This is a genomic window from Fusibacter ferrireducens (assembly GCF_015352425.1).
GTDB lineage: Bacteria > Bacillota > Clostridia > Peptostreptococcales > Acidaminobacteraceae > Fusibacter_A > Fusibacter_A ferrireducens.
Genome location: NZ_JADKNH010000001.1, coordinates 234,034 through 345,277, shown reverse-complemented (window position 1 = coordinate 345,277; position 111,244 = coordinate 234,034). Strand labels below are relative to the sequence as shown.

Genomic DNA, 111,244 nt, shown 5'->3' with positions numbered 1-111,244 from the left:
CAGCTTTCGGCTCAAATCTTGCATACAACAACATTTGAGTCATCTCCCGATGTCTCAAAACGATTTTCGCTGACGCTGTTTGAGGTTGAACATGCCTCTTCACAGCTTTCGGCTCAAATCTTGCACACAACAACATTTGAGTCATCTCCCGATGTCTCAAAACGATTTTCGCTGACACTGTTTGAGGTTGAACATGCCTCTTCACAGCTTTCGGCTCAAATCTTGTTGTTTTAATAAAAAAACAGCATATCTGTATGCTGTCTAAATTTTTTATATCATTATATGTCATTTTAAGGGGCCTGTCTAGCCTTTTGAGGGGTATATCTTGAGTTTTATGGGGTATGTCTAGGATGTGTCATTACAATTTCAACAGCTTCAGTCACTGTTTGAATCACATTAACCCTAAATTGCAGTTTAAACTCATTGAGTTTTGTGTATATTTCACCCTTTTCAGATGTAAAGTACAAAGGGGGCAATCTATTAAGACACATTGCCAGAATATCTTTTTTACATTTTTCACAACTACATAAACCACAGTAGTCCAATTTAACGCTTTCAAAAGTTTCTAAAACAATAGTTTCCATACAATTCTTCATAAAACACCACCCATTGAAATTTTAATGGTTGCGGAGGCAGGATTTGAACCTGCGACCTTTGGGTTATGAGCCCAACGAGCTGCCACTGCTCCACTCCGCGATGTTTTCCAATATTAATTTAAAGATCACACAAAGAAATTCAATGGTTGCGGAGGCAGGATTTGAACCTGCGACCTTTGGGTTATGAGCCCAACGAGCTGCCACTGCTCCACTCCGCGATATTACTTCTGAACAAGACTCATTATATCACATATAATCAAAATAAGTAGCTTAAATTAAAAAAAGTCTACTTTTTTTAGAATTACTCAATATAATATCAACAGAAATAACACTATGAAGCGCTCCTATTTCAATGCTTTAATCGCATAACCAAATACAACTACATTTCGAAAACTTCACATTTTGCCCCTTATAAAAGCTCATACCACTTGACTAATTTCTGCTAAAAATAGATGTGAAGGTTTTTTCCATAGTATTTTTTTACACGATCCGAAAATCTCATGGCAGACTCCATATCTAGAGTAGGCATTTCATCAGACTCCAATTTAATATAAATCGCACTTTCTCTTATATCTATTGTCAAATTAATAATATTGCCAATCTCCGCTCTGTCCAGCTGCTCGGATATTTGCAAAATCACAGCCAACTTAGTGTACTTATTAAAGAAATCCTTATCGATAAAGGGTTCATAAATTTTAAACCGATCTTTGATATTATAGCTTCTATGATTTCCTACTAAAAAGGCAACTGCAAGATGTTCAATGTTGGTCAGCCCATCCACTTTACTGTTCATAAGTAAGTACATGCCGTGAAGATGATGATCATAGTATTCAATGTGCATACCTATATCGTGAAGCAGGGCTGAAATTCTTAAAAGTTTTAAATCATTAGCATCAAAGTCATGCAGTGATGCTAAGCCTTCAAAGAGCTTAACTGCAATTTTTTCCACTTGGTAGGCATGCTCTTGATTAACAAAAAAACGCTTCATCATATTCTGAACACTTGCCTCTAACACATCCGGAAACACAGCAGATTGTTGTCTATCTCGATTTAAGTATTCTAAAAAATAACCATCTCTTAACCCATATGCACTAATGCGCATCTCAGGTGCCTCTACATATTTCATAATCATATTAACCGGCGTTGATCCCAACGTCATCAAATCTGCACGGCGCTTATTGATGCCATCAATTTTATCCAAGTCATCTGGATCTGTATCTTTAATAAGATCAATGACGCTGTTGACATCATTACTAGTCATCTTGTAATTGTGTAGATTTTCAATGGGATATCTATTTAAATTACGATGAACCTTGCCAAGAGATCTGATGATCCCTCCAAGACCTATTATAGGTAGTCCCTCACCTGCCTTTAACCAAGGTATGTCTTTAAGCTGATCTAATATAAAGTTTTCTGCATTCTCAATTTGCTTCTTTCTATTTTTTTGTTTTTTAAAGTGCTCTGTAAGTATGACAGAACCATAGGGCAAACTTATAGATTCTATCAATTCACGATTCTTCACCAACACGATCTCAGTACTGCCACCACCAATGTCCACGAGAATTGCATCTGAAAAAGCAATGGTATTCACAACACCTAAATAATCATAATAAGCTTCTTCTTGCCCTGTGAGCACATTGAACTCAATGCCGATTTCGGTCTTAACTGTTTCCAAAAAATACTTTTGATTCTCTGCCATTCTAACCGCTGCTGTGCTCAGTGCAAAGGTATTTGACACTTTATTGACATCCATCAATCGTTTAAAATATCTAAGTGCACTCAACGTCCTGTTTATGGGCTCGGGTTTTAAAAGATTATCTTGATCCAGTCCCTCACTTAAACGAACCATTTCCTTTGCTTGTTCAAATACACTGTAGCCTCCAAGCTCATTGATACCATAAATATTCAGTCGAACAGAGTTTGAACCCAAATCTATAACGGCTATTTTGTCGTCCACGCCACCACATTCTTTCTATCATAAATTTTAGTTTATAGTTTTTTTATAAATTCTTCATTGTCATTGTACTGTAACGTTTTTAGAAAATCATGTACTTTAAGGGCATCTTTGCTCTTACTGGTCTTTTTCTCATAGTTGCCATCCGGTAAAAGTATCCATGCCTTTTGATTATCTTTAAGGTATAAATCCAGTATTTTTTCGATTCGCTTCGCAATGATCTTATCCTCAATTGGGAAAAGTAGCTCCACGCGTCTGTCCAGATTTCTTGTCATCCAATCTGCACTGGACAGATAAACTTCTGAATGATGGTCATTGTAAAAGTAGAATATTCTAGAGTGTTCTAAAAATTCACCAACGATACTCACCACTTCAATATTTTCACTCAATCCTTCAACACCGGGAACAAGAACACAAATGCCTCTAACGATCAGTTTTATTTTCACACCTGCTTTGGAAGCCTCATAAAGCCGATCTACAATCTCTTTATCCACCAGAGAATTCATTTTAGCAATAATTTTAGCGGGTTTACCTTTCTTAGCATATGCTGTTTCGCGATCAATCAGCATATAAAACTGTTTTCTCAAATGATAAGGTGCCACTATAATGGAATGCGTAAAGATATCGTTTGAAAAGCCTGATACTAAGTTAAAGAAAATAGAAGCATCCGCACCAAAACTTTCCTTGCAAGTAAAAAGCCCCATATCCGTATACAATTTAGCGGTTTGATCATTGTAATTTCCGGTCCCCAAATGGACATATCGACGAATACGCTGTTTTTCCTTCCTTACCACAAGCGTGATTTTAGAATGTGTTTTCAGACCATATAATCCATAGATCACATGAACCCCTTTTTGCTCCAGTTTTTTGGCCCAATTGATATTGTTTTGCTCATCAAAGCGCGCCATGAGCTCTAAAAGTACAGTGACTTGCTTTCCTTTTTCAGCAGCATCTGCAAGCGCTTTGACAATTTCAGAATCTCCACTGACGCGATATAGCGTCTGCTTAATGGCAAGCACCTGAGGATCTTTACTGGCTTGTTTTATAAAGTCAACCACAAAATCAAAACTTTCATAGGGATGCTGTAAAAAGACATCGCCTTCTCGGATGGTTTTGAAAATATTTTTTTTGGACATAAAAGGTAATTTACGAGGCACATGAGGTTCTTTCACAAGATGCTGCAATGCTTTTGGCGGTTTAAACTTGAACCAAACTGTTTTATCCATCAGCCCTTTTATTTCATAAACTTGTGAAGCCTCCATGTGAAATGCAGAAATCAAAGTATTTTTAAGCCATTCATCTGGACGAAAAGAAATTTCAAGCCTGATGGCTTCACCCCATTTTCTGAGTTTAATCGCTTCTTCAATAACATTCAACAGTATATCAGAATCTTCTTGAATTACATTTAGATCACCATTTCGAGTAATTCTGAATTGACACGTGGTCAAAATCGTATTTCCAATAAATAAATCCGCTATAAACTCCTCAATGATATCCTCTAAGAGCACATAGCAATGATCGCTGGGACCATCTATACTCATGATTCTTGGCAATACAGAGGGCACTTCAACCAGAGCAAGACGCTCTATGTTATGCACTAAGAGTTTAACCGCAATATAGAGTCTTTTATTAGAAATTAAAGGAAACGGCCTGCTGAAGTCCACCGCCATTGGCGTGAGTACAGGAAAAATCGTAGTATTAAAAAGTTGCTTCAACGATTCTCTAATACTCTTCGTGTAATCATTTCGCCTTAGCAAATTGAATTGATTGTCTTTAAGTCCTTGCATAAGCTCATCACTGATTTTATTTTGAAGTTCAACGAGCTCACTGACTTTTTGATTAATGCTCGTAAAAAGTGGCCCAGGTGCCATGCCCGAAGGATCACTCTTTGTGTAACCAATATTCATTTGATCTTTGATTGAAGCAACTCGCACCATGAAAAATTCGTCAAGATTTGAAGAAAATATGGCATTAAACTTAATTCTTTCCAGAATGGGGAGCGTTAAATCATTGGCTTCAAGCAGAACACGTTCATTAAATTTTAACCAACTCAGTTCTCTATTAAAATACATACTATTTCTCCTTTAATTCTGGAATAATACCAAAAGTATTTATAAAGTTGGACAGTGTAAACTGAAAGCTCAATTCTTCAAGCGTAATATCCTGTTTGTATCGAATGTATATGCTCATGTAATCCTCAGTCACTTTGACTCTGTCTATTCTAATTTTTTGTTTTTTGCCTTTATCCAGTGCATCTGCAATGGACATGATGGATGAAAGTTTAAACACTGTACTGTAATTGGTCTCTGAAATACCTTCCAGCTCAAAATCTAAATCTTTGTGCTCTGAACTTGAAATAAGTCTGCAAACATGGGCCACTATTCGAATTTCTTCTTCCTTAACCCCTAGAATACTCAAATTACTGATTTTATCATAGGATGTAACCAGGTAATCCTTCATTCTGGTATACTTGCCAATCTCATGTAAAATTGCACTTAATCTCAGCAAGAGTTCGTCTCTTTCTCCGAATTCAAAGTGTTTTTTCAGTGCATTAAACAAAATAAGCGCATAGGATTCTATAGCCTTTAGATGCGCCTCTGAACTCTTATATCTTTTGCTGATATTTAAGGCTTGTGTCAATATATCTTGATTAAACGCATTATATCGATTTAAGTTGTAGTCTCTCTCAATAAAATTCGCAATAATCCCATCTCTCAGCGATATATCTGGAATCAGAAGAAATTCTGCACTTGTAAGATCAAAGAACATGTTATAGATGAGCACACTTACAACAAATTCATACCAGTTGAATCCACGAGATTCCATATCAAATCTCAGAGCTCTATGATCATTGATTAAATTCTGATAAATCTCTTTAAATTCCTTCTTGGGAATGACACTTTTGTTGTCAAAAAGCAATATTTTATAGAGCTTCGCCTCTCCACCCAAGCAGATAAAGTGCTTTATTTTTTTGATTTGAATATTCTGCCACATGTGTGAAGTTCTTGTCTCTAAAAGTTCCAAGAATACTTTTGGGTAAACAACAGAACGTTCTTCAAGTTCATGCATAACATTTTTAAGATTTTTTGTGCCCAGTTTAATCTCATCATTTTTAACCAAATGATTTCTATGATATATTGAAACATCACAACTACCTGAGTTAATCTCAACCACAAGTGCACTTTTTCTTATGTCGCGATAGTTGGGCATGTAGTCTCTCATGGACTTGTAAGTTAAAAATTTTTCAATGCTATCTTCTATAATTTCCACATCAATGCCCGTTTTAATTTTAAGCATCTCAACAACCATCTTGGAATTATTGGCCTCTCGCATGGCACTGGTCCCCACGGCACGATATTTTTCAACGCCATAACTCTCAAGCACTTTGTTAAAGTAGCTCAATATTTTTAAGATTTCTTTAACCGTCTGATGTTGTATAAAGCCGCATTCATAGACATCCTCCCCAATGAGGATATCATTTGAAATGTCTTCAAGTACTGTGATTTTATGAGAGACATATTCGATTATTTTCAATTTGATAGAATTTGCACCTATATCTATGGCTGCATATATGGGTTTCATTGGACACCTCTCTATTGTAATATCTCTATTATAATCTATGTATGTGAACATAGTCATTTTTACAGTATGAATTTACATGAATTTAACAATAGCAATACGCATTTATTTTAAAAGCGTTGATAGGCATCAACGCTTCTAAGCCACTAATCTTTTATTTTTTTGGGTTTGCACAAACGCCCTTCCTCATCAGCAACACGACCGCATTTTTTACAAATATATTTAGGCTTTTTAATGATTTCTATATATTCAGCTATGTGTGCCTCTAAATAATCCTCTTTAACAAGTTTACACATTTTTTTAGACATAAATACCTCCAATCCCAGAATATTTATACCACTATAAAATGATTTTATTCAAACGAATCATTTTTTTCAACAAAAAAAGTCTCTTTTTAATCTCTTTTTCTAAAAAATGTGTTTGATCCGATATGTGATTCATCAAAAGCTGCCTTTCTTCTGCCGACATCTTATAATGCTTAAAAAAGAGTGCCTGATCTTGCAAGTCATTGAGATCTCCTAAAAGATCATGAAGACTCAAAAGGGTTTCCTGAAATATGGGGTGCGTCATTTCAATAAGGCCACTTCCCATCAGATATTTCAGTTGCTTGCCTTCAATTCTAAGTCGATGAAGTGTCTCCTTATCCTTCAATGTCGCACTGTTAAGATATTTAAAATATCTTTTAATCAACCTAGATAAGGCGGCATCTTGAAAACTCAAATGCGATTTATTTGCAGTCAACAATTGCTCTAATCCTGTTATAAATTCACCACTTTGATGTCCTTTTAAATATTCCATAATCTTATGGTTTTCTTCTTTTAAAATCTTTTCAAGAGCGTTTCTGATGCCCTCCAAAGATTCAAAAGATTCCAGTGATTTATAAAGTACATAGAGGGCTCTACTCTTTGATAACACCTTAAAAATGGGCTTAAGCGCCGAAAAAGTTTCTCTCTTAAGTGTGGTGTTATCGTTAAAATAGAGCAGTGCTCTCAACTTGCGTATGGCAATTCGTATTTCATGAACCCAGTGATTCATATCCTTTGGTGTTGATTTAAAAAGCGCAAGAAAAGCTTCACTATACATCGTGTAAACTGATTGTATGTCTATCACTTTAGAAACAGAAAAGTTGACCTGATCAAGCGCCATCAAATCAAGCCTAATCTGCTCAAAATCACTGTCACTTGGAAAACCAAATTCATCTTGATGTGCCAAACTGTCTGCATCTTTTATGAGTTCATCAAAAGGACCATGAATTTTAGCCTTTTGATTATGATGTAAAATCGCCGAACATATGACTTTGCGCGTAGACTTTGAAAGCTTGACATTAGATATTTTTTTCAATCTCTTATTTGCAATTTCAGCACTTCTCTTGGCATGCAATTTACCATTTATGCCTTCTTTAATACGTGATATATCATGAAAATAGGCAATACATAACGCGATATGTACATCCATTTTTCTCTGTGAAGCCAGCACATGAATATGCCTTTCCACATCTAAAAAATGACTGTGCTCAAACAGGGAATGTTCTGTAAGGGGTAAAAATTCACACTTTATTTGATTCAATAATGTCAATGGCATAGATTCCAATTTATGTTCTAATTCATGCTTTAATTTAGGCTCTTTTTTATGTACTTTTTTGTGCTTACTTTGATCTTTTTTATGAGACATAAATACCTCCCAACCCATAAAAGAATCTCTAAATGAGTTGAATACATTTAATTCAACTCATTTGTCTAGATACTCGCACTTTGTCTAAATACTTACCCTAAAACAAGCACATTAACGCGCATCAATTTGAAAACTTAGCAGCATCATTTCAACCCACTCTGATTCTATTTTCACCAACCTATTTTTCTTAAGATTTTCTTTTAGGACCCATCTAATATGCTTGTTCTCAATTTTAGCCAGAGCTTCGAAATAGCGCTTTCCCATTTCGGGAGAAGCTACTATAGCCACACTCCAACCATAAGCAAGTGCCTTTCTGAGTGATTTTTCGCCATCCGTAAGCGAACGGGTTATTTGCTCAAAGGGATGAGTAACAGAAAGTAAATAATCAAGGACAATTGAATTCATTTCTTGATCCTTTAAAAGTGCAGGTTCACAAAGTGTTGCAACAAGCGCACGCTTTTCTAGTGCAGTCCCCGTACACCATTTTTTTAAAAAATGAATCACCGGCATTACACCACCGCTTTTAGCGACCTCCTGCAGACCGATTGCAACCGCTTCCCTGATCCTCCAACTGGAATGATTAGCATACTTTTTAAGCTCAATTTCCATCTTGCCAAGTCTTTCTGAATCTGCATCGTCAATTATAAAGAGGTGAGTCTGCCTTACACAGAAACTAACCACACCACACATCACCACAAATTCTTCTGGAGAATTGCTTAAATCATCACGATTATAGTCGAGGCATTCGTTGCTGATCTCCTCAGATGCCGTATGAGCAAATTTGTATAAAAGTTCTAAATTACCTCTTGGTCCAGGCAAATTTGAGTTTGTCATTAAATACTCTATGGTATATTGATCTTTCATCACAACATCTCCAATACTCTAATTTCACTTCCAAGTAACACCATTTTTGTCCTCTAATACATTACTTATTGTTTCTTTTGCGCTGCTATTATTAATAAAGCATTGCCTTATTTTATCGGTTTCGTTTTTTTGCCAATATGCTAATGTCCCTAGTGGATTTTGAACATACGTGTTGCCATCAAATTTCACGTTATAAAGTCCCTTCAACCCTTTTGCACCATAACAACTACTGACTAGAGCATATTTCCCCACATAGAATATATTATTTTTAACTTCAATATTCTGAGCGGCCTTTGGTGGATAGGCGAAGGTTATAGCACTGTTACCATTATTGACAGCACTTGCGTGTCCCCAGTCATAATCCAATTCTTGATGAGACCATCCATATCCAGAAAATAAAACAGTATTATCTCCAATGCAAATATTTTTAAAAATAACGCTGTGATCTAGACCTGATTGAAGCGCCTCCCAATCTCCAATAAGAAATCCGCCTGAACAATTTTCAACGAGATTACCTTTAAAAATTGTTTCATAAGCATATCTATCTTCTTCATTTTCGAACCAAGGACCCGTTTCAGCCGTTATGCCAAAGTCATACATATGATGTACATAATTATTCAACACATTATTATTTGAGCCCTTAGCACATAAAATACCATCGCCAAATCGCAGAACTGCCTGTGTATCTGTTCCCAGACCTGAACCATTGTATCCAGCTACGCTTCCGCCGATCCAAGCAACCTCACAGTTTTGTACTGTACAGTTACCACTGACACTGATGCCTCCCTGGCAATACAGAAAACACAGATTATCAATTAAACAATTTTCTCCAACCTGAAGTATAAAAGAGCTTTTCAAGTTTGCATCACCATAGGGTTTACTCTCAAATTCTATGGACTTAAAGACCTTTCCAGGATTACCAAGATCACAACGCATATAGATCTTACCAGGAATATTCAATTCACCGATAGCCTCTTCTGACGAATATCCCGAATAATCAACATCCTGAAAGAAAGTCATATCCTTTAATTGATTTATGTCTATTGGACGCTTCTTATCCACTACATTTACATATTCTTCCCCGTTCCAGAGAGCAGTCTCTCTGTTTGCCCACTTTTCACCATCATTAAGTACAATTACACCTGTCTCGTAGATCTCTCTATAAAAAATCCAAATATTTTTAGTGCCCGCCATCAATTTCCATTTAGCAGGGTTTGCACCATTCTCTGGAGACCCTAAAATTTTTGGTTTTTCGCCTTCACCATAAGCAGAATAAGTTATATTATTTCTAAACAATAATATACCTCTAAAAATACCACCGCATTCAAGAAAGACTGTATCGTCATCTAGTAATGCCATTTGATTTGCTTTCTCGATTGTTGCCCACGCTGTTTCGGGAGAACGACCATCATTAAAATCATTTCCAGAGTTTGAAATATAGTATACGTTACCCTTGGTCACTATACTTGTTTGACTCTCTAAAATGGCCTTTCGTCGAGCATCAGCTGCTTTCAAAAGTTCAGCATCTTGATCCGTCTTGATTCTCTCAGTTTCAGCGAGCCCAGAGTCATAGAGTCTAACGACTGCACGCAATGCTTCTTCATGAGTTAACGATTCGTTTAATCGCATTGAGTTGCTTTTTTCGTCATAGTCAAATATAAGGCTGTCACTCATTTTAGACATTCTGCTCATATTGTAAAAATAGGCTGCAATCATAGCGTTATCCCATTGATCATTTCCTAAAACAACACTCTTGTCCCAGCCTGAGAAATAAGGATAATGCCATGACATTTCATGCCATATACTTTCACCAAGAGTACCAAGCAAGACATCTCCATCTATATTATAGTTCTCATAGGACTCTCCCATCATTCTCGAAGCAAAAAAAATAGCAAGCATCCCTTCATCACGCTTCATAATTTAGGTTGACTTTCTAGCCTCAGAAAATGTCTTTTGCCACTCACCTAAAGCCTCGGTATTAGAGCGTTCAATAACTTTATCCAACATTAAAAAAAAGTTCTTATACGAAATATTTGAGTTTTTTTCATATGTACCAAAACCCAATTCAACAGCTCTTGCAAGTTCACTGTCACTATAAACCCCTGAGATTTTCAAATCAGCGGACAGACCATATGAATCTATAGGTACGCACACCGTCAAAAGCAAACTTACTAAAAGCAAATAAATTAAAAACTTATCACTCTTCATAAATACCCCCTATATTAATTTACACTTCTGGCTGAATTCAATTCACCAGAAAAAAGGATCATTACGATCCCTTCTTTCCCCTAGACGTCCAGCTAATTTTATTTTTTGGCTCTTGATTGACTCTCGTTTGATTTACTAATATTTAAAGTATTTTTCTAAATTTTAGCACTAATAGGCTACCTCTTCAATAGATATCTTTTGTATCTATTGCCCTTCTTGCTAGTTCACAAGCATCTTCAAGCAGATGGATATGTGAGCTATAATAATTTGCCTCATGTCAAACTGTTTAGATGCCTTGCTCATGTTGAAGATATTTAAAAAAAAGTTTATTGTTTGCGAAACCTCCAAAAGGCGCAACGGCAAATGACTTTCTTTTCAGTATTATTAAAACAAAAGCAAATACAGACTATGTTCTCTAAATCATTCAATTACTGATAAAAAGATGAGATTATGATTTTAATATAAATTCTGTCAATATTTGTGTCAAAATGATAAAATATAATCACCATCAAAATCCGTAAAATAACAAGGAGTTTAAGCATGTCAAATCATACCAAAGAACAACTTGCCTGCTGTCTAAAAAAAATGATGTCAAAGACCTCAATGGATCATATAACCGTTAAAAATTTAGTGACTACTTGCGGCATAAATCGACAAACTTTTTACTACCATTTTCAAGATATTTATGATTTGCTAGGCTATATTTTTAGATCTGAAGCGCTTGAATCCATCGTTGATTACAAAACTTATGACACTTGGCAACTAGGTTTTTTAAAGATCTTTCAATACGTTGAAAACAACCGTGCTTTTTGTCTGAGTACAGTTAACTCACTTGGTCGAGATCATCTGGAAATGTTTTTGAATCAACAGGTATTCGACTTGCTTTTAGGTGTAGTCAACGAGCTTGCTGGAGAACTTCCCATCAAAGAAGAAGAAAAACACTTTATTGCACGCTTCTATACCTATGGATTTGTCAATTTGATGCTTGAATGGCTCAAGTCTGGCACAAAAGAGGAACCAAAATCCATTATAGACAAATTGAGCAAACTCGTAGATGGTGATATTTCAAGGGCCATCGATAAATACATCAAATCTAAAACATAAAACTAAAATAAAAGAGAACCCAAAAGATGGGGCATTTACTACCAAGCCACTCTTCAGGGTTCTTTTGATTTATATCAGACTTTGTGGAATTGATTGTCTTTTAAAAGACAATCAATTATTAAACATACTCCCATAATTATAAATTTTCTCATGATCAATTTTCCACTGACCATTCTCCTTAATAATTACCGATTGAATCGTTTCTGTATAAATTTGATCATCACTTGCCTGTATTTGCAATTTATAATTGACAATGTACCGATTATTTTCTGAATCATATTCAAATTTATCGTATTTGATCCCTTTAAATTTTAAACTGACGTCTGGATTTGCTTCAACGTAGTCTCTATAGACAGAACCTCTTCTATCGCCAAAAAAGCCTTTAAAACCTTCTTCAGTAAAGTATTTTTTGAAGCTCTCCAAGTATGCTGTGAATTCAATCTGGCCCTCTTCGTTTAAGTTAGAGAAGCTTTTATCGTCACTAATATTTACCGTACACAGTTCCTGCTTGTACTCTTTTAACATAGATCGGATCAAACTTTTATCGATAATCCGAAAATACCCAATTGCACCTATAAGAATTAAAAGAGTAAAAATGAGAATCATAAACTTTATGTATTGCTTTTTTTTCATGTCAATCTCCTTTCATAATTAGGTCTTATCATAATAATTATAACATAGTCACATTAAAAGGCAAATTTATTTACTTTCTTATAATCATTGTCCGCCAAAATATTCTTTTGTCAGACCCGTCCTCGTCTTACCACTTAGAGCAGGTTAAACATTCCTGCCTCTAAGCTGGACGAAAACTAATGATATATACAACAACATTTGAGACTTCTCTCGATGACTCAAAACGATTTTTGCTGACGCCGCTTTCGGATCAAATCTTGTTATTTCAAATAAAAATCCAGACATGGCCTGGATTTCAATAAAAAATATATCATTCTATTTTTTTATATGCATTTTAATTCTACTAGAATCATTATTATCTCTCACTTCAGAAGTATCTACCGATTCTAATTCTTTTTTCAATCTACAGCGATCGCAGTACTTGCCAAAGCTAATTTTCTTACCGCACATATGACAGTGATTTCCTATCTTTTCAGTATTCAAAGTCAATCTGCCTTCATCAACATATTTTAAAATTTGTCTAGCAGTGATTTCAATGCCCATCTCTTCTAGAATATCTATAATGCCTTGTGGAGAAATATCTGGGTTATCATAAACCACTTCTCGAGTTGCTTGAAATTTATCACGTTCCGGATCACCTGTGCTTTTAAAATGTCGAGTGGATAAAGCACAAGCATTACAAATTTTACTATCACCTTCATCACCAAAAAATCGGCCACATTGTTCACATTTTCTAAGCATTTTATCCTCCCTTGATACTTTATTCAATCAGAACTTGACGCTATTTTGAATTTCAAATAAAATGATAATCATAGGTACACGCTAGGCTCTATTCTATATTATTATACCATATTTCGAGCACATCCACTTAAGCCTCCTTCATTTCATCTCTTATCCATTTTTGTGCTCACGCGTCTAGCCTAAAAGTCTTCTTTAAAATACGCGTTTTACAAACTTAAATTATTAAATATGAGAGGTATGTTATGCAATCCAAACAGGCTGTATATGACACCTTAGATGCACTTCATATTCATTATAAAGTTTATGAACATCCTCCTGTGTATACCGTGGACGATGTAGATAAACTCTCACTTGAATTTGAGGGCACAGGGTGCAAGAATTTGTTTTTAAAAGACAACAAAGGTAAAAAGCATTTCTTAGTGGTACTTGAAGATCACAAACGCGTCGATTTAAATTTACTTTCTAAAAATCATGATTTGGGACGCATTGGATTTGCCTCTGAAAATAGACTCATGAAATACTTGGGATTATTACCCGGTTCAGTTTCTCCATTTGGCATTATCAACGACACCAACGCTGAAGTCATTGTCATCGTAGACAAGGCGTTGCTTTCAGAAGAATTACTGACTTTCCATCCAAATATCAATACAGCTACAGTAGAACTGAAAACGACGGATTTTGTTAAATTCCTTGAAAGTAGGAACAACACCGTTTTTTATTGGACACTCTAATTCAATACTTTAATAAGATATATCGGTCTTTACATTTATACCCAAGAACGCCATAAAGTTATCAAAAAAGTATTAAAATAATCTTGATATTTTCATGAATTATCAAGATTATTTCTACGTTTAAATATATATGTATATTCATTTTAATGTCCATGCCTGATATCAATTTCTTTTCAAAGAGCAACATTCGAGCCATCTCCGATGACTCAAAACGATTTTCGCTGACGCTGCTTTCGGCTCAAATCTTGCACACAACAACATTTGTGTCATCTCCGATGACTCAAAATGATTTTCGCTGACGCCGCTTTCGGCTCAAATCTTGCATACAACAACATTTGTGTCATCTCCGATGACTCAAAACGATTTTCGCTGACGCCGCTTTCGGCTCAAATCTTGCACACAACAACATTTGAGCCATCTCCGATGACTCAAAACGATTTTCGCTGACGCCGCTTTCGGCTCAAATCTTGCATACAACAACATTTGAGCCATCTCCGATGACTCAAAACGATTTTCGCTGACGCTGTTTGAGGGTGAACATCCCTCAGCACAGCTTTCGGCTCAAATCTTGTTGTTTAAAAAACCGTTTGAGTTGATCAGCTCAAACGGTTATATATTTAAATGGTTGCATACTATTATAAATTGTTTTTACTTATTAAACTTAAGCAGTCTGACAACTCCGTCATTTTTTATAATCCAGTTGAATATGGGCACGCCTGCAAGTGTAATGACCACAAATTCACCAACAGCCACCATTACAGTCCAAAACCAGAAAGAATCTTCTGAACCAAAGACAACCGTAATTTCAAACGCAATAATAAAGCTAAAAATAGCCGGCCACAGACTTGCTATTACAAGGCTTTTTAAATTATTTCCAAACCATTTTCTGGTCTTGACAACCATCAATAGTGCTAAAAGTGAAGCGAAAGAACCGAACAAGGCATCAATGATGCCAAAAGGTCCCATCAAATTTGCCATAAAACACCCCAGTACAAGTCCTGGAATATAGAGTGGATCAATAAAGGCAAGTAAAACCATAATTTCAGATACTCTAAATTGTATTGCCTCATAACTTAAAAAGAATAATGAAAGTGTAATAACAACGTACAGTGATGCCACCACAGCTGTCCTTGCTAAAAAATTTGTTTTGTTATTCATGTGTTGCGCCTCCTACACCAAAATCAGTATTATGCCAAAGAATTTCAAGGGCTGCATTCGTTTCTAGATGCGAATAAGTTTCTTTAAACCACTGTATCAATTCTGGATCTGATTTGATTTGAGTCGAATTATCCTGATAGATATTGATACAGCCATGTTTAAAATACTTCAGAAGAATCTGAATATCACTTTGAATCATTTCACGAGTTTGTCCCTCTATGCCAACCATTAAACAGATTGAAGAAAAGTAGCTTGAAACTTCCTTGGGGTCTTTAAAAATTACCCCTTTTTTGAGCACTTTGTTTCTAAAATAATCATCAAATGTTTCTATGCCGCATTTAAAGGTCACCGGAATCTTAAAATAAGAACGCATTTCCTCTAATTTATGCCTGTACATATAATGACTTTCTAAATACAAGTGTTCGATTTTTTTTTCTTCAACAATCGCTTTAATGTCTCTAAGAGTTTCCTCTGGTAATTCAAAGCAACTTCCTGAATTGATCACTTCCAGTGCATGAAGCTTTCCTGTAATTTTTTTTAATACCGATTGATTAAGAGTCACTATTTCAAATTCATCGTTTGAATTGTCATGAATATAGTCACAAAAAGTACAAATCCCCCATTGACATCTCCTGGATTTTAACAGGACAATTTCACGGGGGTTTTTTTGATCAATAATACCGTAACGTTCTATTGACATATTTATCAACCCCTTGTTTTTTATAGTGGGTACCAAGGAAACACTCTTAAAGACGAATTTAATTATAACACATCTCTCAAACATGTAAAGTCTTTTTTTCTTGTACTTATCATAAAAACGGCCTCTTCAGGCATTTTTACCAAAGAAGAGACCGTTTGCTCTATCCTTTTACAGCTTACTCTATACTTTTAGAGCAATATTCGTTCCTAAATCACTTGCATGTGCCTCTCGAATAGGCATGACATGCTTTATAATAAACGCATCCACTTGTTCTGGGCTTCTCCCTATATAATCCGTTGGATTCAACAAACTCTTGATGTCTTCATCCGATAAATTGAAAGATGGATCTTTTGAGATGCGCTCTAAAAGATCGTTTTCTAGACCAAGTTCTTTTACCATCCGTCCAGCTTCCATGGAATGAACACGAATGGACTCATGCATGATTTGTCTATCGCCACCTTTTTTAACAGCTTCCATGATAATGTTTTCAGTTGCCATAAACGGCAGCTCTGCCATAACATGCTTCTCTATAACTTTTTCATAAACCACAAGACCAGTAGTAACATTGTTGGCAATATCAAGACATGCATCTATGGCTAAAAAGCCCTCCGGTATTGCCAACCGTTTATTGGCACTGTCATCAAGAGTTCTCTCAAACCACTGTGTTGCCGCCACCAGTTGGGGACTAGAAGCCAACGATATAACATATTTGCAAAGTGAAGAAATTCTTTCACTTCTCATTGGGTTTCTCTTATAGGCCATTGCAGAAGACCCAATCTGTTTCTTTTCAAACGGTTCTTCAATTTCTTTTAAAGATTGCAATAGTCTCAAATCATTTGTCATCTTGTGGAGGCTCATAGCAACACCAGAAAGGACACCAAGTACTTTGGCATCAATTTTACGTGTGTAGGTCTGTCCAGTAACTGCCAAAGTTTCTTTAAAACCCATCTTTATCGCAACCATTTCGTCCAATTGGCTTACCTTTGTGTGATCATTATCAAATAAATTGAGATAAGACGCTTGTGTTCCGGTTGTGCCCTTAACACCTCTCATTTTCATCTGATCCATAAGAATACAAACATCTTCATAATCCATGACCAAATCCATTAGCCAAAGCGTCGCCCGCTTTCCAACAGTTGTCAGCTGAGCTGGCTGGTAATGTGTAAATCCAAGTGTTGGTATCGCCTTTGTTTCTTCAGCAAATTTACCCAATTTATCTATGAGCACAGCCAACTTTCTTTTCACAATACCAAGCGCTTCTTTCATAACAATTAGGTCCGTATTGTCACCCACATAAGCACTGGTTGCCCCAAGATGGATAATCGGCATTGCATTGGGACATTGCTCACCAAATGCATGCACATGTGCCATAACGTCATGTCTGACTTCCTTTTCGAATTCAGCAGCGCGTTTAAAATCAATATTGTATATATTTTTTTTCATTTCTTCAATTTGAAGATCCGTAATATTTAATCCTAGCTCTTTTTCGGATTCAGCAAGTGCAATCCACAATTTCCTCCATGTTGAAAACTTCTTCATCGGCGAAAACTGTTTAAGCATCTCCTCACTTGAATATCTTTCAATTAAAGGATTTTGATAATTTTCGTACATGTTTTACCTCCAAATTGGACCCCAGTCGCATTAAAATCCGAACTATTTATCCAACATTATTTTTTTCATACACCTTCGCTATCAATTATAGACTAATTTTATTTCTGGTGCAACTTAAAAAAAGAGCACTACGGCTCTTTTCAAAATTAAGTCATCTATCATCGTTTATCTGGGTTGAACAATGAGTTTAATAGCAGTTCTCTCTTCCCCATCAATAATAATATCTGCAAAAGCGGGAATGCAGACTAAGTCTATTCCTGAAGGAGACACAAAGCCCCTCGCAATGGCAATAGCCTTTATAGATTGATTGATTGCACCTGCCCCTACAGCCTGTATTTCAGCACTTCCATGCTCTCTAATAACACCTGCTAAAGCACCAGCAACAGAGTTTGGATTTGATTTTGAAGAAACTTTTAATACTTCCATGAACATTGCCTCCTTTAAATATTGCGCTTTTCAATAATTAATTTTATAGCAGTACGTTCCTCACCATCGATCATAACCTCAGTGAAAATGGGCATAAAGCTCAAATCTACACCACCTGGTGCCATAAAACCTCTGGCAATTGCAATGGCTTTAACCGATTGATTGAGAGCACCAGCACCAACTGCCTGTATTTCTATAACACCACTTTCTCTAATAACGCCTGCAAGTGCACCAGCTACAGAACTAGGATTCGAATGACTTGCTACTTTTAGTACTTCCATTTCTGTTATCCTCCTTACTGCTAATAGAGTTCGATTCTTACAGTTTCAATGATGTAAAAAATATACCCGTTGTTATAAGCGCTAAACAAATACATTTTGTCAATGTCTATTCTTCAGAGTAAAATGCTTTGGAATCAAAAGCAAAAAAAACTTTATTTCAAGTCCAAAGGCAAAATGGAGTCTAAAAATTTTTCATAGTTTTCATTTAAATTATCAGCATATGATACCGTCTGTAAAAAAGCCATTCCATAAAATCCACTGAGCAGATTATTCATCATGGTCTTTATTTCTGCACTACTCACTTGCCATTCTGCCAGACCTTTTTCAAATAAATCTTGTATTGTGGTAAGTCTAAATCCTTGATTATAAGCATCTGAGTTCCATAAATAGAGTTCGTAGTCATCTATTGTCATCGGCTTATAATCAGATGTTTTAATGAAAAATAACATGATTGCATTTAAAATATGTTTGGAAGCCGGATGCGCGCCAACACGTCTAAACAACTCATATATTAATGCTCTTCCCCTTAATTGTGTTTGGCAGATCTGATAATCCAAATCATATTGCCAAAAGTGTATAAAATATTCAATAACTTGTTCTTTAGAAGTGAAGTAATTAAAAAAAGTAACTTTAGATATCCCTACAACATCACAAATATCCTGTACTCTTATTGCATTTAATTCATCCATTTCCAGCCTTTCTATGAAGGCTTTCATAATTTCAATTTTCGTTTCAGCCTTTTTAGACTCTCTCCTGCCAACATTAAACTGGTTCATTCGCTCCCCTTTCTAACGCTTTTGGCGATTCTATCTGCGATTTTGAGCATTAAGATGATCAAAATAATGCTATAGATCACAGTGCTTGACATACTTTTTAAAACCGTCATTGCACTTGAAAAGCCTATCATGAAATCACTGGCATGACCATTTAACATTAGATAAATGAAAATATTCTCTGTATAGTCAAAGAGCATTATAAAAATGGGCAGCCACCAAATTGCTTTTAAAATTTTATATCGATTGGATGCTTGCTTTAAAAAGGAAATACAAAACATCGTTATGCTAAACGGATAAATGAAATCAAGTGGCAGTTGAACATGGGTATAAAATTGTCTTCCACTTGGAGTTATTGTCTCTATAATTGCTCTTCCCTCTTCGAGAGAATATCCTAATGCCCTTAAGTCAAAAACTTCAATGCCATTCATCTCGTGTCTAAGCTGAGGGATTGTTACCAACATCATTACTAAATATACGCTTACAGCTAAAATCAGAAAAATATAAGTCATTTTAGCGTTAAATTTTAATTTGATCATTATATACCTCCTGTAAATATCTTTTTATATGGAAATAGTTTAACTCGAGTTAAGTATTTTGTCAATATTATTTAACTCGAGTTAATTTTTATTTAATATTTTATTATCCAATATGTAACAACATTTGTGTCATCTCCGATGTCTCAAAACGATTTTCGCTGACGCTGTTTGAGGGTGAACATTCATGGCTGCTTTCAAATCTTATTGTTTCAATTAAAAAGAAGAATTCCGAAGAATTCTTCTTAATATCCATCATAGATCTATTTTATCTTATTTTGCAAAGTCAGTTACCCTAGATTCTCTAATAACGTGTACTTTTATCTGTCCTGGGTAATCCAAGTCTGCTTCAATTTTTTTACTGATTTCTCTTGCAAGCAAGAACATATCATCGTCATTTACTTTTTCTGGATACACTACCACACGAACTTCTCTACCTGCTTGAATTGCAAATGATTTTTCAACACCTTCATATCCATTTGCAATGTTCTCTAAAGATTCCAATCTCTTGATATACGTGTCAAGAGTCTCTCTTCTCGCCCCTGGTCTAGCAGCTGACAATGCGTCTGCAGCAGTCACAAGAATTGCCTCAACTGTTTCAGGCTCATAATCTCCGTGATGCGTACTCATTGCATGAATTACAGCTTTTGATTCACGATATTTCTTTAAAATTTGCATTCCAAGTTCAATATGTGTCCCTTCAAGATCATGATCCACAGCTTTACCGATATCGTGTAATAATCCTGCACGTTTAGCGATTTTAACATCTGCACCAATTTCTGCAGCCATTAACCCAGCTAAATGCGCCACTTCAATAGAATGTCTTAATACATTTTGCCCATAACTCGTTCTAAATCTTAAACGTCCTACTAATTTTATAATTTCGGGATGTAAATTATGGATACCAATGTCGAAGGTCGCATTCTCCCCTTCGGTTTTAATTAATTGATCAATTTCTTTTTTAGATTTTTCTACCATTTCTTCGATTCTTGCTGGATGAATTCTGCCATCAATAATCAATTTTTCAAGTGCTACTCTGGCAATTTCTCTTCGAATAGGATCAAATGAAGATAATATTACGGCTTCTGGTGTGTCATCGATGATCAAATCCACTCCTGTGAGCGTTTCTAATGCACGGATGTTTCTACCCTCTCTACCAATAATTCTTCCTTTCATCTCATCGTTAGGTAAATTAACAAGAGATACCGTACTTTCTGCAACATATTCTGCTGCACATTTTTGAACCGCATAAGCTAAAATATCTTTCGCTTTCTTGCTAGCTTCTTCTTTTGCTTTTGTCTCAATGTCTTTAATTAAAACAACCGCGTCATGTTTAATTTCTTTCTCAACATCAGCAAGAAGTTGATTTTTAGCTTCATCGATCGTTAGTTCAGAAATTCTTTCTAATTCCTTGATTTGATTTGCATAGAGTAATTCAGCCTCTTGCTCTCTATTTTCGATAATTTTAAGCTTTGTTGCTAATTTTTCCTCTTTGGCTTCAAGAGCATTTACTTTTTTCTCTAAAGATTCTTCTTTTTGAAGATTTCTTCTTTCAAGTTTTTGAATTTCTAAACGACGATCTTTCGTTTCCTTGTCTATTTCTTTTCTAATTTGGAGTACTTCTTCTTTTGCCTCAAGGATTTTCTCCTTTTTAACGGATTCAGCTGATTTTGCAGCTTCAGCAATAATCTCTTTTGCTTTAAATTCAGCACTTAATATGACTTTCTCAGCTGTATTTTTTCTGACTATATAACCGACTCCAAAACCACCTGCGCCCAGAACAGCCCCAATAATTACAACGAGAAATGCTGGCACGCTAATGTCGCTCACCCCCTTTTTGTTTGTTGTAAGACCAGTGATCCAATCTTATCATATATAGGCCTTTTTTTGAGATAAACCTATACACTAATTTTATATTTTTTTTAACAAACTGTCAAGATGTGCACTATCCTAAAACGGTTGAAATGACGATTATTTCAGCATTTCTCACTTTAACAGAGGCTCATAATCATTTTATTCTCTTTGGGCGCTTTTGCAACATGATAAAAATAAAATAGTACTCTTAAGGCCATTCACTTTTTTAAAATGATTTTTTTCAGCCTTCTTATTCTATAAAAAATTACAGAGATGTTTATAATACAAGGTTTGAATTTCAGGATATTCTCCAAGTCCCTTCACAACACAAGTGACCTCTAAACCATTTTGACTGAATATGGATTTCCAGCTATCTGGTTCATTTGACGCCATATCATTCACAGCATGGTCCCCTGCCACAAACATGAGTGGCGTCAGAACCGCTTTCTTGTAACCCCTTTTTCTTACAAAATCAACAACCGCTTCAACTTCAGGATAACCTTCAACGGTTCCTACAAACACATGCTTATTGCCACTGGCTTTCGCCACATAATCAAGTGCAGGATATACAGCATTCACATAGTGATCGGTCCCGTGTCCCATTAAAACTAAAGCCGTTTCTGAATCCACATCAATTGCATTTGATAATATTTGAACGACTGCAATCATATCATCTGTTTCAGCAAGAAGTGGCGTACTTATCTCTATCCGTTCAAATTTGCCTTCAAAAGCTCTTAACGTATGCGCAATTTTTTCAAACTCATGTCCATAAATCAAATGTGTAGGTTGTATGACAACATTTTTTATCCCTTCCTGATACATTCTATCCAGTGCCATTGCCACGCTGTCGACTTCAATCCCCCTTTTTTTAAGGATGCCTCTGACCATTGAACTCGTATACGCACTATAAATAGTATAATCCGAACATTTCTCGCCGATAAAATTTTCAAATTGGACGATATTCTTTTGTCTGGTTTCCTCATGACTCGTTCCAAAACTGGTAATGAGTATTGCCTTATCTTTCATTTTTTTATCTCCTCTCTTTATGAACACTGTTAACACACCTATATACTTGCCACATGCATATGCATGAAAATGAGCTACAGGCCATCATTTTTATCCATGACGGCCCCTCTTAAGTGCAATCATACATATGAGCGATCCCATGCCGCTTCACTCATTGAGATCTCGTTTCACAGTTCAATCTCTGGATATAGCAACTCAAACATCATTTTATAGGATTCATTGTATTCTCGATTAGGTCTATTGTGAAATAGGCGTTTTGGCATATAATAAATCTTATTGTTCTTAACGGCTTCCAAACTATTCCAAACAGGATTATCTAAGAAGTGCGAATCCATGAGTTCACGTGCTTCTTCTTCCGATCCAATGCACTGGACGAATATCATATCAGGATTTGTCGCCAACATGGTTTCTAAGTTGATGTCAACTCTCACAGAAGACAAATCCTCGGCCAAATCATCCACAACATTTATTGCATGTAACTGCTCGATAATAACCCCCATGTCAGAAGCTGCAAGATTGGCACTGACAGCGTCTGTCTTAGGCAGTATTGAAAGCACTTTGGGTGTGTTTTCAACAGGTGCACTCTCAATAATATGTGCAATATCATCTACTGTTTTGTTCGCAATCGAATCCCACAATTCTGGTTTAGAGTTGATATTACAAAAGACTTTAAACCATTTTAAGTAATCACCAACGCCGCTGTAAGTAATTGCAATCACTGGAATGTTTGCCGCTTCAGCAGGAGCAGAAAGCGTGGAGTATCCATTCATCGCTGTAGAACAGATGATCAAATCCGGTTGCTCAGCTAAGATAGCTTCTATATCCCAAGTTTTAGCAGATGAACTCTTTGCAATTGTAACAACGCCCTCATCCTCTAAAAAGTTATGGCCTATTTGATCTTTATAGAGCGCCTCAGCACCTTTGCCTCCAATGCCAATCTTGATGTCACCCCCTGCTTCTTTCCAAAGACAGGCATGACTCCCATAGAGTACAGCCACTTTTTGCGGATTTTTTTGGATGGTGATCACATCTCTTCCTGAATCATCTTTAAAAATAACTTCTGTTTCAGTAATTTGAACCTCATCTGCTGATTTAAGCAATTGTCTCTTAATAGGACTGACTTCTGCCACATCAGCAACTTCATTTTCAGATTGCACGACATCCGTATTGTTATTTTGAGAGCTAGTCAATACGTTATCCGCAATGGCTTTTTCACTGCCACATCCAGCCAAAATCAATAATCCTATCGCAAAAGTTAAAGTTAATTTGCACACATTTCTAAACATTTTTATGCCTCCATTAAATTAAGTCTATTTCTATTACAAGTACCCTTTATGTTATGGTCTATTTTAGACCATGTCGTTACTTTTTCTCTGGAATTATAAATGGGCACGTATTCCGGTGATCTTCATGAATCTGAGAGTGGATATTAAAAATATCTAACAATTTATCTTCTGTGATCACATGTCTAGGCTCACCACATGCATAAATTTGTTTATCCTTTATGGAAAGTATATGATGAGAATAACGTGCAGCCAAGTTGATGTCATGTAGTACCATAATAATCGTAATATTCAACTGTGCTCCCAATGTACGTATTAACTCCATCACTTCTAACTGATAACCTATATCTAGATAAGTGATGGGTTCATCTAGTATGAGTATTTCTGGTTCTTGACATATGGTCATGGCTATCCACGCCCTTTGTCGTTCGCCACCGGATAGATTATTTAGCGTTCTGTCTTGTAAATGATCAAGTCCCGTTAAACAAATGGTCTTATCAATAATTTCATGATCTTGTTCACTTAAGCCCTTTCCAAATTTACGATATGGATATCTGCCATAAGAAATCAATGTTCTAACACTGATATCGGAGGGCGATTCATGGATCTGTGGCAAATAGGCAATTTTCTTTGCCAACGCCTTCGGTTTATAATGACCTATGGGCCTATTATTAAAGACAACTTTTCCGGTTTCTGGATGCACTGCACGTGAAATAGTTTTTAGTAAACTCGTTTTACCACAGCCATTCGCACCAATAATCGTGGTTGTCTTGCCCTTAGGAAAATCAATCGTGACATCTTGAACAATTTTCTTTTTCCCATAACTAATACTTACATTCTCAAATCCAAAATACATGTAAACCTCCCTAAGCGGTCTGCTTATTTCTGAGTAAATAGAGAAAGAAAGGTGCACCAACAAATGAAATCACTATGCTGACAGAAATCTCACCAACTGGTAAAATAATGCGTCCCAGAGTGTCACAGATCACGACTAATGAGTATCCCAGTGCAATTGAAGTGGGAAAAAGATATTTGTAATCAGACCCTATGAGCAATTTTGCAATATGTGGAACAATTAAGCCCACAAAGTTTATAAGACCCGAAACAGATATTGCAGCGCCAGCCAACAATGATGAGATCACTATTAAAAAAAATCTAAAGCGTTCTGTTCGCACACCTAAAGCATTGGCCATCTCATCGCCTAGCATCAAAACATTCATCTTCGAAGGCAGAAAGAAACAGATCACAATGCCAACAAGTGCATACGGCAGTATAAGAGAAAAGTTTTTCCAAGCAACGCCATTTAGACTCCCCACAAGAAACCCTGTTGCATTGGCAATTCTGTCCGGAAAAAAACTCCTTATAATATCATTGAATGCACCAAAAACAGCAGCAATAGCCATTCCAGACAAAATCATTTTTACAGGGCTCACACCCTTTTCATAAGCAATTGCATAAATAATTAAAGTTGTTAAAAAAGCCCCTGCTATGGCACCTATGGGCAATAGATAAAAAAGACTCGGGAACACAACTAGTGTAATGTATCCGACAAAACTAGCACCACTTGTGACGCCAATGGTAGAGGGAGATGCAAGATAATTGCGCATGACCCCTTGAAGAATGCAACCTGAAAGTGCTAAACAGCTGCCCACAAGACCTCCTGATAAAATTCTGGGTAATCTAACATGCCATATGATGAGCCTTGCCGCTGAATCGTCGGCAACCAACACAGCACTTAGCGATTCTTTCATCGTAAATGACATTGACCCCAGACAAATGGAGACAAGTGTAACCACAATACTCGCAATGAATAAAACGATAATCAAAGACACTTTATATAATTCAAAACTACCGTTTGAGTTTCTTTTCAATATGAAATCCCCCTATTAAAAAATAGAATTAATTTATGAGTGTTTAGCTGTAAGTGTTTCTCCGAAAACATACAGATTTATGTGTCTATCTTCAGTTGTCTATCTGTAGCTGATGTATTGAACATAATCCGCTTTATCGGGAAATCGGATCGCCTTATTTGGACATTTTTGCATACACCTAGAGCACAAAAGTACACATGATGTAGGGCTTTTGACAACTGGTTTTTGATCTGTTACAGCATAAACATTTTTGGGACAAAAATGAACACATATTTGACACCCATTGCATTTGCTGTAATCAATCGTTGGGTTCCAATCTATTTCTGCTCTTGGTTTAACTAACTTTTTATGTGCACTCAGCTTTTTACAAATTGCCATCAAATCATCAGGCCCAGCTTTTTCATCTGATAGAATCCTTGTCACTTCATCTCTTAGCTTATCCGACATCTCATAATTCAAAAGTCTTTTCAATTTGATCCTATAGCGTTCACTCATCCATTATCCCTCTTTCATCCATTTTATTCGCAAAAAAAACACACCCATAGGGTGTGTTTACTCTTTTGTTTTTCATAACCAATAAATAGCCTCCATCCCCGAGAATTGGTATTATTGACGGTAGGTCTCCTGACTTGCCTTCTCTCTCAAATACGCCTTCCCATTTTTCACAGTGGCAATGTATTCTCGTCTGGCTTACAGTAGTGGGTGCTGCTCAGGATTTTCACCTGATTCCCTTTTAACACCAAATTGGTGACCGCAAATAAAAATATTAACTTTTTCATTATGATACCACAAATTATGATATCACAAATAATGGGCATATGCAATAAATGCCGGCTGACTTTTATTGATAATTTTTGAAATATTATTTTAGGCATTCCTATTTTAGTGGCTCCAAGCACTTTTCTCAAATAGCTTCTACATCACAGCCTAAAAACGACCAAGCTCTTTATCTATTTATGCCCTAATTATGCAAAAGCCACCTTAATTAAATTAAAGTGGCTTTTATATCAATGCCTATATACGCTCTTTACCTATTCACTTTCCTTCGAAGCTTCCTCTTCAAGATTATAGAAACGTCGGACCTCTTTTTCAATTACATCACAGACTTCAGGATTTTGTATGAGATATTCTTTAACATTCTCTCTACCTTGACCAATCTTATTGCCTTCATAACTGTACCAAGAGCCTGATTTCTTAATAATCTCTGCATTTGTTGCCACATCCAGTATACTGCCCTCTTTAGAAATACCCGTGCCATACATGATGTCAAATTCAGCTTGTTTAAAAGGTGGTGCCACTTTATTTTTAACGACTTTGACTCGAGTTCGACTGCCGATGATTTCACTGTCTTTTTTAATTGTATCAATCTTTCTAACATCTAATCTGATAGAAGCATAAAACTTAAGTGCATTGCCTCCTGTTGTCGTCTCAGGATTACCAAACATAACCCCAATTTTCATCCTCAACTGATTTATAAAGATAACCGTACAATTAGATCGATTGATTATACCCGTTAACTTTCTAAGTGCTTGAGACATCAAACGAGCCTGTAACCCCATATGAGAGTCACCCATTTCTCCAGTAATCTCCGCTTTAGGCACTAAAGCTGCAACTGAGTCAATAACGACGATATCAATTGCCCCACTTCTGACAAGTGCATCTACAATTTCAAGTGCTTGCTCTCCAGTATCAGGTTGAGACACAATAAGCTCATCAATATCTACACCAATTTTAGAAGCATACACAGGATCTAATGCATGCTCTGCATCTATAAACGCTGCAACACCACCACGTTTCTGAGCCTCAGCAATCATATGAAGTGTTACTGTGGTCTTACCGGATGATTCAGGACCATATATTTCAACAATTCTACCTTTAGGTATACCGCCTATACCAAGTGCGACATCTAAATCAATTGATCCCGTAGGTATGCTTTCAATATTCATCTTTGCAGAATCATCACCAAGTTTCATGATAGATCCCTTACCAAACTGCTTTTCGATTTGTCCAAGTACATTATCTAATGCTTTTTGTCTTTCGCTCATCTAATTAAACACCCACCTTTTTGTAAGAACATTTGTTCTATTTCATTATAACACATTGTCTTCTTCTGTCCAGTCTTTTTGTAAAAATTTCATCCATCTATATAATATCCATTTTTTTACATTTTGTAAAGTCCTATTTGATCTACTTTACCCTTTCGGACCATCCAAAATATGTTCTCATCTATAATTTTGAGATTTCATCATAGAGCATTTTTAAAGCTTTGTTGACGGTTCTATTCTGTACTGTTAGTCGATCCCCAGAGAAGTGATTTTCAAAAGTCATAATTTTATGTCCAATTTTTAGGCCAATATACACAAGGCCCACAGGTTTTTCAGATGTTCCACCTGATGGTCCCGCTATGCCTGTTGTAGATATACCAAGAGTTGACCCTGTTTTCTCGCAAAGTCCCTTAACCATCTCAAAACAAGTTTCATGGCTTACGGCGCCATGTGTCAGTAGCGTTGCTTCTGAAACGCCGACTTCATCGATTTTGGCTTTATTAGAGTACGTTACAATCCCACGGTCTACGACTTTAGAAACGCCGCTGAATTTGACAATACTTTCAACCAATTTTCCACCTGTGCAAGATTCGACAAAAGAGATGGACAAATTCTTTTCGAGGAGCATAGATGCCACAACTTCGCTGATATCCTTGCCTTCTTCTGAAATAATATAACGTCCTATTCTCTTTTTGATTTCAGCCACCATCGAATTGACACTTTGTTGGCAAGCCTCTTCTGTATGACCAAACGAAGTCACACGAACAAGCACTTTGCCATCGCCTGCATAAGTGGCAATTGTCGGATCCGTCTGTTCATTGATAAGATCTAGAAGCGCATCTTCCGTACTGGACTCTCCCAGATCATACACGCTCAAATACTTGGAAAACATTTTAAGCGGATTCAAATGCATCAGGTAATCTTGAATATATTCGTCATATAACCATTTCATCTCTTTTGGTGGCCCAGGGAGAACGACAATATGTTTATTCAAAGCTTCTAATTTTATAATACAAGCAGGTGCCGTCCCCATATCATTGTCCAAAATCAGAGCATTTTCTGGAAAATAAGCTTGCCTCTTATTATTTTCAGTCATGACGCGATTAAAGTGCCTAAATCTCTTTTCAATGCGTTCCATGCTGTGTGGATCAAAAACCATTTCAAGACCCAAAGATTTTGCAATGATATCCTTTGTAATATCATCTTGAGTTGGCCCGAGACCACCAGTAGTAAAGATAATATCACATTCTGCTATGAGCAAATTCAACATATTTTCAATTCTCAAAGGATTATCGCCCACCGTTAAGTGATAATAAACACCAATGCCAATTTCATTCAATTTTTGACTTAAAAAAGTGGCATTCGTATTAACCGTCTGCCCCATGAGCAACTCAGTTCCAATTGCCAGTATGCCTGCTTTTAGATATCTTGAAGACTCTATCATCGTTTTACCCCCTCTAATTCTGAATTTACGCTGTACGCATTTCAACATATTATGTGCATTTTTTTTAATAATAGATAACACGCTAGGGTGACATGACTATTTTATGCCCCCCTAGCGCTTTTTATTTGAGTACTTGCTTATTTCTAGCAATATAATCATAACCGGATATAATTGTCAATATGGTTGCAACCCCTATCAGGATAGTATCCATCGGGAAAGAGACCAAAGAAAACGGAAAATTATTCATCAAGATCACGATAATCATAATCATTTGAGATATCGTTTTGGATTTACCCCACCATCCAGCCGAAATGACAACGCCCTCTGCTGCGGCAATCGCTCTAAAAATACTCACAATAAGCTCTCTCGATATGATTATAATCACAATCCACGAACTTATTTTGCCAAGCTCAACAAAGCATATCAATGCAGACATGACCAAAAGCTTATCGGCAAGCGGATCCATAAATTTGCCAAAATTCGTGATCAAGTTTAACTTTCGTGCCAAATGACCATCTAAAAAATCTGTAAAAGAGGCAACTGCAAAGACAACAAGTGCAAGTAGCATCATTTTATTCAACAAAAAGAAGATCATTACTGGAATCAAAATAATTCTCAAGAGTGTCAATTTATTTGCTATGTTCATGATACACCTCTCCAATGACATCATATTCCAACGCATCAATAATTTTCACCTGAATAAAGTGCCCTATTTCTAACGGCCCAACAGTGTTTATATAAACCACACCATCAATTTCCGGAGAATCATATTGAGTACGTCCAACATAAAGCTTGTTCTCTTCTACAACTTCTTCTACAACGACTTCATAGACTTTGCCCACTTTTGAATAACAGAGACTTTCAGAAATGTTCATTTGTAACGCCATAAGTGCATCTCTACGTTCAACCATGACCGCTTCAGGCACTTGATTTGGCAGTTTAAATGCAGGTGTGTTTTCTTCATTCGAGTAGGTAAAGGCACCTAGACGATCAAACTTAACGGTTCTCACCAACGTCAAAAGTTCATTAAAGTCTTGCTCTGTCTCTCCAGGAAATCCAACAATGCACGTGGTCCTGATCACAGCTTCTGGATCTCTCTTTCTAATTTTTTGGATGATGTTTAATATGTCATCGTGTGTTGTTTTACGGTTCATCAACTTTAATATTTTATCACTTGCATGCTGGATTGGAATATCAAAATAATTGACCACTTTGTCATTTGAGAAAAAGCCTTCCAACAGATCATCATCCAGTATGTCAGGATACGAATACTGAACTCTGATCCACTTTAACCCCTCAATTGCATTAAGTGCTGTCAAAAGCTTGGGTAAAGTTGGCTTTTCATAAAGATCTATACCATATCTAGAAGTATCTTGAGCAATCAAAATGAGTTCTTTGACACCCATTGAAACCAAATCCTTGGCTTCATCTATAATATCTTCAAGTACTCTTGAACGATACTTGCCTCTGAGTTTTGGAATGATGCAATACGTACATCGGTTATCACAGCCCTCAGCAATTTTTAGATAGGCTGAGTAACTTGGTGTCGTCAATATTCTAGGCAAATTCTCAGGAATCTGAAGATCCACGGATTCCATAAAAATCTTTTGAGTCCTATCTTGATCTAATTTTTTTATGACTTCGTCCACTTTGTAAAAATTACTGGTACCAATGATGGCATCAATCTCGGGTATTTCTGCCAAAAGTTCTTCCGGATATCTCTGTGATAAACAACCCGTTACGATTAAGGTTTCCAGAACGCCTTCCGCTTTCAGCTTTGCAAAATCCAAAATTACATTGATAGACTCTTCCTTGGCATCATGAATAAATGAACATGTATTTACAATTAAAATCTCAGCCTCTTCAGGTTGATCACACAATGTATAAGATTCATCCAATAGCCCCAACATCTGCTCTGAATCTACAAGATTCTTGGAACACCCTAAAGTTTCAATAAAAAGTTTTTTCATAATATCCTCATATTCTCTATTATATTCTATCTAGTGTCAATCTATCATTATATTTCAGAATCATCAACACTTTTTTCTTCAAAATCAGCAGGATCGTAGAGATCATCATCAGAAGGCATCTCTTGATGATCATCCAAATCAAACTCAATGTCATTGTCTTGATTATAATCGGATACATCTGAAATATTTAAATCATCATTCGATGCATCCTCAGAATCTGAATGATCGTACATCGCATCAAATTCCGCCATTGTCATGAGTACTTCTCTCGGTTTGCTGCCTCTAGAAGGTCCGATTAGGCCACGTTCTTCCATGGAATCGATCATTCTCGCCGCTCTATTGTAACCCACTCTAAATTTTCTTTGCATCATGGACGCTGAAGCTTGTCCAGAGTCTAAAACAACTCTTATGGCCTCTTCAAGGTATTCATCCGCTTCTTCAAAATCCTGCTCTACACTTTGGACATCATCCAAAATAGACTCATTGTAAGTCACCTCTACAGATTGATTTTTAATAAAGTTGACGACCCCTTCGACTTCATCGTCAGACATAAATGCCCCTTGAGTACGTTTAGGCTTAGCTGCACCAACAGGATAAAAGAGCATATCACCCTTGCCCAGTAATTTTTCTGCACCACTCATGTCAATAATCGTCCTCGAATCAATCGCAGAAGACACTGAAAATGCAATTCTAGAAGGGATATTGGCTTTAATCAATCCCGTTATGACATCAACAGATGGTCGCTGAGTTGCTACGATCAAGTGAATTCCAGCAGCCCTGGCCATTTGAGCAAGTCTACAGATTGCATCTTCAACTTGGTTTGGTGCCACCATCATCAAATCTGCAAGTTCATCAATGATCACCACAATTTGAGGCAATAGTTCTAACCCTTGTGGTTTCGCTTTTTTGTTGTATCCCTTCATGTCACGAACCGTTAATTCTGCAAACAGCTTATACCGTCTCGTCATTTCATTTACTGCCCAGTTCAATGCTATAGATGCTTTTTTAGCATCTGTGACAACAGGCAAAATCAAATGCGGAATCCCATTATACGTACTGAGTTCGACGACTTTGGGATCTATCATCAAGAATTTAACTTCATCTGGACGCGCGTTAAATAAGATACTGGAAATGATGGTGTTAACACAGACGGACTTTCCTGACCCAGTGGCCCCTGCAATGAGTAAATGTGGCATGCTCGCAAGATCACCAACAATTGCATTTCCGGATATATCCTTTCCAAGTCCAATCGTGATTTTTGAAGTTTGTTTTTTAAACTCCTGCGAGTTTAAAACCTCTTTTATGGTGACCATTGAAGTGACTTTATTAGGGACTTCTATGCCAATGGCCGCTTTTCCAGGTATAGGTGCAATTCTCACATGACTTGTGGCCAAGTTCAGCGCTATATCCTCACTTAACCCAACAATTTTACTGACTTTTACACCTGGGCTCAATTGAACTTCAAACATGGTAATCGTCGGCCCACGTTTGACAGAAATCACTTTTGCATCGACATTGAAGTTGACAAGGGTCTCTTCTAGTAATTTTGCCATTTCAATATACTCTTCTTGATTTTCTAAAAATTGAGCATTTTTATTGTCCTTCAACAAGCTAATTGGTGGCAAAACATAATGTTCCACTGGTTTTGTAATATTTTCTTTAATTTCATCATTGACGCTTTGTCTAACTTCTGGTTCAATGTCCTTCTCTTTGATTTTAACCACTTTTTTATCTGATGATTCAGTAGTTGTCGCCATGTGTTTTGGAACACTATCAGGTTCTCTGGTCGCCTCATCTTCATAGGACTCAGCCAGTTTTACTTCCGAATCCGTTTTGGAAGTCATAGTCTCTGTCACTGATGGTTCAGATTGCACCTTAACTTCTGGATCAACTTTGGGTTTAGCTTGCAAATCCCTTTGAAAAGCATCCTTTGAATCGCTCTTAAGATTTGACTTTGCACTGGACATAACCAACTCTGGCGCCGAGTGATGAACTGGTGGCACAACAGGCATAGGCGGCACAGATGATTTGTGCATATTAGCTGTTGGAATATCACTTTTCACTTCGTCACTCTGTACCTTTTGATCGTCCACCTTTTCATATGAATCATAATCAAAAGCCTTGACATCTTTTTTTCTTGAAGCTTTTCGATAATTATCTAGCGTATTTAAAAAATGTTCAGAGTCTGCTTCAACATTATGTTGAGGCACCACTCTTTGAGGCACCTCTTTCTGAGAACCTTTTTTTTGACCATTTGCATTTAATACAGATTCAGGTTGAGGTGGCTCGCTCACAGCTCGAGCTTCCATCAACCTAGCGATTTCTTCTTGTTTTATGCGTTTTTTTTCAAGTTGTTTTTTCCGTTTTTCTTCCCACAAATCATGAATCGAGATTCTGGTCCAAACGATGAAACCGGATACAAAAGAGACGATAATCAAAATAAACGCACCAATATTGCCAATCAACTTGAGTACTCCAAAGGTAATCAGCTCTCCAATAATCCCACCGCCTTTGAGTAAAATACTTCTGGCAAAAGTCGTCTTATACTGCTCAGCTATTCCAAAGTTTGAATTCAATTTGAATAAATCTCTTTCAACACCTGAAAAAACCATCATTGTCGTCAAAATCATGGCGCCGAGGAGAATCAATGACATGGCAATATAAATTCTTTTTTTTGCAGGTCTAAAATTCATATTGATGTGCACAAAAATATAAATAAAGATGAAAACAGGCAAAATAAAACCAACATATGAAAATAAACCTAAATAGATATTTTTAATCGCATGCCCCAGTTGTCCCACGGTTGTAGTATACAGACTCAACATTGTAAACAATGTAAATGCAACTAGAGCAATCATTTTAAGCTCATACGTAACTTTATATTGATGTTCTAACTCTTTAGCAGTTTTTTTAACGGGTTTTTTCGCAGTGGTTCTACTCCTACTGGTTGTGGTAGGTGCTTTTTTTCTTGTTGTATTTCTCTTTGTAGTCTTTGGGGTAGCCAAAGGATCACCTCCGTCTAGTTGTTTAATCCAAATTCATCATGTAATGCTTGTATTGCTCTTGTCAATTCTTGCTCCCTCACCAAACAGGAGATTGTCGTATAAGAATCTGAAGTTTGTAAAATACTCACCTTATTGCGCGTCAACGCCAATGCGACGCGCTTCATAACGCCTGGAACACCATGAATACCATGCCCTATTACGGTCACTTTAGAACACGATTCCGTAATGTGACTTGCAAGGTCAAGTGAATGCGTTAAATCGAGTATCGTCTTTTGATGTATATGATCCACCGTAAAGATCTTTTCGTCTTCAAGAAAACTGATGAGATCAATGGAAATGCTTGCCTTTTCTATCGCTTGAAGCAACTGTTCAAATTTAGGATCGTAGTTATCGACTTGAATCTTTACTTGTATAATATTATTCTTGTGAGCCACTGCTGTCACTATTTTATTGGCTTCAGGCGTATGCGCACCATGAATAAGCGTTCCCACGCCTTCTGAAAAAGTGTTTTTAATAAACAGAGGCCTATTGCTTCTCTTGGCAATTGCAACTGCCTTGGGATCTACTACCTTGGCGCCATCAAGAGCCATTTGATGCATTTCCTCATAACTGATTGTATTCAAAACTTTTGCGTTATTTACATGTCTTGGATCAGCAGTCATAACCCCGTCAACATCCGTATAAATCTCAATGTATTCAGCATTTAAAGCTTCTCCCAAAATAACGGCAGTTGTGTCGGAGCCACCTCTTCCAAGTGTTGTGATATCTCCTAATTCAGATATCCCTTGAAACCCAGTCACAACTGTTACATAGCCCAAATCTAAAAGGTCTCTGATTTTATCGGTGTTCACTTTTTTCACAGTGGCATTTCCAGCAATGCCATCTGTTATAATGCCAGCTTGATATCCCATCAGAGCCCTTGCTTTAATGCCCTTTCCCCGTAACCAATTAGAAATGTAAGCCGCTGAGATGGTCTCGCCACAACTCATCAATAAATCTAAATCTGCCGTGTTCATCTCATAATGAGGCTGTTGATACATGTGAATCAAAGTATCTGTAGCGTAGGGCGCACCCTTTCGCCCCATTGCAGAAACCACAATAACCAATTGATCACCACATGATATTACTTTCTCGGCATTTGAAACAATAATGTTTCTTCCCTCTTCTGTAGAGACTGAGGTGCCACCATATTTTTGCACAATAATAGACATTTTTACCTCTGTATTTTAAACCTGTTTATACGCCAGTAGAGCCAAATCCGCCTGAACCCCTATCTGTCTCGTCTACTGAATCCACTTGATCCCAAGAAATTCTTTCGTATTTTGTAATAATAAGTTGCGCAATGCGATCCCCTTTTACGATTTTAAAGGGCTCACTCCCCAGGTTGATGATTGGAACTCTCAGTTCCCCTCTGTAATCGCTGTCAATCGTGCCTACACAATTGACCAGTGTAATACCATTTTTTATAGATAACCCAGATCGTGCTCTCACTTGGCCTTCATATCCCACGGGGATTTCCAAATAAATACCTGTTGGCACTAAAGTTCTTTCCATTGGATTTACAATAATCTCAGTTTCATTATTAGACAATAGATCCATGCCCGATGAGCCAAGTGTCTGATAGCTCGGCAATGGATTATTCGATTTATTTACGATTTTAATGTTCATGATAACCTCCAGTATTTTATACTCATATGCTCTATTATATCAATTTATCCAGACAAACATCAAATTTTATATTTTAAATAATGCCCTCTTTCAGCATGTTGAACAACATTTCCGTCAAGTGTTCATCCACATCGCCAACAATGGCAAGCGCTATTTTTTCCTTTTCAAAACAGAGATCAATCAAAGCATTCACGGTCTCCCTTTTGATGTTGTCTATCTTCGCCATCATCTCATCAAAGTTTTTTTCTTTTTGAGTAAAGAGTTCCAAGCGTCCAATTAAGTCCATGTAATTGTCTGTTCCCTCTAGACCGAGTACAAAACTGCCCCTCAAATGTGCTCGTGCATGCTCTACATCTTCTTCAGAGAGCCGATTTTGTTTTAAAAGATTAATGGTCTCAATGATGAGTTTCATCGTCTGCTCAAGATTTTCCTTAGCAACACCAAAACTGATATTAAGCGTGCCTATATCGTCATAAAAGTTAGGTTGACTAAAAATAGAATAGGATAATCCGGATTCTTCGCGAATCTTTTGAAATAACATGCTGCTATTGTTGCCACCGAATATATTGGAAAGCAACATTAAATCATAACTTCTATGATCATCATAGGGAACGCCTTGCAGATCTATAGAAACCTGAACTTGTTCATTATCTTTATATTTATGTCCACATGCAGAATGAAACTCTGGTCTAACTGCATCTAGCCTCAATTGATCATTCTGAGGCATCTCTCCAAAATATTTTTCGCATAACATTTCGAGTTCAGATTCATCAAAATCGCCCGCTATTGAAATAACAGCGTTATTGGCCACATAGTATTTTGAATAATATGCCAAAATGTCTTCGCGCTGAAAACCAGAGACAGTTTCTTTCGTTCCCAATATAGGTAATGATAAGGCATGGTTTCCAAATGTAATACCCGTCAATATATCTTCAACCAGATCTTCAGCAGAATCTTCATACATATTGATTTCATCCAATATGACCGTTTTTTCAACTTCCATATGTTCCGTTTCAAATGTAGAATGTTGTATCATGTCAGACAACACATCAAACCCCACTTCAAGATCTTCTCCTAAGAGTTTTGCATAATAACATGTACATTCTTTGGCGGTATAGGCGTTTATTTCACCCCCTATACCATCTATAATCAGAGCAATTTCTTTTGCAGATCTCTTCTCAGTTCCCTTGAACAACATGTGTTCAATAAAGTGAGAAATCCCATTATTCGCTCTATCTTCGTTTGCCGAACCCGCTTTAATCCATACCCCTACACATACGGATTTATATCCTTCTAACCTTTGGTATACGATATTCAAGCCATTACTCAATTGCATTTTATTATGCAAAACTGCCACCTCTTTTTTCATATCTGTTTATAATTTTCGCCGATGGCATTCATAAGTGAAAACGATCAGCTCATAAAGTCAATGATAGAACATTAATAAAGATAATACTTGCACCAAGGCAAATATTATCTTTATTTCTTTGCTTATGAAAATATTATAATCTATGCTTCAGTTTTATTTGCTTCCAATAAGACTTTTCGAGATAAGTTAATTCTGCCCTGATCATCGATCTCAATGATTTTAACAGTGACTTCGTCGCCAATGTTTAAGACATCTTCTACTTTAGCAATACGTTTTGTGTCAATTTGAGAAATATGGCATAAACCTTCTTTGCCAAAGCCCAAATCTACGAACACACCGAATTTCATCAATCGAGTTACCTTGCCCTTGAACACAGCGCCGACCACTGGATCTTTAGTGATGCCTTCGATTTCAGCAAGCGCATTTTCGCCACCAATACCATCATTCGCAGTAATAAGTACCGAACCATCATCTGAAATATCAATTTTTACATTGTGTTCAGCAGTGATTCTTTGAATCACTTTACCACCTGGTCCAATAACGTCTCTGATCTTATCTGGATTAATCTTAATGCTAAATACTCTCGGTGCATATTTTGAAAGTTCAGGATTCGGCGTTGTGATCACTTCAGCCATTTTACCCAAGATGAAAAGACGACCTTCTCTTGCTTGAGCAAGCGCATTTTCTAGTAAAGCTTTATCAAGACCATCTACTTTAATATCCATTTGAAGTGCCGTAATACCTTCTTTAGTACCAGCTACCTTGAAATCCATATCGCCAAGCGCGTCTTCCATGCCTTGAATATCTGTCAAGATCGAAATTTTACCCTCTTCTTGAATCAATCCCATAGCAATACCTGCAACAGAATCTTTTATTGGCACACCAGCATCTAGCAAGGATAACGTGCTGCCACAGATACTCGCTTGTGAACTCGATCCATTACAAGTGACGACTTCAGATACAACTCTGATTGCATAAGGAAAATCTTCTTCAGATGGCAATACAGGTATTAAGGCTCTCTCGCCTAATGCCCCATGGCCTATCGCTCTTCTGTTAACCCTATTGATGCCTGTCTCACCCACTGAAAATGGTGGGAAATTATAATGATGCATATATCTCTTGGTCTCTTCTAGGCCCAGTCCATCAATGCGTTGAGCTTCTCCAAGAGCACCCAAAGTCGTAATTGAAAGGGCCTGCGTCAACCCTCTTGTAAAGAGTCCAGAGCCATGTGTTCTTGGCAATAAGCCCACTTCGCTTGAAATCGGACGAATATCTTTGATCCCTCTGCCATCAGGTCTAACACCCTCATTTGTAATCATTTTTCTGACAATATTTTTCTCAATGGCTTTAAATTGTTCTTTTAAGAAGTCCGTATCATCTGGATGCGCTTCTTCAAAGTGTGCAATCATCTCATCTTTTAGTTCATCTAAAGCATCGTTGCGCTCATGTTTATCGTGAATTCTAACCGCTTTATCCATTCTCTCTGCTAGAAAATCATATATCTCACTTACATAGGCGTGATCCACTTCTGGAATTATAATTTCAAATTTAGGCTTGCCCACTTCTTTATTGATCATTTCAATAAATTCACAAATTTCTTTAATCGTTTCATGACCAAACATAATAGCTTCAAGCACAATATCTTCTGGTAAGATATCAGCGCCTGCTTCAACCATAACCACTGCTTCTTTGGTTCCGGAAACCACAAGATGTAATCTTGATCTTTCCGCTTCTTCTACGGTTGGATTGATGACCAATTTGCCATCTACATAGCCTACAATAACAGCAGCAGCAGGACCATTGAACGGAATATCTGAAACGCCAAGTGCAATTGACGCACCATTCATCGCCACTGTATCTGGCGTACAGTCTTGATCTACAGATAATACAGTCGCAGTTACCTGAACATCATTCTTCATGCCATCAGGAAAAAGCGGACGAATAGGTCTATCAATCATTCGCGCTGTTAAAACAGCTCTTTCTGAAGGTCTACCTTCTCTTTTAATAAACCCACCTGGTATTTTACCAACAGAATATAATTTTTCCTCAAACTCAACACTGAGTGGAAAGAAATCAATACCCGCTCTAGGTTTTTTGGATGCCACAGCAGTGATGAGCACAACCGTTTCTCCATAGCTCACAATCGCTGAACCATTTGCTAGGTTACCCATTTTTCCTATTTCCACTTTAAAGGGTCTTCCTGCAATTTCTTTTTCAAAAACACTTACTTCTTTAATCATAATGCCTCCTAATAATTTGACATTATCTCACAGAATTTATCCTACTTATTTCAAATCAACGCTCAAAAAATGAATGCTCACTTCAAATAAGTAGGATTTTAAGATAAATTCTCGGATAACGTTTTTAGTCAAATGACTTACTCTCTACATTATACTAAATAAAAACATAAATATAAAGTGTTAAATCATCCACGTTCAAATACTCGATTGAATGTGCTCCACAATTTTTAATTGTATACGTTAAGCACCGCAATAACTTGTTTTTAAAACAATAATCTCGTTCTAACAACATTCGAGTCACCCTTCGATGTCTCGAAACGATTCTCGCTGACGCTGTTTGAGGGTGAACATTCCTCATCACAGCTTTCGGCTCAAATCTTGCTGTTTAAAAAAAAAGATAGATTATACAATCTATCTTTATCTCATACTATTTTCTTAATCCTAATTCTTGAATTAAGCTTCTGTATTTATCAAGATTATTGTCTTTTAAGTAAGTCAAAAAGTTTCTTCTTTGTCCTACCATTTTTAAAAGACCTCTTCTTGAATGATGATCTTTCTTATGAGCTTTTAAATGCTCATTTAAATCATTGATTCTGAAAGTTAAAAGTGCAATTTGGACTTCTGGAGAACCAGTATCCGTTGGATGCGTTTTAAACTTCTCAATAATTTCTTGCTTTTTTTCCTTTGTAATCATAATTCATGCCTCCATTTCATAATTTACCCACAAGCTATGTAGTCGTCGGAGTCTCGAGCAACAGAGCAAGCGGCGTACAACGTTACGATTATATCACTACTTGACTATTTTGGCAAGTGCGTTGCGAAATAATCACGCGCTTTTTTTAAGTCACTTTGCATCTTTACAATCAATTCATCCACAGACTCAAACTTCATTTCATCTCTAAGTCGCTTGATAAAATGGACCTCTATTTGTTCACCGTATAGAATTTGATCAAAATCAAAGATGTATGTTTCCATGTTCAGTCCAATTTGATTAAAAGTAGGATTATACCCCACATTGGTGACACTTTTATATGTGGTCCCCTTATGAACCGTCTCTGTAATATAAACGCCTGATTTAATCGTACTGATATTTTCCTTAATTCTTAGATTTGCTGTGGGGACACCAATTGTCTTGCCAAGCTTTTTACCTTCAACAACAGTACCCTTTACAAAATGTTTTCTGCCAAGATAAAAATTAGCCTCCACAATTTTGCCGTCAAGCAACAACTCGCGAATCAACGTAGACGAAATTCTAATTTCATTTTTCATGATGGGTTTAACAATCTCATAAGTATAACCATACGTCTCAGAAAACGCCATGAGCATGTTGACATCACCCCTAGCCTTTCTACCAAAACGATAATCATAGCCCACTGTGAGATGTTTCATGTTAAGTTTTCCAATGAGTACATCCTTAATAAAATCTTCTGGTTCTATTTTTAATTGCTCCTCATCAAATTTTATCAAAGACAAGTAATCTAATCCAAATCGCGTAAAGATTTGAGTCTTTTCATCGACATCCATAATCTTCGGCGGTACATTATTCGGTGTTAAAACCTCTCTTGGATGATTTGAAAAAGTGTAGACAAAAGTTTTTAACCCTTTACTTTCAGCGGTCTTCTTCATTTCGCTTAAAACTTCCATGTGTCCAATGTGTAAACCATCAAATGTTCCAAGCGCCACTGAAGTAGCCTGTCCTTGTACATCAATTTCCTCAAGTTCAAAATAAATCTTCATAAAAGCACCTATTCTTTAACGATTGTCTCACTCATAATAGTTTCTTCATGAACAATCCCTTATCTGTATTTTCAGCGATACCATAAAAGGTATGACCTACGTATATTCTATAAAACTTTTTTGTATTTTTCAATTGATTCTGACTTTTAAACGAATCCAATTGAATCCTAACGCCATTTTGAATCCATTTATGGTACTTTGGCAAATCTGGTAATACGATACTTTCCATAAATGAAAGTGCATCTTCTATGGATACTAAATGTTCAGATATCTTCTCGAGATTGACGTCGTCTATAGCCACGGCTCTCTCAAAATTAAAGGGGTCAGACATCGTTCTTCTAAGTTCCGTCATATGCGCATAGCACCCTAGTTTAAGTCCGATGTCATGACACAACGTCCTGATGTAAGTCCCCTTAGAGCAAACTACATTAAAGTCTATTGTATGTTGTCTGACATTTATATTTTTTATGCTGTGAATTGTTCTCTTCCGCGTTTCTCGCTCAACAACGATCCCCTTTCGAGCGAGATCGACCAATTTCTCACCATTAACTTTTAGTGCACTATACATAGGTGGCATTTGATCAATTTCACCTATAAAACTTTGAATTACATTTACAATTTCTGAGGGTTCGATTTGAAAATTAGGATCTTCTACTTGATGCGTCACTGTTCCCCATCGATCTTGTGTATCTGTGGCAGAACCCAGACACATTTCACAATGGTATCCTTTTGCATTTTCAAGAAGAAAATCCACAATTTTAGTGGCACGACCAATACAAATTGGCAAAACACCTGTCGCCATAGGATCTAAAGTCCCTGTATGACCTATTTTCTTAGTCTTCAATTTCTTCCTTAAAATCGCAACAACATCGTGAGAAGTCATCTCTTTAGGTTTATCAATAACAATAATCCCATTTAATTCATGAAGCATTATATGGACTCTCCTATCATTTTAAGAATTGCACTTTCAATCTCATAGTCACTTTTAAAGGCTTTAAAACCAGCGGCTTTTTTATGACCGCCTCCCCCTAACGCAACTGCAACTCGGCTCACATCAAAGTTATTTTTAGAGCGCATAGAGATTTTATGTTCATTGTCCACCATATGCTTTATAAAGACAACCACTTCTACACCTTTAATATCTCTTACATATTCAACAACACCATCTGTATCATATACTTCAAGTGCCAATTGATTTTTTAACGACTCTGAGAGTTTGACAATTGCACATTTTCCATCAAAGTGAAGTGATAAGGTGTCAAAAATCTTGTTGAGTAATAACAATTTTTCAAAAGACTTATTCTGAAAAATTTCCACATTGAGTCGATTAAAATCAAAACCTTTTTCCACAAGCGATTTGCAGACTTCAAATGTATATGGTCGTGTATTTGAATATCTAAAGCTGCCTGTATCTGTGACGATGGCGGCATAAAGGCCTTGCGCTGTAAACACATCTATCTCTACTTTTAAATAATCTAATATTTTATAAACGAGCTCCCCAGTAGATGAAGCCTCTGGTTCCACTATATTTAAATGCGCATAATCTTGATTGGTGATGTGATGATCAATATTGATCGTTGGTATATTGGAGGATATAAGTGCCGTTCTGTCGCCGATCAGCTTAGGCTCACCTGTATCTACAACTATAATGAGCTCATATGCCATTTTTTTTGCTTTTTCCAATGAAATAACAATATCTCTATTTGCCTCAAATAGAAACGATAAATTTGAAGGTATATCATCATCTAAGACAATATACCCAGTTTTATTAAAGTCTCTAATTAAACGATATACCCCTATTGCTGAACCCAAAGTATCACCATCAGGAAGTACATGAGGAAAAATCAAAATTGTATTGACATTAGAATCAATTATATGATTTTTTAAGGCCTCAAATTTTGTATTCATTATAAATTCCTCTAATTATTCTTCATCATTTTCGTTTTCATCGTCATCGTCTAGCGCATCCAAAGCAGCTTCGTCATCTGCAACTTCATCTTTTTTTATATTGAGCGAACCAATTATTTCATTTATATGCATACCATGTTCAATGGAAACATCCTGTTTAAAAATAGGTTCAGGTGTATATCTTAATTTGACACCTTTCCCAATTTCTTTTCGAATGAATCCTTTAGCACTATTAAGGCCATCAATGGTCTGCTGAGTGTTGTGATTTGGATCAAATACACTGATATAAATCGTTGCATATCTAAGATCATTGGTTACATCCACATAGGTTACAGATGCAAGTTTTGATACCCTAGGATCTTTAAGTTCAAACATAATAATGTGACTTACAATTTTTTTTATTTCTTCGTTTATGCGTTTATTTCTTGATATAGACATATAAACACCCTCTTTCTCTTCTGTGTTTATAGAACAGACCATCAGATACTGATGGCCTATTCTTAGTACACTCATAATTGAGTTGACTTTTAAAGATCTCTTTTGACTTCTTCCATGACAAATGCTTCTATCTCATCATTTTCTCTCAAGTCATCATATTTTTCTAGGCCTATACCACATTCATACCCAGTATTAACCTCTTTAGCATCATCTTTAAAACGTTTAAGCGATGCAATTTTACCTTCAAAGATAACAATACCTTCACGGATAACACGCACTTGAGCATTACGTGTAACTTTACCCGTTGTAACGTATCCCCCTGCAATGGTGCCCACATTAGGTACTTTGAAAGTTGCACGCACTTGGATTCTACCTAAGACAACTTCTTTGAAAGTAGGTTTTAGCATACCTTTCATTGCAGTTTCCACATCATTAATCGCGTCATAGATAATACTATAAGTTCTTATGCTAACGCCTTCTTGATCCGCAATGAAAGATACATTCGCAGAAGGTCTTACATTAAATCCAATAATAATTGCACTGGATGCTGAAGCCAATGCCACATCACTCTCAGAAATTGCACCTACACTCGCATGAAGAATATTGACGCGAACTTCTTCATTCTTAATTTTGAGAAGAGATTGTTTTATAGCTTCAACGGAACCATGAACATCCGCTTTGACAATTATATTGAGATCTTTAATTTCACCTTGTTGAATTTTTTCAAATAACTCTTCAAGAGTAAGACCACTATTTTTGCTAAGTGATTTTTCTCTAACTTGAATCGCATTTCGATCTGCAAACAGTTTAGCTGTTTTCTCATCAGGCGTTACAAAAATTTGATCTCCCGCTTGAGGAATATCAGATAAGCCGTCGATCTCAACTGAAGTAGACGGTCCAATCTTCTTAACTTTTTTACCTTTATCATTGTACATTGCCTTGATCTTACCAGCAGATGCACCTGCAACGATAGGGTCTCCAACGCACATTTGACCTTTTTCAAGAATGATCGTTGTAACCGTACCACGCCCTTTAACCACTTTTGCTTCTATAACAGAACCCACACCTAAACGATTTGGATTCGCCTTCAACTCAAGCACTTCTGCAACCAGTAGTACCATTTCAAGTAATTTGTCAAGGCCCTCACCCGTTTTAGCTGAAACTGGCACAGCAATAACATCGCCACCCCATTCTTCAATGAGCACACCGCGATCCGCAAGTTCTTGCTTAACACGATCTGGATTGGCATTTGGCTTATCAATTTTATTGATTGCCACTATGATCGGTACATTAGCTGCCTTACTATGGTCAATTGCCTCAATCGTTTGTGGCATAACACCATCATCCGCTGCAACAACTAAAATAGCAATATCTGTAACCTTGGCACCTCTAGCTCGAAGTGAAGTAAATGCCTCATGACCAGGTGTATCTAAAAATACGATTTTTTCACCTCTATGAATGACTTCCGAAGCACCAATATGTTGCGTGATACCACCAGCTTCACCCTCTGCCACACCAGTATCTCTAATGGCATCCAACAAGGATGTTTTTCCGTGATCGACGTGTCCCATAACAGTAACAACTGGTGCACGTTTAATCATTTCTTCTGGCTTATCTTCAGAATCGAGTTCAAACAATTCCACAAGATTTTCTTCTTCCACAACAACTTGTTCAAGTTCGATATTGTACTCAAGAGCTAGCAACTCAGCAGTTTCAAAATCTAGATCTTGATTAATCGTTGCCATTGTTCCCAGTTCCATGAGTTTCATAATCACATCATTAATGCCTTTGTTAATTTTTTCTGCAAACTCTTTAACTGTAATCGGCATTTCAATTTTAAGAACTTCTTTTGCCAACTTTTCTTCTAATTTTTCAATTTTATCTTTTTCAAATTGTTGTTTGTATTTTACTTTCTTTTGCTTCGTCTTTTTACCAAAGTTAAAGTTTCTATTCGGATCTGTTTCCTTAACTGCCATGGAACCCTTTTGTAATTTTTTAGCTTTTTTTGCCTTGGTTTCTAATTTATCTTGATCAAAGGTCACAACAATTTTATCTTTTTTAGGTTTCTTTTTCTTTGGTGTCTTTTCTTGAATTTCAGAAACGATTGATTTAATGGATGATTCTGTTTTTTTACTAGAATTTCTGCCATCACGACTTTGATAATTGCCGGAACCTCTATTGCTAGACCCCGTATTCGAGCTACCTTCTCTTGGCTTATAGCCGCCCTCACGTGGCTTGTATCCACCTTCTCTTGGCTTGTATCCACCCTCTCGTGGTTTATAGCCACCCTCTCGTGGTTTGTAACCGCCATCGCGGTTGCCTGAAGCAGTACCGCTAGAATTCTTATTATCATACGATCGATTACGATTATCATAGTTTCTATTTTGATTGTAACCGCCCGTTCTCTGATCACCTGTTCTCTGATCGCCCGTTCTATTTGGATTGTTTCTGTTGTCATAACTTCTATTGTTGTTATATGATCGATTATCGCCGCTTGGTCTATCTCCAGCTGGTCTGTTGTCATAACTTCTATTGCGATTATCATAGTTTTTGTTTCTGTTATCTGAAGCGGTTCTATCTCCAGCAGGTCTTGACGTAGACGTCCGATTATCATTATTTCGGTTATCATAATTCCTATTTGGAGCATAACCACCGGTTCTCTGCTCTCCAGATCGATTGTCATATGATCTGCTTCGATTATCAGTTGTTCTGGATCGATTATCATAATTTCGATTATCAGTTGTTCTAGACGCACTCGAACTGCCAGCATTTGATGATCTTGTATCATTGGTACGATTTCTCGTGTCATTAGATCGATTATCATAATTTCTATTTCGGGAATCGCTACTATAGTTCTTCGTATGCTTCTTATTTTCTTCTTCCTTCACTTCTTTCGTGCGATCATAAATAATTTTATGATGCTTTTCTGCTGGTTTTGATTGGGCTTGATCTGAAGCACTCTTTGGCTTAAAATTACTCCTCAATTTTGCAACTTCATTGTCTTCTAAAGTACTCATATGAGATTTGATTTCAAAACCCAGCTTTGTTGCTGCATCTTGAACCTCTTTATTGGACTTATTTAATTCCTTTGCTAGTTCGTATATTCGGATTTTTGACATAGCTTCACCTCCGTGTTATAGAACATCAATTTTTTCAATCAATGCTCTAGAAAATTTTTTGTTTGAAATTCCGAACAAACCGTAATTCTCTTTGCCAATTGCTCTTGACAATTCATCCTTTGTATAAAGAATTCTATAGGCAACGTCTTCCGATTCACATAACTGGATTATTCGTTTGGTGGTCGTTTCATTAAGATCATTCGCGATAATCATCAATGAAATTTTTTTGCGCTTTATCCCCTCAGAACAAAGTGTTTCACCTAATACTAAATTACCCGATTTTTTTGCGAATCCCATAAGCGTTAAAACGTTATTCATGGTCATCTAACTTCTCCTTGAGCGCATCAAAAACAGAGTCGTCAATTTGAGTCTCAAAAGCACGGTTAAATGAATTCTTTTTAATCGCCTGGTCAAAACACTTTTTGTCTTTACAAATGTAAGCGCCTCTACCATTTGCTTTTCCAGTAAAATCAACGAAGACTTCGTCTTCTTTATTTTTTACAACTCTAATGAGTTCTTTTTTGGGCTTTTGCTCACCGCAACCAATACATTTTCTCATTGGTATCTTTTTCATAATTATTCATCATCTCCGTATACTTCTTCATATTCGCCAATCTCACGCAAATAATTTTTATACTGAGTTTCACTTTTTATATCAATTTTCCATCCTGTCAACTTAGCAGCCAATCTCGCATTTTGACCTTCTTTACCAATCGCAAGCGAAAGTTGATAATCTGGCACAACAACTAGTGCTGAGTTATCTTCTTCATCCACTTCCACCCGCATTACTTTAGAAGGGCTCAGTGCATTTGAGATCAAAATGGCAGGATTTTCATTCCATTCAATAATATCAATTTTCTCACCTTGAAGTTCGTCCACGATATTTTGAACCCTATGTCCCTTTTGCCCAACACATGCGCCAACAGGATCAAGATCAGGATTACTTGCATAAACTGCAATTTTAGTTCTTGAACCCGGCTCCCTTGAAATATTTTTCACTTCGACTTCCCCATCAAATATTTCAGGTACTTCAAGCTCAAACAAGCGTTTTACAAGCCCTGGATGTGTTCTAGAAACATATATTTGAGGCCCTTTAGTCGCATTTTTAACCTCTGTAATATAGGTTTTAATGCGTTCCCCTTGGACATATTCCTCAGAAGGAATTTGCTCATTTGGCGCCAACATCGCTTCAGTTCTGCCCAGATTGATATAAATGGTTCCCTTCGCAATTCTATGAATGACGCCGTTGACGATTTCACTTTCTCTACTTGCAAATTCATCATAAATGACACTGCGCTCAGCTTCCCTAATCTTTTGCACAACAACCTGTTTTGCAGATTGAGCCGCTATTCTACCAAAGTCTCTTGGTGTCACTTTCTCTTTAACAATATCGCCACTTTCAAAATCTTTATCCAATTTTTTGGCTTCCTCAACAGAAATCTGAGTTATTTCATCAAACACCTCATCTGCAACAATTCTCACAGAATAAACGTTAATTTCCCCTGTTTCACGATTTAACTCAACTTCAACATTATGAGTTGCACCAAAATTATTCTTATAAGCTTTGATCACTGCATCTTCAATAACATCGAAAAGCATGTCCATGGCAAGACCCTTTTCTTTCACCAATTGTTCCAATGCAATAAGAAGTTCTGTCTTCACGTCTTTATCCCTCCTATTCAAATTCTACAACAAGCTTTGCCACAGAAACCTTACTCTTCGGAATCGCAACCTCACCCATTGCTTCATTTTTGATAATAATATTATCTTCTACCAATCCTACTAAAACCCCATTTATAACTTTTTGACCTTCAAAAGGCTGATAGAGTTTCAATTGAACTTCTCTATCTTTAAAACGCTCAAAGTCCTGATCCCTCTTAAGAATCCTTTCCACACCTGGGGATGTCACCTCTAAAAAGTATTGTTCTTCAATAGGATCAATGGAATCCAATTTACTGTTTAGATGCTGACTGACCAGTTGGCAATCATCCAAAGAAACACCGGTCTCTTTATCTATAGTTACGCGCAAATAACGATAGGGTCCCTCTTTGACAAATTCCACGTCCAATAGCTCTAATCCCTGAGTCCTTGTAAACGGTTCAACAATTTCTGACACGACATCTACAACTCTTTTCTTTTTCATAAGCCACCTACTTTCACTTTCTCACCGTCATAATTTATATTGTTAATGCATTAAAATTCAATTTATGTACTCACCATAACATAAAGAAGAAAACATATAGAATTACAATAACAAAGAGTGGGAACCCCCACTCCTTATGTCTTAATCTATTAACTACTATATTATAACACATTGCCTGTGTTTATGCAAACGAGAATAGGGATAATTGATTGTCATCAGGCATACCGTCAAAACAGCCATGCGTCTTTAATGCCTCAATTACCGTTTTGGATACTTTGGTCTTAGATTGGAAGTCTTCAACCGACAGAAAATCATTTTCTGTTTTTCTAACTTCTTGAATACTAATTGCCGCACTTGCACCTACACCTTGAAGTGCTAAAAAAGGCGGCAAAATTTTTCCTTCAGAAATCTTGAATTTTTCAGCATCAGATTCCAACAAATTGACTTTTTTAAACTCAAATCCTCTACTGTAAAACTCATCTACAATTTCTAAGATTCCTGCTAGATCCATTTCTTTCTTAGTTGGTTTTTCAAGACCTTCAAGCTCTTTCATTTTAGCTCTTACCACAATTTTACCCTTGCATACAAGTTCTGCATCAAAATCGTCCACTTTAATTGAGAAAAAAGTGGCATAAAACGCAAGTGGATGATGCACTTTAAAGTAAGCAATTCTAACGCTCATCATGACATAGGCAACCGCATGCGCTTTAGGGAACATGTACTGAATCGTCTGACATGAATTGATATACCAATCTGGCACATCCTTAGCTTTCATGTCCGCAATATCCTCTTCAGTAAGGCCCTTGCCCTTACGTACTTTTTCCATGATTTTAAACGATTTCAAAGGTTCTAGCCCTTGTAAAAGCAAGTAGTTCATAATATCATCACGCGTTGCAATAACGTCCTTTATGGTCACTATATTATTGCGAACTAGGTCTTGCGCGTTGTTCACCCACACGTCAGTCCCATGAGAAAGACCAGAAATACGAACCAAATCCGAAAAAGTTCTAGGATCAGTATCTCTGAGCATTTGTCTTACAAATTTTGTCCCGAATTCTGGGATTCCCAAACTACCAATATCAAGCGCATATGTTTCATCCACAATATTAAGTGAATCCGTAGAGTGAAAAATTTCCATAGTGCCTTTGTCATCCAAAGAAATATCGAAGACATTTACACCTGTAAGTTCTTCTAACTGCTTGATAATGGTCGGAACGTCGTGCCCAAGTATATCTAATTTCAGGAGACGACCACTGATGGAGTGATAGTCAAAATGCGTTGTAACCACATCTGAAGTGACATCATTGGCAGGATACTGAATCGGACAAAATTCGTGAATATCGTGATCTCTTGGAACGACCATGATACCGCCTGGATGTTGTCCCGAAGTTCTTTTGATCCCAGTAAGGCCTTGTGCCAAACGTTCAATTTCATATCTATGCACTTCTTGATTACGCTCTTCAAAGTATTTTTTGACATAGCCATATGCAGTTTTTTCAGCAATTGTACCAATCGTGCCCGCTTTAAAAGTTTTACCTTCTCCAAACAGAACTTCACAATATTTATGTGAATTGGCTTGATAAACGCCTGCAAAGTTAAGATCGATATCGGGCTCTTTATCCCCATCGAACCCAAGGAAGGTTTCAAAGGGAATATCATGGCCTTCTTTAATCAACTTTGCACCACACTTTGGACAAGCCTTATCCGGCATATCAACGCCGGCTGAGTAAGTACCGCTTGTATCAAATTCAGAATACTTGCATTCACCGCAGATATAATGCGGTGGCAATGGGTTTACTTCTGTTATGTCACTCATTGTAGCAGCAAATGAGGAACCAACAGACCCTCTTGAGCCCACTAGGAAACCATCATCTAGAGATTTCTTAACCAATTTTTGAGCGATAATATACATGACAGCATATCCGTTCCCAATAATAGAGGTGAGTTCTCTATGGATGCGCTTTTCAACGATTTCGGGCAGGGGCACACCATAGATGCGCTCAGCTTTATTCATACACATTTCCCTGAACTCTTCATCTGCACCATCAATTTTAGGTGGAAAAGTGCCTTTGGGTACCGGCAGAATATTTTCACAAGAATCTGCAATTTTTCGCGGGTTATCTATGACAAGCTCTTTGGTTCGGCTACCTAAATAACTGAATTCAGCCATCATCTCTTCAGTCGTTCTAAAGTAAAGCGGTGCCTGATTATCCGCATCTTTAAACCCGTTGCCAGACATGAGAATACGCCTATAGATCTCATCTTCCGGATCGAGAAAATGAACATCACAAGTGGCTACGACAGGTTTTCCCAGTTGATCTCCCAAATCTAAAATACGCAAATTGATTGCTTCCAACTCCTTATGATCTTTCACTCTACCCGATTCAATCATAAAAGCATTGTTGCCCGTAGGCTGAATTTCTAGGTAATCATAAAATTCAGCAATTTCTTTTACGATTTCAGGCTCTTTATTGTTCATGATGGCCTTGTAGAGTTCTCCGCCTTCACAAGCACTTCCAAGGAGTAAGCCCTCGCGTTTTGCTCTAAGTGTACTCTTTAGAATCCTTGGCTTTCTATAAAACGTTTTCAAATTGGATTCAGAAACAATTTCATATAAATTTCTAAGGCCCTGTTTATTTTGAGCTAGCAAGATCACATGAGACATGTCCAACATTTTAAAATCCATTTCCTTGGACGCTAAATAGTTGATCCCTATGAGATCGTTTACGTTTTTTTCCTTAAGCATTTCAATAAATTTTGAAAAGACGCGTCCAGTGGCTTCAGCATCTGCAACTGCACGATGGTGATCATTTAATACAATCTTCAAATGTTTTGTAATCGCTTTCAAATTATGCCGCTTTATTGAAGTTAAAAGCAATCGACTCATTGCTAAAGTATCCAAAATCAAATTGTTAAATGGCAACGACTGTTTTTCACAGTTATATCTGATAAAGGAGACATCAAATGTTGCATTGTGAGCGACCACAGGACAGTCTCCCACAAACGCCATAAATTTAGGCAAAATTTCTTCAATGGTCGATTGATTTTTCACCATATCGTTATTGATCCCGGTGAGTTCAATGATATGAGGTGGAATAATCCGTTCTGGATTGATGAGTTCGCTAAAACTTTCAATTACGCCGCCTTCTTTCACTTTAACAGCACCAATTTCAATAATCTTATCATTATTATAAGAAAAACCTGTGGTTTCAATATCGAAAACGACAAAGCTCTCATCTAAGCTGTATTCATTGGCGTTCTTGATAAGCTCTACTTCATCATCCACGAGATAGCCTTCAAGTCCGTAAAGCACTTTTATTTTGTCGCCAGCATAAGAAGCAGCGTCTGGAAAGGCCTGTAAAACACCATGATCTGTAATGGCAATGGCAGGATGTCCCCATTCGATAGCCGTATTGATGATTTTTTTAACGGATGTAATGCCGTCCATTTCACTCATATTGGTATGAAGATGCAATTCAACCCTTTTTTCCTCAGAGTGATCCATGCGCTTTTCTTCTTTCTTGCCTTCATTGATTGCTGTAAATTGCAAAACCCGCTCTTTATCAAATTGGTCATAACGATTGATACCTTCAATGAGAAACCACAATCCCTTTTCAATGCGTCCAGAAAGTTCTTCATATTCGTTTTTCTTTAAAAATTGTTTACAGCAGATGGCATTAGACCCATCTGACACAAAGACCTTGTAAAGATACTTACCGCCTTTGAGTTCTCGACTGTCTGTCGTAATCACTTTGCCTTCAATCGCATAAACTTCTTCTTCTTGAACAATGTCTTCAATCATTGAAATATTTCTCTTTATGCGATTTCTGAAGAGTACGTCACTGGGTTTATCTGTTTTTTTACTTCCAGATGATGCTTTTGGCGCTTCAGGTCTTCTCAGTTGTTCTTCATTAAAAGCAGATGTAGCATTTTGAACAATGGCCTCAATCTCTTCATCCTTCATTTTTTCAAACGCCTCTAAGCCCTCTATATCCGTCTTAAGAGCGCTTGTAGAAACGACAAATTTTTGATTTAAATTTTTCTGACATATTTTATCAATCAATTCAGAGGTATTGTATTGATGAAAAGTGTTTTCAAGACCTTGATCTTCAAAAACAATACTGATTTGATTCTTTGAAAAATCTATTTTGCTCTTTCTGAGAATACTTGCCACCGCTGGATTATTGCGTTTAATAACATATAAAATATTGTCCCAATGTTCAGATATGTCAATCTTACCATTCTGATTTGCCGTTGCTGTCTCAACCCCAATCTCAAAATGTTTAATTTCAGAAAGCGTCATGCCCAAATTCTTCTTGAGTTTTTCAATATTTTGAGAAGGGATAAAAGAGCGCGAATTTAACAATATGGATAGAGCATTTTGTTCTCTTTTATATTCAATTTTTTTTATTTCTATATCATTGATTTGCAAAGATTCCGCAATCAATTCATTAAAGGGACGATTCATTAACTTAACCTTTCCGTTTAAATCAATTGACAGCTAAAGTTTAAAAGTTAAAAGTCAAACCTTAAGCAGCGCTCTGCCCGTGGAGTAACTACAAAGTACATCTCCTATTAAACGGCAAATCGTCTGCGCAGAAATGACTTTTGACACTCTAGCCACAGATGCATTTAAGAAGAACACGTTTAGAAATGATCAATTTCTTCTAAAAGTGCCTCCATTACTTGTTCTTCTTTAATTTTTCTCACCACAAGTCCTTTTTTAAAGAGCAAATATTCACCTTTACCACCTGCGATGCCAATATCAGCTTCTCTTGCCTCTCCAGGACCATTTACAGCACAACCCATAATTGCAACCGTCATATTTTTATCGATGTTTTCTACTCTCTTCTCAACTTCTTGAGCAAGCTTTATCAAATCGACTTCGGTTCGACCACAAGTTGGACAAGCAATGATTTTAATGCCAAAAGATCTCAAATCTAATACCTCCAAAATCTTTTTGGCAACTTGAATCTCTTCCACAGGATCGTCTGTCATAGTGACCCTTATGGTATCACCAATGCCTTCAAGCAAAAGCGCACCAATGCCAATGGATGACTTGACTGTACTTGAAAATTTGGTGCCCGCTTCGGTTATGCCCAAGTGAAGCGGATAATTCACTTTTTCACTCAAAAGTCTATAGGCTTTTACCGTTATTGGAATATCAGATGCCTTGATGGAAATTGCAATATCATAAAAAGATAAAGCCTCAAAAATTTTGACATGTGACATGGCACTTTCGACGAGCGCCTCTGCGGTAAGCCCACCATACTTTTTATAAATCTCTGGATCAAGAGACCCACCATTAACGCCAATTCTTATTGGAATTTGCTTTGCTTTTGCAAGCGTCACAACTTCCGCCACTCTATTGATATCACCAATATTTCCGGGATTTAATCTAATTTTATCAACACCACTATGAATCGACTCTATTGCAAGTCTATAATCAAAATGGATATCTGCAACAATAGGGATATGAATTTTTGCTTTAATATCTTTTATTGCTTTGGCTGCTGCCATCGTCGGCACTGCAACTCTGACGATTTCGCATCCAGCAGCTTCGAGTTCAAGAATTTGCTTAACTGTATCCGCCACATGTTCTGTCTTGGTATTTGTCATGGACTGAATTAACACGGGATTTGAGCCTCCCATGAATAGATTGCCTACTTTAATCTCTCTTGTGCCATTCATGCAAGCCTCCTATCTGAGATTAGAAATATCTCTAAAGACCAAAAAGACCATTAACGCCATCAATATGGCAAAGCCTACAAAGTGGACATAACCTTCTTTTTCACGATTGATCGGCCTTCCAAGGATCATTTCAATAACCACAAAGACAATGCGACCACCATCCAGCGCTGGGAAAGGCAATAAATTCACAATGCCGAGATTTATGGAAATATAAGCTGCAATGAAGAGCAGATTTAAAAAGCCTGCCCTAGAAGCTTGACCAATGACATTGACAATCCCCACAGGCCCCACAACTTCACCTTGAACATTACCAGTTCCCAATTGTGAGAAAAACTGAAAAATACTCACAAAAAAAGTAGAGAATTGCTTTCCAGCAAGTGGAAAGGCTTTGTTGATCTGCTTCACCGATTGTGGGGATATGCCCACTCTATATACCGAATCCGCTGGATCTAGTGCAGGTTTCACCTTTAAGTTTACAATCTCATCGTTTCTCAAAACTTCTATATTGAGCATTTGGCCTTCACTGTTGTTGATATTATCCACAATCGCTTCCCATGTGTCAATCTCAGTTTGATTAATCTTAACAATTGTATCACCAGACATAAGACCGCTCGCCTCAGCCGGACTGTTTTCCAAAACTTGATCCACTGTATTGGATGGATATCCCACACTGAACATGATGATGACCAGTAGAACATAAGCAAGAACGAAGTTCATTATGGCGCCTGCGGCAAGAACAATCAAACGCTGCCAAGGTTTCTTTGACACAAAACTTCTTGGATCATCCGACTCGCCGTCTTCTCCCTCCATTTTTACAAATCCACCAATCGGAAAGGCTCTTACAGAATACAGTGTTTCAGGTCCTTGTTTTTTCAACACTGCTGGGCCCATTCCCAGTGAAAATTCCTGTATTTTAATATCATTTAACCGTGCGGTTATAAAGTGCCCAAATTCATGTGCCAACACAATAATGCCAAACACAAATATAAAACTTATAATGGTCATTAACACTGTCAATAAAGTTGTCAATAGCATAAGTATTCCTTTCTAACGTCTTTGATTGAGCATTTCAAGCGTCAATCTTCTCGTTTCTAAATCCACTTCAAGTATTTTATCAATAGTCAAATACATCTCATTTTTAAATTGATCCATGCTTTCTAAAACCATATCAGAGATATCGTAAAACTTAATGCGATCTTCCAAATAAGCCTGTACAAGAATTTCATTGGCCGCATTCATAACGGTAGGCATGATGCCCCCACGGTTTAATGCCGTTTTTGCAATATCTAAACACGGAAATCTCTCGGTATCCGGTTTTGAAAATGTCAGCTCTTTCAATTTAAAAAAGTCAACTCTCTCTATATGATTTAAATGTCGCTCTGGGTAATCTAACGCATATATAATAGGTAATTTCATATCTGGAGTAGACATTTGTGCCATGACAGATGCATCTTCAAATTGAACCATTGAATGAATAATGCTTTGAGGGTGAATAACAACCTCAATTTGATCAAGGTTCACATCAAACAACCATTTGGCTTCAATGAGCTCCAACCCCTTGTTCATTAAGGTTGCAGAATCAATTGTAATTTTTCGTCCCATTGACCAATTGGGATGTTTCAATGCTTCAATCGCTTTTTTGTTTCGAATTTCATCTTGAGTATAATTTCTAAATGCACCTCCAGATGCTGTTAAAAGTATTTTCTCCACACGCTTAGTGTGTTCTCCATTTAAGCACTGAAAAATAGCACTGTGCTCACTGTCCACCGGCAAAATGGATACCTTATGCCGAGCAGCAAGAGGCATGATAAGTTCTCCAGCAGTTACAAGCGTTTCCTTATTAGCCAGTGCTATTGTCTTTCCAGCTTCAATTGCTTTAACAGTAGGTAATAAGCCAATATTCCCAACAACAGAGGTTAATACAATGTCCACATCTGGATGTGTTGCAACTTCAACAAGGCCTTCCATGCCCTTTAGAACCTTAATATCATAAGGTTCTAATTTAACTTTTAAAACATCATAAGCATACTCGTCATATGCAACAACAAATTTAGGCTTATGAATTAATGCCTGCTCAAATACACGCTTGTCCTGCTTATTGCATGCGATCGCAAAAACATCGTATCGACCACATGCTCTGATTATATCAAGCGCTTGAGATCCTACCGAACCTGTAGAGCCCAATATTGTGATTTTCTTCATTTATGATCTCCTACGTGTTAAATTAAATAATTAAAAATAACAATGAAATAGTATACCAAAGGCATTGTTATGAGGATACTATCAAAACGATCCAATACGCCGCCGTGACCTGGCATGATTTTGCCAAAATCCTTTATATTAAAGATTCTCTTAATTTTCGATGCAATAAGATCCCCAACCTGTGATAAAATGCTGCCGATTAGACCCAAAAAAACAGCATATAGCTGGAAATCCGAATTAAAAATACCTGCATATAGATAGCTAAAAATCAAACATGCAATGACACCACCTAACGAGCCCTCAACAGTCTTCTTGGGACTCACAAGAGGAATTAGGGGTGTTGAACCAATCAACTTACCTGTAAAATAAGCAAATGTATCCGTTATAAAAGCAATTATAAAAGGATACCATATAAAAAAGTTGCTATCTAGTTTCCATATCATAATAATATGTGATAAAGAAAAAGCAATATAAAAAAAACCAACAAAAGTAACCATACTGCCCATCAAAATATTTTTTTTATGGAGCATAGTTACTGTAAGTAATAAAAATAAAAACGCAGCAATAAGAAAGGTGTAATAATCCTCTGGCATATCTTTATATAACCCACCAAACCAAGCTGTCGTCATAAAATAACCTGCCCAGTTTAAGACATGATATTTTTTTGAAAATACTTTATAAAATTCATACTGACCAATTATGCTCAACAGATATGCTGCAAAAAACAGCAATGTGCCCCCTTTAATCAATACAAAGATTAACAGCGGCAATGCTACAAGTGCTGAAATTGTACGCATTTTCATTGAATTCACCTCTTATATCGCACCGAATCGGCGATGTCTTTTTTGATATTTAATCAGTGCACTTCTATAAAGCGTTTCATCAAAATCTGGCCAAAAATGCTCGTCAAATACGAATTCAGTATAAGCGACCTGCCACAACATGAAATTACTTAATCTTTGTTCGCCACTAGTCCGAATTAATAGGTCCGGATCGGGTAACTCTTTTGAAAAAAGATGATTTGAAAATAAGGTTTCATCAATATCATCAAGGGCAATCTTTTCAGCATTGAAATCCATTGCAATTTGTCTTACTGCTCTTAAAATCTCATCTCTGCCACCGTAATTCAAAGCGATGTTAAAATTCATCTCCGTATGATGTTGAGTGCGTTCAACCGCACGCAATACTTCCACTTTTGCATACTGTGGCAGAGCCTCCACATCGCCAAAAATATTAATTTTAACTTTATTGGCAATGATTTCATCTATTTCAGATCTGAAAAATTTAACTAAGATATCCATGAGTCCATTCACTTCTTCAGCAGGTCTGCTCCAATTTTCAGTAGAAAATGCATAAAACGTGATGTTCTCCAATCCCAGCTTTTTGCTTTCTATAACAATACGCTTTAATGTTTCCATACCTGCGTTATGCCCCATCAATCTCGGTAACCCTCTTTTTTTAGCCCATCTGCCATTGCCATCCATTATAAAGGCAACATGCTTTGGAAGATTATCAAGTTCAATAGGCACTTTTTTATTTTTTTTGAATAACATGTGATTACCTCATTTGATCATTTTGTTTTTACAGGGTAATAAAAGTATGCGCGGATACTTTTCGTCCTTTGGCCGAAACCACTACGCTCAACGTGATTTTCGCTTTGCGAAAACACTGCCTTCGCTTCAATTGCATTTCGGATACTTTTCGTCCTTCGGCCGAAACCACTGCGCTCAACGTGATTTTCGCTTTGCGAAAACACTGCCTTCGCTTCGTTAGTTTATATAAAAACCCTCCAAATGGTGGAGGGCATAAGGTTATACTTCCATAATCTCATCATTTTTTTTGTTAACAAATTGATCTATAGTATTCACATGATCATCAATCATCTTTTGAACTTCTTTTTCTGCCGATGTCAAATCATCTTCAGTGATTTCTTTATTTTTTTGCATTTTTTTTAGCATTTCAATTGCATCTCGTCTTTCGTTTCTGAGTGCAACTTTTGAATCTTCACCAATTTTTTTAGCTTGTTTAGCTAAATCCTTACGACGTTCTTCTGTGAGCATTGGCATTACAAGTCTTATCACCTTGCCATCATTGCTTGGATTGATGCCTAAATCCGCGATTTGTATTGCTTTTTCTATATCCTTTAAAATAGAGGCATCATAAGGCTGAATTTGAATAATTCTTGGCTCTGGCACAGAAATGCTTGCAAGTTGTTTAATAGGTGTTTCAGAACCATAATAGTCGACCATAACTCTATCTAAAATAAGTGGATTAGCTCTCCCAGCACGAATATGATTTAATTCATCTTTTAACACACTTAGTGTTTTTTCCATTTTTTCATTTAACTGTTCATGTACTTGATTTCTCATTACTACGCCTCCTCAATGATAGTTCCAACATTTAATCCGGAGCATGCTTTGATGATATTTTCTGGGAAATTTAAGTCAAATACAGAGATGGGAATGTGATTGTCCATACAAATAGTGATTGAAGTTAAATCCATAACACCTAGTTTCTGATTTAAAACTTCTGTAAATGAAATTTTATCATACTTTTTGGCAGATTCATATTTAACTGGATCGCAATCATATACACCATCGATATTTTTTGCAAGCAGTATTAGTTCGGCATCAATTTCAGCTGCTCTAAGCGCTGCAGCCGTATCCGTTGAAAAAAATGGACTCCCTGTTCCTGCTGCAAAGAGTACAACTTTCCCCTCACTTAAGTAATGAACCGCATTTTCTCGATTGTATGCTTCTCCAACTTGTGGCATTGGAATAGCACTGAGCACCTTAGATTCAACGTCAAGATATTTTAGTGCGTCAGACATTGCTAACGAATTCATCACTGTTGCAAGCATCCCCATATAATCAGCTGTCGTTCTCTCCATCTTGGGATTGGAACGACCTCTCCAAAAATTCCCAGCACCAATAACAATACCCACTTCTGCACCTAATTGATGTATCTCTTTAACATATTTTGCGATATTATGAACTGTATCATAATCCACACCAGAACCTCTTGTTCCCGCCAATACTTCACCACTTAATTTTAACAACACTCGTTTATACTTAAGTTCCAAAGCACAACCTCCGTTCTATCTCTATTTTACAGTAATTAATGAGTCCAATCAAACTTTTTTTCCTTAAAAAAGAGAACACAGCTGTGTTCTCTCTAGATTTACAAATTTTAATTAAGCTTTTAATTGCTTAGCAACTTCTTCAGCAAAGTTTTCAGATTTCTTTTCAAGGCCTTCGCCAACTTCAAATCTTGAGAATCTTCTTATAGAAAGATTTTCACCAATTTTTGCAATTTTTTCTTTTAATAGATCATCAATAGTCAAATCAGGATTTTTGATGAAAGGTTGCTCTAACAAACAAACTTCTTTATAGTATTTTGCAATTCTGCCTTCAACCATTTTATCAACGATTTGAGCAGGTTTGCCTTCATTTAAAGCTTGGTTTCTTAAAATCTCTTTTTCAGCATCAAGCGCTTCTGTAGGCACTTCTTCTCTTCTTACATAAAGTGGTTTAGCAGCTGCAACTTGCATTGCGATATCTCTACCAAATTCTTGAAACTCTTCATTCTTAGCAACGAAGTCAGTTTCACTGTTAATTTCAACAATGACTCCAATTCTGCCACCATGAATATATGAAGCTATAATTCCTTCTGCAGCAATTCTATCACTTTTTTTAGCGGCTTTAGCAATCCCTTTTTCTCTAAGGTATTTGACGGCCTCATCCATATCACCATTTGTTTCAACAAGCGCTTTTTTACAATCCATCATACCTGCGCCAGTTGCTTCTCTTAATTCTTTAACTAATGAAGCTGAAATTGACATGTTATATCCTCCTAATTATAATATTAAAGACCTGCGTCTTATGTTCTTTCTTTAAAAAAGGTAAGAGAATTTCTCTTACCTCAATATTTTATTACTCTTCAGTTTCAACTGCCTCTGCAACAGGTGCATCAGTCAATTGTTCTCCTTGGTTCGCTTCGATAACAGCATCAGCCATTCTTCCTGCAATTAATTTAACCGCTCTAATTGCGTCATCATTACCAGGAATAACATAATCCACTTCGTCCGGATCACAGTTTGTATCGACGATAGCAACTACAGGGATACCTAAATTTCTTGCTTCTTTAATTGCAATTCTTTCTTTTTTAGGATCGACCACGAAGATAGCACTTGGTAATTTAGTCATGTGCTTGATACCACCTAAATATTTCTCAAGTTTTTCTTTTTTAGCTTTTAATTGAAGTACTTCTTTCTTAGGTAAAGCTTCGAAAGTACCATCATTTTCCATTTTTTCTAATTTGAATAATAAATCAATTCTTTTCTTAATGGTTTTGAAGTTTGTTAACATACCACCCAACCATCTTTGGTTGACAAAGTACATACCAGCTCTTAATGCCTCTGATTCGATTGCTTCTTGAGCTTGCTTTTTCGTACCAACAAAAAGAACTGTACCATTCTCTTCTACAACGCTTTTTAAAAATTCATAAGCATCATCAACCATACCTACTGTTTTTTGAAGGTCGATAATATAAATACCATTTCTTTCTGTGAAGATGTACTCAGCCATTTTAGGATTCCATCTTCTTGTTTGGTGACCAAAGTGTACACCAGCTTCTAATAATTCTTTCATTGAAATTACTGACATTTTAAATCCTCCTCGTTTTTTACCTCCCTACTTTTCATCTTTTGAAATCACCTCAATAGGCAACAATTTCAAAATTAAAGTAGGTGTGTTTTTATTACCTCTAGTAGTATACCACAAAGCCCTTTGAAGCTCAACTTTTTTTTATTCAAAAGCACTCATGTCTTTTTTGTCACATCTGGCAATTGAATAAGCAGTTGAAGTTCACCAATGCCCATATCAAGTTCTTTTGCAATTGCCTTTAAACTCAAACCTTCGCTTCGCAGTTTTACAACTTTCTCGCGTAATGTTGCATCTGATTTGAAATCCACAATTTCATCTTGCACAGCGGGCTCAGATTGCTTTATCGATTTCAGTTCATTCTTACTTAAATCCATTTTGGCTTTATGTGCTACAACAGATGCCTTTAAACTTTCATCTGCTGCGCTTTGATCCATACCGCTTTGAAAACGTTCTAACACAGAATCCACTTTTTCATTTAGCAGTTCAATCTCTTTCTCATGCTGTGAATATTTGCCTTCCAAATCATCGGCAATATTATAGAAGGCATTGTTCATTTCATCAATGGATATTTGCAAGTTTTCCATTAGAGTGAAAAGGTCTTCATCCTTGTAGAATCTCGAATGTTCCAATAGTTGCTCTCGCTTTACTATTGCCCTATTTAATTCTCTTCTAATCATAAAAATGGAACTGATTACAATAATCAGTCCAAATATAATACTTATAACATACATAGGCTCTACACTTTCATATCAAATTTTGTGCCCTCTTTGCCGTTTCCGTATTGAATAGCAGTTTTCTTTTCAGGTTTCTTCTCATCTTTATCAGAAAGACGCTTTTTCTTTTTCTTCTTATTTTTCTTTTGTGTCTCATTATCTTTTTTATTGTTTTTAACGACATTATGGTCCTTTTGCTCAAGCGTATTAACAGTCTTCTGCTTTTTAGCGCTCTCTTCCTTGTTTTGATTTTGGATATTTGCAAGCTCATTAGCTTGTTTGCTTACAACATTCTGTTTAGCCGGATGAATTTCCTCCGTTTTATGAACCACCATTTGCATGTCTATCGGTCTAATGCCCATAATTTCACCTTCCTTTAAAATCATAAGATCAACAGAAAAATTATAAGTCAGTAAATATCTCTTAGAATGTCAAAAGTCAAAAGTTGAGCAACCTTCTCAAATTTTAATATGTTCTTGCAACAATTTCTCCCTTGTCTTTAAATATACTTGTATGTGTCATTTCATGTTTTACATAAAAACTTGTACTGCCGATCTTAATACGCGTACCAGGATAGATAATTTTCGCTGATAACTTTGCCCCTTTAATATTATTGACAAGTTCATTCAGCATTTTAAGTCTTTCTCTCTTTTCGCTTAACTGTGTATCCATCTCAATAAAATTCGAACTATACTTCTTATACATAAATATGGATCGTTCATCTTCTGGATTTTGTTCTACTTTGCTTTTTAAAAGTTTGAGAGACTTATCGAGCTTATTGTGCATATCCATCAAATCTTTGACTTCTGTGGACAACGTTTTAAGTTCATCAATCAATTCCACATCAACACCTAATTTAAATGAAGTCACTATGCCGAGTTCAGATCCAATGACTTGAGCCTCAATATCTCTTTTACAAAATATTTCTCCACCAACGATCAAGCCTTTTTTGCCTTTAACCGTTATCTGACCATCGCATTTAACTAGGCTATTCATAATTGCACCTGTCTCAATATTCCCCTTGCAAGTCACTTTGCAACTGTTGATAAAATTAGAAGTCAAATTTTTACCACAGTAAATGCTTGCACTGTCGTGTCCCTGAATGCCGCGAGATATGACAACATCACCTGTTGCTTTAATATCTGCACCCTCAACAACACCATTTATAACAAGATCACCCTCGCAATCTATTTCATACCCATCCGTCACATTGCCGTGTATAATCACTTGTCCATGAAATTTAATGTTTCCCGTTTCTACACCGACATCTTTATTAATCTCAAGAATTTTGATAACAGAGATCTTATCATTATCATTCACAATTGAGCCATCACATTCTGCCAAAATTGAAAGACCATCTGGAGAGATTTTTACATTTTTTCCAAACTTAAAAACAACATCTTTCCCATCTTTACCTCTGATCACTTTGCCCGTAACCGTGGTACCATTTTTCGCTTTGGTTGCAGGCGTCTTTACAGCAAGGACATCGTTCTCTTTAATGACCTCTACATAGCCCAGATTCTTAAAATCAACACGTCCATCCTCTAGGAGTTGAGGCTTGGCATGATGTTCTTTGGCATATGAAAATTCTATTTGAGCATCTATGCCATTTTCATGTGGTACGCCCTCAGCAACCACTTCATTAAATACAGACTTCTGATTTTTACAGATGGCTTCAATAATATTGAATTTTAATCCATAGACGATATTTCTATCTTTTAAAAGCTTTATAATATCATCCGGCTTTACAACCGCATCAGGTTGTAAAAACTCTATAGACAGTAATGCCTTATAGTAGTCATCAGATATTTTTATAGATATATCAACTTTGGATTGATTTTGTTCACTCATATTTCCCCCCTGATTTTAATGATTCTAATATATATATCGGCATTGTTTAAAAAAACATTATCATCATTATCATTATACAATAAATTATCACATAATACAAAATCACAGTTCCCTGTGATTTAAACTATTTCTTCCAATGAAATTTTGAGTTTTGAAATTGCCTTTGTATGAATTTGAGATACACGTGATTCGGAAATCGACAAAACTTCTGCAATTTCTTTATATGTAAGCTCAGAATAATAGTACAGCTGCAAAACCATTTTTTCCTTTTCTGGCAACTTACTGATAATTTGGGTTAATATCGTTTTCATTTCTTCATCAACATACTTATCCTCTGGTTGAAATTCAATATTTTTAGATTTAATATCAAAATTTGAATTATCATCAATCTTTTCTTCTAAAGAAATGATTGCATAAGTTGTTACTTCTCCTAATAATTTACTATATTCTTCAAGAGACAACCCCATTTCTTCTGCAACGAGTTCGTCTGAAATATCAAATCCATATATTTTTTGAAGTTTTTCAATCACTTCTTCAATTTTTCTATATTTTTGTCTTGTACTCCTGGGAATCCAATCCATATGTCTTATTTGATCAATTATTGCGCCTCTAATTCTAATATTGGCATAGGTCTCAAATTTGATATTTTTAGTATGATCAAATTTATCAATAGCATCAATCAAGCCTATGACGCCATATCCCAACAAATCATCAAATTCAATATGCGCATTATAGTTATTGTATAATCTTCCAGCAATTATTTTGACTAAAGGGACATATCTTATGATAAGCTCATCTTTCGCTTCTCTATTATCTTTCTCTTTGTAGTTGATCCATAATTGTTCACTTGTCATTAAACCACCTTCAAAGTATCGTTTTGCAATATATTTTAGATTTTATAATTCTTTTATACCTTTACCAGCTGTTTTGATTAACAGTTTTCCATCTTCACTATAAAATTCAATTGTTCTACCAAAGTTGCCTCCGGTTTCATCCGCTTTGATTGGAATACCCATTTCCTTTAAGATCATACGAACTGCTTCTGCATTTCTCTCGCCAATCTTCATAGCATCATTTTGTGATGAAAAGGAGAACATTTGAGCGCCGCCTGCAATTTTCGCATAAAAACGGCTTTTTTTAGCCCCTTTACTTTCCATTTGGCTGACAAGTTCTGCAATTGCAGTATCAGCAAATTTGGCAACATTTTCATTTTTGCGGATTGCTTTACTTGAAGGTAACATAATATGAGCCATGCCGGTTACTTTTGTCAACGGGTCATATAAACAAATGCCAACACACGACCCTAATCCAAGGGTCGTGAGTGCATTAGGGAAATCTGCTACTTTCAAATCAGCCATGCCAACTTTAATCATTGTACTCATAGCGTAACCCCTAAACTGCCAAGTAAGACTTCATATGATTCCATATCTGGGATCAAGAAGAAATACCCATCCACTTTTTTCGATGCATTAGTTTCTATAAATTCATTCTGGATGATCAATACACTATCACCCATTTGTCCAAATTCGATTGCAGGAACACTTAGTATAGCGCCTGCCATATCAATTGCAAGTGCAGGAATAGAAATTTTAATTTTTAAATTCGTCAGTCCAGAAAGAGAAGACACGTAGGCACCTGATAGGATATTGCCAATTTCTTTAAGTGCTGAAATCGTGAATTCATCAAACTCCGCATTATCTCTAGGCATCAAAAGATCCACTAGATTAATCGCTGAACTTTGATCTAGAACAAACATAATGCTTCCTGTGATATCTCCTTCGATTTTGAAGAATATACCACATACGACATTTTCTGGTCCGCCAAGCATCTCAGGTACTTCATCAAATTCAAGCACATTGACGATTGGCACTTTCATATCAACTTTTTTATCGATCATCTTAGCTAAAGATGTGGCCGCATTCCCTGCGCCAATATTACCAATTTCTCTAAGTACATCCAGTACTATACTGTTATTAAGATTTAACTGATCAGACATTACGCCCCCTACTCACTTATACTATTCAATATTGAGAACTTTGAATAGGTTTATTAACATAATGATTCTCTCATTCTTTTTACCAATATTTTTAATAAACTCATTGTCAATATCCTTTTTAACATTTGGAGCTGCATCAATATCATCTTCAGAGATTTGGAGTACTTCTGAAGATGAATCTACTAACATGCCAATCTTCATCTCATCCAAGTTGATGATTATAATTCTGGATTCATCTGTCGCCTCTTTCGGCGGCAATCCAAATCTAATTCTTAAATCCACCACTGGAACGATGATACCTCTTAAATTGACAACACCTTTTACGTATGGTGAAGAATATGGCACTCTTGTAATGGGCAGTACTTTTTCAATATTTTCCACATTGTTTATATCAATGCCATAATACTCTTGATTGAGTTTAAAAGTTACAAATTCTTTAATTTCACTCATTAATATCCCCCCCTTATTAGAATAATTGATTAGGATCAACGATTAACGCAACACTACCATTACCTAATATGGTGGCTCCTGCGATTGCCTTAATACCCGTGAGGTATTTGCCAAGTGACTTGATAACGATTTCTTGTTGTCCAATCAAACTATCCACAACAAGGCCAGCTTCAACTTCACCTTTTTTAACAATTACAACAATCAACTCATCCAAATCTTCATGACCTTCATCAATATTTAGAACCGATTTCATTCTAATGATTGGAAGGGTCTTATTCCGATAAAGCACAACTTCCTGATCTTGAACCATTGTGATATTACCCGTTTCAATAGTCGTGATTTCCTTAATATTATTGAGCGGAATCGCATATTTTTCCTCGTTCAAATTGACCATCAGAGCTTGAATAATTGCAAGCGTCAACGGCAATCGAATAACAAACTTACTACCTTGTCCAAGCGTTGATACGACTTCCACAGTTCCATTAATTGCTTCAATCTTAGATTTAACCACATCTAGACCAACGCCTCTACCAGAAATATCTGTTACTTTATCCACAGTACTGAACCCTGCGTTGAAAAGCAAATTGATAATTTCCTTTTCACTCATATCTTCTGCTTCAGCAGTTGTAATCACTTTTTTCTCAATTGCTTTTTTCTTGATCACATCTGGATTTATGCCCTTGCCATCATCCTCAACTTCTATAACAACAGTGTTGCCATCTGGATAGGCTCTTAAAGCCACAAAACCATTTTCTTCTTTGCCTGCTTTTAGACGCTCTGAAGGAGATTCAATACCGTGGTCTAGTGAATTTCTAATCAAGTGAATTAATGGATCTCCTATTTCATCAATAACCGTTCTGTCAACTTCTGTTTCCTCACCTGACATAAATAACTTGATATTCTTTCCAAGATCTTTAGACAAGTCTCTAACAAGACGTGGAAATCTATTAAAAGTTCTCTCAACAGGAACCATTCTCACTTTCATAACAGCATCATGCAAGCTTGTTGTGATTCGCTCAAGGTATTCGATGGCTTCATTCATATTATTTTTATTTGAAGAAGTATCTAAGTCTTCAAGACGTGTTTTGATGATGATCAATTCACTGACAAGATTCATCAAATTATCCAAACGACCAATTTCAACTCTTACAGTTTTAGACGTTTTGCCCTTGTCTTTGCTTTGAGCAGTTTCTTCTTTATTCTTAACCGTTTCTTCCTTTGCAACTGCAGTTTCAAGGTCTATCTCAACATCAGCTTGTTGCTCACGCTCAACGAGGTCCAGTTCAGAAAGAGGCAATACGATGACTTTCGCAATCTCAGAAATTTTCATAAGTTCACTTTTAATATAGTTCTCATCCAGTTTAGAAAAATATAAGAGTTCAAATGAGTCATCAAATTTCTCATCTTCAATCTCTTCAGCCAATGGAAACGATTTTATGATTTCTCCAAATCTTTCAAGCGTGTTAAAAACAATAAAAGAACGTGCTGCTTTTAACATGCATCCTTTATCTAAGATCACCTTAATAAGGAATGGACTCACACCCATCTCAATTGCTTTACCGATTATGCTCTCCACATCATTGATGGCAAGATGAAACTCATCGTCATCAGATGGTTTGACAGGTTCTGCCTGAGCACTGGCTTTCTTTTGCGTTTTTTCAGTATCAACTGATTCTCCAGAAGCAATATTTTGTAACTTAACCACCAGATAAGTGGAATCTAAGTCCCCCTCGCTTCCAGTCTTTTCGAGATTGTCAATGTATTCTTCAAGTGCATCAAAACACTCAAAAAGAACATCTACAATTGTACCGTTTACTTTGAGTGCTCCGTTTCGAACCAAATCCAATACATTTTCCATCTTATGCGTTAAATCAGCAACCTTACTAAATCCCATTGTACCTGACATGCCTTTTAATGTATGTGCGATCCTGAAAATTTCACTCAAGTAACTCATATTCTCAGCATTGTTTTCAAGATCAAGTAATATTTCGTTCATAGTTTGTAAATGTTCTTTGGATTCATCGATGAATATTTCTAAGTATTGACTCATATCCATATGCACTACACCTCCATGGCTTTCATAATTTCATTGGTAATATTAGAAAGGCCAACGACCTTATCTACAACCCCAAGTTTAATAGTTGACTTTGGCATACCAAACACGACACAGCTGCCCTCATCTTGCGCGATAACATAGCCGTTTTTGTCTTTAACACGTTTGAGGCCTTCTGCACCATCAGCACCCATACCAGTCATGATAACACCAATTACATTTTGATCATTTAAATCTGCTATTGAATACATCATAGCATCTACAGATGGCTTATGTCCACTAACGCGTTCTCCATTATCTAATTTTATCATAAATTGCCCCGCTTGTTTATATACTTTTACATGACTATCTCCTGGTGCCAAATATGCCCATCCAGAAAGGATCACATCACCATCTTCAGCCTCTTTAACATGGATCTGACTCATACTATCTAAGCGTTCAGCCAAAGACTTTGTAAATCCTGGGGGCATATGCTGTACAATGAGAATGCCCGCATCAATATCTTTAGGAAAATAGGGTATGACTTCTTGAAGCGCTCTTGGTCCACCAGTGGAAGTGCCAATAGCAATCAATTTCTTAAATTTAGAACTGCCAGCCACTTTACTCGTGACAACCGACTTCTTAAGACTCATAGAAACAAAAGGTTTTGGTCTCTCTAAACTTACGGGTTTAGAGATCTTCGTGCGACTTGCAAACCTAATTTTTTGAAGTAATTCTTCTTTCATTTCAGGAGTGGATACTTTTATGAGAGATGATGGTTTCGTAATAAAGTCAAATGCTCCTAGATCCAGTGCTTTCAATGTTTCATCCGCTCCTTTTTTTGTTAAACTACTCAACATAATAATTGGAATAGGATTTGTTTCCATAATTATTTTTAGTGCAGTGAGGCCATCCATTTTGGGCATTTCTATGTCCAAAGTCACCACATCTGGATGGTATAACTTAATTTTCTCAATAGCTTCTTCACCATTTCTTGCGACGGCCACCACTTCAAAAGCGTCGTCTGATATAACCATGTCTGAGATCACTTTTCTCATAAAAGCAGAATCATCGACAACTAAAACTTTAATTTTCATTTACATCAACCCTTTTTTAATGAGATTTCTTTCAATTTCAAAAACATATGCCACAATTTTTGCTTGGGTATTAGCATCTACCTCTAAAAATTTTATACCCACTTCATACCGATTATCATCTTTTTTCTCATTGCGTGTCACTTCACCTTTAAATTTAACCCAATCATTGCTAATTTTAAACTCGCCTTCAAGAAATTCTCCAAGATCAAAAGATTCTTTGATCAAAATTCTCAATCCACCACCACTTAGATCCAAAGTGTCAAAGGGCACCTTCTCGACAATAACATCATCAACAAGAATATCTTTTTCGTTTTTGAACTTAGCGAGCATTTTTTGTTTCATCTGAGCAACTTCATCCTCAGATAATTGTTTTTCGAACAACAGATTCCCCTGAGACATTAAGTTAACTCTAAAAAATTTTCGCCTTTGTACCTTTTTGATATCCGAAGAGAGATTGATAATGACACTGGGTAGGTTATCATATTGTGTTCTATCCTTTAAAATCCCTTTGAATAAGTACATACCCAAATTTTCTATATAAAATCTAAAGTAGTATACATAACTTTTTTCAAGCGGATATAAGCGTCCCTCAGAAACTGGATTAGATAATATCAATTGGGAATCGCTAGTAACCTCATAGACGAAGCACTTTAACGTAATGGATTCATTGTCGTTTTTAAAAATCATAATGTCTACTTCATCTGCAATTTTCAGATATTTTAAAAAACCATTCATCAAAACCACCTAAATTTTATTGATTAATTTGTTAATAAAAGTTTTAAAACTATGAGCACTTTTAACATATTTGCTGTTATTATCAAGATTGTAAGCGATATTTTCAATCCCTTTACTAGAAATTGCTCTTGGGTAAGCTTCAATAACTGGCATTTGCTTTCTAACTGCTTTCTTAAGATTGGAGTCTTCAAAAATATAACCCATATTTTCCAACTCTTTACTTAGGAATTTTGAAACCGCTTGCTCTAATTTATTAAACACTTCATCGCCTTCCTCATTTGAATCTACGCGATTGATAATCAATTTGATCTTTTTATCATCTTCCTTTACGATATTTTTTATCAGTGCATAGGCGTCCGTTATAGACGTAGGATCTGGCGTTATAACAACGATAACATCAGATGCCGCATCTACAAATGACAAAACAGATTTACTGAGTCCAGCGCCTGTATCTATTAAAATATAATCAGATACATCGTTAAAATAAAGTAATGAATGAATCAATTTTTCAAGTTGATTTTGATCTAAATCAATAAGATCCATTATACCAGAGCCGCCAGAAATGATATTAATATCATAAGGTCCTTTAAAAATGCAATCTTGTACAGGAATTTCACCCTTCACAACATGAGACAAGTTATACTTTGGTACGATTCCAAATAAAACATCTACATTGGCAAGGCCTAAATCAGCGTCAATGATTGTAACGCGTTTTTTTAGTTTTGCCAAAGCGATTGCCATATTCACTGTGAAATTCGTTTTACCAACGCCACCCTTACCGCTTGACACAGTAATAATTCTAGCGTCATGCCTGTTCGCTGACTCAGGAGAATTTTCCTGAACAATATCTCTCAATTTTTGCGCCTGATCCATTATACACCACCACCATGGAAATTCTATTTGTCCTTGCTTTCATTATCAAAAATATAACCCACAATTTTATCTTTATCAGATACTTCTATATCGTCTGGAACGCTCTGCCCAATTGCAAAATAGGACAATGACTTTCCAGTTAAAACCTTAATGTTGAGAATATTTCCATAGGAAGTCGCTTCATCCAGTTTCGTAAAAAGCAATCGATAATCATTCAAAAATCCATAGGACTCAATAATGCTCTTCATGTCTTTAAAGCTGGTCGTCATGCTCATCACTAAAAAAATCTGAACAGATTTCAAATATTTTACCAGTTCATCATAGTCAGATTTAAGTTCTTTACTCTTATGACTTCGACCGGCAGTATCAATCAAAATATAATCTTTATCTTTGAACTTGTGCAGTGCTTCTTCAAGTTCACCGGCTTCATATATGACTTCAAGTGGAATACCTAAGATTTCACTATAGGTTTTAAGTTGCTCCACGGCGGCGATTCTATAAGTATCTGCCGTAATGAGTCCCACTTTCTTATTTTCAATAAGAGAGAGTCTGGCTGCTATCTTTGCAAGTGTTGTTGTTTTTCCCACGCCAGTGGGTCCCAAAAACATATATATATTGGGTTTGTTCAAAGGATCTGTATCAATAGATCTCACATCACCTAAGTACTCTTTTGTAATCACCTTCATTGCATTTAATATAGCATCATGGTTTTTTTCATTTACACTAATTTGCCTTTGAACAATATCCATGATTTTTTTTGAAATAGATTCTTGAATATCTAATGATTTCAAAAACTCAATATATGACGTTTCCTTTGTTAAAGGCTCTTTGTGTTCAATATGCTCCACTTTTTTTATAAGTTCTGTAACCATCTGTTTAAGTTCCAAAACTTCATTATTTGAAACGGCTTCATTTTGAGATGCATTTAATTTGACTGGTTCAGGTTCAACGACAGGTTCTGGCATAACAGGCTCTGCTGGCTTAATAAAGACATCTTCTTTGATCTGAGCCGGTTTAGGAGGATCTGTATAGGTTTGAATTAAAGGCTCATCAATTGCAGCCACAACTTCGATCAAAGGTTTCTTGAAAAACTTAAATAATCCACCTGTCTTTATCTTTCTCGTATTCAAAATCACAGCATCCATGCCCAATTCACTTTTAATCTTAATCATGGCTTCATTCATATCTTTGACTAAATAGCGCTTAACTTTCATTAAATACTCACCATCCCTGCAGATTGTATATCAATATCTGATTCTATTTCATTATATGATAAAACAACTAATTCTGGAATAGATTGTTCAGTCATTCTTTTAAAATAAAACCTTACAATTGGTGCTGTAACGACAATAGCTTGTTCTCCCATTTGTATTAATTTTCTTACTTCTTGTGCTAAACTGGCTACAATATTTTGACTTGTCATAGGATCAATAGACAAGAATGTACCATTTTCATTTTGCTCAATGGCCTCCATCAGCATGTTTTCAAGACTTTGTTCCAAAGTGACCACTTTCGCTTTTCCAAAAGGAAAATATGTTCTAGATAATTGTCTAGAGAGCCTTTGCCTAACGTATTCCGTCAATATGTTGACATCTCTTGTTGATCTTGCATAATCTGCAAGCGTCTCTAAAATCGTCACTAAATCTCTCACAGAAACAAATTCCTTTAGCAAATTGGATAATACTTTTTGTATATCTCCCAACGACATCAGATTAGGCATTAATTCCTCAACGAGTGCCGAATTGCTTTCTTTTATATTTTCAATAAGCTGTTTGACATCTTCTCTATTGATCAGCTCATGACTGTGCTTTTTAATGACCTCAGTCAAATGTGTTGAAATTACAGACGAGGGATCGACAACCGTATAACCTAACAACTCCGCTTTTTCTCTATCCTCAGAGCGAATCCACTTTGCAGGCAGACCAAATGCAGGTTCAATGGTATCAATGCCCTCAATTTCCCCTTCAACCACACCGGGACTCATGGCCAAATAATGATCAAAGACGATGGTCCCCCTTGCAATATCATTGCCTTTAATTTTAATAAGGTACTCACTTGAATCCAACTGAATATTATCTCTGAGCCTGATCATGGGCACGACAATACCCATTTCAAGAGCAATTTGTCTCCTAATCATAACCAAACGATCAAAGAGGTCTCCCCCCTGATTCGGGTCTGCTAGAGGAATAATGCCATATCCAAATTCCAATTCAATAGGGTCTACCTGAAGCAAAGGAATAATGTTTTCAGGTTTCCTAATATCGTTATTATCGCGTTCTTCTTCTTGTTCACTCTCAAACTCTGCCTGCTCTTCAAGCTCTTTTTTATCTTGCGTCAATCGAAGTGCGCTCAACATAATGGCAATACCAATCGTGATAAAAGGTAAATTCGGCAGTGGTGTCGCTATACCTATAAGCATTAAGACGCCACCCACAATGTAAAGCACTTTTGACTGCGCAAAGAGCTGAGACAATACATCCGTTCCCAAATTGGATTCAGATGCAGCTCTTGTGACGATAATACCTGTAGCCACAGAAATCATTAGCGCTGGAATTTGGCTGACTAAACCGTCGCCAACCGTTAACAATGTAAACTTCTGAATAGATTGCGACAGAGTATATCCCATGGTAAATGCCCCAAGCATAAATCCAGCCAATATATTGATCACCGTAATGATAATACCTGCAATGGCGTCTCCTTTGACAAACTTGCTGGCACCATCCATGGCCCCATAAAAATCAGCTTCTCTCTGTATTTTTTTTCGGCGCTCTTTCGCATCGTTTTCTGTGATTAAGCCAGAATTTAAATCTGCATCAATTGCCATTTGTTTACCAGGCATTGCATCCAACGTAAATCGAGCAGCAACCTCGGATACACGTTCAGACCCTTTAGTAATGACTAAAAATTGAATTAGGACAATGATCAAAAATATGATAAAGCCTACGATTGCATTACCACCCACAACGAAGTTCCCAAAGGCATCTATGACCTCACCCGCTTTGCCATCAGACAAAATATATCGAGTTGTCGATATATTCAGGGCAAGTCTAAAAAGCGTTGTAATAAGCAGTATTGAAGGAAATACTGAAAACTCCAGCGTCTCTTTGACAAACATAGAAAGCACCAAGATTGTAAGTGCTAAAGATATGTTAAGGGCTAGAAAAAAATCTAACCATCCAAGTGGTACAGGTATAATGATCATCAATATAATGACAATTACCAACAAAGCCATTATCACGTCATTAAAACGCATTTACAGGCCTCCTATATTTTTTTCTCTTGCTTTAAATTATATACATATGCCAAGACCTCTGCAACTGCTTCATACAACTCTGTTGGAATAAATTCACCAATATCAACAGTTTTATACAATGTTTGCGCTAAAGGTTTATTTTCAACAATCGGAACCTCATGCTCAGCGGCGATCTTTTTTATGTTTTTTGCAATTAAATCCTGACCTTTTGCAAGCACTAATGGCGCCTCTCCAATGGATTGATCATATTTCAGCGCAACTGCAAAGTGTGTTGGATTCGTTATAATTACATCCGCTTTAGGCACTTCTTGCATCATTCGGCTCATGGCAAAAGCTCTTTGTTTTTCTTTAATCTTCGCCTTAAGCTGTGGGTCCCCTTCGCTTTGCTTATACTCATCCTTAATTTCTTGTTTTGACATCATCAGATCCTTGTTGTTTTTCCACTTCTGATAGGCAAAATCAAAAAGGGCAATTATAAACAAAAAAATAGCGCATCTGATCACAAGTCCATAGGTTATGTTCCACATAACTGCAACCGTTTGCCTTGGTTGCAACTCAAATACTAAAATAAGTTCCTTAAGATGTTGCCTCACATAGGAAATGGCAACATAAAGCAGTAGTGCTGATTTCGTTACTGATTTTACGAGTTCCACAAGAGATTTCATTGAGAACATATTTTTAAAACCCTTTAAAGGGTTGATTTTGCTTAATTTAGGTTGTATTGTTTCAACTGAAAACAAAAATCCAATTTGAGCATAATTCGTCAAAACGCCTGCTATTAATGCAACACCAAGTAAGGGTAATGACAATTTTAAAATGAAAAAGAGGATTTCACTAAAATACTTGTTTACATCGCCATTTACAAAAAAAGCTTCTGGCGATACCATGAAGTCAGCTGTTCTATAAAAAAAGCCAAAGAGTTGTTCCACCATATAACTACCGTATTGTGACAGCGTAAAAAAAACAGCAAGAAGACCCACTGCTGCAGCCAAATCCTTTGATTTTGCCACCTGCCCCTTTTGTCTAGCATCTCTTATTTTTTTCGAAGTAGGTTGCTCGGTTTTTTCCTCAGAGAACAATTGCAAATTATATTTTAAAATCATATAGCCCTCGTAAACCCTGCACTAAAACAAATTAAAGAATCTAACAATGTACTGAAATCCCATTCCTAAAATACCTGCAAATATGTCATACATATAAGGCATGAGTATGATGAACAACAAAAATCCAAAGAAAATCTTAAACGGCATACCCAATATAAAAACATTCATACCAGGCATTGCCTTTGCCAGTAGCCCCAAAATAATATTTGCGATTAAGACTGTAATGACAAAAGGCGCTGCAATTTGAAAACCCAAAACAAATGATTCCTCTATAATATCTAACAATATATCAAACGAAGGCACAGCGAAAAAAAAGGCGCCTAGTTTTATCTTCTCAAAAGAAACCACAAGAGCTGTAATGAGCTCATGATGAAAATCCAATTGCAAGAAAATCAACATCGAAAAAATATAAAATAAATTGGATGTAATTGCGATTTGAGACTCATCCAATGGATTGACCACATTGACCATGGCAAACCCCAAATCTCTATCAATCAAATCGCCTGCAAAATATATAAAGCCCATGTAAATTGTCAGAATTAACCCCATAAAAACGCCAATAAAAATCTCATTTATAAGGAGAAACGCCATTTGATACAAACTGGATACATCATAAATTATATCAGAATTCACAAGCGGAAAAAGGATCAGTGATAAAAAAAGAATGAGACCAATCTTTACCTGAGTTGGATAATTACGACTGCCAAATATAGGCGCTGTAAAAATCAAACCTCCAATTCTTGCAAATATTAATATCAGATCAAAAAAAGGAATTGCCATTATAAGCCCCTCTAATAAATAATCAGATCAATCAAACTGAAAATATTATTTGTAAATTCAATTAGAGAATTTAAAATCCATGAGCCCGTTAACATTAAAATCACAAATACAACAACAATCTTAGGCACAAACGCAAGTGTTGCTTCTTGAATTTGCGTAGTTGCTTGGAAAATAGCAATTACGAGCCCTATCAACAAACCGCCCAGTAACATAGGTGCCGCCAACATAAGAATGATTTTTATGGTCTCTGAAAATAAATCGATAACCATTTCCTCAGTCATCTACAACACCTACCTTATACTCAAAATTATTTTTTCAATAATAAGATGCCATCCATCTACCATAATAAATAAAAGAATTTTAATAGGTAAAGAAATCATAACCGGCGGTAGCATCATCATGCCCAAAGCCATTAACGTTGAAGCTACAATCATATCCACCACAATAAACGGTATAAAAATAAGGAAGCCGATTTCAAACGCGAGCTTAAGTTCGCTCATGATGAAAGCCGGAATGAGTGCAGTCATGGGAATATCATCATTTGATGTCACGTTGTTCACATCCGCAATATCCAAAAAAAGCGCCAAATCTTTAGTTCGCACTTGACGTAGCATAAACGCTTTAAAGGGTTCTTTGGCCACATCCACAGCTTCTTCTAAAGTTATAGTGCCTTCTTGCATTGGAAGATATGCATTTTCATAAACATCTGTAAATACAGGTGCCATAATATAAAAAGTCAAAAACAATGCCAATCCCACTAACACTTGATTTGGAGGCGTAGATTGTAACGAGAGAGCCCTTCTTATGAACCCTAAAATAATAATGATCCTTGTAAAACAAGTCATCATCATCAAAATAGAAGGTGCTAGCGAAAGCACTGTAAGCATTAATAAAATTTGAACACTGTTTGCAACTTGAACATCTCCCGTGTCACTGGAGATGGATACATTTATATCCGGTATGCCTATAGTTGTTTCTCCATAGGATAAAAATTGAGAGAGCAGAACAGCCATCACAACAAATATTAATATCAAATGTTTAAACTTTAAATTAACACCGCGCAGTTTCTCCTTACTGACTGTCATTTTTCTTATCCTTCTTAATCAAAAATTTCTCTAAATACTCAGAAAACTTAGAATTTAACACTTGCTCACCCTTTATAAACTGCTCAACGTCAAGGTCATCCCGTTTATCCATGAGATACATACCATTTTTATCAATTCCAATAAAATAAAAAATATTCTCTAGCTCCACTAAAAGCAAAAACTTATCATTTGAAAGAGGGATGCGTTCTAAAACTTTAACTTTACGATCTTTCAAAGAGATATAATTCTTTTTAGTTATAAACTTAGAGAATATCCATAAAAAATATATTAAGATTGATATCACGATAAAATACTTCAGAGCAAACCAGAAGTTATCCGCCTCGTAATTTCCTAAAAGAATGGCAGAATAGGTAAATTTGCCAAACACATAAATCACCTATCCTAACACTTTTTTAACTGCTTCAATAACGCGATCTGCTTGAAACGGTTTGACGATAAAGTCTCTTGCGCCTGCTTGAATTGATTCAATAACCATGGCTTGTTGCCCCATTGCAGAACACATAACTACTTTAGCATTTGGATCAAAAGCTTTAATTTCTTTAACAGCTTGAATACCATCAACTTCTGGCATTGTAATATCCATAATAACAAGTTCAGGCTTCAATTCTTTATATTTTTCAATAGCTTTTTGACCATTCTCTGCCTCACCAACAACATCATAACCATTCTTGGTTAAGACATCCTTGATCATCATCCTCATAAATGCTGCATCGTCAACAACTAATATTGTATTAGCCATATCGTTTCCTCCTTAAAAATTATTCCGTGATTCTTCTAGGTATAATAATATCAGTTATTCTAATGCCGTAATTCTCATCAACGACAACAACTTCGCCCTTGGCAATTTTCTTGCCATTCGCTAGAACATCCAAGGGTTCCCCAACAAGTCGATCTAATTCAATAACTGTTCCTACTCCGAAATCAAGAATTTCATTGATTTTTTTACCAGTTCTTCCAAGCTCCACTGTGATTTCAAGCGGAACATCCCTAATAAGTTCTATATCATTATTATAATACATTTGAGCAGAATTGCCATCAAAATTTTCAAATTGCAAAGGAATCGCGTTGACTTTTTCATTTGATAGATTTGATTTTCTGTCATCTTCTTCATAATAATATTGGGGTTTAGGAGGTTCCTGCTTCGGAGAAATCTTTTCTTCTTCCATTTTTGGAGCAGTTTTACTTGGCTCAACCGGTTCTGGTACTTGATTACCCTTAACGATTGTCGCAACCATCTGTTGAGCAACTTTCAACGGCAAAACTTGCATAATTTCTGAATCAATCAAATCCCCTACAGTCATCCTAAAGGCTATTTTAACCACCTTATCTGTCTTTGATACCCCAAACTGAGTGTAATCTAACTCTGAAATTTTATCATGGTAAGCTTCAGGAGGAGAAATATCAATTTTTTGACCAAGCATTTCAGAAAGAGAAGTGGAAGATGAGCCAATCATTTGATTCATCGCCTCACTAATCGCACTTAGATGCAAATCGTTGAGTTCATTAGAGATATTGGTACCATCCCCACCCATCATTAAATCGGTTATGATTTTAACATCTTTTTCATGTAAAATCAGAAAGTTTACACCTTCAATGCCAACTTTATAAGTAATATTAATCAAAACAGAAGGGCTTATAAATTCTTCGGCCAAATCTTCCATCGTTGTTTCAGAAACCTTTGGTGTTGTAATCGTTACCTTTTTATTTAATAACGTAAAGAGAGTTGTTGCGGCTGTTCCCATGCTTATATTCCCAATTTCACCAATTGCATCAGTCTCTTCATCAGTTAATCGCGCCTCATCAGTGATACTTGGTGTACTATCACCACCACCTAATAAAGCATCAATCTCTTCTTGCGAAAGCATATCAGTCATCAATTTCATCCCCTTCCGTAATAACGTCTGTAATCATTACAGCAACATTTTTTTTCTTAATACCTGGTTTCCCGCGAAACTTCAACTTGTCCTCTACATATATTTCAAGTGGATCATCTACCTTTTTGTTGAGCAATATAATATCACCTCTTTGAAGATTCAATAATTCTGAAACAGATATACTGGAACCGCCAACAACACTTTTCATACTCAACACGGACTTGCCAATCCCAGTTTCAAGGGCTTCTCGTTCTTCTTCAGTAACTTCTTTTTTATTACTTGTGGCAAACCATAATCTAGAACTTAAGCTCGGTAAAATGGGCTCAATTACAAAATGCGGAATACATATGTTTACCATGCCCTCACTATCTCCAATGTGAATGTTGAAGGTCACAAGTGCAATGGATTCAGCAGGTGACACAATTTGAGCAAATTGTGAATTCGTCTCTATATTCTCAAGTTTAGGTCTGAGTTCAACAATATTGCCCCAAGGCTCCTTTAGTAGATTGATAAACTTAATTAAAATATTCCTGAGCAATGTCATTTCAATTTCAGTTAACGATCTACTCTCCTTACTTGTCGAGGCTGATTTCCCAGTACCACCTAAAACACGTTCAATCATGGAATAAGCAATATCAGAGGAGACGTCAATAATAATTTGACCCGTAAATGGTGCAAAGTCTACAATACCCAAAATAGAGGGATTGGATATGGAATTGCTAAACTCTGTATAAATCAAACTTTGAACAGATATAACTTCCACTTCGATATAAGTTCTCAAATAACCTGATAAAAAGTTGTTGAGGAGTCTAGAAAAATTTTCATGAATAATTTCAAGAGTTCTAAGCTGATCTTTCGCAAACTTATCTGGACGAGAAAAATCATATTTCCTTACTTTCTTTTCCTTCTTCTCTTCTTCAATATCCTTTACGTCTACTTCACCAGTACTCAGCGCTGACAGCAGTTCGTCTATCTCATTTTGCGATAAAACATCAGACATATCCCCACCTCCTTTTTCTATCAAATCTATAAATATAATTTCAAAACAATATTTTCAATAGCAATTTTCTTAGTGAAAACCGCACTCTTATTACTATCTATCGGCATATCTTCTATTTTTTTTAGCCCTGTACGATAAAAGGTTGAATGTAAACATCTGTAATGGTTTCTTCATCGGAATCCAAGACCTCAATGACCATCTCTTTGATTCGATCTCTTATTCTCTGCTTGCCATTGGGCTTATCTATATCTTCCGAAGATGTGATTCTCATAATTTCATCGATATTATTGACAATTTTTGTCTTGTTTTTATCCAGTAACGCAAGCGTATCTGCATTTGTGTATTCAATGGTAACCTGATATTTAATGATCTTATTGCTGTCCACATCTGCCAAATTCGAATAGCCTTCATCCAATCTGTACTCCAAATAGACAATTTCTGGTTCCGTCTCCGGTTTGTTTATGACAAACACAAAGACCACACCTCCAATGACCACTAAAAGCAATACCACCGCTGCAATTATAATCAACATTTTCTTATTCATTTTTACTGTCCTCCTTGACTTTCAGCATTTTGATCTGTATTTACCGTTTTGACAACGACGATATCAACGCGTCTATTGGCGGCTCTACCCTCTTGGCTATCATTAGTAGCAATCGGATGATATTCTCCATAGCCAGAAGCAGAAAGCCTCACAGGGACCATTTCAGCGTTCTCAATAAAGAATTTGACAACATTCGTTGCTCGATTTGTGGATAGCTCCCAATTCGTCGGATAAATTGCTGTTCTTATGGGCACATTATCGGTGTGTCCCTCAACCCGAATTTGCTCTTTCACAAACTCTTCCGAATTGAGTAAGCCACCAAGAAAAGTTAAGATATCATAGGATTCACTTCTGATCACTGCACTCCCTGAATCAAAGAGCACATTGTCTTTAAATCTGATGATCAGACCATAATCCTCAAGTTGAACATCTACTTGAGCTTGCATTTGATTTTTGTTGATATAGTCCTCTACTTTTTCTTTAAGTGCTTCTAATTTATTCTGTTCAACGACCTGCTCACTTGATGTCTGACTTTCAGGCATAGCATCGAAGACCATAGGCGCTTCTGATAAACTCTTTCCACCTTCCAAGACCCCTGCAGACCCTTGAAAGGAAATCATAACCGCTTCAAATTTTTGAGCATCTATAGATGAAAATGCAAATAGCAATACAAAAAAACACATCAGCAGTGTAACCATGTCACCATAAGTGTTCATCCACTCTGGTGCGCCTTGCTTACACTCTGGACATTTATCCTTAGCCATTATCCGAATTCGCCTCCTGAGTGCCTACCGTCTTTCTAACAGATGGCGGTAAAAACACTTTTAGTTTTTCTTCAATAATTCTAGGGTTTTCTCCAGCTTGAATGGATAAAAGACCTTCAATCATGACATTTCTTATGAGCACTTCTTCGTTTGATTTAAGTGCCAACTTTCCAGCCATTGGTATGAAAATTAAATTGGCAAATAGCGAACCATAGAAAGTGGTCAGCAAGGCAACACCCATTGCAGGCCCAATCGAAGAGGGATCTGATAAATTTTGAAGCATCGCAACGAGACCGATCAAGGTACCCACCATACCAAAGGCAGGACAGAGAGAGCCCATGACTTCAAGCTGAGACCTGCTCTTTGCATGGCGCTCCGCTAAGTTATCGATCTCCGTTTCGAGTATATTCTTAACCAATTCAGGATCAGTGCCATCTACAATAAGCATAACGCCTTTTTGTAAAAAGTCATCCTTGATCTCAGAAACAGCTTCCTCAAGCGCCAACAGACCTTCTCTTCTTGCAACATTTGCAAGCTCAATGATCTTAGTGATAATTTGGTCAATGTCAAATTCATTATTTTTAATCGTTTTCGCAAAGATCTTCCCCACATTGACGACTTCTTTCATGGGAAAGGCCACAAGCCACCCTGAAACCATCCCGCCTACAACGATAACCAAAGAAGGTGGGTCAATGTAGTTTTTAAGTTCACTATTCCCAAGAATCCCCCAACCTACTAATGCTATTCCAAGAACTACCCCAATGATTGTTGTAATATCCAAATTATACACCTCTTTTTTTAAATATAGCTCATTTAAATTGTTAAATCTGAATTTATTCACATGATTATATTATCTATTTTATAATATACACTCACACTTAGCAATTCAAATGATTATAGTATTTATTTACTAATTTTTTGATTAAATTCGATAATGCGATCTATTATATCCTCTACACTGTCTTTTAATATAATCTTTTTGCCTGTGGTTAACGTCACCATTGTATCTGGCATTTCTTCAATAAATTCAATCAAATTCGAATTGATGTAGATGAAATCACCATTGAGTTTAGTCACTTTTATCATTATACCCCTCCATGCGTCATATAACACATCATAAAAACACTAAAACTACCCGTAGTATCAGATACTACGGGTAGTTAATGGTTATCTCTTAAGATTTACAAGTTCTTGCAGAATTTCATCACTGGTTGTGATCACTCTAGAATTCGCTTGAAACCCTCTCTGAGTTGTGATCATGTCTGTAAACTGTGCCGCTAAATCGACATTACTCATTTCAAGGGCACCTGGTGTCAAGCTTCCAAAACTCCCTGTTGAAGGCACACCATATTTTGCTGTCCCTGAGTTTGGCGTCTCCTGAAATAAGTTACCACCAAGCTTCATAAGCCCACCAGGATTATCAAAAGCCGCAAGTCCTATGGTTTGAAGTATTTTCTGTTGGCCATTTGTATAGATACCAATCACTTCACCTTTTGAAGATATGTTGAAAGAATAAATTTTTCCCGCTGCTCTTCCCTCTAGTTGAACCGCTTTAGCGTCAGAAGCCTGACTGTTTTGAGTTCCAATTCTATCCTTAGTCACATCGCCGTTCGTAAAGAACATAGAGCGATCAATCGGTACACTTATATCAGATGCGCCATCTACTTTAATGGTTAGAGTATTAGCAGAGGGCACGTCCAAATTAGGTGCTGCAGTAGTCGGATCAACGCCAGGAGCATACTCAACCAAATCCACGAATTCACCTTTTTCATTAAACAACGCATATAAATCGTTAGGTACTGTTGCCGGTGCTACAATCCCCGGATAAATCTGTGTGCCACCCGCATCTGAAATGGTCATTTTCCTGTATGAGTAATTATGAGACGCAACAGCTACTGTCCCATCTGCATTATAGTTAAGCGGATCATTCAATGCAATGGTATTTGCTCCAGGTGTATTTTCTAGCTGTTTTTTCGCGCTTGTTTTAAGCGGCAATCCTTCAAAGTTAATTTTCAAGGTATGAACATCCCCTAAAGAATCATAAATATCCACAGTGGTACTGTGCCCATTTTCAGTAGTACTTATATTACCATTAATGAGTATATTACTCGTTGTGGTCGCACTTTTAGAATCCGACATATTCACTTGAATGGGTTTAAATTCATTGTCAAGAACTCTCAGGCCATCCGTCGTAACCAAGTATCCCTGCTCGTCCATTTGAAAGTTGCCTGCTCTTGTGTAGAATTTGTTTTGAGCAGTGGCATCATTCGTCACCATGAAAAAACCGTCTCCATCTATCATTAAATCTGTTGCAACATCGGTTCTTTGAATAGACCCCTTTGTATGATTAACTGAAACAGCAGCTATATTCGTACCAAGACCAACCTGCATTGGGTTTGTACCACCACGATTTGTAGTGGATGAACTCGCTCCTCTTAACGTCTGCGAATACATCTCAGAAAAAGTGGCATTAGAAGCCTTGTAGCCAACCGTGTTAACATTCGCAATATTATTGCCTATTACATCCATTCTCAACTGATGCGCCTTAAGTGACGACACACCAGAGAACATTGATCTCATCATAATGAATAACCTCCTGTATGAGCAGGTATCCCCTTCTATCAGTCAGAGGATGAAAGCTTCCTAAAAAAGGTCCAGCTTTATATAATTACCGCTCCATCTATATTTGTAAATACACTATCTCTTAATTGATCATCAACGGCTGCAGTGATGATGGTCTTATTTTGTACGCTAGCAATGAATACCTTGTTGTCCATCATGATCAACGCTTCTTTTACACCTTTTTGACCCGCTTTATCAATCGCTGTGTTAATTCTATAAAGCTCGTTGTCCGTTAGGTTGATATTTCTCGAATTCAATCGATCTATGGCATGTTTTGAAAACTTAACGTCTTCATTAGATTTAATTTTATTGAGCACCTCATTAAAACTGGGGCCTTCAGGTATACTCTTATTTTTTTTGTTTTGAACACTATTTGAAGACTCCGTACCATTAATTCGGGTTCTCTTCAACACATAATCATTGTTCATGTTTTTAAAATCATTCACGGTAACACCTTCTCAATCATTTTCCCAAACTGGCGAGTATGGCTTCACTTGTTGAGTTATCTGATTCACCAAAATAACCCGAAAGTGCTTTGTTTAATTTTATGAGTTCATTGACAATCTGTTCATTTTGTTCGATTATTTTATTTTGAGCTGTTTTTATATCTTCAGAAGCACCAGTACTGTCTGTATTCATATTTTTTATCAAGTCATTAAGTTTGACTAATTGTTCTGCCATAGCTGTACTGATGGCTGTATTGTTTTCCATCGAAGTACTTATATTAGACAATTGTTCTACAGAAGAAAACTGCGCCATTTGGGTAATCGTTTGACTGTTATCCATTGGCTCAAGTGGATCTTGATGTTGAAGCTGAGCCATCATAAGCTTCAGAAAAGAGTCCTTATCAAGTTTTTGGCTCGCGAGTCTCTTTGAATTTTCCTCATCACCACTAATTATATTTAATTTTTTATATTGGTCAGCTGTAAGCACACCACTAATTGGAAATGGCATTTGCTTCACCTCCTATGCATAGTAATTAATTGTTGACGTATCATACGGATCATCTCGGTAATTTGCATTTTCTAAATGCAAGGCCTCTAAATCGCCTACTTCTTCTACGGCAAGACCTCTTTTGGGTTTGGCGCCCTTATTAAATGCAAATTGTTGTTCTTGCTCTTTCTTGCCAGAGTCAATAGATACGTTAATTTGATTCAGTTGGTACCCTTTTTGAGAAAGCGATTGCTTCAAATCATCCAGATTGGATTCAACTGTCGCTTTAACCATTTCATTCTCAACATTGATTTCGGCAAGCACAACGCCTTTATGGATTGATAATTTAAGCTCCACACTCCCCAACTGTTCTGGATTCAGTTTCATCAGCATATGAGATCCATTTTCGTCCAATTTAATATTGGTTTGAACAGCATCCATAATCTGACTGAATATACTGGACCTTAACGTAGCAGAAGCACTGGTTTGTGTGCCATGCGTAATTGAACTCGACTGTTTTAATATAATTTGATCAAATGCAGAACCCGTTTCTGAATTACCTTTAGTGACCACCAAGTCACCCTCATTTGAAACAGAAACTACAGTTTCCAATTGTTCCGCTTTATGTTCTGATGCATTTCCCTTTGAATTATCATCAGCACTCATGTCCATTGGTTTTGAAGAAATGATCTTCTCAACAGATTCCGTTTTAACTCCTGTTTCAGGCTGGCTAACAGATTGTGCATCCGCTTTAGCGGTTGAAGCTTTTACTTCTGAATCGGAAAACTTATCCACGGATTTATCCATAAGATTTCTAATTTTATCACTTAACATCTGGGTCTCTTCTTCAGACAAAACAACTCCTTGTGTTGCTTGTTCATCGGCCATTTTCTCGTCAGATTGATCTGTTGGATTGAGTAATGTTTCTAGCTTCTCAATGAACTTGTTGACACTGTTGTCTGGGCCCTCATTTATTCCAGTTTGCTGATTTTGCAACGATGTCATTAAAGATTTTAGTTGACTCGCTAACTTATCAACCAGTGTCTTATCTGGATGACTTGCTCCATCTAGTGATGATGAAATCTCAATTTGGCTTAAGGTGGTGCAAACATCTTGTAAAAGCTCTACACGAACCATTTCAGAATTCACGAGTTGTTGAAGCTCGGTTAAATCCAAATCCAAAAGCGCCATAAGTTGATCTAATTCTTCAGCAGTAACTTTTAATTTTTCTGCCAATGAGTCCTTAGCAGCTTGTGCTTCATCCACATCAAGATCATTGGTTTTAGAATCTTTACTTTCTGTTGCCTTGACATCCGTCTTAGAATGCGTTGAATCTGCTTTTGTATCCGATTTTGCATCCGATTTTGTATTCGATTTTACATCAGGGTTTGCCACCGTTGCTACATTGGGTTTTACATCTAGCTTTACATTTTTGACGTCATCATCATACGGTTTATTCCCATTTAATGATTCGGTATTTTTTTGATATTGATTTGAATTCATTGTTTTAAAAGTGCTTTTAGACATATGATCTGCCTGCTTGTTGTAAAAACTCACACTATTTTGATTCAATAAAGCACTATTTTGATATTTTTTCCCTATGATGTCACTAAAATTTGTCGTCTTGATTTCTTTATTATCTTGGCCAGTTTGTTTAAACAGATTGAGAATTGACATGTTATTTTGCAATTCTCTCGTGTACATAGTCACCTCCTAATTTTCTGGTAATGCTAGCTTTCGAGTCAATTCCGATGATAACGTCTTATCCAACATAGATAGGATTTCTGCTTTTTTGGCTTCTGGAAAACTCTTTAAGATTTCAAGCATCAATCGCTCATCGCTAATGGATATCATATCACCATTGTCTAATTCATATACTTTTGACGGAGAAGCATTAAGCATCATATTCTTTATGATGTCTGCAACCTTATCTGTTCCCATCTTTGAATAGACTTTGACCAACTCACTTACATTATCGTCAAACTCTCTATAAATCTTTAATGATTTTAAGACATCTGGCGTAATATTATCAACATTTTCTTTAAGCAACTCATTTTCTTTCATTTTTTCTATAACTTGAAACACAAAAGTGTCATTTCGAGACTTTGCAAGCACTTCTCCAGCCTTCATGGGGCCTAAATGCTTATAGATGATTGCGAGTTCATCCACAGTGTAAGCTTTGGTATCCCCCACTGTATTGATCAACGTAGCAGGATTTTCTGATTTATAGACTCCAGCAATTTGGGTAAGTTCTCTTTCCTTACGTACGATCTCATTATGCTTTTGTTTGATACTAAAATTCTTATCCTCACTTAAAAAAGAAAAAATCTTATTTCTCTCAATTTCTTCTAATTGATAAAGAATTTTTTCCGCAGCTTCATCTGACATGTTTTCAAAGATTTGAGCTGCATCCTTATGACCGTTGATTGACGCTGATGTGATTTTTTGTATCTCAGTGATCGCTGAGGACACTGGCAAGGAAGCAATATAATCCGCCTGTGTCTTTATATCTGCTATTTTTTCATCTTCAATTTTTTGAACCGTTGTCACCACAGCATCTTTACTCAAGGATTGACTTCTTATGGTCTCCAGAATGTACTTTGTTCTGTTGGGATTAATTCGAATCATATCTTTTATGACTTCATCATAAGCCCTTGAATCTTCACCTTTAAGCACCAATAATTTATCAACAGCGCGATCTTCAGTGATGGACAGCATATAATCCGAGATAATTCTGATCTTATCCATTTCTTCAGACTGCGTTGGAAAGTTTTCGAAATAGCTGCCTACTGGTCCAGGCACTTGCGATAAAACGCCATTTACGCTCAATTTAAAATCTTTACTAAAGTAGTAGAGTGTTCCCACTGCTAGGACAGGGGTGACGAACAATATGAGTAAAACAATCAGACACCCCAGCTTATTGCCGCTTTTTTTAGGTTTCTTTTCATTGGTGTCATCTGCCTTTTGAACGGGTTGATTTTCCGCCACTATTCACCACCATCCTTCTTGTTATTTTTATAATTAACGATTTCTTCAATGACTTTGGCATCCGCCTGATTAAAGTCATCAATATATTTCTGATAATCTTTTTCTTTAAGCTTTTCCATGACTTTTCGCTCTTTCATCGCCTCAGTCAAAACCACTTTTGCCTCTTCAATTTTAGCTTCAACTTGCTGTAGCGTCACTGTTAAATCATGAATGTGTTTCCTATAATACTGCTTTCCCTGATCAATTTCATAATAGTGCATTCGACGACCACTTAGAAGGCCCTCTTGAACCCAACTGGAATAGTCCTCTAACTTTTCCTTAAGATGGTCAATTTGATCCAATATATTTTGTCTCTTCTGTACGAGCTTTGCCAAATCATTTTTGAGCTGGTCCTCTTTGTCAAGCCGCATTTTCAAGACACTTTCATATCTAAATTTAAATTTTTTCATGCACTATCCCTAATCCCTCTATTGAACAAGATGCTTCATGTGCTGAATAACTTCATCAAACTCTGTCTTTTCATTGGTCTTTTGCTTTAAAAAATCATTGAAATCGTCTATCTTACTGATGGCCAAATCAATGTGCGGATTACTGCCCTGTGCATAAGCACCAATGCTAATGAGATCCTCAGAACCCTTGTAAACTGCCAAAATCTCTTTAAATCTCATGGCGGCCATCAAATGCGCTTCATCTATTATATTGGGCATAACCCTGCTGGCACTTTGCAAAATGTCAATTGCGGGATAATGTCCACGTGACGCCAAATCTCTTGTCAAAATAATGTGACCATCTAAAATACCTCTTGCAGCATCCGATATAGGTTCATTGAAATCATCTCCATCGACTAAAACCGTGTACAATCCTGTTATAGAACCCTGTGACGAATTGCCAGCTCTTTCAAGCAATTTGGGCAATACAGCAAAAACAGAAGGCGTATACCCCCTTGTAACTGGCGGTTCACCTATGGCGAGTCCTATCTCCCTTTGAGCCATAGAGAAACGCGTCACAGAATCCATCATTAGAACAACATTTTTATTTTGATCTCTAAAGTACTCTGCAATGGAAGTGGCGATAAGTGCTGCCTTTACCCTTACAAGTGCTGGCTTATCAGAAGTGGCCACAACGACGACAGATCGCTTCAAACCTTCCTCTCCTAGATCATTTTCGATGAACTCTCTAACTTCTCTACCACGCTCTCCAACAAGGGCAATTACATTGATATCTGCTTTCGTGTATTTGGCAATCATGCCGAGCAAGGTGCTTTTTCCAACACCAGATCCTGCAAATATGCCAATCCTTTGCCCGCGACCACATGTGAGCAATGCATCTATCGCTCTGATGCCAAGTGGCATTGGCGCTTCAATCTTATCGCGTTCAAGCGGATTTGGCGGATCATTATTTGCTGGATATTTATAGGTTGCCTTGGGTTTATATCGGCCGTCAATTGGATTCCCAAGTCCATCTAATATTCTACCCAACAATTCATCAGATACATCTATTTGCAACTCATGTCCTGTTGAGATCACTTTGCTGCCCGGACCAATGCCAGTCATATCTCCAAGTGGCATTAGCAATACTCGATCATCTTTGAACCCAACGACCTCTCCCTTTAGCGGAACACCCGGTTTAATGGGATAGATTTCACATACTTCTCCAATTTCAACGGCTGGCCCAATGGATTCAATCATCAATCCAATAATCTTTGCCACTTTTCCGCTGTATTTAAGCAGTGTATTATCCATCAAAGCATTTTTATACTTTACTAAATCTATCATGATTTTCCCTACTCACTCTTTAAAAGGTCTTCAAATATCTTTTGTATCTGCTCAAACTGAGTCCAAACACTGCTGTCAATACTTCCAAAATCCGTATCAATAACACAACTGCCATTTTTTAATGAAGAGTCTTGTTTGATTTCAATATCATCTACTTTTTCAGTCATCGCCACAATCATAGGTTTTATGCTCAACACATGACTATAGTCCTCACTCGAAACTCTGAGTGTCAAGTTTTCCGTCTTATTCACACGCTTGATGGCTTCACCAATAAGCGCTTCAATCAAGCGAACATCTTCATCCACTTTTTGGCTTAATATTTTGCGGAGCGCTTCTAACATGATTTCAACCATCTCGGTTTCTGCTTCTTTCATCAAGCTTTCCTTGGCTTTTATCCATTCGTTTTTAAGTGCAAGCGCTTCATCGACAATTGCTTTGGAAGTGGCACTGCTTTCTCGCATTGCTGACTCATAACCTTCTTCATAACCTTTTTTCTGAGCTTGCTCCATAATGCCCTTTGCCTGATCATAAGCATCAGAAACAATATTTTCACTGCTCTGCTGGGCATTTTTCAATTTTTCTGCCGCTTCAAGATCCGCTTCATTTAATATGGCTTCCGCTTCTTTTCGCGCTGCCTCAATTATTTGATTGGCTGCCTCTGTATGATCCATCTCAACAGGGGCAGCCAAATTTATTTCTGTTTCCGCTTCTTCAACGTCAACCGGTTTTTTAATTTTAGTGGATAGTACAAAGGCCTTATCATCTAAGATCACCCTTGTGGACTTAAAAACTTTAGACAATGAGCTCATCTCCTCCGCCTCTAGCGATAATAATTTCATTCGCCTCTTCAAGTTTTCTGATGATATTGACAATTTTTTGTTGTGCTTCTTCAACATCTCTTAAGCGAACTGGCCCCATGAAGTCCATATCCTCTCTGAGCATTTCAGACATACGTTTTGACATATTTGCAAAGATGATTTCTTTGACTTCATCCGTTGCACCTTTAAGCGCAACAGCGAGTTCACTGTTGTCAACTTCACGAATAAACCTTTGAATACCAACACTGTCCAAATTGATAATATCTTCGAATACAAACATTTTCTTGCGAATCTCTTCAACGAGCTCAGCATTTTGAATTTCAAGTGTCTCAAGGATATATTTTTCTGTCCCTCTATCCACCGATGTAAGAATATCGACAATACACTGGATACCACCGGTAGCCGAATAATCTTGAGTAACCATAGACGAAAGTTTTCTTTCAAGAACGAGTTCAACTTCTTTTATGATTTCAGGAGATGTACTCTCCATTGTTGCAATTCTTTGAGCAACATCCGCCTGCTTTTCCTGAGGCAATGCAGAGAGCACCTGAGCCGCTTGGTTTGCATTTAAATATGATAAAATAAGTGCCAGAGTTTGAGGATGTTCATTTTGTATAAAGTTAAGCAATTGATTTGCATCTGTTTTCCTTACAAAGTCAAACGGTTTAACCTGTAGCGATGAAGTCAGCTTGTTGATAATCTCAAGCGCCTTTTGCGAGCCCATAGCTTTCTCCAGAACTTCCTTAGCATAGTTAATGCCACCTTCTGAAATGAACTCTTGTGCCAAGCACACTTGATAAAACTCTTCAAGGACCTGTTCTCTATCTTCAGGAGTTATTTTACTGACATTAGCAATTTCAAGTGTCAATTCTTCGATTTCATCATCGTGCATATGACCAAATAAAGTTGCCGAACGTTCAGGACCAAGTGCAATTAGGAGTATTGCAGCTTTAGTTTTTCCTGCCATTTTTCCTTTTTTTGTTGCCATGCTGCCTCCTAGTCTTCATTTAACCACGCTCTTAACAGAGCTGTTGCCGCCTCTGGATTCGTATCCACAAATTTCTCAATATGATATTTAGGGCTACCTTTATCTTCAGCATCAGCACCAATTTCTTCGAGCTGCGCTTTAACTTCATTTTCTTTTGCTCTTTCAGCTTCTTCAGCTGCAGCTTTTCTCGCACGATTTCTTCTAATGATGATAATAGTCGCAACGATTGCTGCCAAAGTCACTAAAGCAATTAAAACAAGTGCCCAAAGCGGAACGCCAAATACGAGGCCGGACGTATCTGTACCTGTGTAGATATCGTAATTCGCCATAGGATCAGAAAATTCCTGAACGACAATTCGAATATTTTCTTTTCCAGTGCCCGCAGACATGGCGATTAGATCTATGAGTTCGTTATAATGGTCATCCGTCATGGTCCCATCCACAAGCGATTTCGAGTTGATGACGACACCAATGGACATGTCACTAACTGTGCCTTGTGCTTTCACAATTTCCCTATAGATCTCATTGAGTTCATAATTTAGCGTATCGCTTGCTTTTTTATAAGTTGACCCGTTTGCTGTGGATTCCACTGCCGAAGTAATTGTCCCACCATTAGTGTCTGTCCCAGGAGCACCAACAGCGCCTGCACCATTCACAACATCTTCTGTAATCTTAGTCGCACTTCTGAGCATACCGTTGACTTCACCCTCTATTGGCGGGCTAAAGACTTTTTGAGTCTCCGTCTGTTGATTAAAATCCAAAACAACATGAGGTTGAACTTCAACGTTGCCTATGCCATAAAGTTTTTCTAAAAATACCGTTAAGTCCTTTTGAAGTTGATATTGAGCTTTTATTCTAAGATCAAATTGGCTGCTCGCCGAAAAGGATTCATCCCCTTTCGGATTGTTAAGTTGAACCCCTGTACTATCCAGCACCGTCACATTTTCCGGCGTCAAATCCTTGACAGAACTCACCATCAAGTTAACAATACCATTAACTTGAGCTTCATCAAGCGTATAGCCTTTTTTTAGAACCAAGACCGCAGAAGCTTTAGACAGTATTTTATCTGCCATAAAATAGTTGCTGTCTTTGGGTATTTGAAGAATTACAGTTGCATCTTCCACAGCTGTGATCGTCTCAATAGAACCCTCCACAGCAGCTGCTGTGGCCTGAATATGCATTTGTTCCCTCGTCTGAGAAGTCATCGTAATGGACTCGCTACTGAACACATCCGACCAGCTAAAGTTGCTCGCTTGCGATTGAACAGCAAGTTCCATCCTGGCTTTGGAGACATTGCTCTTAGACACAAGAATAACTGAGGCATCATTTTCATCTTTCCAAGGAATCCCCAGTTCATCCAACTTAGTCGTTATTGCCTTTGCATCTACTGGTGAAACACCACGTGCAATTTCAACATATTCAGTTCTCGTGAATGTCAATATCAGAATTGTAATAAGCAAAACAGCCGCCACAAGGGCTGATATTAACAGAATTCTCCTATTTCGATTTAAGCCCGAATAGAACGTTGTAACGCGTTCTCGGATTTTGTTAAATAAATCTCCCATTAATGCACCCCATAAAGTGTTGATCTATCTTTTTTTACTTGGATAGAGTATCAAATTCAAAAGCTAAGCAAAGTCCTCCCCTATGATGTCGTTTACGGGAAGTACGCAATCCAGCGCAAAGGTAAATAATTTATATCAATCTGACTTTTGACACTCTAACTATACTTGCAATCTCATAATTTCGCTATAGGCAGCAAGCACTTTATTCGTCAATTCAACCGCCAAACTTATTGTCAAATCCGCTTTCATGCTGGCTATGGATACATCATGTATATTATCAACTTCTCCTATGGCAAAAAGTTTGTCCATTTTTTCAGAATCCAATTGAGCATCACTAACCTTTTGCAAGTTTTCTACTAACAAATCTTGAAAGTTGATCCTTCTGTCATTTACTGCATTATTCACATCTATTATTTTTTGATTTTTAGGTATAATTTCATTGCCGAGCGGTAATATAGCCATCTAAACCCCTCCTCTATTTACCAATTTCCAAAGCTTTCATAGCCATACTCTTCGTATTGCCTATGGAAGTTATGTTGGCCTCATAAGCCCTTGATGCAGATATCATATTAATCATTTCATTGACAATCTCAACATTGGGCAAACTCACGTACCCATCCAAATCTGCATCAGGATGATTGGGATTGTATTCTTTTTTGAAAGGCGATTGATCTTCCGCAATCTTGGCAATTTCAACACCTTTACCTGTGGCAAAATAATCATTTGCCCTTCCCATAGCTGCTGCAAATGCATCGGGTTCTTGTTCTCTAAATATGGCTACTTTTCTCCTGTAAGGCATACCACTAGAGGTTCTGGTTGTGTTAGCATTCGCTATATTTTCAGATATCAGGTCCATCCTTAAACGCTCAGCAGTCAAGCCGCTGGCACTTACGTTTATTGAATTAAAAAAACTCATATAGCACCCCTTTCACAATTCTTTTATTTCACGTATATATCATCATCTTATTTATTGATTCTAAGAGCCGTTTTAAGGCGATTGTATTGCCCATTGATCTCCGTAACCAATGCATTGTAGTAGATTGTGTTCTTCGCAAGTTCAGCATTTTCCACATCGACATCTACATTGTTACCATCCACTCTGTAACGCGTATCATAAACCTTTTCAGTGCGAATTGTCCCTGAATTGTAAGGATCCAGATGACGATCATCTGTCTTTGTCATTTTCACACCTGTATTTAAATTCATTTCCGTTCTCAGAGCATCTTCAAAACTAACCGTTTCCTTTTTGTACCCTGGTGTATTGACATTCGCAATATTACTTGCAATTGCACTATTCTTCATCCACGAGCCGTCAAGTGCCTTGTTTATTAAATTGATATAATTAAATGAACTCTTAAACATGCCTACACCCCTTTACAGTTTTATAAAACAACAAATTAAAGTGTCAAAATTGAGCAACTACCCATTTTACAATATCGTTTACACGAAATATGTGATGCAGTATAGGGTAAATCTATTATAAATACTCTGTGTAAAACAGACTTTTAATACTCTGACTATAGTTATCGGTTAAACTTACAAAATAATTTAATCTATAAAATAATATACGCGGTCATATCCATTGGATACTCACTACTACATATACCTCTCTAGGTTTTATTTTAACCCATATATTGTAGAAAATAAAGCGTTTTTAAGAGATTGGTACCTAGATTGTTAATTTTTAGGGCTTATTTCTTATATAATAATTATGCTTTTAAAATTTATATTAGAAATATATTAGAAATATATTAGAAATTTATATTATGAGTTAGATCTTTTAAAGAATCAAAAAAAGCATTGAATTCATAACCATTTTTATAAGCTATGAATGCAACGCTCATTGAATTCATTTATAAACAATCAAACTAATTTCTGAGTTTTTCAAGTTCTTCCAAAAGACTATCGTTCAACACTTTGATATATGTGCCTTTCATCCCCAATGATCTCGTTTCAATGACACCAGCACTTTCGAATTTTCTAAGCGCATTGACAATTACTGATCTAGTAATACCAGCCTTATCTGCAATTTTACTTGCAACCAATAAGCCCTCTTCTGAATTCAGTTCATCAAAGATATTGACAATTGCTTCAAACTCCGAGTATGACAATGTACTTATAGCCATTTGAACAACGGCTTTCTTACGAGCGCTTTCTTCATGTTCACCACTCTTGGCACGTATAATTTCAAGACCTATTATAGTTGCTGCATATTCTGCCAAGATCAAATCATCTTCCAAGTAGCTCTCTTCTCTTCTCGCTATGATGAACGTACCCAATCTTTGTGCATTTCCAATAATCGGAACTATGGTTACAAATTTAGAAAAGCTGTCTACATCATCTTTGAAAATGCTCATAAGCTTTTCTTCAGTAACATTGAACATCGATTCATCAATTTTCATCAGTGCCTCTTGATCGTCTGGACTAAAAAATTTTTCTCCAACTTCTGTATCAATCACAGCGCTATCTTCATCATCAAAAAGACTCGCACCCAATATTTTGCCCTTTTTACTCACTACATAAACATTCGAATCCAATATATTCATCATTGTAATGCAAAGATCTTGAAATGACAAATGCGATGCCCCTGATGTTTGTAAAATGCCATTTAATCGCCTCATTTTATTTAAAATATTACTGCTAAGCATTTTCTCCTCCTTCGTTCTCTTCCTTATAATCACAATTTGCGTTATGACATTTTATTAAATCTAATTTTTTTGTTTTCTTATGAACAAGAATATCGCCACACTTCGGACATTTCTTGTCAACAGGTTGATCCCAAGAGACAAAGTGACACTCTGGAAACTCTGAACAACCATAGAATGTTTTCAACTTCTTCGTTTTTCTTTCTATTATATCGCCTGTTTCGCATTCAGGACACTTTATGCCTAAGCGTTTCAATATTGGTTTTGTGTTGTTGCACTCTGGATAATTCGAGCATGCTAAGAATTTCCCATATCGGCCATGTCTTATGAGCATCATCTGACCACATTTATCACACGGGATATCGGTTTCCTCTGTCAAATCAACTTTTTCAATGGCCTCATCTGCTTTTTTCAAGAGTGTATCAAAATCACCATAGAAATCTGTGATAACTTGTTTCCAGCCTTCTAAACCCTCTTCAACATCATCAAAACGGCGCTCCATATTCGCTGTAAAGGTCACATCCACAATAGGAAAGAAGTATTCACTCATAATTTCGTCAATAATAAAACCCAATTCTGTCGGTTTTAAATTTTTCTTTTCCTTTTCAACATACCCTCTACTCAGTATCGTTGATATTGTAGGCGCATAAGTACTTGGTCTACCTATACCCTTTTCTTCCATTTCCTTAACAAGAGAAGCCTCGCTAAATCTTGCTGGCGGTTGTGTAAAATGCTGTGTTTTATCAAATGATTTCACCTGAAGCTCTTCATTTGCATTTAATTCTGGCAATAATTTATCATTTTGCTTGCTGAAAGTATAAACTTTTAAAAAGCCTTCAAACAAGAGCTTGCTTCCAGTTGTCTTAAAGATGTAAGAGCCCACTTTGGCTTCAACGGAAAGTCCCTCAAATTCTGCACTTGCCATTTGAGAAGCAACAAATCTAGACCAGATCAAATCATACAATTTGTATTGATCTTTAGAAAGTGAAAGTTCAATTTCTTCCGGCGATAATTCAACATACGTGGGTCTAATAGCTTCATGGGCATCTTGAGCTGATTTTGCAACCTTCGTTTTTTTGCCTTCACTGCCGAGGTAAGCTTCTCCAAATGACTCTGAAATATACGCTCTACAGCTTTCTTTTGCGACATCAGAAATCCGCACACTGTCTGTACGCATATACGTGATCAAACCAATAGCACCTTTGCCTTTAATGCTAATCCCTTCATAGAGCTGCTGCGCAAGCATCATGGTTTTCTTTGTTGTAAAACCAAATCTATTTGAAGCTTCCTGCTGAAGAGAGCTTGTAATAAAAGGTGCTGCAGGATGTCTAAACTTCTTTTTAGTTTCAACGGATTGAATCATACAAGGTTGTTCCTGCATGGATTCAATGATTTGATCCACTTGACTTTCGTTTTCCAGTTCTATTTTTCCAGATGCATCACCGTAAAAATCAAATACAATGACATCTTTACTCGTTTTTGAGGTATTGAGTTCAATTTTCCAAAACTCTTTTGGGATAAACGCCAGAATTTCACGTTCTCTATCACAAATCAACCTCGTCGCAACAGATTGTACACGACCAGCACTTAAACCCTTTTTGACTTTTCTCCAGAGAATGGGACTGATGGAGTATCCCACAAGACGATCGAGAACACGCCTTGCCTGTTGAGCATCCACAAGTTTAATATCAATCGTTCTCGGATTTTTTACTGCATTTTTTACAGCTTCTTTTGTTATTTCATGAAAAGTGACTCTACATGCCTCATCTTCAGAAATGCCCAAGATATATGCAAGATGCCAAGCAATTGCTTCACCTTCTCTATCGGGGTCAGTTGCAAGATAAACTTTATCCGCTTTTTTCGCTGCTGTTTTGAGAGATTTAATAAGATCTCCCTTTCCTCTAATATTGATGTACTTCGGATCAAAATTATCTTCAATGTCGACTCCCATCTTACTCTTGGGCAAATCACGCACATGACCAATAGAAGCAACGACCTTGAAGTTCTTTCCCAAAAATTTTTCAATGGTTTTTGCTTTAGCTGGGGATTCAACAATTACTAAATTATAAGACATATATCAACACTCCAAATTGTATTTATAGTATGGTTCAAAACTGTACTTAATAAATTTATATATATTTACCTATCTTGTCAAGTCTTTTCTACTTAATTCGTATCTCATCAATGCTTACATATTCGCAACAATCAGCTAAAATCAATTCCATAATTACACTATTAACAACACCATCATCAACCTTCAAAAAGCACTGTAACTCTTCAATTTTCAAAGTTTTCCTGTTGAGAAGCAAATCATAAATGCGTTTGCCATTTTCAGATAATTCGCACTTTTCTGTATTTGTAAATTTTTTTTTAAATTCCCAATTCATACTGGTCATAATATCTTCAAATGATAATAATGGTATGGCGCCATCGTAAATCAAACGGTTTGTACCTACTGCATTTTTATGATAAATATTACCAGGCACCGCAAATACCAATCGACCTTGATCAAGAGCATATCTCGCCGTAATCAACGAACCACTTTTTTCAGATGCCTCCACAATGACCACAACATCTGCCAAACCACTGATCATTCTATTTCTCATGGGAAAGTGATATTTCATGGGCAACTCATCCAACTTATTTTCTGAAATAATCAGGCCTCCATTGTCAATAATGCGCTCATATATGCTTCTATGACTTGCAGGATAAGGTTTATTAACACCGGATGCCAACACTGCTGTTGTTTTCCCGCCAACATCGAGAACACCTTCATGAACAATGCCATCTATTCCAAGCGCCATGCCGCTTACCACATGAACACCTTTCTCTCCTAAAAAGCGCCCCAGTTCATAAGCAACTTTCTTTCCATAAGCGGTTGGCGCCCTTGTTCCAACCACTGCCACCGTCATAGGATCATTTAGAAGTGCTCGATTTCCTCTATAAAACAAGAGCTCGGATAATGGCTCAAACATCTTAAATCGGTTTGGATAATACAAATCATTTGGCGTTAAATAATGGACACCCATCTGATTCATTTTCCTATAAAATTGATTTACCTTTTCCTTCATTATAATGTAGTCATTTGCAACAGGAAGCCTTAGTGCGTCATTTACCTTAAAATACGCTCGATTTCTACTTACAAATTGCCAATTGATGTTCTGAATTTCTTTAAAATAGCATTTTATGCCTGCTCTGGCCTCTTTTTTGAATGCAATATAGTGATTCAAACACATATAATTGAATAAATACTGGTCCATTTATACTCCTTAAAGTGATTTTTTTAGTCTATCAGCATCTTGATACATAAGTGCTTCATGTAAGTGATCCAGTTCAATAATTTCCGATTGATCTAGGTCCGCTATGGTTCTGCCCATCTTCAACAATTTATCGTATTGTCTCATGGATATTTTGCCCAGTTTGTAATATTGAATCAGTTTCTTTTGAGCATCCTTTGATAAAACACAATATGCTTCCATTTCCTTTTTAGTCAATAGGGCATTCGGCTTAAATTGGTTTCTACGAGTTTGAAATTTCAAAGCTTTATCAATTTCAATTTTTAGAGACTCAGAGGATTTTCTCTCTCCAGAATCCATAGAAACGTGATCCAAATACAAATGCATATCAAATCGATCTAATATAGGACCTGACAACTTGGCCAGATATCGTTTTATATCGTAGATATTACATTGGCACCGTTGATTGCCGGACAGATGAAAACCACATGGGCAGGGATTCATTGTCGCTATGAGCATAAAGGTAGCTGGAAACTCTGCAAACTTTTGATTGCGCGATATTTGAATTTTACCATTCGTCATGGGCTCTCTCAAAGCTTCAATCACTTCTTTTCTGAATTCAGGCAGTTCATCTAAAATGAGTACACCATGATGGGCTTTTGAAACCTCTCCAGGTTCCAATCTATTGCCACCTCCAACTAACGCTGGACGCGTTATGGAATGATGAGGACTTCTCACAGGCCTCAATTTTTTTAAATCAAAAGTCTTGGATTCGTCTGACAGGCTGTAGATTTTAGTCAACTCGATCTGTTGACTCAAATTGAGCTGAGGCAAAATGGTCATCACACGTTCAGCGATAAGTGTCTTGCCACAGCCTGGCGGACCAATCATCAGCACATTAAAAAATCCAGCAGCTGCAATTTGAACGGCTCTGAGTGCCCTTCTCTGCCCAATGACATCTTCAAAATCAATACTATAACACACCTGCTCAACAAACCTTTTTTCGGGTATATCGATTTGTTTGAGGATGCCTAACTGAATATCCTGATAGAGCGCTTTCAAATGTGCATAGGGATAAAGCATTACACCTTCTATATGCCTTGCTTCTTCGTAATTTGCCATTGGACACACAATTTTAAGATACCCGCTTTGCTTTAACCCGTCAATCAAACTTAAGGTCCCCTTTATGGGCTTAATATACCCTTCAAGAGACAATTCGCCCAAAAACGCAAATTGATCTACCTCCAATGTTTCAAGAGCAGCTAAAATGCCCATTGCAATGGCCAAATCCAAATGCGCGCCTTCTTTTTTTATATTTGCTGGAGACATATTTTGAGTGATCCGGTCATCTGGAAATCTGAACCCACTATTTTTAATTGCGGATCGCACCCGCTCTTTGGATTCTCTGACCACCTGATTGGGCAATCCCACTATGTTGTACTGTGGCATACCTCTACTTATAAAAGTCTCAATTTCAATTGGAATGCCTTCAATGCCAAACAGCACACTCGTCATTATTTTACTGACCATCCTTTTGCTCCTTTTCTTTATAGACATATACACCTTTTAGTATTTTCGAAAATGTTGTTATTTATCTTATTTTACATCTTTTTCCTTTTAAATGCAAAAAAAATAAACATGTCTTTACAATTCATGTTTTTAAAAAATCTACACTCACTCTTACACTCACTATTCAAATATATTATCAATCCACTCTATTTCAACTTGCCCCTCCATGTCATGAATACCAATAAAACTAATTTTATATCGTATATAGTTTTTTTGAGACGCTATATAATGACACACGGATTTCTTAATATGATTTATTTTGGAGCGCGTCAAAGCCTCACGTGCAGTGCCATAATTTAAATTTCTTCTATACTTGACTTCAACAAAAAAGAAGACACTCTCCCGCTTTGCAATAATATCAATTTCACCATAGGGCGTATAACAATTTCGATCTACGATTTCAAACTGATTTTCCAGAAGCCAGTTAACTGCCATAGCTTCACCTTTATACCCTACAACTCTCTTATTCATAAAAAGTGCCCCTCTTATTTTTTAGAACGATCGACATTGCTTATAAACACCAATACCTCCGCTACAACTTCATACATCTCATATGGAATCTGATCTCCTATTTCCAATTGATAGAGTTGCCGCGTTAGCTTTTCATCTTCATAAATTGGCACATCACTTTCCTGTGCTTTTAAGATAATGTTTTCTGCAATTAACCCCAAGCCTTTTGCGATCATTTGAGGTGCAGCATCCTTTTCCGGATCAAACTTTAAAGCCGTAGCCATTTTTTGAGTCATCTTTTACACCTTTCAGTTTTTATGCGGTCATGTTATCATACTTTTATATCAATTGAACCTTGTTTCACCGTGTCAAAGAAAGCGACGTCCTCAACCTGTTGAGATGAAAATTTTAAGATGATGGATTTTTCGGATAATTGGTTTTTCAGCGTTTCTGCTCTGCTTTCAAAAACTGTTTTTATGGCATCGCTTGCGAGTTTAAAATTCAAGATAAACTGTTCTTTTTTCTTTTCAACAACGCATTTTACTTCTTGATAATTTTTAGTTTTTAAAGCAATCAAGATTGTGAATTCATCTTTATCATCACCTGCTTTTTTCCTCTTATAATAGATGTCCACAGGTCGCTCATAATCTTCCAACTTAAAGGGCACTTGCATATAAAACAAGGGTTCATTAAGCTGTTTCGTCATTTGGCTTGCATCTTTAATAAACAAAACTTCTTTATCAATCTTTTCTTTAGCATCTATGTCTTTTGAAATGCCTTTAAGAAAATGTGCCACTTTATTTAATTTCTCCGCCTCGTCAATATCTTCTTGCAAAAGTGCTTGTAAAGTTAAGAGATCCTCTTCAGTTAATTTTGAATTGGCAATGACTTTTGAAAGTTCAAAAAAACTATTGCCAACGCTCTTTTCTGTGAATTTAAGTTGATTCATAACAAGCAAATTCGTGAGATTAAGTTCTAAATTATGTTTCGTAAATGCCGCGTCATCTTCCAAGTTGAATAAGTCCACCAGTTTATTGGCGACTTCATGAAACGCTTCAACGGGCTCGTCACCCAGAGCATTCACTAGATCTTTCATAAGCGCCTTTACCACTGCATCTTGAATCTTAGAAGTATCTACTGTTTGAGTCGTTTGATTCTCATTCGTAGATAACGTCTGCGCAAGCCCCTCTTGTATCACTTGATTCGCATTCGCAGTTGTATTTTTATCTGCATTTGCACCAGATACAGATGCCTTGATTCCATCTGCTGTTTCAGGCTTTGCAAACGGTAAAGCATCCCCTTTGTCCGTCATTTGTTCCAAAGCACTATTTGCATTTTCTCCATTTGAAATTGATATCTCCGGGTTTACAGATCCTCTAGCGGTTTGAGTACTTTCGGATGAAAGCGCTTCAGATTTAATGAAATTGACCACATTTTCTTTCAGCGTTTTGCCAACATCAATTAATGCCGCTTTATCAGGCGCCATTTTAAGATCATTTACAAATGCTTTTGCAGCCATTAGATTTTGCTTCATCGTATTAAAGTTCTCTTTTGTCAATGGGACATCATACTTGATCATGGCTTCAGCAATTTCGCGATTCGCGCCATCTACTAGAACACCAATTTTATCTAAAATTTGGCCTGATCGATCCTCTTGGACAGTTGAATTAACAGGAACTGCAGTTAATGTGCCCTCATTTGAGCCCGTAACCAGCAGTTGTACTTTTTGATTGGTTTGAAAAGCAACAGATGAATCGTTAATGAGATTTAATGTCTGCCCATTTTGAGAAAGCGTTATCTTATTGCCATTTATTGCGGTGACAACGCCTTCAATTGTTTTCCCAATGAGTGCTTTACCCTGTTCAGATTTCGTTGATTCTATAGAAGTAGGTACATTAACGATTTGATTTTGAGTTATTCTCATAACCGACCTCACTTAAAGTTCTTTAAAAAGCTCTTTCTATGAAAAGGTGTCATGCCATATTTTCTTAGACCCTCGTAATGCAAATCTGTTCCATAGCCCATATTGGTATTAAAACCATAATTCGGATAGGCTTCATGGATCGTCTGCATCAAGTCGTCTCTTGTAACTTTAGCAACAATGGATGCTGCCGCTATTGAGGCACTCTTTTCATCACCCTTCACAATATTCAATTGCCTAATAGGAATATCGTCAATTTTTAATGCATCAATGAGCAAAAAATCTGGTGATACAGAATTATTTAAAGCTTTCACAGCTCTAATCATCGCAAGTTTTGTCGCATTTAATATATTTATTTCATCAATTTCGTCATGAGATGCCATACCAATGCCATACCCAACTGCATTCTGAATAATTTTGTCATAAAAATAATTTCTTTTTTCTGCTGTAAGTTTTTTGGAATCGTTAATACCAAAGTAATCCGTTTTATCATCTAAAATAACTGCTGCCGCAACTACTGGCCCAATAAGAGGTCCTCTTCCAACTTCGTCCATCCCTGCAATCAGTTTGATGCCCTTAGATTTCAATTCATTCTCATAGTGATACATCCTTTGCATTCTTTCGCACTCTTGCTCATGAGCACTCTTCTGACGGGCAAGTTGCAAACAGAGCGTTTGAATAGCTTTGCGCGCATCTGAACTCAAACACGCGATAATTTGGTCATATTCATCAATAGATCTTTCACTGACGAATGCTTTAATTTCTTTTACGGATTTCATAGATTCCAATGTTTTTTCTAGATTTTCAATCATTGATTACGCCTCACATTCAACTGTATCCTCAGGTAATTCAAGAGATATTTTACCAATGATCCCTTTTCTAAATTCATCCAATACAATTCTAGCCACTTTTTCATAATCGACTTCATTTTTTTTAAGCAGACAACCTCTTTTGCGTCCAATCCACTCCATAATTTCAACGGCTTCGCTTTCATGCTCAAACTTATAACGCGTCCTCAATAAATCCGGATATTGAAGCATCAACATTTGAATGAGATGAAATGCAATGTCCTCTATATTCAAAATTTGATCCTTAATCGCACCGGAACAAGCAAGTTTTATCCCTTGTGAATCTTCTTCTATTTTGGGCCATAGAATACCTGGTGTATCAAACAGTTCAATTTCTTTATTAATGCGTATCCACTGTTTACCTCTCGTAACACCTGGTTTATTGCCTGTCACCGCAGCACTTTTGCCTGCCAATTTATTAATAAGCGATGATTTGCCCACATTGGGGATTCCAATAATCATAACGCGGATGGGCCTCGCAAGTCTGCCTTGATTTAGCGCTTTATCCGTTTGATCTTTGCACTCTATTTTGATCTCATTGACAAGCTGGGAGACACCTTGTCCACCAAGAGAATCAATGGGTATTGCTTTAATGCCTTGCTTCGCAAAGTACTCAACCCATAGTCTTGTCTTCTGTGGATCCGCCAAATCCGACTTATTGAGTGCAATCACGCGTTTTTTACCTTTTAAAAGCGTATCGAATTGTGGATTTCTGCTGCTAATTGGAATTCTAGCATCCATTAATTCAATGGCTACGTCTATTAATTTAAGATTGTTCTGAATCAAATCTTTTGTCTTTTTCATGTGTCCTGGGTACCAATTTATACTCATTTAATATTCCTCTCATAATCCATTTTCTATCCAAAGCCTTTAAAAAATACATCATTTTAATTATATCACAATTTCATTTACATTTACTCATCTTCTTGTCTCTATGCTGACGCTGTTTGAGCCCTCATCACAGCTTTTGGCTCAAGTCTTGCACACAACAACATTTGCGACATCTCCCGATGACTCAAAATAATTCTTGTTGTTTTAAAAAAAAAGAAACCCAACCAGTGAGTTTCTTCTCATTTATTACGCTTTATGCACTCTTTTCTCTTTGACTTTAGCTGCTTTACCAACTCTGTCTCTTAAGTAGTTCAGTCTAGCTCTTCTTACTCTACCTTCTCTTACAACTTCGATTTGTTCGATCTTAGGTGAATGTAAAGGTAAAGTTTTTTCAACGCCACAGCCATAAGAAATTTTTCTTACAGTGAAAGTTTCAGCAATTCCGCCACCTTGTCTCTTCATGACAATACCTTCAAAAATCTGAATTCTTTCTCTCTTACCTTCAACTACACGTAAATGAACTTTTACAGTATCTCCTACATTAAAGGGTGTGATGTCTTGTTTTAACTGCTCGTCTCCGAGTGTTTTAAGAATATTTTGATTCATTTTATTTCTCCCTTTCTCTCTAGACGTTCTTAAAAGCATACTCTTACAGAGGACCGTCCGATATACATAACAAGATGTATTATATCACTATAATCTCTTCTTTTCAACTCTTTTTTTCTTTTTTATAAAATTGTCTTTTAATGCTTGCTTTTGATCTTCAGACAAAAGTTCTGGTCTTCTTTCTGCAGTCAATTTTACGGATTCTCTATACCGCCATTTTTCGATTTCAGCATGATTACCTGAGAGCAACACACTTGGCACTTCATCACCATCCACCACTTGAGGTCTCGTATAATGCGGATATTCTAAAAGACCATTTGAAAAGCTTTCTTCCTCAGCAGATCCTTCATTATTTAACACACCACTCACCATACGACTCACACTATCAATCACCACCATAGCTGCGAGTTCACCACCTGTAAGCACGTAATCGCCTATAGAGATTTCTTCATCGACGTATCGATCAATAAAACGTTGATCCACGCCTTCATAATGACCGCAGACCAGTATCAATTCATCATATTTAGCCAATGAAACAACTTTCTCATGTTTCAAGGTTTCTCCCTTTGGCGTCAAATAGATCACTCTGCTGTTTGGCAATTGAGGTTTTGAATTGAGTGCATCTCTAAGCGGTTCCACTTTCATCACCATACCAGCTCCACCGCCAAAAGGCGCATCATCTACCTTATGATGCTTATCCTTAGAAAAGGCCCTTATATTGTCGCATTCAATCTTTATCTGTTGATTTGAAAGCGCTCTTCCCAGAATACTTGCTCCGGTGACTGCATCAAACATTTCAGGAAATAATGTCAATATTCGAAATTTCATTCTATCAACCCTTCTATAAGATGAACGACGATCTCCCGTTTATTAATATCAATTTGCTTTACAAATTCATCCACCACTGGTAGATAGAAAATATTTCCATTTGATTGCTTGATCACATAAACATCCTGAGCCGTATTTTGAAGCACATCTTCCAATATCCCAATATTTTCATGATTATCATCTACAATCGAACATCCAATAAGATCTACAATATAGTGTCCATCGCCATCATCATCGGCATCTTCTCTATAGATATACACATTCTTTTCTTTAAACCGCATAATTTCATTGATATCATTAAATGCTTTAAACTTTAAAAGGACCATATTTTTATGAACTCTTGAAGATGCTACTTCAAATTTCTGTTCACCTTCACCTTCAATTAATAAGTATTTAAATTCTTCAAATTTATATAAGTCATCTGTATAAGGATAAATTTTCACTTCACCTTTTATCCCATGTGAGTTCACAATTTTCCCCATATTGAATGTCGCCTTCATACGTTCCTCCGCATTTAATATATTCCTCATTTTGCCATTTAAAAAATTAAAGCTATTTCTAAGTGAGATCACGTTGAAATAGCTTTACGTATTAATTATTGAATAATCTCAACAACCACGCGTTTATTCTCTTTTGTAGCTGCCGCTTTAACCACAGTTCTGATGGCTTTTGCAATTCTGCCTTGCTTGCCAATCACTTTACCCATGTCATCTGCCGCAACTTTTAATTCGATTATAATAGACTGTGATCCTTCAATTTCTCTAACTTCTACGCTTTCTGGATTATCAACTAGTGAAGTCGCAATAACTTTTACTAATTCGCCCATTTAATCACCTCTAACTGTCTTCTAACCTTCTCAGAATAAGAACTCTTCGAAATTCAAATTACTTAGCGTCATAAACTCCGTGTTTTTTGAAAAGTGCTTTTACTGTATCAGTAGGTTGAGCGCCAGTGCCTAACCATTTGTTTGCTTTTTCAACGTCAAGTTTAACTTGGTCACCCTCTGCAACTAACGGATTAAAATATCCGATTTGTTCGATGAACTTACCATCTCTCGGTGCTCTTGAATCAGCTACAACAACTCTATAGAAAGGTTTCTTTTTAGAGCCCATTCTTGTCAATCTAATTTTTACTGCCATGTATTTCACCTCCTCGTTAATTTCTTATAAATGAAGCATTCACAATGCTTATTTAGCTCAATAAATCATCTTCGATAATCACTCTGAGATGTCTCAAAGTTTGTTTCAAACTGCTTTTACATGAACGGGAATTTGAATCCCCCGCCCCCTTTTTTCATTTTCTTCTCCATTTGTCCAAATTGCTTCATCATCTTTTTGGACTGTTCAAATTGTTTTAGGAGCTTGTTGACTTCAAAGACTTCCATACCGCAACCTTTTGCAATCCTTTTTTTACGGCTGGCATTGATGATATCTGGATTTTGTCTTTCTCCAGGTGTCATGGACTGAATAATGGCCTTTGTTCTCACTAAGTCTTTATCATTGACTTCAAGGCCCTTCATCGCTTTGTTGTTCATGCCTGGAAGCATGCCTAAAATATCGCTTAATGGTCCCATATTTTGAAGCTGTTCCAATTGATCTAAAAAGTCTTCAAGATCAAAAGTCATATTCTTCATCTTGCCTTCAAGCTTTTTGGCTTTTTCTTCATCAAAATTTTCTTGAGCTTTCTCAATCAGCGATAAGACATCACCCATGCCCAAGATTCTGCTTGCCATTCGGTCTGGATAAAACTCTTCCAAATCCGTCAGCTTTTCTCCCATACCAACGAACTTAATAGGTTTTCCTGTCACTGATCTTACAGAAAGCGCAGCACCACCTCTTGTATCGCCATCCAGTTTTGTTAAAATAACACCGTTAATTTCAAGTTGTGTATTAAAGTGTTCTGCAACATTCACAGCATCTTGACCTGTCATTGCATCCAGTACTAATAATATTTCCTTTGGATCAACAGCTGCCTTTATATCAATCAATTCTGCCATAAGGGTCTCATCAATGTGAAGTCGACCTGCAGTATCTAAAATTACAAGATCATTGTTATACTTCTTCGCGTGCTCAATACTTGCTTTTGCAATATCCACAGGAGAAACTTTATCCCCCATTGTAAATACGGGCAAATCCAACTTTTCTCCAACGACTTGCAACTGTTTTATCGCCGCTGGTCTATATATATCACAGGCCACAAGCAAAGGTCTTTTGCCTGCTTTTTTGAGTAAATGTCCTAACTTGCCACAAGTCGTTGTCTTACCAGCACCTTGAAGTCCTGCCATCATAAGAATTGTTGGCGATTGTGACGCGTACTCAATTTTACTTTGAGTTTTTCCCATCAAATTCGTCAACTCTTCGTTTACTATTTTAATAACTTGTTGTCCTGGTGTTAAACTCTTTAAAACATCTTCACCAATTGCTCTATCAGTGACTGTCTTAACAAAATCCTTTACAACCTTATAGTTTACATCGGCTTCAAGGAGAGCAAGCTTAACTTCTCTCATCGCTTCTTTTACATCTTTTTCATTCAGCTTGCCTTTACCGCGTAAGTTACTAAAGGCATTTTGCAATCTATCTGCTAAACTTTCAAATACCAATGTTACCTCCTATAAGTGATTCCACCTATTCGACTTGTCTTGTTGCTATTTGTAATATTTGATCAAGATAGACCTCATTGTGTTCGCTTTTATAAGCCTCAATAAGCTCTATAATCTCGTTGAAATCATTTTGTCTGGACATGAACCTTTCATAAAGTCCCAATTGTTTTTCTATTTTCTCAAGGGCTTTATCGGTTCTTTTAATAGTATCATGTACGGCTTGTCTACTGATTGAAAGATTTTCAGATATTTCACCAAGTGATAAATCCATATTGCAATAAAGATTCAGGATCTCATTTTGCTTATCCGTTAACATTTTGCCATAAAAATCATATAAATCCACTAAACGAAGCTTCTTCTCAAACATAACTACCTCACAAATTATAAAACAAATACGAATGGGTGTCAAGCATTTTTGCTTTACATTCAAAATTATTTTAGTTCAACAGTGCCTCTACAAAGTCATGTGCATCAAATCTTTGTAAGTCCTCAATCCCTTCACCAACACCTATGAGTTTTACAGGGATGTTAAGCTCTGAATTGATGGCAAGTACAACACCGCCTTTAGCGGTCCCATCTAATTTCGTCAAGACGATTCCAGATATTTCAGCAGCTTCGTTAAACACTTTAGCTTGTTGAACTGCATTTTGCCCCGTTGTTGCATCCAGTACAAGAAGTACTTCTTTTTTGGCTTCTGGATATTCTCGCTCTATCACTCTGAACACTTTGGCAAGTTCATTCATCAAATTGACTTTGTTGTGAAGTCTACCTGCTGTATCACAGATCAAGACATCTACTTTTCGCGCCTTTGCAGCTTGCACAGCATCAAATATAACCGCTGCAGGGTCTGAACCTTCAGATTGATGAATGACGCCAACACCTACTCTTTCACCCCAAATCATCAATTGATCTATCGCCGCCGCTCTAAATGTATCTCCCGCAGCAATAAGCACTTTCTTGCCTTCTGATTTAAGCGAGTGCGCAATTTTACCAATAGATGTCGTTTTTCCCACACCGTTGACACCAATGACCATAATGATGGTCGGCTCATCACCCACTGCAAAAGGCACATTGTTATTCTCATTCAGTATCATTTTCACGACATCTTTAAATACCGCTTTAATTTCACTTGAATCTTTAATCTTTCTAACTTTAAGCTCTTCTCTCAATTTTTCTATCAGTTTCATAGAAGTGCTCATACCAACATCTGCCATGATTAAAATTTCCTCTAATTCATCAAACAGTTCATCATCAATTTCGCCGTAGTTGTTAAAGAGATCATCAATTTTGTCCGTAATGCCTTTTCTAGTCTTATTTAAGCCCTCTTTCAATTTAGAAAAAAAAGATATTGCCATATTGCCTCCTATAAATTTTCAATTCATTTAAAATATTGGATTAAACACTAATTATATTTGCCTTCTACATCTTCAAGTTTCACACTGAGTACCTTGGATACCCCATATTCCTCCATAGTCACCCCATAGAGCGTATCAGCAACTTCCATTGTGCCCTTTCGATGTGTAATTACTACGAATTGAGAGTGCTCAGCATATACTTTGATAAAATCTGCAAACCTATAAACATTGACATCATCAAGTGCAGCTTCGATCTCATCCAAGATGCAAAACGGCGTCGGTTTCGTCTTTAAAATGGCAAAGAGCAACGCAATGGCCGTAAGGGCCTTTTCTCCACCAGATAGCAAATTGATGCTTTGAAGTTTTTTCCCAGGAGGTTGTGCAATAATATCAATATCGCAATTCAGAATATCATCATAATCGGATAAGATAAGTTCAGCATCACCACCATTAAAGAGATCTTTAAATGTGCCTTTAAAATGTTCATTTATGATTTCAAAGTGTGCCTTAAAGAGCACAATCATACGCTTTTCTAAATCCAAAATAATCTGATCTAAATGCTCAATACTTTCAACAAGATCTTTTCTTTGATTGGTTAGAAAAGTATAGCGTTCTGCCACTTCTTCATATTCCTTAATCGCATTGATATTTACACTTCCAATCAGCTTTAATTCCTGTTTTAATTGCTTCATTTCACCTTTTTGAACTGGAACCAACTCAGCCAATATTGCTTCACCGATTGTGATCTCATATTTATCCCACAACTCTGCTATAATCGTCTCTTTTTCAACTTCGAGTTTTGCCTGTTTGACTTCAAGTTTATGCGTTGCCTCTTTAATACTGTCAGACAATTCAATAACAGCTGCAATCTGAGACTGATGTGCTTTAACTTCATTGGAAAGTTGATACTTTTCCTTTTGCTTTGCCTCAATAGCCTGTGAAAGCGATTCAATCTCATGGTTAATGTGCTCTATGCTCTTTTGAATATCATCCACCTGCGCATAAAAAGTTTCTTTATACGTCTGCTGATTCACAAGATTTTCTTGACGCACCTTCTTCTTCTGCTCTATTGTCTTTAAGTCGTCATTGGCTCTAGCGAGTTCCCGATCTTTAAACTCAACCAATTGCTCTGTGGAAACTCTCTTAATTTTCAAAGCGGTTATTTGTTCATTTATAGCTTCTATTTTATGCTCTAGGTCACTAAGTGTCGCAATCACATCAGACAACTTGGATTCGAGCTCACCCACGCGTTC

At 36.8% G+C, this 111,244-nt stretch carries 112 protein-coding genes, 2 tRNA genes and 1 riboswitch (1 of these 115 cut by a window edge); of the genes, 3 read left to right on the top strand and 111 right to left on the bottom strand.

Annotated elements, in window-relative coordinates:
- On the top strand, positions 1 to 234 hold a 234-nt coding region (locus ISU02_RS01720; protein ID WP_194700043.1), incomplete at its 5' end, for a hypothetical protein.
- Positions 235 to 332: 98 nt separating this feature from the next.
- Here ISU02_RS01720 and ISU02_RS01715 read toward each other — a convergent pair.
- The 11 genes from ISU02_RS01715 to ISU02_RS01665 form a co-directional block, all read right to left on the bottom strand.
- Complete coding sequence (locus ISU02_RS01715; protein WP_194700042.1) at positions 333 to 596, bottom strand: late competence development ComFB family protein; 264 nt, start codon at positions 594 to 596, stop codon at positions 333 to 335.
- A gap of 25 nt (positions 597 to 621) precedes the next feature.
- Positions 622 to 696 (bottom strand) — tRNA-Met (locus ISU02_RS01710).
- Positions 697 to 739: 43 nt separating this feature from the next.
- A tRNA-Met gene (locus ISU02_RS01705) sits at positions 740 to 814 on the bottom strand.
- A gap of 224 nt (positions 815 to 1,038) precedes the next feature.
- Complete coding sequence (locus tag ISU02_RS01700) at positions 1,039 to 2,553, bottom strand: Ppx/GppA phosphatase family protein (RefSeq protein ID WP_194700041.1); 1,515 nt, start codon at positions 2,551 to 2,553, stop codon at positions 1,039 to 1,041.
- Positions 2,554 to 2,585: 32 nt separating this feature from the next.
- Positions 2,586 to 4,622 (bottom strand): polyphosphate kinase 1, encoded by a 2,037-nt coding sequence (gene ppk1 / locus ISU02_RS01695; RefSeq protein ID WP_194700040.1) that lies wholly within the window; start codon positions 4,620 to 4,622, stop codon positions 2,586 to 2,588.
- 1 nt (position 4,623) lies between these two features.
- Positions 4,624 to 6,132: a Ppx/GppA phosphatase family protein gene (locus tag ISU02_RS01690; protein ID WP_194700039.1), complete on the bottom strand. Its 1,509-nt coding sequence runs from the start codon at positions 6,130 to 6,132 to the stop codon at positions 4,624 to 4,626.
- 143 nt (positions 6,133 to 6,275) lie between these two features.
- Positions 6,276 to 6,437 carry a hypothetical protein gene (locus ISU02_RS01685; RefSeq protein ID WP_194700038.1) on the bottom strand — a complete coding sequence of 54 codons (162 nt, stop codon included), beginning with the start codon at positions 6,435 to 6,437 and terminating at the stop codon, positions 6,276 to 6,278.
- A gap of 31 nt (positions 6,438 to 6,468) precedes the next feature.
- Positions 6,469 to 7,800 (bottom strand): CHAD domain-containing protein, encoded by a 1,332-nt coding sequence (locus ISU02_RS01680; RefSeq protein ID WP_194700037.1) that lies wholly within the window; start codon positions 7,798 to 7,800, stop codon positions 6,469 to 6,471.
- Positions 7,801 to 7,911: 111 nt separating this feature from the next.
- Positions 7,912 to 8,664, bottom strand: a complete 753-nt coding sequence (locus tag ISU02_RS01675; protein WP_194700036.1) for a hypothetical protein — start codon at positions 8,662 to 8,664, stop codon at positions 7,912 to 7,914.
- A 24-nt stretch (positions 8,665 to 8,688) separates the two neighbouring features.
- A complete protein-coding gene (locus tag ISU02_RS01670) occupies positions 8,689 to 10,581 on the bottom strand; it encodes a right-handed parallel beta-helix repeat-containing protein (protein WP_194700035.1) in 1,893 nt (630 codons plus the stop codon).
- Between the two features lie 3 nt (positions 10,582 to 10,584).
- Positions 10,585 to 10,872, bottom strand: a complete 288-nt coding sequence (locus tag ISU02_RS01665; RefSeq protein WP_194700034.1) for a hypothetical protein — start codon at positions 10,870 to 10,872, stop codon at positions 10,585 to 10,587.
- 540 nt (positions 10,873 to 11,412) lie between these two features.
- Here ISU02_RS01665 and ISU02_RS01660 point away from each other — a divergent pair.
- Entirely contained in the window at positions 11,413 to 11,976 is a 564-nt protein-coding gene (locus ISU02_RS01660; protein WP_194700033.1) for a TetR-like C-terminal domain-containing protein, read from the top strand.
- Between the two features lie 111 nt (positions 11,977 to 12,087).
- Here ISU02_RS01660 and ISU02_RS01655 read toward each other — a convergent pair whose 3' ends face one another.
- Both ISU02_RS01655 and ISU02_RS01650 read right to left on the bottom strand, forming a co-directional pair.
- Entirely contained in the window at positions 12,088 to 12,609 is a 522-nt protein-coding gene (locus tag ISU02_RS01655) for a hypothetical protein (protein ID WP_194700032.1), read from the bottom strand.
- A gap of 315 nt (positions 12,610 to 12,924) precedes the next feature.
- Positions 12,925 to 13,350, bottom strand: a complete 426-nt coding sequence (locus tag ISU02_RS01650; RefSeq protein WP_194700031.1) for a hypothetical protein — start codon at positions 13,348 to 13,350, stop codon at positions 12,925 to 12,927.
- Between the two features lie 242 nt (positions 13,351 to 13,592).
- Between ISU02_RS01650 and ISU02_RS01645 the strand changes: the two genes are divergently transcribed.
- On the top strand, positions 13,593 to 14,081 hold the full coding sequence (locus ISU02_RS01645) for a prolyl-tRNA synthetase associated domain-containing protein (RefSeq protein WP_194700030.1): 489 nt from the start codon (positions 13,593 to 13,595) through the stop codon (positions 14,079 to 14,081).
- A gap of 648 nt (positions 14,082 to 14,729) precedes the next feature.
- On the opposite strand, the gene ISU02_RS01640 is transcribed toward ISU02_RS01645, so the two are convergent.
- The 98 genes from ISU02_RS01640 to smc form a co-directional block, all read right to left on the bottom strand.
- A complete protein-coding gene (locus tag ISU02_RS01640; protein ID WP_194700029.1) occupies positions 14,730 to 15,239 on the bottom strand; it encodes a QueT transporter family protein in 510 nt (169 codons plus the stop codon).
- Positions 15,232 to 15,933 (bottom strand): radical SAM protein, encoded by a 702-nt coding sequence (locus ISU02_RS01635; protein WP_194700310.1) that lies wholly within the window; start codon positions 15,931 to 15,933, stop codon positions 15,232 to 15,234. Before ISU02_RS01635 ends, ISU02_RS01640 begins: the two co-directional genes overlap by 8 nt.
- 186 nt (positions 15,934 to 16,119) lie before the next feature.
- Entirely contained in the window at positions 16,120 to 17,550 is a 1,431-nt protein-coding gene (purB, locus tag ISU02_RS01630) for an adenylosuccinate lyase (RefSeq protein WP_194700028.1), read from the bottom strand.
- Between the two features lie 165 nt (positions 17,551 to 17,715).
- Positions 17,716 to 17,976, bottom strand: a complete 261-nt coding sequence (locus tag ISU02_RS01625; RefSeq protein WP_069875852.1) for a stage V sporulation protein S — start codon at positions 17,974 to 17,976, stop codon at positions 17,716 to 17,718.
- A 14-nt stretch (positions 17,977 to 17,990) separates the two neighbouring features.
- A complete protein-coding gene (locus ISU02_RS01620) occupies positions 17,991 to 18,257 on the bottom strand; it encodes a stage V sporulation protein S (protein WP_194700027.1) in 267 nt (88 codons plus the stop codon).
- A gap of 152 nt (positions 18,258 to 18,409) precedes the next feature.
- The gene (locus ISU02_RS01615; protein ID WP_194700026.1) at positions 18,410 to 19,033 is read right to left on the bottom strand and encodes a TetR/AcrR family transcriptional regulator; all 624 of its coding nucleotides are present in this window, start codon (positions 19,031 to 19,033) and stop codon (positions 18,410 to 18,412) included.
- Entirely contained in the window at positions 19,030 to 19,569 is a 540-nt protein-coding gene (locus ISU02_RS01610; protein ID WP_194700025.1) for a hypothetical protein, read from the bottom strand. The genes ISU02_RS01615 and ISU02_RS01610 overlap by 4 nt, the downstream gene beginning before the upstream one ends.
- A gap of 270 nt (positions 19,570 to 19,839) precedes the next feature.
- On the bottom strand, positions 19,840 to 21,396 hold the full coding sequence (rny, locus tag ISU02_RS01605; RefSeq protein ID WP_194700024.1) for a ribonuclease Y: 1,557 nt from the start codon (positions 21,394 to 21,396) through the stop codon (positions 19,840 to 19,842).
- Between the two features lie 279 nt (positions 21,397 to 21,675).
- On the bottom strand, positions 21,676 to 22,446 hold the full coding sequence (locus ISU02_RS01600) for a sirohydrochlorin cobaltochelatase (protein ID WP_194700023.1): 771 nt from the start codon (positions 22,444 to 22,446) through the stop codon (positions 21,676 to 21,678).
- A gap of 167 nt (positions 22,447 to 22,613) precedes the next feature.
- Positions 22,614 to 23,732 carry an ABC transporter substrate-binding protein gene (locus ISU02_RS01595; RefSeq protein WP_194700022.1) on the bottom strand — a complete coding sequence of 373 codons (1,119 nt, stop codon included), beginning with the start codon at positions 23,730 to 23,732 and terminating at the stop codon, positions 22,614 to 22,616.
- Positions 23,733 to 23,808: 76 nt separating this feature from the next.
- Positions 23,809 to 24,585, bottom strand: coding sequence for an ABC transporter ATP-binding protein (locus tag ISU02_RS01590; RefSeq protein WP_194700021.1), 777 nt, complete (start codon positions 24,583 to 24,585; stop codon positions 23,809 to 23,811).
- Positions 24,586 to 24,595: 10 nt separating this feature from the next.
- A complete protein-coding gene (locus ISU02_RS01585) occupies positions 24,596 to 25,600 on the bottom strand; it encodes a FecCD family ABC transporter permease (protein ID WP_228727698.1) in 1,005 nt (334 codons plus the stop codon).
- A 99-nt stretch (positions 25,601 to 25,699) separates the two neighbouring features.
- Positions 25,700 to 26,095, bottom strand: a complete 396-nt coding sequence (locus ISU02_RS01580; RefSeq protein ID WP_228727697.1) for a 4Fe-4S dicluster domain-containing protein — start codon at positions 26,093 to 26,095, stop codon at positions 25,700 to 25,702.
- A gap of 102 nt (positions 26,096 to 26,197) precedes the next feature.
- Positions 26,198 to 26,371, bottom strand: a riboswitch (cobalamin riboswitch).
- A gap of 260 nt (positions 26,372 to 26,631) precedes the next feature.
- A complete protein-coding gene (gene recA / locus ISU02_RS01575) occupies positions 26,632 to 27,645 on the bottom strand; it encodes a recombinase RecA (RefSeq protein ID WP_194700020.1) in 1,014 nt (337 codons plus the stop codon).
- A gap of 181 nt (positions 27,646 to 27,826) precedes the next feature.
- On the bottom strand, positions 27,827 to 29,089 hold the full coding sequence (locus tag ISU02_RS01570; protein WP_194700019.1) for a competence/damage-inducible protein A: 1,263 nt from the start codon (positions 29,087 to 29,089) through the stop codon (positions 27,827 to 27,829).
- 121 nt (positions 29,090 to 29,210) lie between these two features.
- Positions 29,211 to 29,735, bottom strand: coding sequence for a CDP-diacylglycerol--glycerol-3-phosphate 3-phosphatidyltransferase (gene pgsA, locus ISU02_RS01565; RefSeq protein ID WP_194700018.1), 525 nt, complete (start codon positions 29,733 to 29,735; stop codon positions 29,211 to 29,213).
- Positions 29,719 to 31,059, bottom strand: coding sequence for a 30S ribosomal protein S12 methylthiotransferase RimO (rimO, locus tag ISU02_RS01560; RefSeq protein ID WP_194700017.1), 1,341 nt, complete (start codon positions 31,057 to 31,059; stop codon positions 29,719 to 29,721). Before rimO ends, pgsA begins: the two co-directional genes overlap by 17 nt.
- 47 nt (positions 31,060 to 31,106) lie before the next feature.
- Positions 31,107 to 34,064 (bottom strand): DNA translocase FtsK, encoded by a 2,958-nt coding sequence (locus ISU02_RS01555; RefSeq protein WP_228727696.1) that lies wholly within the window; start codon positions 34,062 to 34,064, stop codon positions 31,107 to 31,109.
- A 14-nt stretch (positions 34,065 to 34,078) separates the two neighbouring features.
- Complete coding sequence (dapG, locus tag ISU02_RS01550; protein WP_194700016.1) at positions 34,079 to 35,275, bottom strand: aspartate kinase; 1,197 nt, start codon at positions 35,273 to 35,275, stop codon at positions 34,079 to 34,081.
- 25 nt (positions 35,276 to 35,300) lie between these two features.
- Positions 35,301 to 35,732, bottom strand: a complete 432-nt coding sequence (gene dut / locus ISU02_RS01545; protein ID WP_194700015.1) for a dUTP diphosphatase — start codon at positions 35,730 to 35,732, stop codon at positions 35,301 to 35,303.
- 73 nt (positions 35,733 to 35,805) lie between these two features.
- Positions 35,806 to 37,080, bottom strand: a complete 1,275-nt coding sequence (locus ISU02_RS01540) for a M16 family metallopeptidase (protein WP_194700014.1) — start codon at positions 37,078 to 37,080, stop codon at positions 35,806 to 35,808.
- Between the two features lie 161 nt (positions 37,081 to 37,241).
- Positions 37,242 to 39,341 (bottom strand): polyribonucleotide nucleotidyltransferase, encoded by a 2,100-nt coding sequence (locus ISU02_RS01535; RefSeq protein ID WP_194700013.1) that lies wholly within the window; start codon positions 39,339 to 39,341, stop codon positions 37,242 to 37,244.
- Positions 39,342 to 39,768: 427 nt separating this feature from the next.
- Positions 39,769 to 40,038 carry a 30S ribosomal protein S15 gene (gene rpsO, locus ISU02_RS01530; RefSeq protein WP_194700306.1) on the bottom strand — a complete coding sequence of 90 codons (270 nt, stop codon included), beginning with the start codon at positions 40,036 to 40,038 and terminating at the stop codon, positions 39,769 to 39,771.
- 101 nt (positions 40,039 to 40,139) lie between these two features.
- Positions 40,140 to 41,078 carry a bifunctional riboflavin kinase/FAD synthetase gene (locus ISU02_RS01525; RefSeq protein ID WP_194700012.1) on the bottom strand — a complete coding sequence of 313 codons (939 nt, stop codon included), beginning with the start codon at positions 41,076 to 41,078 and terminating at the stop codon, positions 40,140 to 40,142.
- A gap of 31 nt (positions 41,079 to 41,109) precedes the next feature.
- The gene (truB, locus tag ISU02_RS01520) at positions 41,110 to 42,009 is read right to left on the bottom strand and encodes a tRNA pseudouridine(55) synthase TruB (RefSeq protein ID WP_194700011.1); all 900 of its coding nucleotides are present in this window, start codon (positions 42,007 to 42,009) and stop codon (positions 41,110 to 41,112) included.
- Entirely contained in the window at positions 42,009 to 42,986 is a 978-nt protein-coding gene (locus ISU02_RS01515; protein ID WP_194700010.1) for a DHH family phosphoesterase, read from the bottom strand. The genes truB and ISU02_RS01515 overlap by 1 nt, the downstream gene beginning before the upstream one ends.
- Positions 42,987 to 43,001: 15 nt before the next feature.
- Positions 43,002 to 43,424, bottom strand: a complete 423-nt coding sequence (rbfA, locus tag ISU02_RS01510; protein WP_194700305.1) for a 30S ribosome-binding factor RbfA — start codon at positions 43,422 to 43,424, stop codon at positions 43,002 to 43,004.
- A gap of 89 nt (positions 43,425 to 43,513) precedes the next feature.
- Positions 43,514 to 46,543 (bottom strand): translation initiation factor IF-2, encoded by a 3,030-nt coding sequence (gene infB / locus ISU02_RS01505; protein ID WP_194700009.1) that lies wholly within the window; start codon positions 46,541 to 46,543, stop codon positions 43,514 to 43,516.
- Between the two features lie 15 nt (positions 46,544 to 46,558).
- Positions 46,559 to 46,867 (bottom strand): L7Ae/L30e/S12e/Gadd45 family ribosomal protein, encoded by a 309-nt coding sequence (locus tag ISU02_RS01500; protein WP_194700008.1) that lies wholly within the window; start codon positions 46,865 to 46,867, stop codon positions 46,559 to 46,561.
- On the bottom strand, positions 46,854 to 47,123 hold the full coding sequence (rnpM, locus tag ISU02_RS01495) for an RNase P modulator RnpM (RefSeq protein WP_323985000.1): 270 nt from the start codon (positions 47,121 to 47,123) through the stop codon (positions 46,854 to 46,856). The genes ISU02_RS01500 and rnpM overlap by 14 nt, the downstream gene beginning before the upstream one ends.
- Positions 47,120 to 48,205 (bottom strand): transcription termination factor NusA, encoded by a 1,086-nt coding sequence (gene nusA / locus ISU02_RS01490; protein WP_194700006.1) that lies wholly within the window; start codon positions 48,203 to 48,205, stop codon positions 47,120 to 47,122. Before nusA ends, rnpM begins: the two co-directional genes overlap by 4 nt.
- A gap of 13 nt (positions 48,206 to 48,218) precedes the next feature.
- Positions 48,219 to 48,686 carry a ribosome maturation factor RimP gene (locus tag ISU02_RS01485; protein WP_194700005.1) on the bottom strand — a complete coding sequence of 156 codons (468 nt, stop codon included), beginning with the start codon at positions 48,684 to 48,686 and terminating at the stop codon, positions 48,219 to 48,221.
- Positions 48,687 to 48,867: 181 nt separating this feature from the next.
- Positions 48,868 to 53,154 (bottom strand): PolC-type DNA polymerase III, encoded by a 4,287-nt coding sequence (locus ISU02_RS01480; protein WP_207736139.1) that lies wholly within the window; start codon positions 53,152 to 53,154, stop codon positions 48,868 to 48,870.
- A 179-nt stretch (positions 53,155 to 53,333) separates the two neighbouring features.
- A complete protein-coding gene (ispG, locus tag ISU02_RS01475; protein ID WP_194700004.1) occupies positions 53,334 to 54,377 on the bottom strand; it encodes a flavodoxin-dependent (E)-4-hydroxy-3-methylbut-2-enyl-diphosphate synthase in 1,044 nt (347 codons plus the stop codon).
- A 9-nt stretch (positions 54,378 to 54,386) separates the two neighbouring features.
- Positions 54,387 to 55,412 (bottom strand): RIP metalloprotease RseP, encoded by a 1,026-nt coding sequence (gene rseP / locus ISU02_RS01470; protein WP_194700003.1) that lies wholly within the window; start codon positions 55,410 to 55,412, stop codon positions 54,387 to 54,389.
- A gap of 12 nt (positions 55,413 to 55,424) precedes the next feature.
- Positions 55,425 to 56,579: a 1-deoxy-D-xylulose-5-phosphate reductoisomerase gene (locus ISU02_RS01465; RefSeq protein ID WP_194700002.1), complete on the bottom strand. Its 1,155-nt coding sequence runs from the start codon at positions 56,577 to 56,579 to the stop codon at positions 55,425 to 55,427.
- A 17-nt stretch (positions 56,580 to 56,596) separates the two neighbouring features.
- Positions 56,597 to 57,382: a phosphatidate cytidylyltransferase gene (locus ISU02_RS01460; RefSeq protein ID WP_194700001.1), complete on the bottom strand. Its 786-nt coding sequence runs from the start codon at positions 57,380 to 57,382 to the stop codon at positions 56,597 to 56,599.
- A 12-nt stretch (positions 57,383 to 57,394) separates the two neighbouring features.
- Positions 57,395 to 58,132, bottom strand: a complete 738-nt coding sequence (locus ISU02_RS01455) for an isoprenyl transferase (protein ID WP_194700000.1) — start codon at positions 58,130 to 58,132, stop codon at positions 57,395 to 57,397.
- Positions 58,133 to 58,390: 258 nt separating this feature from the next.
- Positions 58,391 to 58,948, bottom strand: a complete 558-nt coding sequence (gene frr, locus ISU02_RS01450; RefSeq protein WP_194699999.1) for a ribosome recycling factor — start codon at positions 58,946 to 58,948, stop codon at positions 58,391 to 58,393.
- A 2-nt stretch (positions 58,949 to 58,950) separates the two neighbouring features.
- Positions 58,951 to 59,661, bottom strand: a complete 711-nt coding sequence (gene pyrH, locus ISU02_RS01445; protein WP_194699998.1) for a UMP kinase — start codon at positions 59,659 to 59,661, stop codon at positions 58,951 to 58,953.
- Positions 59,662 to 59,772: 111 nt separating this feature from the next.
- Positions 59,773 to 60,420 carry a translation elongation factor Ts gene (tsf, locus tag ISU02_RS01440; RefSeq protein ID WP_194699997.1) on the bottom strand — a complete coding sequence of 216 codons (648 nt, stop codon included), beginning with the start codon at positions 60,418 to 60,420 and terminating at the stop codon, positions 59,773 to 59,775.
- A gap of 91 nt (positions 60,421 to 60,511) precedes the next feature.
- Complete coding sequence (gene rpsB, locus ISU02_RS01435; protein WP_194699996.1) at positions 60,512 to 61,243, bottom strand: 30S ribosomal protein S2; 732 nt, start codon at positions 61,241 to 61,243, stop codon at positions 60,512 to 60,514.
- Positions 61,244 to 61,398: 155 nt separating this feature from the next.
- A complete protein-coding gene (locus ISU02_RS01430) occupies positions 61,399 to 61,974 on the bottom strand; it encodes a DUF6115 domain-containing protein (RefSeq protein ID WP_194699995.1) in 576 nt (191 codons plus the stop codon).
- 5 nt (positions 61,975 to 61,979) lie between these two features.
- Entirely contained in the window at positions 61,980 to 62,318 is a 339-nt protein-coding gene (locus ISU02_RS01425) for a hypothetical protein (RefSeq protein WP_207736138.1), read from the bottom strand.
- A gap of 103 nt (positions 62,319 to 62,421) precedes the next feature.
- Positions 62,422 to 63,807 carry a DUF342 domain-containing protein gene (locus ISU02_RS01420; protein WP_194699993.1) on the bottom strand — a complete coding sequence of 462 codons (1,386 nt, stop codon included), beginning with the start codon at positions 63,805 to 63,807 and terminating at the stop codon, positions 62,422 to 62,424.
- A gap of 119 nt (positions 63,808 to 63,926) precedes the next feature.
- The gene (locus ISU02_RS01415; protein WP_194699992.1) at positions 63,927 to 64,661 is read right to left on the bottom strand and encodes a sigma-70 family RNA polymerase sigma factor; all 735 of its coding nucleotides are present in this window, start codon (positions 64,659 to 64,661) and stop codon (positions 63,927 to 63,929) included.
- Between the two features lie 42 nt (positions 64,662 to 64,703).
- On the bottom strand, positions 64,704 to 65,189 hold the full coding sequence (locus ISU02_RS01410) for a chemotaxis protein CheD (protein ID WP_194699991.1): 486 nt from the start codon (positions 65,187 to 65,189) through the stop codon (positions 64,704 to 64,706).
- A complete protein-coding gene (locus ISU02_RS01405; RefSeq protein WP_194699990.1) occupies positions 65,186 to 65,803 on the bottom strand; it encodes a chemotaxis protein CheC in 618 nt (205 codons plus the stop codon). Before ISU02_RS01405 ends, ISU02_RS01410 begins: the two co-directional genes overlap by 4 nt.
- Before the next feature lie 21 nt (positions 65,804 to 65,824).
- Positions 65,825 to 66,253, bottom strand: a complete 429-nt coding sequence (locus ISU02_RS01400; RefSeq protein WP_194699989.1) for a chemotaxis protein CheW — start codon at positions 66,251 to 66,253, stop codon at positions 65,825 to 65,827.
- Between the two features lie 16 nt (positions 66,254 to 66,269).
- A complete protein-coding gene (locus ISU02_RS01395; protein ID WP_194699988.1) occupies positions 66,270 to 68,309 on the bottom strand; it encodes a chemotaxis protein CheA in 2,040 nt (679 codons plus the stop codon).
- Positions 68,310 to 68,314: 5 nt separating this feature from the next.
- Entirely contained in the window at positions 68,315 to 69,382 is a 1,068-nt protein-coding gene (locus ISU02_RS01390; RefSeq protein ID WP_194699987.1) for a protein-glutamate methylesterase/protein-glutamine glutaminase, read from the bottom strand.
- Positions 69,383 to 70,117, bottom strand: coding sequence for a flagellar brake protein (locus ISU02_RS01385; protein ID WP_194699986.1), 735 nt, complete (start codon positions 70,115 to 70,117; stop codon positions 69,383 to 69,385).
- Between the two features lie 9 nt (positions 70,118 to 70,126).
- Positions 70,127 to 70,990 (bottom strand): MinD/ParA family protein, encoded by an 864-nt coding sequence (locus ISU02_RS01380; protein ID WP_194699985.1) that lies wholly within the window; start codon positions 70,988 to 70,990, stop codon positions 70,127 to 70,129.
- Positions 70,991 to 71,013: 23 nt separating this feature from the next.
- Positions 71,014 to 72,204 carry a flagellar biosynthesis protein FlhF gene (gene flhF / locus ISU02_RS01375; RefSeq protein ID WP_194699984.1) on the bottom strand — a complete coding sequence of 397 codons (1,191 nt, stop codon included), beginning with the start codon at positions 72,202 to 72,204 and terminating at the stop codon, positions 71,014 to 71,016.
- Positions 72,204 to 74,243: a flagellar biosynthesis protein FlhA gene (flhA, locus tag ISU02_RS01370; protein ID WP_194699983.1), complete on the bottom strand. Its 2,040-nt coding sequence runs from the start codon at positions 74,241 to 74,243 to the stop codon at positions 72,204 to 72,206. The genes flhF and flhA overlap by 1 nt, the downstream gene beginning before the upstream one ends.
- 11 nt (positions 74,244 to 74,254) lie before the next feature.
- Positions 74,255 to 75,346 (bottom strand): flagellar biosynthesis protein FlhB, encoded by a 1,092-nt coding sequence (flhB, locus tag ISU02_RS01365; protein ID WP_194699982.1) that lies wholly within the window; start codon positions 75,344 to 75,346, stop codon positions 74,255 to 74,257.
- A 21-nt stretch (positions 75,347 to 75,367) separates the two neighbouring features.
- Positions 75,368 to 76,126, bottom strand: coding sequence for a flagellar biosynthetic protein FliR (gene fliR, locus ISU02_RS01360; protein WP_194699981.1), 759 nt, complete (start codon positions 76,124 to 76,126; stop codon positions 75,368 to 75,370).
- A gap of 11 nt (positions 76,127 to 76,137) precedes the next feature.
- Positions 76,138 to 76,407, bottom strand: coding sequence for a flagellar biosynthesis protein FliQ (gene fliQ, locus ISU02_RS01355; RefSeq protein WP_194699980.1), 270 nt, complete (start codon positions 76,405 to 76,407; stop codon positions 76,138 to 76,140).
- Between the two features lie 9 nt (positions 76,408 to 76,416).
- Positions 76,417 to 77,211, bottom strand: coding sequence for a flagellar type III secretion system pore protein FliP (fliP, locus tag ISU02_RS01350; RefSeq protein ID WP_207736137.1), 795 nt, complete (start codon positions 77,209 to 77,211; stop codon positions 76,417 to 76,419).
- The gene (locus ISU02_RS01345) at positions 77,198 to 77,599 is read right to left on the bottom strand and encodes a flagellar biosynthetic protein FliO (protein ID WP_194699979.1); all 402 of its coding nucleotides are present in this window, start codon (positions 77,597 to 77,599) and stop codon (positions 77,198 to 77,200) included. Before ISU02_RS01345 ends, fliP begins: the two co-directional genes overlap by 14 nt.
- 9 nt (positions 77,600 to 77,608) lie before the next feature.
- Positions 77,609 to 77,971: a response regulator gene (locus tag ISU02_RS01340; RefSeq protein ID WP_069876578.1), complete on the bottom strand. Its 363-nt coding sequence runs from the start codon at positions 77,969 to 77,971 to the stop codon at positions 77,609 to 77,611.
- A gap of 19 nt (positions 77,972 to 77,990) precedes the next feature.
- The gene (fliY, locus tag ISU02_RS01335; protein WP_194699978.1) at positions 77,991 to 79,106 is read right to left on the bottom strand and encodes a flagellar motor switch phosphatase FliY; all 1,116 of its coding nucleotides are present in this window, start codon (positions 79,104 to 79,106) and stop codon (positions 77,991 to 77,993) included.
- Positions 79,099 to 80,106, bottom strand: a complete 1,008-nt coding sequence (gene fliM, locus ISU02_RS01330) for a flagellar motor switch protein FliM (RefSeq protein ID WP_194699977.1) — start codon at positions 80,104 to 80,106, stop codon at positions 79,099 to 79,101. The genes fliY and fliM overlap by 8 nt, the downstream gene beginning before the upstream one ends.
- Positions 80,107 to 80,227: 121 nt before the next feature.
- Positions 80,228 to 80,650 carry a flagellar basal body-associated FliL family protein gene (locus tag ISU02_RS01325; RefSeq protein ID WP_194699976.1) on the bottom strand — a complete coding sequence of 141 codons (423 nt, stop codon included), beginning with the start codon at positions 80,648 to 80,650 and terminating at the stop codon, positions 80,228 to 80,230.
- 2 nt (positions 80,651 to 80,652) lie between these two features.
- A complete protein-coding gene (locus ISU02_RS01320) occupies positions 80,653 to 81,414 on the bottom strand; it encodes an OmpA/MotB family protein (protein ID WP_194699975.1) in 762 nt (253 codons plus the stop codon).
- Entirely contained in the window at positions 81,407 to 82,195 is a 789-nt protein-coding gene (locus ISU02_RS01315) for a motility protein A (protein WP_194699974.1), read from the bottom strand. Before ISU02_RS01315 ends, ISU02_RS01320 begins: the two co-directional genes overlap by 8 nt.
- A 122-nt stretch (positions 82,196 to 82,317) precedes the next feature.
- A complete protein-coding gene (locus ISU02_RS01310; RefSeq protein ID WP_194699973.1) occupies positions 82,318 to 82,500 on the bottom strand; it encodes a flagellar FlbD family protein in 183 nt (60 codons plus the stop codon).
- A gap of 81 nt (positions 82,501 to 82,581) precedes the next feature.
- Entirely contained in the window at positions 82,582 to 83,997 is a 1,416-nt protein-coding gene (locus ISU02_RS01305) for a flagellar hook protein FlgE (RefSeq protein ID WP_194699972.1), read from the bottom strand.
- A gap of 77 nt (positions 83,998 to 84,074) precedes the next feature.
- A complete protein-coding gene (locus ISU02_RS01300; RefSeq protein WP_323984996.1) occupies positions 84,075 to 84,482 on the bottom strand; it encodes a TIGR02530 family flagellar biosynthesis protein in 408 nt (135 codons plus the stop codon).
- Positions 84,483 to 84,498: 16 nt separating this feature from the next.
- Positions 84,499 to 84,990, bottom strand: a complete 492-nt coding sequence (locus tag ISU02_RS01295; protein WP_194699971.1) for a flagellar hook assembly protein FlgD — start codon at positions 84,988 to 84,990, stop codon at positions 84,499 to 84,501.
- Positions 84,991 to 85,002: 12 nt separating this feature from the next.
- Complete coding sequence (locus ISU02_RS01290) at positions 85,003 to 86,673, bottom strand: flagellar hook-length control protein FliK (RefSeq protein ID WP_194699970.1); 1,671 nt, start codon at positions 86,671 to 86,673, stop codon at positions 85,003 to 85,005.
- Positions 86,674 to 86,682: 9 nt separating this feature from the next.
- Positions 86,683 to 87,957 (bottom strand): magnesium and cobalt transport protein CorA, encoded by a 1,275-nt coding sequence (locus ISU02_RS01285; protein WP_194699969.1) that lies wholly within the window; start codon positions 87,955 to 87,957, stop codon positions 86,683 to 86,685.
- A complete protein-coding gene (gene fliJ, locus ISU02_RS01280; RefSeq protein ID WP_194699968.1) occupies positions 87,957 to 88,406 on the bottom strand; it encodes a flagellar export protein FliJ in 450 nt (149 codons plus the stop codon). The genes ISU02_RS01285 and fliJ overlap by 1 nt, the downstream gene beginning before the upstream one ends.
- 18 nt (positions 88,407 to 88,424) lie before the next feature.
- On the bottom strand, positions 88,425 to 89,732 hold the full coding sequence (gene fliI / locus ISU02_RS01275; RefSeq protein WP_194699967.1) for a flagellar protein export ATPase FliI: 1,308 nt from the start codon (positions 89,730 to 89,732) through the stop codon (positions 88,425 to 88,427).
- 8 nt (positions 89,733 to 89,740) lie between these two features.
- A complete protein-coding gene (locus tag ISU02_RS01270) occupies positions 89,741 to 90,532 on the bottom strand; it encodes a FliH/SctL family protein (RefSeq protein ID WP_194699966.1) in 792 nt (263 codons plus the stop codon).
- Complete coding sequence (gene fliG, locus ISU02_RS01265; RefSeq protein ID WP_194699965.1) at positions 90,525 to 91,538, bottom strand: flagellar motor switch protein FliG; 1,014 nt, start codon at positions 91,536 to 91,538, stop codon at positions 90,525 to 90,527. Before fliG ends, ISU02_RS01270 begins: the two co-directional genes overlap by 8 nt.
- 8 nt (positions 91,539 to 91,546) lie before the next feature.
- Complete coding sequence (fliF, locus tag ISU02_RS01260; protein WP_194699964.1) at positions 91,547 to 93,103, bottom strand: flagellar basal-body MS-ring/collar protein FliF; 1,557 nt, start codon at positions 93,101 to 93,103, stop codon at positions 91,547 to 91,549.
- 159 nt (positions 93,104 to 93,262) lie between these two features.
- Positions 93,263 to 93,565, bottom strand: coding sequence for a flagellar hook-basal body complex protein FliE (gene fliE / locus ISU02_RS01255; RefSeq protein WP_194699963.1), 303 nt, complete (start codon positions 93,563 to 93,565; stop codon positions 93,263 to 93,265).
- Between the two features lie 13 nt (positions 93,566 to 93,578).
- Positions 93,579 to 94,019 (bottom strand): flagellar basal body rod protein FlgC, encoded by a 441-nt coding sequence (flgC, locus tag ISU02_RS01250; RefSeq protein WP_194699962.1) that lies wholly within the window; start codon positions 94,017 to 94,019, stop codon positions 93,579 to 93,581.
- Between the two features lie 47 nt (positions 94,020 to 94,066).
- Positions 94,067 to 94,465 (bottom strand): flagellar basal body rod protein FlgB, encoded by a 399-nt coding sequence (flgB, locus tag ISU02_RS01245; RefSeq protein WP_194699961.1) that lies wholly within the window; start codon positions 94,463 to 94,465, stop codon positions 94,067 to 94,069.
- A 506-nt stretch (positions 94,466 to 94,971) separates the two neighbouring features.
- Entirely contained in the window at positions 94,972 to 95,751 is a 780-nt protein-coding gene (gene codY, locus ISU02_RS01240; protein ID WP_194699960.1) for a GTP-sensing pleiotropic transcriptional regulator CodY, read from the bottom strand.
- Complete coding sequence (gene topA, locus ISU02_RS01235; RefSeq protein ID WP_194699959.1) at positions 95,744 to 97,822, bottom strand: type I DNA topoisomerase; 2,079 nt, start codon at positions 97,820 to 97,822, stop codon at positions 95,744 to 95,746. The genes codY and topA overlap by 8 nt, the downstream gene beginning before the upstream one ends.
- A gap of 88 nt (positions 97,823 to 97,910) precedes the next feature.
- Positions 97,911 to 99,008, bottom strand: coding sequence for a DNA-processing protein DprA (dprA, locus tag ISU02_RS01230; RefSeq protein ID WP_194699958.1), 1,098 nt, complete (start codon positions 99,006 to 99,008; stop codon positions 97,911 to 97,913).
- Positions 99,009 to 99,017: 9 nt separating this feature from the next.
- Positions 99,018 to 100,514 (bottom strand): YifB family Mg chelatase-like AAA ATPase, encoded by a 1,497-nt coding sequence (locus tag ISU02_RS01225; protein WP_194699957.1) that lies wholly within the window; start codon positions 100,512 to 100,514, stop codon positions 99,018 to 99,020.
- 159 nt (positions 100,515 to 100,673) lie between these two features.
- The gene (locus ISU02_RS01220) at positions 100,674 to 101,024 is read right to left on the bottom strand and encodes a YraN family protein (protein ID WP_194699956.1); all 351 of its coding nucleotides are present in this window, start codon (positions 101,022 to 101,024) and stop codon (positions 100,674 to 100,676) included.
- Positions 101,025 to 101,038: 14 nt separating this feature from the next.
- A complete protein-coding gene (locus tag ISU02_RS01215) occupies positions 101,039 to 101,299 on the bottom strand; it encodes an EscU/YscU/HrcU family type III secretion system export apparatus switch protein (protein WP_194699955.1) in 261 nt (86 codons plus the stop codon).
- 35 nt (positions 101,300 to 101,334) lie between these two features.
- Positions 101,335 to 102,927 carry a hypothetical protein gene (locus tag ISU02_RS01210; protein ID WP_194699954.1) on the bottom strand — a complete coding sequence of 531 codons (1,593 nt, stop codon included), beginning with the start codon at positions 102,925 to 102,927 and terminating at the stop codon, positions 101,335 to 101,337.
- An 8-nt stretch (positions 102,928 to 102,935) separates the two neighbouring features.
- Complete coding sequence (locus ISU02_RS01205; protein WP_228727695.1) at positions 102,936 to 103,736, bottom strand: ribonuclease HII; 801 nt, start codon at positions 103,734 to 103,736, stop codon at positions 102,936 to 102,938.
- Between the two features lie 3 nt (positions 103,737 to 103,739).
- Positions 103,740 to 104,603, bottom strand: coding sequence for a ribosome biogenesis GTPase YlqF (ylqF, locus tag ISU02_RS01200; protein ID WP_194699953.1), 864 nt, complete (start codon positions 104,601 to 104,603; stop codon positions 103,740 to 103,742).
- A gap of 246 nt (positions 104,604 to 104,849) precedes the next feature.
- Entirely contained in the window at positions 104,850 to 105,209 is a 360-nt protein-coding gene (gene rplS / locus ISU02_RS01195; RefSeq protein ID WP_194699952.1) for a 50S ribosomal protein L19, read from the bottom strand.
- 87 nt (positions 105,210 to 105,296) lie between these two features.
- Entirely contained in the window at positions 105,297 to 106,037 is a 741-nt protein-coding gene (gene trmD, locus ISU02_RS01190) for a tRNA (guanosine(37)-N1)-methyltransferase TrmD (RefSeq protein WP_194699951.1), read from the bottom strand.
- Positions 106,034 to 106,537, bottom strand: a complete 504-nt coding sequence (gene rimM, locus ISU02_RS01185; protein ID WP_194699950.1) for a ribosome maturation factor RimM — start codon at positions 106,535 to 106,537, stop codon at positions 106,034 to 106,036. The genes trmD and rimM overlap by 4 nt, the downstream gene beginning before the upstream one ends.
- A gap of 95 nt (positions 106,538 to 106,632) precedes the next feature.
- Positions 106,633 to 106,863 carry a KH domain-containing protein gene (locus tag ISU02_RS01180; RefSeq protein WP_069875563.1) on the bottom strand — a complete coding sequence of 77 codons (231 nt, stop codon included), beginning with the start codon at positions 106,861 to 106,863 and terminating at the stop codon, positions 106,633 to 106,635.
- A gap of 58 nt (positions 106,864 to 106,921) precedes the next feature.
- Complete coding sequence (gene rpsP / locus ISU02_RS01175; RefSeq protein ID WP_194699949.1) at positions 106,922 to 107,176, bottom strand: 30S ribosomal protein S16; 255 nt, start codon at positions 107,174 to 107,176, stop codon at positions 106,922 to 106,924.
- A 116-nt stretch (positions 107,177 to 107,292) separates the two neighbouring features.
- Positions 107,293 to 108,636, bottom strand: coding sequence for a signal recognition particle protein (ffh, locus tag ISU02_RS01170; RefSeq protein ID WP_194699948.1), 1,344 nt, complete (start codon positions 108,634 to 108,636; stop codon positions 107,293 to 107,295).
- Positions 108,637 to 108,661: 25 nt separating this feature from the next.
- Positions 108,662 to 109,003 carry a YlxM family DNA-binding protein gene (ylxM, locus tag ISU02_RS01165; RefSeq protein ID WP_194699947.1) on the bottom strand — a complete coding sequence of 114 codons (342 nt, stop codon included), beginning with the start codon at positions 109,001 to 109,003 and terminating at the stop codon, positions 108,662 to 108,664.
- Positions 109,004 to 109,073: 70 nt separating this feature from the next.
- Positions 109,074 to 109,991 carry a signal recognition particle-docking protein FtsY gene (gene ftsY, locus ISU02_RS01160; RefSeq protein ID WP_207736136.1) on the bottom strand — a complete coding sequence of 306 codons (918 nt, stop codon included), beginning with the start codon at positions 109,989 to 109,991 and terminating at the stop codon, positions 109,074 to 109,076.
- 47 nt (positions 109,992 to 110,038) lie between these two features.
- On the bottom strand, positions 110,039 to 111,244 hold the end of the coding sequence (gene smc, locus ISU02_RS01155) for a chromosome segregation protein SMC (RefSeq protein WP_207736135.1). The gene runs 2,352 nt beyond the window's last position; only the last 1,206 of its 3,558 coding nucleotides appear in the window; its start codon lies beyond the right edge, outside the window — the gene reads right to left on this strand; the stop codon is at positions 110,039 to 110,041.

What these genes read in the sequence shown, in the direction of transcription:
- ylxM (WP_194699947.1), bottom strand. Translation starts at nt 109,003, where the DNA reads ATGTTTGAGAAGAAGCTTCGTTTAGTGGATTTATATGATTTTTATGGC.
- ISU02_RS01290 (WP_194699970.1), bottom strand. Translation starts at nt 86,673, where the DNA reads ATGTACACGAGAGAATTGCAAAATAACATGTCAATTCTCAATCTGTTT.
- ISU02_RS01220 (WP_194699956.1), bottom strand. Translation starts at nt 101,024, where the DNA reads ATGAATAAGAGAGTTGTAGGGTATAAAGGTGAAGCTATGGCAGTTAAC.
- ISU02_RS01425 (WP_207736138.1), bottom strand. Translation starts at nt 62,318, where the DNA reads ATGGGCATTAGACCGATAGACATGCAAATGGTGGTTCATAAAACGGAG.
- ISU02_RS01305 (WP_194699972.1), bottom strand. Translation starts at nt 83,997, where the DNA reads ATGATGAGATCAATGTTCTCTGGTGTGTCGTCACTTAAGGCGCATCAG.
- ISU02_RS01415 (WP_194699992.1), bottom strand. Translation starts at nt 64,661, where the DNA reads ATGACAAGTGAACAATTATGGATCAACTACAAAGAGAAAGATAATAGA.
- ISU02_RS01340 (WP_069876578.1), bottom strand. Translation starts at nt 77,971, where the DNA reads ATGGCTAATACAATATTAGTTGTTGACGATGCAGCATTTATGAGGATG.
- ppk1 (WP_194700040.1), bottom strand. Translation starts at nt 4,622, where the DNA reads ATGTATTTTAATAGAGAACTGAGTTGGTTAAAATTTAATGAACGTGTT.
- ISU02_RS01595 (WP_194700022.1), bottom strand. Translation starts at nt 23,732, where the DNA reads ATGTTTAGAAATGTGTGCAAATTAACTTTAACTTTTGCGATAGGATTA.
- ISU02_RS01385 (WP_194699986.1), bottom strand. Translation starts at nt 70,117, where the DNA reads ATGAATGGTTTTTTAAAATATCTGAAAATTGCAGATGAAGTAGACATT.
- ISU02_RS01570 (WP_194700019.1), bottom strand. Translation starts at nt 29,089, where the DNA reads ATGATAGAGTCTTCAAGATATCTAAAAGCAGGCATACTGGCAATTGGA.
- ISU02_RS01180 (WP_069875563.1), bottom strand. Translation starts at nt 106,863, where the DNA reads ATGGGCGAATTAGTAAAAGTTATTGCGACTTCACTAGTTGATAATCCA.
- ISU02_RS01620 (WP_194700027.1), bottom strand. Translation starts at nt 18,257, where the DNA reads ATGGAAGTACTAAAAGTAGCAAGTCATTCGAATCCTAGTTCTGTAGCT.
- codY (WP_194699960.1), bottom strand. Translation starts at nt 95,751, where the DNA reads ATGCTTAGCAGTAATATTTTAAATAAAATGAGGCGATTAAATGGCATT.
- ISU02_RS01590 (WP_194700021.1), bottom strand. Translation starts at nt 24,585, where the DNA reads ATGTATTTTGGATTTGAGAATGTAAGTATTAGTTATGGGAAAAAGAAA.
- purB (WP_194700028.1), bottom strand. Translation starts at nt 17,550, where the DNA reads ATGTACGAAAATTATCAAAATCCTTTAATTGAAAGATATTCAAGTGAG.
- ISU02_RS01680 (WP_194700037.1), bottom strand. Translation starts at nt 7,800, where the DNA reads ATGTCTCATAAAAAAGATCAAAGTAAGCACAAAAAAGTACATAAAAAA.
- ISU02_RS01645 (WP_194700030.1), top strand. Translation starts at nt 13,593, where the DNA reads ATGCAATCCAAACAGGCTGTATATGACACCTTAGATGCACTTCATATT.
- ISU02_RS01430 (WP_194699995.1), bottom strand. Translation starts at nt 61,974, where the DNA reads ATGTATGTTATAAGTATTATATTTGGACTGATTATTGTAATCAGTTCC.
- ISU02_RS01420 (WP_194699993.1), bottom strand. Translation starts at nt 63,807, where the DNA reads ATGAGTGAACAAAATCAATCCAAAGTTGATATATCTATAAAAATATCT.
- ISU02_RS01210 (WP_194699954.1), bottom strand. Translation starts at nt 102,927, where the DNA reads ATGAGAATAACTCAAAATCAAATCGTTAATGTACCTACTTCTATAGAA.
- topA (WP_194699959.1), bottom strand. Translation starts at nt 97,822, where the DNA reads ATGTCTTATAATTTAGTAATTGTTGAATCCCCAGCTAAAGCAAAAACC.
- ISU02_RS01380 (WP_194699985.1), bottom strand. Translation starts at nt 70,990, where the DNA reads ATGGATCAGGCGCAAAAATTGAGAGATATTGTTCAGGAAAATTCTCCT.
- ISU02_RS01525 (WP_194700012.1), bottom strand. Translation starts at nt 41,078, where the DNA reads ATGAAGATTTATTTTGAACTTGAGGAAATTGATGTACAAGGACAGGCT.
- frr (WP_194699999.1), bottom strand. Translation starts at nt 58,948, where the DNA reads ATGAGAAATCAAGTACATGAACAGTTAAATGAAAAAATGGAAAAAACA.
- rimM (WP_194699950.1), bottom strand. Translation starts at nt 106,537, where the DNA reads ATGAAGGCGACATTCAATATGGGGAAAATTGTGAACTCACATGGGATA.
- ISU02_RS01610 (WP_194700025.1), bottom strand. Translation starts at nt 19,569, where the DNA reads ATGATCAAATTAAAATTTAACGCTAAAATGACTTATATTTTTCTGATT.
- ISU02_RS01670 (WP_194700035.1), bottom strand. Translation starts at nt 10,581, where the DNA reads ATGAAGCGTGATGAAGGGATGCTTGCTATTTTTTTTGCTTCGAGAATG.
- flhA (WP_194699983.1), bottom strand. Translation starts at nt 74,243, where the DNA reads ATGCGTTTTAATGACGTGATAATGGCTTTGTTGGTAATTGTCATTATA.
- ISU02_RS01460 (WP_194700001.1), bottom strand. Translation starts at nt 57,382, where the DNA reads ATGAAAATGCGTACAATTTCAGCACTTGTAGCATTGCCGCTGTTAATC.
- flhB (WP_194699982.1), bottom strand. Translation starts at nt 75,346, where the DNA reads ATGATTTTAAAATATAATTTGCAATTGTTCTCTGAGGAAAAAACCGAG.
- tsf (WP_194699997.1), bottom strand. Translation starts at nt 60,420, where the DNA reads ATGTCAATTTCAGCTTCATTAGTTAAAGAATTAAGAGAAGCAACTGGC.
- fliP (WP_207736137.1), bottom strand. Translation starts at nt 77,211, where the DNA reads ATGACAGTCAGTAAGGAGAAACTGCGCGGTGTTAATTTAAAGTTTAAA.
- ISU02_RS01295 (WP_194699971.1), bottom strand. Translation starts at nt 84,990, where the DNA reads ATGCCATTTCCAATTAGTGGTGTGCTTACAGCTGACCAATATAAAAAA.
- ISU02_RS01715 (WP_194700042.1), bottom strand. Translation starts at nt 596, where the DNA reads ATGAAGAATTGTATGGAAACTATTGTTTTAGAAACTTTTGAAAGCGTT.
- ISU02_RS01690 (WP_194700039.1), bottom strand. Translation starts at nt 6,132, where the DNA reads ATGAAACCCATATATGCAGCCATAGATATAGGTGCAAATTCTATCAAA.
- pgsA (WP_194700018.1), bottom strand. Translation starts at nt 29,735, where the DNA reads ATGAACATAGCAAATAAATTGACACTCTTGAGAATTATTTTGATTCCA.
- flgB (WP_194699961.1), bottom strand. Translation starts at nt 94,465, where the DNA reads ATGTTTAAGAGTTCATTTAATTATATCAATTTAATAAACAAGGCACTT.
- ISU02_RS01310 (WP_194699973.1), bottom strand. Translation starts at nt 82,500, where the DNA reads ATGATAAAAGTGACTAAACTCAATGGTGATTTCATCTACATCAATTCG.
- ISU02_RS01215 (WP_194699955.1), bottom strand. Translation starts at nt 101,299, where the DNA reads ATGACTCAAAAAATGGCTACGGCTTTAAAGTTTGATCCGGAAAAGGAT.
- rseP (WP_194700003.1), bottom strand. Translation starts at nt 55,412, where the DNA reads ATGCTATTGACAACTTTATTGACAGTGTTAATGACCATTATAAGTTTT.
- ISU02_RS01655 (WP_194700032.1), bottom strand. Translation starts at nt 12,609, where the DNA reads ATGAAAAAAAAGCAATACATAAAGTTTATGATTCTCATTTTTACTCTT.
- rimO (WP_194700017.1), bottom strand. Translation starts at nt 31,059, where the DNA reads ATGAAAAAACTTTTTATTGAAACTTTAGGGTGTTCCAAGAATCTTGTA.
- ISU02_RS01640 (WP_194700029.1), bottom strand. Translation starts at nt 15,239, where the DNA reads ATGAATAACAAAACAAATTTTTTAGCAAGGACAGCTGTGGTGGCATCA.
- fliM (WP_194699977.1), bottom strand. Translation starts at nt 80,106, where the DNA reads ATGTCTGATGTTTTATCGCAAAATGAGATAGACGAACTGCTGTCAGCG.
- fliQ (WP_194699980.1), bottom strand. Translation starts at nt 76,407, where the DNA reads ATGACTGAGGAAATGGTTATCGATTTATTTTCAGAGACCATAAAAATC.
- ylqF (WP_194699953.1), bottom strand. Translation starts at nt 104,603, where the DNA reads ATGAGTATAAATTGGTACCCAGGACACATGAAAAAGACAAAAGATTTG.
- ISU02_RS01205 (WP_228727695.1), bottom strand. Translation starts at nt 103,736, where the DNA reads ATGATTGAAAATCTAGAAAAAACATTGGAATCTATGAAATCCGTAAAA.
- ftsY (WP_207736136.1), bottom strand. Translation starts at nt 109,991, where the DNA reads ATGGCAATATCTTTTTTTTCTAAATTGAAAGAGGGCTTAAATAAGACT.
- ISU02_RS01665 (WP_194700034.1), bottom strand. Translation starts at nt 10,872, where the DNA reads ATGAAGAGTGATAAGTTTTTAATTTATTTGCTTTTAGTAAGTTTGCTT.
- ISU02_RS01685 (WP_194700038.1), bottom strand. Translation starts at nt 6,437, where the DNA reads ATGTCTAAAAAAATGTGTAAACTTGTTAAAGAGGATTATTTAGAGGCA.
- recA (WP_194700020.1), bottom strand. Translation starts at nt 27,645, where the DNA reads ATGAGCGAAAGACAAAAAGCATTAGATAATGTACTTGGACAAATCGAA.
- ISU02_RS01410 (WP_194699991.1), bottom strand. Translation starts at nt 65,189, where the DNA reads ATGAGTACAATGATTAAAGTTGGCATGGCTGATTTGAAAGTAGCAGAT.
- trmD (WP_194699951.1), bottom strand. Translation starts at nt 106,037, where the DNA reads ATGAAATTTCGAATATTGACATTATTTCCTGAAATGTTTGATGCAGTC.
- ISU02_RS01660 (WP_194700033.1), top strand. Translation starts at nt 11,413, where the DNA reads ATGTCAAATCATACCAAAGAACAACTTGCCTGCTGTCTAAAAAAAATG.
- ISU02_RS01395 (WP_194699988.1), bottom strand. Translation starts at nt 68,309, where the DNA reads ATGGATATGAGTCAATACTTAGAAATATTCATCGATGAATCCAAAGAA.
- ISU02_RS01455 (WP_194700000.1), bottom strand. Translation starts at nt 58,132, where the DNA reads ATGTTATTCAAAAAAAATAAAAAAGTGCCTATTGAACTTGATAATCTT.
- infB (WP_194700009.1), bottom strand. Translation starts at nt 46,543, where the DNA reads ATGTCAAAAATCCGAATATACGAACTAGCAAAGGAATTAAATAAGTCC.
- dapG (WP_194700016.1), bottom strand. Translation starts at nt 35,275, where the DNA reads ATGTCTATTATTGTGCAAAAATATGGTGGCACCTCAGTCTCTACAGAA.
- dprA (WP_194699958.1), bottom strand. Translation starts at nt 99,008, where the DNA reads ATGGACCAGTATTTATTCAATTATATGTGTTTGAATCACTATATTGCA.
- ISU02_RS01390 (WP_194699987.1), bottom strand. Translation starts at nt 69,382, where the DNA reads ATGAAAATTAAAGTTTTAGTTGTCGATGATTCTGCTTTTATGAGAAAA.
- fliR (WP_194699981.1), bottom strand. Translation starts at nt 76,126, where the DNA reads ATGGCAATTCCTTTTTTTGATCTGATATTAATATTTGCAAGAATTGGA.
- fliI (WP_194699967.1), bottom strand. Translation starts at nt 89,732, where the DNA reads ATGATAGATTTAGTAAAGTATAAAAATGCTTTGATGGATAATACACTG.
- truB (WP_194700011.1), bottom strand. Translation starts at nt 42,009, where the DNA reads ATGCTTCATGAATTAAATGGGATTATTGTTATTGATAAACCTAAAGAG.
- ISU02_RS01650 (WP_194700031.1), bottom strand. Translation starts at nt 13,350, where the DNA reads ATGCTTAGAAAATGTGAACAATGTGGCCGATTTTTTGGTGATGAAGGT.
- ISU02_RS01405 (WP_194699990.1), bottom strand. Translation starts at nt 65,803, where the DNA reads ATGTCTGATCAGTTAAATCTTAATAACAGTATAGTACTGGATGTACTT.
- fliJ (WP_194699968.1), bottom strand. Translation starts at nt 88,406, where the DNA reads ATGAAAAAATTTAAATTTAGATATGAAAGTGTCTTGAAAATGCGGCTT.
- flgC (WP_194699962.1), bottom strand. Translation starts at nt 94,019, where the DNA reads ATGAGTTTTTTTAATTCAATAAACGTAAGTGCCAGCGGCTTGACTGCT.
- fliY (WP_194699978.1), bottom strand. Translation starts at nt 79,106, where the DNA reads ATGACTGATATGCTTTCGCAAGAAGAGATTGATGCTTTATTAGGTGGT.
- fliG (WP_194699965.1), bottom strand. Translation starts at nt 91,538, where the DNA reads ATGGCAACAAAAAAAGGAAAAATGGCAGGAAAAACTAAAGCTGCAATA.
- ISU02_RS01325 (WP_194699976.1), bottom strand. Translation starts at nt 80,650, where the DNA reads ATGAATAAGAAAATGTTGATTATAATTGCAGCGGTGGTATTGCTTTTA.
- rpsB (WP_194699996.1), bottom strand. Translation starts at nt 61,243, where the DNA reads ATGTCAGTAATTTCAATGAAAGAATTATTAGAAGCTGGTGTACACTTT.
- rplS (WP_194699952.1), bottom strand. Translation starts at nt 105,209, where the DNA reads ATGAATCAAAATATTCTTAAAACACTCGGAGACGAGCAGTTAAAACAA.
- ISU02_RS01600 (WP_194700023.1), bottom strand. Translation starts at nt 22,446, where the DNA reads ATGAAAGATAAGGCAATACTCATTACCAGTTTTGGAACGAGTCATGAG.
- rpsP (WP_194699949.1), bottom strand. Translation starts at nt 107,176, where the DNA reads ATGGCAGTAAAAATTAGATTGACAAGAATGGGCTCTAAAAAGAAACCT.
- ISU02_RS01500 (WP_194700008.1), bottom strand. Translation starts at nt 46,867, where the DNA reads ATGACCATGAATAACGTTTTAACGCTTATGGGATTCGCAAAAAAATCG.
- ISU02_RS01580 (WP_228727697.1), bottom strand. Translation starts at nt 26,095, where the DNA reads ATGAGTGAACGCTATAGGATCAAATTGAAAAGACTTTTGAATTATGAG.
- dut (WP_194700015.1), bottom strand. Translation starts at nt 35,732, where the DNA reads ATGAACATTAAAATCGTAAATAAATCGAATAATCCATTGCCGAGCTAT.
- fliE (WP_194699963.1), bottom strand. Translation starts at nt 93,565, where the DNA reads ATGGCTATATTACCGCTCGGCAATGAAATTATACCTAAAAATCAAAAA.
- ISU02_RS01675 (WP_194700036.1), bottom strand. Translation starts at nt 8,664, where the DNA reads ATGAAAGATCAATATACCATAGAGTATTTAATGACAAACTCAAATTTG.
- flhF (WP_194699984.1), bottom strand. Translation starts at nt 72,204, where the DNA reads ATGAAAGTTAAGCGCTATTTAGTCAAAGATATGAATGAAGCCATGATT.
- ISU02_RS01480 (WP_207736139.1), bottom strand. Translation starts at nt 53,154, where the DNA reads ATGAATCGTCCCTTTAATGAATTGATTGCGGAATCTTTGCAAATCAAT.
- ISU02_RS01625 (WP_069875852.1), bottom strand. Translation starts at nt 17,976, where the DNA reads ATGGAAGTATTAAAAGTTTCTTCAAAATCAAATCCAAACTCTGTTGCT.
- ISU02_RS01485 (WP_194700005.1), bottom strand. Translation starts at nt 48,686, where the DNA reads ATGAAAAAGAAAAGAGTTGTAGATGTCGTGTCAGAAATTGTTGAACCG.
- ispG (WP_194700004.1), bottom strand. Translation starts at nt 54,377, where the DNA reads ATGAATGGCACAAGAGAGATTAAAGTAGGCAATCTATTCATGGGAGGC.
- ISU02_RS01225 (WP_194699957.1), bottom strand. Translation starts at nt 100,514, where the DNA reads ATGGTCAGTAAAATAATGACGAGTGTGCTGTTTGGCATTGAAGGCATT.
- fliF (WP_194699964.1), bottom strand. Translation starts at nt 93,103, where the DNA reads ATGGGAGATTTATTTAACAAAATCCGAGAACGCGTTACAACGTTCTAT.
- ISU02_RS01400 (WP_194699989.1), bottom strand. Translation starts at nt 66,253, where the DNA reads ATGAGTGAAATTAAAGAATTTGTAACTTTTAAACTCAATCAAGAGTAT.
- ISU02_RS01615 (WP_194700026.1), bottom strand. Translation starts at nt 19,033, where the DNA reads ATGAACCAGTTTAATGTTGGCAGGAGAGAGTCTAAAAAGGCTGAAACG.
- ISU02_RS01465 (WP_194700002.1), bottom strand. Translation starts at nt 56,579, where the DNA reads ATGAAGAAAATCACAATATTGGGCTCTACAGGTTCGGTAGGATCTCAA.
- rbfA (WP_194700305.1), bottom strand. Translation starts at nt 43,424, where the DNA reads ATGTCTATATCAAGAAATAAACGCATAAACGAAGAAATAAAAAAAATT.
- ISU02_RS01320 (WP_194699975.1), bottom strand. Translation starts at nt 81,414, where the DNA reads ATGGCTAAGGATAAATGTCCAGAGTGTAAGCAAGGCGCACCAGAGTGG.
- ISU02_RS01515 (WP_194700010.1), bottom strand. Translation starts at nt 42,986, where the DNA reads ATGAATACAAAATTTGAGGCCTTAAAAAATCATATAATTGATTCTAAT.
- ISU02_RS01535 (WP_194700013.1), bottom strand. Translation starts at nt 39,341, where the DNA reads ATGATTAAAGAAGTAAGTGTTTTTGAAAAAGAAATTGCAGGAAGACCC.